At 38.3% G+C, this 115,343-nt stretch carries 110 protein-coding genes and 1 riboswitch (2 of these 111 cut by a window edge); of the genes, 48 read left to right on the top strand and 62 right to left on the bottom strand.

What is annotated here, in order from left to right:
* The 3 genes from BFL47_RS00240 to BFL47_RS00250 form a co-directional block, all read left to right on the top strand.
* Positions 1–621 carry the final stretch of an arginine deiminase family protein gene (locus BFL47_RS00240; RefSeq protein ID WP_069657784.1) on the top strand. The gene continues 819 nt to the left of window position 1, outside the view, so 621 of the gene's 1,440 nt are visible here — the last part of the coding sequence; the start codon falls outside the window, past its left edge; it ends in the stop codon at positions 619–621.
* Positions 622–624: 3 nt separating this feature from the next.
* Positions 625–1,548 carry a citrulline utilization hydrolase CtlX gene (gene ctlX, locus BFL47_RS00245; protein ID WP_069657785.1) on the top strand — a complete coding sequence of 308 codons (924 nt, stop codon included), beginning with the start codon at positions 625–627 and terminating at the stop codon, positions 1,546–1,548.
* A 73-nt stretch (positions 1,549–1,621) separates the two neighbouring features.
* Positions 1,622–3,004: a type III PLP-dependent enzyme domain-containing protein gene (locus BFL47_RS00250; RefSeq protein WP_069657786.1), complete on the top strand. Its 1,383-nt coding sequence runs from the start codon at positions 1,622–1,624 to the stop codon at positions 3,002–3,004.
* 53 nt (positions 3,005–3,057) lie between these two features.
* Here BFL47_RS00250 and BFL47_RS00255 read toward each other — a convergent pair whose 3' ends face one another.
* Positions 3,058–3,777, bottom strand: coding sequence for an RluA family pseudouridine synthase (locus tag BFL47_RS00255; protein WP_069657787.1), 720 nt, complete (start codon positions 3,775–3,777; stop codon positions 3,058–3,060).
* A 322-nt stretch (positions 3,778–4,099) separates the two neighbouring features.
* Between BFL47_RS00255 and BFL47_RS00260 the strand changes: the two genes are divergently transcribed.
* From BFL47_RS00260 to BFL47_RS00275, 5 genes are all read left to right on the top strand, one after another.
* Positions 4,100–4,810 (top strand): hypothetical protein, encoded by a 711-nt coding sequence (locus tag BFL47_RS00260; protein ID WP_139125710.1) that lies wholly within the window; start codon positions 4,100–4,102, stop codon positions 4,808–4,810.
* Positions 4,811–4,985: 175 nt separating this feature from the next.
* Entirely contained in the window at positions 4,986–6,200 is a 1,215-nt protein-coding gene (locus tag BFL47_RS00265) for an MFS transporter (protein ID WP_069657789.1), read from the top strand.
* Positions 6,201–6,356: 156 nt separating this feature from the next.
* The gene (locus tag BFL47_RS00270; RefSeq protein ID WP_069658025.1) at positions 6,357–8,459 is read left to right on the top strand and encodes a ribonucleoside triphosphate reductase; all 2,103 of its coding nucleotides are present in this window, start codon (positions 6,357–6,359) and stop codon (positions 8,457–8,459) included.
* Positions 8,456–8,626: an anaerobic ribonucleoside-triphosphate reductase gene (gene nrdD, locus BFL47_RS20315; RefSeq protein ID WP_131676999.1), complete on the top strand. Its 171-nt coding sequence runs from the start codon at positions 8,456–8,458 to the stop codon at positions 8,624–8,626. The genes BFL47_RS00270 and nrdD overlap by 4 nt, the downstream gene beginning before the upstream one ends.
* Positions 8,619–9,293, top strand: coding sequence for an anaerobic ribonucleoside-triphosphate reductase activating protein (locus tag BFL47_RS00275; RefSeq protein ID WP_069657790.1), 675 nt, complete (start codon positions 8,619–8,621; stop codon positions 9,291–9,293). The genes nrdD and BFL47_RS00275 overlap by 8 nt, the downstream gene beginning before the upstream one ends.
* Before the next feature lie 111 nt (positions 9,294–9,404).
* Here the strand turns inward: BFL47_RS00275 and metE are convergent, their stop codons facing one another.
* From metE to recQ, 7 genes are all read right to left on the bottom strand, one after another.
* The gene (gene metE, locus BFL47_RS00280) at positions 9,405–11,735 is read right to left on the bottom strand and encodes a 5-methyltetrahydropteroyltriglutamate--homocysteine S-methyltransferase (RefSeq protein WP_069657791.1); all 2,331 of its coding nucleotides are present in this window, start codon (positions 11,733–11,735) and stop codon (positions 9,405–9,407) included.
* A 132-nt stretch (positions 11,736–11,867) separates the two neighbouring features.
* Positions 11,868–12,019, bottom strand: a riboswitch (cobalamin riboswitch).
* Between the two features lie 48 nt (positions 12,020–12,067).
* Positions 12,068–12,274, bottom strand: coding sequence for a cysteine-rich CWC family protein (locus BFL47_RS19105; RefSeq protein ID WP_083256913.1), 207 nt, complete (start codon positions 12,272–12,274; stop codon positions 12,068–12,070).
* A 472-nt stretch (positions 12,275–12,746) separates the two neighbouring features.
* Positions 12,747–13,433, bottom strand: coding sequence for a response regulator transcription factor (locus tag BFL47_RS00285; RefSeq protein ID WP_016193989.1), 687 nt, complete (start codon positions 13,431–13,433; stop codon positions 12,747–12,749).
* 103 nt (positions 13,434–13,536) lie between these two features.
* On the bottom strand, positions 13,537–14,634 hold the full coding sequence (locus BFL47_RS00290) for a TlpA disulfide reductase family protein (RefSeq protein ID WP_069657792.1): 1,098 nt from the start codon (positions 14,632–14,634) through the stop codon (positions 13,537–13,539).
* Positions 14,631–16,094: an Asp-tRNA(Asn)/Glu-tRNA(Gln) amidotransferase subunit GatB gene (gene gatB / locus BFL47_RS00295; RefSeq protein WP_069657793.1), complete on the bottom strand. Its 1,464-nt coding sequence runs from the start codon at positions 16,092–16,094 to the stop codon at positions 14,631–14,633. Before gatB ends, BFL47_RS00290 begins: the two co-directional genes overlap by 4 nt.
* Before the next feature lie 63 nt (positions 16,095–16,157).
* The gene (kdsA, locus tag BFL47_RS00300) at positions 16,158–16,970 is read right to left on the bottom strand and encodes a 3-deoxy-8-phosphooctulonate synthase (RefSeq protein ID WP_069657794.1); all 813 of its coding nucleotides are present in this window, start codon (positions 16,968–16,970) and stop codon (positions 16,158–16,160) included.
* Entirely contained in the window at positions 16,970–19,159 is a 2,190-nt protein-coding gene (gene recQ / locus BFL47_RS00305) for a DNA helicase RecQ (RefSeq protein WP_069657795.1), read from the bottom strand. Before recQ ends, kdsA begins: the two co-directional genes overlap by 1 nt.
* Before the next feature lie 94 nt (positions 19,160–19,253).
* Between recQ and BFL47_RS00310 the strand changes: the two genes are divergently transcribed.
* Both BFL47_RS00310 and BFL47_RS00315 read left to right on the top strand, forming a co-directional pair.
* The gene (locus BFL47_RS00310) at positions 19,254–20,219 is read left to right on the top strand and encodes a KpsF/GutQ family sugar-phosphate isomerase (protein WP_069657796.1); all 966 of its coding nucleotides are present in this window, start codon (positions 19,254–19,256) and stop codon (positions 20,217–20,219) included.
* A gap of 14 nt (positions 20,220–20,233) precedes the next feature.
* Positions 20,234–21,316: a mannose-1-phosphate guanylyltransferase gene (locus BFL47_RS00315; protein ID WP_069657797.1), complete on the top strand. Its 1,083-nt coding sequence runs from the start codon at positions 20,234–20,236 to the stop codon at positions 21,314–21,316.
* Between the two features lie 42 nt (positions 21,317–21,358).
* Here BFL47_RS00315 and BFL47_RS00320 read toward each other — a convergent pair whose 3' ends face one another.
* The 4 genes from BFL47_RS00320 to BFL47_RS00335 form a co-directional block, all read right to left on the bottom strand.
* Entirely contained in the window at positions 21,359–21,958 is a 600-nt protein-coding gene (locus tag BFL47_RS00320) for a hypothetical protein (RefSeq protein ID WP_139125711.1), read from the bottom strand.
* A gap of 62 nt (positions 21,959–22,020) precedes the next feature.
* Positions 22,021–23,358, bottom strand: coding sequence for a dihydrolipoamide acetyltransferase family protein (locus BFL47_RS00325; RefSeq protein ID WP_069657799.1), 1,338 nt, complete (start codon positions 23,356–23,358; stop codon positions 22,021–22,023).
* Positions 23,359–23,404: 46 nt separating this feature from the next.
* Positions 23,405–24,652, bottom strand: coding sequence for a competence/damage-inducible protein A (locus tag BFL47_RS00330; RefSeq protein ID WP_069657800.1), 1,248 nt, complete (start codon positions 24,650–24,652; stop codon positions 23,405–23,407).
* Between the two features lies 1 nt (position 24,653).
* Entirely contained in the window at positions 24,654–27,278 is a 2,625-nt protein-coding gene (locus BFL47_RS00335) for a putative LPS assembly protein LptD (protein WP_245681258.1), read from the bottom strand.
* Positions 27,279–27,362: 84 nt separating this feature from the next.
* Here BFL47_RS00335 and BFL47_RS00340 point away from each other — a divergent pair, with 84 nt between their 5' ends.
* A complete protein-coding gene (locus BFL47_RS00340) occupies positions 27,363–28,160 on the top strand; it encodes an N-acetylmuramoyl-L-alanine amidase family protein (RefSeq protein ID WP_245681259.1) in 798 nt (265 codons plus the stop codon).
* A gap of 33 nt (positions 28,161–28,193) precedes the next feature.
* A complete protein-coding gene (locus tag BFL47_RS00345; protein WP_069657803.1) occupies positions 28,194–29,138 on the top strand; it encodes an MlaD family protein in 945 nt (314 codons plus the stop codon).
* A 5-nt stretch (positions 29,139–29,143) separates the two neighbouring features.
* On the opposite strand, the gene BFL47_RS00350 is transcribed toward BFL47_RS00345, so the two are convergent.
* The 4 genes from BFL47_RS00350 to BFL47_RS00365 form a co-directional block, all read right to left on the bottom strand.
* The gene (locus BFL47_RS00350) at positions 29,144–30,055 is read right to left on the bottom strand and encodes a ribonuclease Z (protein ID WP_069657804.1); all 912 of its coding nucleotides are present in this window, start codon (positions 30,053–30,055) and stop codon (positions 29,144–29,146) included.
* A gap of 15 nt (positions 30,056–30,070) precedes the next feature.
* Positions 30,071–30,448 (bottom strand): STAS domain-containing protein, encoded by a 378-nt coding sequence (locus BFL47_RS00355; protein WP_069657805.1) that lies wholly within the window; start codon positions 30,446–30,448, stop codon positions 30,071–30,073.
* A gap of 43 nt (positions 30,449–30,491) precedes the next feature.
* Entirely contained in the window at positions 30,492–31,442 is a 951-nt protein-coding gene (locus BFL47_RS00360) for a phosphoribosylaminoimidazolesuccinocarboxamide synthase (RefSeq protein ID WP_069657806.1), read from the bottom strand.
* Between the two features lie 110 nt (positions 31,443–31,552).
* The gene (locus BFL47_RS00365; RefSeq protein ID WP_069657807.1) at positions 31,553–32,521 is read right to left on the bottom strand and encodes a PhoH family protein; all 969 of its coding nucleotides are present in this window, start codon (positions 32,519–32,521) and stop codon (positions 31,553–31,555) included.
* Between the two features lie 102 nt (positions 32,522–32,623).
* On the opposite strand from BFL47_RS00365, the gene BFL47_RS00370 reads away from it, so the two are divergent.
* The 5 genes from BFL47_RS00370 to BFL47_RS19665 all read left to right on the top strand — a co-directional run bounded on the left by BFL47_RS00370 (position 32,624) and on the right by BFL47_RS19665 (position 37,881).
* The gene (locus BFL47_RS00370) at positions 32,624–33,403 is read left to right on the top strand and encodes an SAM hydrolase/SAM-dependent halogenase family protein (protein WP_069657808.1); all 780 of its coding nucleotides are present in this window, start codon (positions 32,624–32,626) and stop codon (positions 33,401–33,403) included.
* A 115-nt stretch (positions 33,404–33,518) separates the two neighbouring features.
* Positions 33,519–35,342, top strand: coding sequence for an ABC transporter ATP-binding protein (locus BFL47_RS00375; protein ID WP_069657809.1), 1,824 nt, complete (start codon positions 33,519–33,521; stop codon positions 35,340–35,342).
* Positions 35,343–35,478: 136 nt separating this feature from the next.
* Positions 35,479–36,870, top strand: coding sequence for an MBL fold metallo-hydrolase (locus BFL47_RS00380; protein WP_069657810.1), 1,392 nt, complete (start codon positions 35,479–35,481; stop codon positions 36,868–36,870).
* 22 nt (positions 36,871–36,892) lie between these two features.
* Positions 36,893–37,525: an HAD family hydrolase gene (locus BFL47_RS00385; RefSeq protein ID WP_069658026.1), complete on the top strand. Its 633-nt coding sequence runs from the start codon at positions 36,893–36,895 to the stop codon at positions 37,523–37,525.
* 182 nt (positions 37,526–37,707) lie between these two features.
* Positions 37,708–37,881: a hypothetical protein gene (locus BFL47_RS19665; RefSeq protein ID WP_170827236.1), complete on the top strand. Its 174-nt coding sequence runs from the start codon at positions 37,708–37,710 to the stop codon at positions 37,879–37,881.
* Between the two features lie 512 nt (positions 37,882–38,393).
* Here BFL47_RS19665 and BFL47_RS00390 read toward each other — a convergent pair.
* Positions 38,394–38,873: a Dps family protein gene (locus BFL47_RS00390; protein WP_069657811.1), complete on the bottom strand. Its 480-nt coding sequence runs from the start codon at positions 38,871–38,873 to the stop codon at positions 38,394–38,396.
* Between the two features lie 51 nt (positions 38,874–38,924).
* The gene (locus BFL47_RS00395; RefSeq protein ID WP_069657812.1) at positions 38,925–40,268 is read right to left on the bottom strand and encodes an NfeD family protein; all 1,344 of its coding nucleotides are present in this window, start codon (positions 40,266–40,268) and stop codon (positions 38,925–38,927) included.
* A 17-nt stretch (positions 40,269–40,285) separates the two neighbouring features.
* On the opposite strand from BFL47_RS00395, the gene BFL47_RS00400 reads away from it, so the two are divergent.
* The 4 genes from BFL47_RS00400 to htpG all read left to right on the top strand — a co-directional run bounded on the left by BFL47_RS00400 (position 40,286) and on the right by htpG (position 44,829).
* The gene (locus tag BFL47_RS00400; RefSeq protein WP_069657813.1) at positions 40,286–41,056 is read left to right on the top strand and encodes a DUF4905 domain-containing protein; all 771 of its coding nucleotides are present in this window, start codon (positions 40,286–40,288) and stop codon (positions 41,054–41,056) included.
* 37 nt (positions 41,057–41,093) lie between these two features.
* Complete coding sequence (locus BFL47_RS00405) at positions 41,094–42,023, top strand: septal ring lytic transglycosylase RlpA family protein (protein ID WP_069657814.1); 930 nt, start codon at positions 41,094–41,096, stop codon at positions 42,021–42,023.
* On the top strand, positions 42,013–42,654 hold the full coding sequence (locus BFL47_RS00410) for a uridine kinase family protein (RefSeq protein ID WP_069657815.1): 642 nt from the start codon (positions 42,013–42,015) through the stop codon (positions 42,652–42,654). Before BFL47_RS00405 ends, BFL47_RS00410 begins: the two co-directional genes overlap by 11 nt.
* Before the next feature lie 291 nt (positions 42,655–42,945).
* A complete protein-coding gene (gene htpG, locus BFL47_RS00415; protein ID WP_069657816.1) occupies positions 42,946–44,829 on the top strand; it encodes a molecular chaperone HtpG in 1,884 nt (627 codons plus the stop codon).
* A 97-nt stretch (positions 44,830–44,926) separates the two neighbouring features.
* Here the strand turns inward: htpG and BFL47_RS00420 are convergent, their stop codons facing one another.
* From BFL47_RS00420 to BFL47_RS00455, 8 genes are all read right to left on the bottom strand, one after another.
* Entirely contained in the window at positions 44,927–46,066 is a 1,140-nt protein-coding gene (locus BFL47_RS00420; RefSeq protein WP_069657817.1) for a porin, read from the bottom strand.
* Positions 46,067–46,165: 99 nt separating this feature from the next.
* Complete coding sequence (queD, locus tag BFL47_RS00425; RefSeq protein WP_069657818.1) at positions 46,166–46,522, bottom strand: 6-carboxytetrahydropterin synthase QueD; 357 nt, start codon at positions 46,520–46,522, stop codon at positions 46,166–46,168.
* Between the two features lie 59 nt (positions 46,523–46,581).
* Entirely contained in the window at positions 46,582–47,697 is a 1,116-nt protein-coding gene (gene ald, locus BFL47_RS00430) for an alanine dehydrogenase (RefSeq protein ID WP_069658027.1), read from the bottom strand.
* A 236-nt stretch (positions 47,698–47,933) separates the two neighbouring features.
* Positions 47,934–48,467 carry an ATP-binding protein gene (locus BFL47_RS00435; RefSeq protein ID WP_069657819.1) on the bottom strand — a complete coding sequence of 178 codons (534 nt, stop codon included), beginning with the start codon at positions 48,465–48,467 and terminating at the stop codon, positions 47,934–47,936.
* Between the two features lie 15 nt (positions 48,468–48,482).
* On the bottom strand, positions 48,483–48,824 hold the full coding sequence (locus BFL47_RS00440; protein WP_069657820.1) for an STAS domain-containing protein: 342 nt from the start codon (positions 48,822–48,824) through the stop codon (positions 48,483–48,485).
* A 10-nt stretch (positions 48,825–48,834) separates the two neighbouring features.
* On the bottom strand, positions 48,835–49,101 hold the full coding sequence (locus BFL47_RS00445; RefSeq protein ID WP_069657821.1) for a hypothetical protein: 267 nt from the start codon (positions 49,099–49,101) through the stop codon (positions 48,835–48,837).
* The gene (locus BFL47_RS00450; RefSeq protein WP_245681261.1) at positions 49,068–50,102 is read right to left on the bottom strand and encodes a fused response regulator/phosphatase; all 1,035 of its coding nucleotides are present in this window, start codon (positions 50,100–50,102) and stop codon (positions 49,068–49,070) included. Before BFL47_RS00450 ends, BFL47_RS00445 begins: the two co-directional genes overlap by 34 nt.
* A complete protein-coding gene (locus tag BFL47_RS00455; protein ID WP_069657822.1) occupies positions 50,099–50,641 on the bottom strand; it encodes a hypothetical protein in 543 nt (180 codons plus the stop codon). Before BFL47_RS00455 ends, BFL47_RS00450 begins: the two co-directional genes overlap by 4 nt.
* A gap of 85 nt (positions 50,642–50,726) precedes the next feature.
* Here BFL47_RS00455 and BFL47_RS00460 point away from each other — a divergent pair, with 85 nt between their 5' ends.
* The 7 genes from BFL47_RS00460 to BFL47_RS00490 all read left to right on the top strand — a co-directional run bounded on the left by BFL47_RS00460 (position 50,727) and on the right by BFL47_RS00490 (position 59,958).
* Positions 50,727–51,653: a glycosyltransferase family 2 protein gene (locus BFL47_RS00460; RefSeq protein ID WP_069657823.1), complete on the top strand. Its 927-nt coding sequence runs from the start codon at positions 50,727–50,729 to the stop codon at positions 51,651–51,653.
* Positions 51,654–51,738: 85 nt separating this feature from the next.
* Positions 51,739–52,914, top strand: coding sequence for a glycosyltransferase family 2 protein (locus BFL47_RS00465; RefSeq protein WP_069657824.1), 1,176 nt, complete (start codon positions 51,739–51,741; stop codon positions 52,912–52,914).
* Positions 52,915–53,040: 126 nt separating this feature from the next.
* Positions 53,041–54,537, top strand: coding sequence for an ATP-binding response regulator (locus tag BFL47_RS00470; protein WP_069657825.1), 1,497 nt, complete (start codon positions 53,041–53,043; stop codon positions 54,535–54,537).
* A gap of 19 nt (positions 54,538–54,556) precedes the next feature.
* The gene (locus tag BFL47_RS00475) at positions 54,557–58,192 is read left to right on the top strand and encodes a response regulator (protein ID WP_069657826.1); all 3,636 of its coding nucleotides are present in this window, start codon (positions 54,557–54,559) and stop codon (positions 58,190–58,192) included.
* A 5-nt stretch (positions 58,193–58,197) separates the two neighbouring features.
* Positions 58,198–58,581: a response regulator gene (locus BFL47_RS00480; protein WP_069657827.1), complete on the top strand. Its 384-nt coding sequence runs from the start codon at positions 58,198–58,200 to the stop codon at positions 58,579–58,581.
* Positions 58,568–59,392 (top strand): CheR family methyltransferase, encoded by an 825-nt coding sequence (locus BFL47_RS00485; RefSeq protein WP_069657828.1) that lies wholly within the window; start codon positions 58,568–58,570, stop codon positions 59,390–59,392. The genes BFL47_RS00480 and BFL47_RS00485 overlap by 14 nt, the downstream gene beginning before the upstream one ends.
* Positions 59,374–59,958 (top strand): chemotaxis protein CheB, encoded by a 585-nt coding sequence (locus BFL47_RS00490; protein ID WP_069657829.1) that lies wholly within the window; start codon positions 59,374–59,376, stop codon positions 59,956–59,958. Before BFL47_RS00485 ends, BFL47_RS00490 begins: the two co-directional genes overlap by 19 nt.
* 4 nt (positions 59,959–59,962) lie before the next feature.
* Here the strand turns inward: BFL47_RS00490 and lysA are convergent, their stop codons facing one another.
* The gene (gene lysA, locus BFL47_RS00495; protein WP_069658028.1) at positions 59,963–61,123 is read right to left on the bottom strand and encodes a diaminopimelate decarboxylase; all 1,161 of its coding nucleotides are present in this window, start codon (positions 61,121–61,123) and stop codon (positions 59,963–59,965) included.
* A gap of 45 nt (positions 61,124–61,168) precedes the next feature.
* Positions 61,169–62,479: an aspartate kinase gene (locus tag BFL47_RS00500; RefSeq protein WP_069657830.1), complete on the bottom strand. Its 1,311-nt coding sequence runs from the start codon at positions 62,477–62,479 to the stop codon at positions 61,169–61,171.
* A 605-nt stretch (positions 62,480–63,084) separates the two neighbouring features.
* Here BFL47_RS00500 and BFL47_RS00505 point away from each other — a divergent pair.
* Positions 63,085–63,279 (top strand): DUF3606 domain-containing protein, encoded by a 195-nt coding sequence (locus tag BFL47_RS00505; protein ID WP_083256915.1) that lies wholly within the window; start codon positions 63,085–63,087, stop codon positions 63,277–63,279.
* A 230-nt stretch (positions 63,280–63,509) separates the two neighbouring features.
* Here the strand turns inward: BFL47_RS00505 and pncA are convergent, their stop codons facing one another.
* Genes pncA through BFL47_RS00520 form a run of 3 tightly spaced genes read right to left on the bottom strand, consistent with a single transcriptional unit; the run spans position 63,510 to position 66,043 of the window.
* Complete coding sequence (gene pncA, locus BFL47_RS00510; protein WP_069657832.1) at positions 63,510–64,127, bottom strand: bifunctional nicotinamidase/pyrazinamidase; 618 nt, start codon at positions 64,125–64,127, stop codon at positions 63,510–63,512.
* 33 nt (positions 64,128–64,160) lie between these two features.
* Positions 64,161–64,676: a hypothetical protein gene (locus BFL47_RS00515; RefSeq protein WP_083256916.1), complete on the bottom strand. Its 516-nt coding sequence runs from the start codon at positions 64,674–64,676 to the stop codon at positions 64,161–64,163.
* 8 nt (positions 64,677–64,684) lie between these two features.
* The gene (locus tag BFL47_RS00520; protein WP_069657833.1) at positions 64,685–66,043 is read right to left on the bottom strand and encodes a dicarboxylate/amino acid:cation symporter; all 1,359 of its coding nucleotides are present in this window, start codon (positions 66,041–66,043) and stop codon (positions 64,685–64,687) included.
* Positions 66,044–66,106: 63 nt separating this feature from the next.
* Here BFL47_RS00520 and BFL47_RS00525 point away from each other — a divergent pair, with 63 nt between their 5' ends.
* Genes BFL47_RS00525 through BFL47_RS00535 form a run of 3 tightly spaced genes read left to right on the top strand, consistent with a single transcriptional unit; the run spans position 66,107 to position 67,733 of the window.
* Positions 66,107–66,628 carry a hypothetical protein gene (locus BFL47_RS00525; RefSeq protein WP_069657834.1) on the top strand — a complete coding sequence of 174 codons (522 nt, stop codon included), beginning with the start codon at positions 66,107–66,109 and terminating at the stop codon, positions 66,626–66,628.
* A 30-nt stretch (positions 66,629–66,658) separates the two neighbouring features.
* Positions 66,659–67,156, top strand: a complete 498-nt coding sequence (locus BFL47_RS00530) for an RNA polymerase sigma factor (RefSeq protein ID WP_069657835.1) — start codon at positions 66,659–66,661, stop codon at positions 67,154–67,156.
* Positions 67,143–67,733, top strand: coding sequence for a hypothetical protein (locus BFL47_RS00535; RefSeq protein WP_069657836.1), 591 nt, complete (start codon positions 67,143–67,145; stop codon positions 67,731–67,733). Before BFL47_RS00530 ends, BFL47_RS00535 begins: the two co-directional genes overlap by 14 nt.
* Here the strand turns inward: BFL47_RS00535 and BFL47_RS00540 are convergent.
* The 7 genes from BFL47_RS00540 to BFL47_RS00570 form a co-directional block, all read right to left on the bottom strand.
* Positions 67,730–68,371, bottom strand: a complete 642-nt coding sequence (locus tag BFL47_RS00540; protein WP_069657837.1) for a hypothetical protein — start codon at positions 68,369–68,371, stop codon at positions 67,730–67,732. The genes BFL47_RS00535 and BFL47_RS00540 overlap by 4 nt on opposite strands.
* A 39-nt stretch (positions 68,372–68,410) precedes the next feature.
* On the bottom strand, positions 68,411–68,992 hold the full coding sequence (locus BFL47_RS00545) for a DUF4230 domain-containing protein (protein ID WP_069657838.1): 582 nt from the start codon (positions 68,990–68,992) through the stop codon (positions 68,411–68,413).
* Positions 68,993–69,064: 72 nt separating this feature from the next.
* Positions 69,065–70,021 (bottom strand): thioredoxin-disulfide reductase, encoded by a 957-nt coding sequence (gene trxB, locus BFL47_RS00550; protein WP_069657839.1) that lies wholly within the window; start codon positions 70,019–70,021, stop codon positions 69,065–69,067.
* Positions 70,022–70,074: 53 nt separating this feature from the next.
* Entirely contained in the window at positions 70,075–70,656 is a 582-nt protein-coding gene (locus tag BFL47_RS00555; protein WP_069657840.1) for an LOG family protein, read from the bottom strand.
* 341 nt (positions 70,657–70,997) lie between these two features.
* Positions 70,998–72,470, bottom strand: coding sequence for an IMP dehydrogenase (guaB, locus tag BFL47_RS00560; RefSeq protein WP_069657841.1), 1,473 nt, complete (start codon positions 72,468–72,470; stop codon positions 70,998–71,000).
* 516 nt (positions 72,471–72,986) lie between these two features.
* Positions 72,987–74,048 carry a DNA topoisomerase IB gene (locus tag BFL47_RS00565; RefSeq protein ID WP_069657842.1) on the bottom strand — a complete coding sequence of 354 codons (1,062 nt, stop codon included), beginning with the start codon at positions 74,046–74,048 and terminating at the stop codon, positions 72,987–72,989.
* Between the two features lie 2 nt (positions 74,049–74,050).
* Positions 74,051–74,869 carry an alpha/beta fold hydrolase gene (locus BFL47_RS00570; RefSeq protein ID WP_069657843.1) on the bottom strand — a complete coding sequence of 273 codons (819 nt, stop codon included), beginning with the start codon at positions 74,867–74,869 and terminating at the stop codon, positions 74,051–74,053.
* Between the two features lie 94 nt (positions 74,870–74,963).
* Here BFL47_RS00570 and BFL47_RS00575 point away from each other — a divergent pair, with 94 nt between their 5' ends.
* Together BFL47_RS00575 and BFL47_RS00580 are read left to right on the top strand one after the other, a co-directional pair.
* Positions 74,964–75,881, top strand: coding sequence for an alpha/beta hydrolase (locus tag BFL47_RS00575; RefSeq protein ID WP_069657844.1), 918 nt, complete (start codon positions 74,964–74,966; stop codon positions 75,879–75,881).
* 8 nt (positions 75,882–75,889) lie between these two features.
* Complete coding sequence (locus tag BFL47_RS00580; protein ID WP_069657845.1) at positions 75,890–76,864, top strand: Gfo/Idh/MocA family protein; 975 nt, start codon at positions 75,890–75,892, stop codon at positions 76,862–76,864.
* Here BFL47_RS00580 and BFL47_RS00585 read toward each other — a convergent pair.
* Complete coding sequence (locus BFL47_RS00585; RefSeq protein ID WP_069657846.1) at positions 76,841–77,806, bottom strand: 1-phosphofructokinase family hexose kinase; 966 nt, start codon at positions 77,804–77,806, stop codon at positions 76,841–76,843. The genes BFL47_RS00580 and BFL47_RS00585 overlap by 24 nt on opposite strands.
* Before the next feature lie 237 nt (positions 77,807–78,043).
* On the opposite strand from BFL47_RS00585, the gene BFL47_RS00590 reads away from it, so the two are divergent.
* A complete protein-coding gene (locus tag BFL47_RS00590; RefSeq protein WP_069657847.1) occupies positions 78,044–78,529 on the top strand; it encodes a CinA family protein in 486 nt (161 codons plus the stop codon).
* On the opposite strand, the gene BFL47_RS00595 is transcribed toward BFL47_RS00590, so the two are convergent.
* Entirely contained in the window at positions 78,521–78,946 is a 426-nt protein-coding gene (locus BFL47_RS00595) for a deoxycytidylate deaminase (protein ID WP_245681262.1), read from the bottom strand. The two genes, BFL47_RS00590 and BFL47_RS00595, sit on opposite strands and share 9 nt — an antisense overlap.
* A gap of 237 nt (positions 78,947–79,183) precedes the next feature.
* Here BFL47_RS00595 and BFL47_RS00600 point away from each other — a divergent pair, with 237 nt between their 5' ends.
* Entirely contained in the window at positions 79,184–79,813 is a 630-nt protein-coding gene (locus BFL47_RS00600; protein WP_069657849.1) for a LysE family translocator, read from the top strand.
* Here BFL47_RS00600 and BFL47_RS00605 read toward each other — a convergent pair.
* From BFL47_RS00605 to BFL47_RS00690, 18 genes are all read right to left on the bottom strand, one after another.
* The gene (locus tag BFL47_RS00605; protein WP_069657850.1) at positions 79,810–81,711 is read right to left on the bottom strand and encodes a class II glutamine amidotransferase; all 1,902 of its coding nucleotides are present in this window, start codon (positions 81,709–81,711) and stop codon (positions 79,810–79,812) included. The two genes, BFL47_RS00600 and BFL47_RS00605, sit on opposite strands and share 4 nt — an antisense overlap.
* Before the next feature lie 86 nt (positions 81,712–81,797).
* Positions 81,798–83,297 (bottom strand): NADH-quinone oxidoreductase subunit N, encoded by a 1,500-nt coding sequence (locus BFL47_RS00610; protein ID WP_069657851.1) that lies wholly within the window; start codon positions 83,295–83,297, stop codon positions 81,798–81,800.
* Positions 83,298–83,300: 3 nt separating this feature from the next.
* On the bottom strand, positions 83,301–84,902 hold the full coding sequence (locus tag BFL47_RS00615; protein ID WP_069657852.1) for a complex I subunit 4 family protein: 1,602 nt from the start codon (positions 84,900–84,902) through the stop codon (positions 83,301–83,303).
* The gene (nuoL, locus tag BFL47_RS00620; RefSeq protein ID WP_262482870.1) at positions 84,899–86,953 is read right to left on the bottom strand and encodes an NADH-quinone oxidoreductase subunit L; all 2,055 of its coding nucleotides are present in this window, start codon (positions 86,951–86,953) and stop codon (positions 84,899–84,901) included. The genes BFL47_RS00615 and nuoL overlap by 4 nt, the downstream gene beginning before the upstream one ends.
* A gap of 2 nt (positions 86,954–86,955) precedes the next feature.
* Complete coding sequence (gene nuoK, locus BFL47_RS00625; RefSeq protein WP_069657854.1) at positions 86,956–87,261, bottom strand: NADH-quinone oxidoreductase subunit NuoK; 306 nt, start codon at positions 87,259–87,261, stop codon at positions 86,956–86,958.
* Complete coding sequence (locus tag BFL47_RS00630) at positions 87,258–87,797, bottom strand: NADH-quinone oxidoreductase subunit J family protein (protein WP_069657855.1); 540 nt, start codon at positions 87,795–87,797, stop codon at positions 87,258–87,260. The genes nuoK and BFL47_RS00630 overlap by 4 nt, the downstream gene beginning before the upstream one ends.
* On the bottom strand, positions 87,794–88,393 hold the full coding sequence (locus BFL47_RS00635; RefSeq protein ID WP_170827237.1) for a 4Fe-4S dicluster domain-containing protein: 600 nt from the start codon (positions 88,391–88,393) through the stop codon (positions 87,794–87,796). Before BFL47_RS00635 ends, BFL47_RS00630 begins: the two co-directional genes overlap by 4 nt.
* Positions 88,394–88,410: 17 nt before the next feature.
* Positions 88,411–89,481, bottom strand: a complete 1,071-nt coding sequence (locus tag BFL47_RS00640; protein ID WP_170827238.1) for a complex I subunit 1/NuoH family protein — start codon at positions 89,479–89,481, stop codon at positions 88,411–88,413.
* 143 nt (positions 89,482–89,624) lie between these two features.
* Complete coding sequence (locus tag BFL47_RS00645; protein WP_069657857.1) at positions 89,625–90,185, bottom strand: OmpH family outer membrane protein; 561 nt, start codon at positions 90,183–90,185, stop codon at positions 89,625–89,627.
* 35 nt (positions 90,186–90,220) lie between these two features.
* On the bottom strand, positions 90,221–90,751 hold the full coding sequence (locus BFL47_RS00650; RefSeq protein ID WP_069657858.1) for an OmpH family outer membrane protein: 531 nt from the start codon (positions 90,749–90,751) through the stop codon (positions 90,221–90,223).
* A gap of 12 nt (positions 90,752–90,763) precedes the next feature.
* Positions 90,764–93,331 (bottom strand): outer membrane protein assembly factor BamA, encoded by a 2,568-nt coding sequence (bamA, locus tag BFL47_RS00655; protein ID WP_069657859.1) that lies wholly within the window; start codon positions 93,329–93,331, stop codon positions 90,764–90,766.
* Between the two features lie 61 nt (positions 93,332–93,392).
* A complete protein-coding gene (locus BFL47_RS00660; RefSeq protein ID WP_069657860.1) occupies positions 93,393–94,130 on the bottom strand; it encodes an isoprenyl transferase in 738 nt (245 codons plus the stop codon).
* 61 nt (positions 94,131–94,191) lie between these two features.
* Positions 94,192–94,971: a type IX secretion system protein PorG gene (gene porG, locus BFL47_RS00665; RefSeq protein ID WP_069657861.1), complete on the bottom strand. Its 780-nt coding sequence runs from the start codon at positions 94,969–94,971 to the stop codon at positions 94,192–94,194.
* On the bottom strand, positions 94,972–95,853 hold the full coding sequence (locus BFL47_RS00670; RefSeq protein ID WP_069657862.1) for an NAD kinase: 882 nt from the start codon (positions 95,851–95,853) through the stop codon (positions 94,972–94,974).
* Positions 95,853–96,515 (bottom strand): CBS domain-containing protein, encoded by a 663-nt coding sequence (locus tag BFL47_RS00675; RefSeq protein ID WP_069657863.1) that lies wholly within the window; start codon positions 96,513–96,515, stop codon positions 95,853–95,855. The genes BFL47_RS00670 and BFL47_RS00675 overlap by 1 nt, the downstream gene beginning before the upstream one ends.
* Before the next feature lie 2 nt (positions 96,516–96,517).
* On the bottom strand, positions 96,518–97,279 hold the full coding sequence (locus tag BFL47_RS00680; protein ID WP_069657864.1) for an alpha/beta fold hydrolase: 762 nt from the start codon (positions 97,277–97,279) through the stop codon (positions 96,518–96,520).
* 103 nt (positions 97,280–97,382) lie between these two features.
* Complete coding sequence (locus tag BFL47_RS00685) at positions 97,383–97,829, bottom strand: GatB/YqeY domain-containing protein (RefSeq protein WP_069657865.1); 447 nt, start codon at positions 97,827–97,829, stop codon at positions 97,383–97,385.
* A gap of 48 nt (positions 97,830–97,877) precedes the next feature.
* Positions 97,878–98,636 (bottom strand): SDR family NAD(P)-dependent oxidoreductase, encoded by a 759-nt coding sequence (locus BFL47_RS00690; protein ID WP_069657866.1) that lies wholly within the window; start codon positions 98,634–98,636, stop codon positions 97,878–97,880.
* A 159-nt stretch (positions 98,637–98,795) separates the two neighbouring features.
* Here BFL47_RS00690 and BFL47_RS00695 point away from each other — a divergent pair, with 159 nt between their 5' ends.
* Entirely contained in the window at positions 98,796–99,047 is a 252-nt protein-coding gene (locus tag BFL47_RS00695; RefSeq protein WP_069657867.1) for a hypothetical protein, read from the top strand.
* A 12-nt stretch (positions 99,048–99,059) separates the two neighbouring features.
* On the opposite strand, the gene porT is transcribed toward BFL47_RS00695, so the two are convergent.
* Positions 99,060–99,788: a type IX secretion/gliding motility protein PorT/SprT gene (gene porT, locus BFL47_RS00700; RefSeq protein ID WP_069657868.1), complete on the bottom strand. Its 729-nt coding sequence runs from the start codon at positions 99,786–99,788 to the stop codon at positions 99,060–99,062.
* Entirely contained in the window at positions 99,785–100,516 is a 732-nt protein-coding gene (gene ubiE / locus BFL47_RS00705; protein WP_069657869.1) for a bifunctional demethylmenaquinone methyltransferase/2-methoxy-6-polyprenyl-1,4-benzoquinol methylase UbiE, read from the bottom strand. Before ubiE ends, porT begins: the two co-directional genes overlap by 4 nt.
* A gap of 249 nt (positions 100,517–100,765) precedes the next feature.
* Between ubiE and yihA the strand changes: the two genes are divergently transcribed.
* The 3 genes from yihA (at position 100,766) to BFL47_RS00720 (ending at position 104,043) form a co-directional block, all read left to right on the top strand.
* Positions 100,766–101,389: a ribosome biogenesis GTP-binding protein YihA/YsxC gene (gene yihA, locus BFL47_RS00710; protein WP_069657870.1), complete on the top strand. Its 624-nt coding sequence runs from the start codon at positions 100,766–100,768 to the stop codon at positions 101,387–101,389.
* A gap of 20 nt (positions 101,390–101,409) precedes the next feature.
* Positions 101,410–102,267, top strand: a complete 858-nt coding sequence (locus BFL47_RS00715) for a UbiA-like polyprenyltransferase (protein WP_069657871.1) — start codon at positions 101,410–101,412, stop codon at positions 102,265–102,267.
* A gap of 63 nt (positions 102,268–102,330) precedes the next feature.
* Positions 102,331–104,043: a M3 family oligoendopeptidase gene (locus BFL47_RS00720; protein ID WP_069657872.1), complete on the top strand. Its 1,713-nt coding sequence runs from the start codon at positions 102,331–102,333 to the stop codon at positions 104,041–104,043.
* Between the two features lie 53 nt (positions 104,044–104,096).
* Here BFL47_RS00720 and BFL47_RS00725 read toward each other — a convergent pair whose 3' ends face one another.
* Positions 104,097–104,957: a universal stress protein gene (locus BFL47_RS00725; protein ID WP_069657873.1), complete on the bottom strand. Its 861-nt coding sequence runs from the start codon at positions 104,955–104,957 to the stop codon at positions 104,097–104,099.
* Between the two features lie 376 nt (positions 104,958–105,333).
* On the opposite strand from BFL47_RS00725, the gene BFL47_RS00730 reads away from it, so the two are divergent.
* Positions 105,334–105,996 carry an LPXTG cell wall anchor domain-containing protein gene (locus tag BFL47_RS00730; RefSeq protein WP_139125712.1) on the top strand — a complete coding sequence of 221 codons (663 nt, stop codon included), beginning with the start codon at positions 105,334–105,336 and terminating at the stop codon, positions 105,994–105,996.
* Positions 105,997–106,057: 61 nt separating this feature from the next.
* Entirely contained in the window at positions 106,058–107,815 is a 1,758-nt protein-coding gene (locus BFL47_RS00735) for an amino acid permease (protein WP_069657875.1), read from the top strand.
* A gap of 105 nt (positions 107,816–107,920) precedes the next feature.
* On the opposite strand, the gene BFL47_RS00740 is transcribed toward BFL47_RS00735, so the two are convergent.
* Positions 107,921–109,861 (bottom strand): KUP/HAK/KT family potassium transporter, encoded by a 1,941-nt coding sequence (locus BFL47_RS00740; protein WP_069657876.1) that lies wholly within the window; start codon positions 109,859–109,861, stop codon positions 107,921–107,923.
* 184 nt (positions 109,862–110,045) lie between these two features.
* On the opposite strand from BFL47_RS00740, the gene BFL47_RS00745 reads away from it, so the two are divergent.
* The 6 genes from BFL47_RS00745 to BFL47_RS00770 form a co-directional block, all read left to right on the top strand.
* A complete protein-coding gene (locus tag BFL47_RS00745) occupies positions 110,046–110,567 on the top strand; it encodes a T9SS type A sorting domain-containing protein (RefSeq protein WP_069657877.1) in 522 nt (173 codons plus the stop codon).
* 110 nt (positions 110,568–110,677) lie between these two features.
* Complete coding sequence (locus BFL47_RS00750; RefSeq protein ID WP_069657878.1) at positions 110,678–111,289, top strand: fumarylacetoacetate hydrolase family protein; 612 nt, start codon at positions 110,678–110,680, stop codon at positions 111,287–111,289.
* A gap of 97 nt (positions 111,290–111,386) precedes the next feature.
* Positions 111,387–112,991, top strand: coding sequence for a M23 family metallopeptidase (locus BFL47_RS00755; protein WP_083256935.1), 1,605 nt, complete (start codon positions 111,387–111,389; stop codon positions 112,989–112,991).
* Between the two features lie 4 nt (positions 112,992–112,995).
* Positions 112,996–113,463 (top strand): thioredoxin-dependent thiol peroxidase, encoded by a 468-nt coding sequence (gene bcp, locus BFL47_RS00760; RefSeq protein ID WP_069657879.1) that lies wholly within the window; start codon positions 112,996–112,998, stop codon positions 113,461–113,463.
* A 76-nt stretch (positions 113,464–113,539) separates the two neighbouring features.
* Complete coding sequence (locus BFL47_RS00765; RefSeq protein ID WP_069657880.1) at positions 113,540–114,385, top strand: transketolase; 846 nt, start codon at positions 113,540–113,542, stop codon at positions 114,383–114,385.
* A 22-nt stretch (positions 114,386–114,407) separates the two neighbouring features.
* On the top strand, positions 114,408–115,343 hold the 5' portion of the coding sequence (locus BFL47_RS00770; protein WP_069657881.1) for a transketolase family protein. Its footprint extends 24 nt past the window's final position; the window shows 936 of its 960 coding nt (coding positions 1–936); it begins with the start codon at positions 114,408–114,410; its stop codon lies off the right edge, out of view.

A 115,343-nucleotide genomic window follows, 5' to 3' on the forward strand; every position in this document is an offset into this window, starting at 1 on the left:
TTACTGTTTGAGCATGATGTGGTCAAAAAAATTACGGTGATCCGGATTCCGCACAAGCGCGATTATATGCATATCGATACACTCTTTACGCAGGTAAACAGGCATACCTGGGTGGTATTGGGTTCCGTATGTGCTACTCCTGATAAAATAAAGAGGCAGCCTCAGGATTACCTGTCCGAGAAAAAAGTAAAAGACCATGTACAAATTTTTCAATTCAGTAAGGGAAAAGACCGGCCGAAGAAGTTTAAAAGCATTGAAAATCTGCTTTCATCTATCAGTGAAAAAGATTTGGGGAGTACCCAGAATACGAACTTCATTTATTCAGGGAATAATGAGTTCCCTTACGATGAACGGGAACAATGGACGGATTCCTGTAATTTACTGGCTTTAAGAGAAGGGATTGTGCTAGGCTATGACCGGAACGACCGGACGATCCAGTCCTTTAAGACTAATGGATTTTCGGTTATTCATGTAAAAGACCTGATTACCCAGCTTGAAAATGAAGAGATCAAAGTAGAAGACTTAAGAGATACGTTAATCCTCATGCCTTCAGGCGAGCTTTCCCGGGCAAGGGGAGGTTTTCATTGCATGAGTTTACCTTTAATCCGCGATTCCATTTAGACGATGCAGACAACCCCACGCATATTGATGATCCGGCCGTCGATGTTTGGCTTTAATGACCAAACGGCGCTCAGTAATTTATTCCAGCATGTGGATCATGGTGGTGAAAATATACAGTCGCAAGCACTGGAGGAATTCAATCAGTTCGTAGCCCTGTTGCGTGTTCATGGAGTGCTGGTACTGGCTGTCGATGACGATCCTGAATTCCATACTCCTGATGCGATCTTTCCGAATAACTGGATCTCCACACATGAAGATGGAAGTTTGTTCATCTACCCCATGGAAGCAGAAAACCGGCGGCAGGAACGAAACATCAAGATTATTAAGGCGGTACAGAACGGGTATGGCTATAAACATTACGTAGACCTGAGCTTTTTTGAACAAACGGGTAAGTATCTGGAAGGGACTGGAAGCATGGTTCTGGATCGGGTCAATCATATCGCCTACGCTTGTTTATCGAGTCGCACTAATGAAGAAGTACTCGCTTATTTCGCAGCTTTATCCGGTTATCGTACAGCAACTTTTCAAGCTATAGATGCTTCAGGAAAAGCAATTTACCATACTAACGTGATGATGAGCATAGGAGATCGTTTTGCGGTGATCTGTCTGGAGGCCATTGCACATCCGGAAGATCGTGATGCTTTGATCCGTTCGATTACGGCGACTCAGAAAGAAATCATTCCGATCAGCTTGTCGCAGATGAATGCCTTTGCGGGAAATTTAATTCAGATCAGCAATAAACTGGGCGAAAGTTTAATTGTAATGTCCACACAAGCTTTTGAATCCCTGGATGAGAGACAAAAAAGCGCTCTAGGGCAGTACGGCAGCCTGATTCACTCACCATTGTGGACCATTGAACGCTTCGGCGGAGGGAGCGCCAGGTGTATGATTGCCGAAATTCACGTACCTTACAGCACTAATTTGTAAACAATTGCAATTATTCGTGCTGAATAGAAATATTATTCGTTAAAAAATTACATTTTTGCGTAAATTTTAATAAATGCAGAGTTACGAAGAGTTCCTTGACCTGAGTGTAGAATTTCCGCAGGAAGGTTTTGAGGTAATAGATGATGAACTATACTTTCATGACCTAAACCTGATGGAGATGATTGAAACGTATGGTACACCATTACGTTTTACGTATTTGCCTTTGATCACTAAAAAGATTCAAAAGGCGAAGCTCCTTTTTCAGCAGGCTATCAATAATAATAATTATCGCGGAAGCTATATGTACTGTTATTGTACAAAGAGCTCACACTTTAAACATATTGTCGAAGAAGCGCTTAAAAACGATATCCATTTGGAAACCTCTTCCGCATTTGATCTTCCTATGATCGATGCTTTGGAAAAAAAGGGTTCTGTGACTAAAGATATCACTGTGATCTGTAATGGGTTTAAGACCTATCAATATAAGCAGTATATCGTGGATATGTTCCACGATGGGTTTAAAAACATTATTCCGGTGCTGGATAATAAGGAAGAGTTCAACATGTATGATGATGAGCTTGACCTGCCGATTAATCTGGGTATTCGTATTGCGGCAGAAGAGCAACCGGATTCGCAGTTTTATACCTCACGCCTGGGGATTAGAATAGAGGACATCATTGACTTTTGGCATAGCAAAATTGAGGAGAACCCCAATTTTGAGGTGAAGTTGCTGCATTTCTTTATCAATTCGGGAATTTCGGATACCCCGTATTATTGGAATGAGCTGGAGAAATATGTGACTTTATATTGTAAGTTCAAAAAGATCAATCCTGCGCTGTCCATTCTTGACATAGGTGGAGGGATGCCTTTTAAAGATTCGCTGGTATTCGATTTCGATTATGAATATATGGTGAACGAGATTGTGAAGCGGATTAAAGAAATTTGTTCGGTTAATGATGTAGAAGAGCCGGATATCATTACTGAGTTTGGTAAATATACGGTTGCGGAAGCATCAGGGATCTTGTATAAGGTTCTGGGTCGTAAACAACAGAATGATCGTGAAAAATGGCTGATGCTGGATGGATCGTTCATCACAAACCTGCCTGATGTGTGGGCATTGAATCAAAAATATATCCTGGTACCGATCAATAATTGGGATTCGGAGTATGAGAGGGTCAACCTGGGCGGGATTACCTGCGACGGGCAGGACTACTATAATCAGGAAGCGCATATGAACAGTGTTTTTATGCCGAAAACCAGGAAGGTGCAATACCTGGGTTTCTTCCATACAGGAGCATACCAGGAGGTGTTAAGTGGCTATGGTGGGATTCATCATTGTTTGCTGCCATCGCCTAAGCATGTGCTGATCAGGAGAAATCGGGATGAGACGTTCAACTTTGAGGTGTTCGGGGAAGAGCAGAATAGTAAACAGGTATTGAAGATACTGGGTTACTAGGATTTGATAGCATTCTAAATTAATATAAAGAAAGAGGCTTAAAGCCTCTTTTTTTATACATCAAATTTGTCCAGTAACTTGATGAGTGTGGCGAAATCCTTCGGATAAGGAGCCTCCACTGTTACTTCATTTTCAGCATCAATTTTAAAGCTAACCTGTTTGGCATGTAAGGCAAACCGCTTCATGATCGGCAGTTCTTCTTCATCTTTGGCGATATGATATACGCGCTTGATTTGCGAAAGGAAAACAGATTGCCCCCCGTACATATCATCCCCGGCAATACAAGCGCGTTGCGTAGCTAAATGGATTCTAATCTGGTGCATCCGGCCAGTGATAGGCTGGCATTCGATCAGGGTATAGTGTTTATAGTATTTTAAGGAGTTAAAGATTGTTTCTGCTGCTTTACCATCCTGACGACTGATACTGACATTCTTGTTTCCAATGTTCAGGATCGGCAGGTTGACGTGCACATCCTCAAAGGTATGGGTGCCATTCACTACGGCATGGTATACTTTTTTTACTTTCCGACGCTCAAATTGCATGGCAACCAAACGGTAGGCAGCAGGATTTTTAGCAATAATTAAACAGCCTGAAGTTTCTTTATCGAGCCTGTGACAGATTTGCGCATCTCCGCAATACTGTCTGGCCAATCTGAGCATGCTCACCTCTCCCCCTTCGCGCTCATCCAGTGAACTAATAAAAGGAGGTTTGTTTACCACCAGCAGATCGTCATTTTCAAACAGGATTAAATCCTGCAACTTGGGAATTCTCACGGTGCAAAAATAGTGTTTTTTGGGGAAATGGGAATTGAAGGTGTAAGGGAGGTGGAATTCAGTATAAAAAGGGCTTATTAGAAACATGAAATCAAAATAATTAGCTTCTTCTCTGTCACAAATATAATAAGGAATTACGGGAGATCTTTCCTGAACGGGAGAAGAAAGGAGGAACACGTGCCGCCGACTTGCTGGTTAAAGTATGTCTTTTGAAAGGGGGATTTGAATACATACTGGTGCATGTAGAAATTGAAGGAGGGAACAAACCAGGCTTTGAGAAAAGGATGTTCCAATATCAATACAGGCTAACTGACCGCTTCTTTTGAAAGGGGGATTTGAATATATACTGGTACATGTAGAAATTGAAGGAGGGAACAAACCAGGCTTTGAGAAAAGGATGTTCCAATATCAATACAGGCTAACTGACCGCTTTGGAATTCCGGTGGAAGCATTAGCTGTATTTACTGGAGAAAGGAACCAACGGAGACCAGGCCAGTATCATGAAAAGCTAATTTTCACCGAGATCTTATTTAAGTATAAAGCCTATCAAATCTTTGATCATACTCATGAAGAACTACTGGGTATGGATAATCCGTTTTCACTAATTATTCTGGCAGCACAGAAGGCCCTGCTTGAAGGGAAAATACCGGAAGAAGAATTAGGTGAAGAGCGGCTTACCATTGCCCGGACTTTAATAGACAGTGGTAAATATAATCATGAAAAAATTGCACGTTTTATCATCTTTTTGAAAAATTTGGTCTATATAAAAGATCCGAAAATTAATCGTATTTTTGATATAGAAGTAGACACCTTAATGGGAAGGAGCAACGTTATGGGAATAATAGAAACAATAAACGAACTGAATAGGGAAGAAGGTTTTGAAATGGGCCTTGAAAAAGGCCGTGTGGAGGAAAAAGCTGAGTTTACTAAAAATCTACTATCTTCAACAGATTTAAGCGTCTCAAAAATTGCTGGTCTGGTTGGTGTTACAGAAGATTTTGTGAGAGAAATCAGTGCAAGCTTAAAAATATAAATAAATTCTTAGCTCCAACCTAACCGCTTTAGGGTCATAATCCGGTAAATAAAATTGTTTATCCGATTCGTTTTCTGTAGTTATAGTAGCTTTGCGGGTATACAAATACCTTATTCAGTCATCAGTTAATCTATTATGTAGTTAATTGTTCTGGTTATCCGCAACATTATCTTAAATGATCAAACAGAAAAATCAATCTATTTCTACACTTCTTGCGTTTTCATTAATACCGCTTTCGGGTTTTGCAACAGATGTTTATATTCCATCCCTGCCAAGTATGGGTGCTGACCTGCATGTAAGCAGTATCCAGGTGCAAATGACATTGACTGTCTTTTTGATCAGTTATGGTGTTTCACAACTCTTTATTGGGAGTATTCTGGATAGTTTCGGGCGTTTTCGAATTAGTCTTGGTGCCTTACTGGTATTTATTATAGCTAGTCTGGTTATTGCTTTAACAGATCACATCTATTTAATCTATGCGATGCGTATCGTTCACGGGATATCAGTAGCCATCATTGTGGTATCGAAAAGAGCTTATTTTGTTGATTTATACACAGGAGAAAAGCTCAAACACTACCTGAGCCTATTTACGATCATCTGGTCGGCCGGACCTATTATAGCCCCATTTTTAGGAGGTTATCTACAAACGATTTTTGGATGGCAGTCAAACTTTTACTTTTTAGCTGCATTCGCATCGGTAATAGCAGTCCTTGAAGTGATCTATAGTGGTGAAACGCTCAGTAATCCTGCTGAATTCCATTTAAAAAAGATTGTTGGGATCTACCTGAAAATGTTCAAAACAGTCAGTTTTAGCCTGGGGCTCTTTATGCTTTGTTTTGCCTATTCCATGGTTATGGTATATAACATGACAGGCCCTTATATCATTGAACACCAGCTTGGTTTAACACCAATTGTTGCAGGCACTTGTTCCTTAATTCTTGGATTAGCATGGATGTCAGGCGGATTCATCAGTAAAGCTTTGATCACACGACCGTTTTACAAAAAGTTAGCGATCAATACCGGCTTGCAAATTGTATTTGTGCTAATTATGATCTTTAGTTTAAACTATTTCACCAGCATATATGCGCTTGTATTCTTTGCATTCCTCATACATGCTGGTGCAGGGTTTACGTATAATATCTATTTTACCTATTGTCTCAGTAAGTTTCCTAATAATGCGGGAATCGCTGGCGGTCTTAGTGGAGGGTTCGTCTACATTGTGCTGTCGTTTTTGACGTATGCAATTTTGAACGTATTCCCTGCGAAGGATGAACGCAATCTAAGTTTCAGCTATCTTATTCTCATTATTTTATCCGCGATAGGAATGTATCTGGTTTATCTCATGAATAGAAAGCAAAAAAACAACAAACTGGAGATGAGTAAGATGTAATCTTTTAACATCTTGATTCATCTTTCACATTGTGCCCTACTCCTTTTAGGGGTCAAATGTTTACAATTTATGATATAAAGTTTCTCACCTCGTGTTGATAAGATGAGGATGTTTAAGCGGGCCATTTTCATTAGTCTTGCATCCGAACTCAAAAACATGATCAACTACGTTATAAAAAGAAATGGCGATTACGAGCCTTACAAAGGATACAAAATTGAAGACGCCATTGAAAAAGGATTTTTAAGCGTAGGTGTACTTTGCGATAAAGCGATCTATGCAAAAGTTTTAGCCGATCTGAAGACGAAAGAAGTGTGGACGGTAGAAGAGATTCAGGACATTATTGAAAAGGAGCTTTTCGACAAAGGCTACTTTGAAGTGATGCGTTCGTTTATGATCTACCGGCATACACGCAAAATGCAAAGAACGCATATTGGTGGGGTGGATGAGGATACGACGTTTATAAACAGCACGCAAACAATTGAAGAATACATCAGTCAGACAGATTGGCGGATCAATGCGAATGCGAATACCTCCTATTCCAATGCCGGTATGGTCAACAATGTAGCGGGAAAGGTAATCGCAAATTACTGGCTGGATAAGGTATATTCGAAAGAGGAAGGTTATGCACACCGGAATGGCGATCTGCACATTCATGACCTGGATTGTTTAACCGGATATTGTGCTGGATGGAGTTTAAGGGCCTTATTGAATGAAGGTTTTAATGGAGTCCGCAGCCGGGTGGGCAGTAAGGCTCCTTCGCATTTCAGGGAAGCTTTAGGACAGATGGCCAATTTCCTTGGCATTTTGCAAAGTGAATGGGCTGGAGCTCAGGCTTTCAGTTCATTTGACACTTACCTGGCTCCTTATGTTTTTAAAGATAAGTTGAATTTTGAGGATGTATTGAAGGCGATTCGAAGTTTTGTATATAATTTAAATGTACCGGCACGTTGGGGACAATCGCCGTTTACAAATATAACGATTGACTGGACGATTCCTGAAGATCTTAAAGGACAGATTCCAACACGAAATGACCGTCATCTATTTGAAGGCAGTACAGACGAAAAGTTGATCCTGTATGCGAAAGAGCGTGGGGTAACCAACTTGTTGGATTTATGTTACGGTCATTTTCAACCTGAGATGAACCTCATCAATAAAGCGTATTATACAGTGATGACGGAGGGTGATTCAAACGGACAACCTTTTACCTTCCCTATTCCTACGGTAAACATTACGGAGGATTTTGATTGGTACTCTGAAAATACGGATCTGTTGTTCGAGAACACGGCCAAAATTGGATCATCGTATTTCCAAAACTTCATTGGCAGTCAGTATATGCAGGATGAAGAAGGTAACCGGATAGAGAACCCTCAGGCTTATAAGCCAAATGCGGTGCGGAGTATGTGCTGCAGACTACAACTCGATTTACGCGAACTGTTAAAAAGAGGAAATGGTTTGTTTGGCAGTGCGGAGATGACAGGCAGTGTGGGTGTAGTCACTATTAATATGGCCAGATTGGGATTTCTATACAAGGGGAATGAAAAGGGTCTATATGGCCGTCTGGATTTATTGCTGACGATTGCAAAATCAACTTTAGAGAAGAAAAGAGTATTTATACAGGAAATGTATGACCGGGGATTATACCCTTACACGAAAAGATATCTGAGTCATTTCAGGAACCACTTCTCCACCATTGGGGTTAATGGGATGAATGAAATGATCAGGAACTTTAGCTCAGATGAATACAATATTGTATCGGAAAAAGGAAAAACCCTTGCTTTGGATATTCTGGAATTCATCCGTAAGCGGATGACGGTATTTCAGGAAGAAACGGGTAACCTGTACAATTTGGAAGCTACTCCTGCTGAAGGCACTACTTATCGCTTTGCCAAAGAAGATAAAAAACGATTTGAAGGAATTATTCAGGCTGGCGAAGACGAGAACATCTACTATACGAACAGTTCCCAAATTCCTGTAGATTACACGGACGATCCTTTTGAGGCGTTGCTGCTACAGGATGAACTGCAGTGTAAATATACGGGCGGAACGGTACAACATCTGTACATGAGAGAAAAATTAAGCTCTCCGGAAGCGTGCCGTAACCTGGTTAAAAAGGTAGTATCTAATTTTAGATTGCCCTATATTACGGTGACTCCGGTATTTAGCATTTGTCCGGTTCATGGGTACCTGAATGGAGAGCATGAGTACTGCCCTACCTGTGATGAAATTTTACTAAAAGAATTAAAAACAGCAAGCATATGAAAAACACTAAGATCCAGGAAGAATTGATTAAGAACGAGTCAAAAAGAAGTAAATGTTTGGTTTATACACGTGTGATGGGTTATCATCGCCCTGTGGAAAGTTTCAATATTGGTAAAAAAGCGGAGCATAAACAACGGATCCATTTTATTGAATCGAAGTGTGCCTAACCCGATTTACAATATAACTCCATTTACGTTACTTGATTACCCTGATAAAACAGCCTGTATCATTTGGTTCGCAGGTTGTAATATGAAGTGCCCTTATTGCTATAATCCGGAGATTGTTCTGGGAAAAGGGAAGATAAGTTTTAGTGATTCGCTTACTTTTATTGAGAAAAGAAGAAATCTGCTCGATGGAGTGGTTTTAAGTGGCGGGGAATGTACCATGCATCATGGTATAGAACAATATGCTGCTGAAATTAAAGGCATGCACATGCTCGTAAAGATCGATACGAATGGCGGTCACCCTGAAAAGCTAAGAGCACTGATTCAAAGGAATCTGGTTGACTATGTAGCGCTGGACTTCAAATCATTATCCTCCGGGTTTGACAAAGTAACTAAAAGCAATCTTTTTGCACAGTTTGAGGAAAGTCTGGAGTTATTAATTGTTTCAGGAATTCCTTTTGAGGTGAGAACTACGGTTCATTCTGATTTATTAAGTGCACATGACATTCAGGAAATGACGAGTTTTCTTAAGAAAAAAGGATACAAAGGAAATTATTATATCCAGAATTTTGTAGGGGATACTCCTACTTTAGGTGGTATGAACTATTCTGTTCCTCTACATTCTGAAGATTTTGCGGGAGGCGACATGGAAATCGTTATACGGAATTAATTAGATTTTTAAAAAAAAAGCGGGGATTATTTCTTATCCCCGCTTTTATAAAGAACGCTTTTTAAAGAGCACCTTTTTTTAAAAAAAAGCTTTCCTTCCCTGATTAACAGATCAAATTGATCTTTCCAGGGGTGTTAGAGCCTTCTCCCTCATTTGTTTAGCCGCCTGCACCATATTGAGCAGCGCTTGTTTGGTTTCCGGCCAATTACGGGTCTTTAAGCCACAATCGGGGTTCACCCATAAATTCCGGATCGGAATAGAAATTGCCGCTTTTTCTAATAACTGAACCATTTCCTGCACGGATGGAATACGTGGGGAATGGATGTCATATACACCTGGGCCAATTTCATTGGGGTAATTGAAATCGATAAAGGCATCCAACAATTCCATCTGCGAGCGTGATGTTTCAATTGTGATCACATCAGCATCCATTTCTGCTATATTTTTAATAATATCATTAAATTCGCTATAACACATATGGGTATGAATCTGGGTCTCATCTTTAACCCCTGAAGCACTGATGCGGAAGGCCTTAATTGCCCAATCGAGGTAAGTTGCCCATTGGTTTTTTCGCAAAGGTAAACCTTCCCGAATAGCAGGTTCATCGATTTGAATGATACCGATTCCTGCCTTTTCAAGGGCAAGGACCTCATCGCGAATGGCTAGTGCGAGCTGAAAGGCAGTCTCAGAACGAGGTTGATCATTCCGCACAAATGACCATTGAAGAATGGTAATCGGTCCGGTTAACATCCCTTTCATCGGTTTACTGGTATGTTCCTGTGCAAATTTGCTCCATCGCACAGTCAGATCCTTTTCGCGTTTAATATCGCCAAAAATGACCGGGGGTTTAACGCAACGACTACCGTAACTCTGTACCCAACCGTTACGTGTAAATACAAAACCTTGCAGCATTTCGCCGAAGTATTCTACCATGTCATTACGTTCAAACTCGCCATGCACCAGTACATCTATATCGATTTCCTCCTGCCAGCGGATGCTTTCTAATGTAGCGATTTCGATGGCAAGGTCATAATCGGCCAGACTGATATTTCCCTTTTTGAGTTTTGCGCGTAATTGCCTGATGTCGGCGGTCTGAGGGAATGATCCTATAGTGGTTGTTGGAAAAAGAGGAAGGTTGAAGCGCTTTTTTTGAATTTGCTGGCGTACGGAGAAAAGGCTTTTTCTTGTAGCGTCTTTTTCTGAAATAGCATCCAGTCTTTCCCTGACATCTTTACGATGGATCAGGCTGGAGGATTTCCGACTTTCCAAAGCCAGAATATTAGCAGATAAGAGTGCATTGTTTCCATTGGCAATTTCATAGAGATCACTAATTTCATCCAGCTTCTGCCGGGCAAACGCCATCCAGTTTTTAATGACTGGATTTAAAGTGGTCTCCAAATCAAGATCACAAGGGCTATGTAAAAGGGAACAAGAGGCAGCAACCATGATCCTTTCGGATCCAAGTACGGCAACGGCCTTTTGAATGTGATAAAGGGACTTCAAATAATCGTTTTTCCAGATATTCCTTCCATCTACTACACCTAGTGATAAATTCATAGTGGGAGGTGTATGTTTTAAAACTTCGTTCAGTTGTTCAGCACCACGTACCAAATCAATATGTACCGCTGCCACGGGCAAATGAAGCGCCAGAACAGTATTGTCGCCCAGTGATTCGAAATATGAAGTCAACAGGATTTTTATACCGTTGCATTTCTTACTAATTTCCCCGTAGGCATATTGGAATGCCTGTTTTTCAGGCTCGCTGAGGTCAAGTGATAGATAGGGTTCATCCAGCTGGATCCATTCGGCACCATAACTTTTAAAAGTGTTTATGATCTCGACATATACGGGAACTAACTTTTTGATGAGATCTATTCGATTGAAGGTGACCCGATTTCCTTCCTGATCCGATTTCTCTTTTCCCAATAATAAATAAGTAACCGGTCCAGTTAATACCGGTTTTGGACTACTACCCAGGATTTGTTTGGCACTGTTAAATTCAGCAAAAGCTTTTTCAGAAAAGAGCTTAAATTCCTGATCGACGGTAAACTCAGGAACAATGAAATGGTAATTGGTATCAAACCATTTGGTCATTTCCATTGCCGGAATATCCAGTCCATCCTTTTGATACCCTCTGGCCATAGCGAAATACAAATCAATTTCTGCATTTCCTTTTACTGCTGTCAGAATTGGGGAATAACGCTTAGGGATTACTCCAAGCATTAATGACATGTCGAGGATGTGATCATAAAAGCTGAAATCGTTACATGGGATGAGGTCAATACCTGCCTCTTGTTGTAATTTCAGACTAGTTTCCCGAAGTTTCCAAGCAGTTTGATGAAGCTCATCTGTAGAAATTGTGCCTGCCCAGTACCGTTCACAGGCTTTTTTAAGTTGTCGGTTATCGCCTACACGAGGGTAACCAAGATTGTTTTTGAGCATACGCATAAAACTTTATTAAACATTAATGTGAATTAATGTTCCTTACGTTTTTGGTATGCTTTCGAAAAGGGTGTAGATAGAGCGTAAGAATAGATACTTAAACTCCGGACTACTGCTTCAATCGCGAAAGCATTGGTCTCAAAACAGACGGCAAGTATCCTGGCTTGTAACCTGCTAGAGCAGATGTTACTTACAGTTGCGCGACAGCCCGTGAATTGCACACGGTTCCTTTTTAATTCCATCCATAAAATTGGACAAAATAACCTGACTGTTGGAAGAATGATGTAAAGAACTAGGACAAATATACATTCCAGTATTGACAAAAGCTACAATTAGTTGAGTTCAGCCAGGAGTTGGTGTTCTGATTTAAGCGCGTTCAAGCAGGAAGCACAAAGGCATCCCTCGTATTTTTCGGCAATATACTCTACTTCTTTGGCACTCAGCTGAACGGCATTACACTGACACCTGGAGTATGTATTTGCCCTGCATTCAATGCGGGCACCGCACCGTTCACAAGAAACCATCTCATGTTTTGTCATACTTTTTGGATAAAATCGAGATCAACTGATATCATTTGTAAATAAATTGATATTATCTAGCTCTTATTTGGCACTAAAATAAGTTAAAATATACGTGATGCAGAAGAGTTAGGAAGATTGGACATAACAATCGCCTTTTCTGCAGGTACATTTTACATTTGACCAACAGAAAGATTTAAAACCTTGTTTCTATTTAAGGTGAGGTATTAATCAGAAGCAGCTTAATTTGAGAGTTGGATGAGGAGCGGATAGAAACGTCTGTATCGCAGGTACCGAATTCAATAGGAATAAAAGAGTAACCCATTTTTGGTTTGGCACATAACGGGATTATTGTATCGGGATTGTAGAAATGGACAGGAATGTTCGGCTTGATACAAATTTAAACTAAAGCTCTGCATACCATTTACCTATTAGTTTTGCCCTATAGGAAGATGGAATGCAGAGTTTATATTATTGGTCGTTAAAGTTTAATTTAAGCGTCGAATTTATAGCCAACCCCTTTAACTGTTGCGACATAATCATCACCTAATTTCTCACGAACTTTGCGGATATGAACATCAATAGTACGATTAGTGACCACTACGGAGTCTTCCCAGATATTTTTTAAGATTACCTCCCTGGTGTATACTTTACCGGGTTTAGAAGCAAGCAAATAAAGCAATTCAAATTCTTTTTTAGCAAGAGTTACCTTTGCTCCGCGTTGGTATACCAGGTAAGTTTCCCTATCAATAACCAGATCGCCGATTTCAATTTTATTTTCAATAACGTCTTCGGACTGGGTATTACGTCTTAAGATCGCATTGATCCGACTTACCAAAGCTCTTGCTTTAATAGGTTTTGCGATATAATCATCGGCGCCGACATTAAATCCTGCGATTTCAGAATACTCTTCACTGCGGGCAGTAAGGAATACCATAAAAGTTGATTTAAAATCATTCATGGATCGCATAATGCGGCAGGCCTCAATACCATCCATCTTGGGCATCATAACATCAAGAATAATTAAATCAGGATGAACTTTCTTTGCCTCAGCTATTCCTTCCTGGCCATTACTGGCTGTATAGACCTGATAGCCTTCTTTTTTTAGATTATACTCAATCAGTTCCCTGATATCAGGTTCATCGTCAACGACTAAGATCTTTTGTTTATTTGAACTCATGATTTTGTATTACGTTGCTAAAATAAAAGCTTAAATGTACTTAATCATTAAGTTAATATTAAGTAATTGTTAATACTTACTTTATCTTAACAGTATAATCAGTTTATTTCAACGTTTTCTTTAAGAACTCTTCAAGAGCGGCACCCCTAAGGTTCTTAGCTACAATGATTCCAGAAGGATCAATTAGGAAAGAAGCAGGGATCCCTTCCACTTGATACTGTCTTGCAATTTCACTATTCCATTGTTTCAGATCAGATACATGGTTCCAATCTAATTGATCATCCTTGATTGCTTTTAGCCAGGCGGCTTTATCATTATCCAGAGAAACACCAAGAATGGTAAAGTTCTTATTCTTATACGCCTGATATTGCTTTACAATATTAGGGTTCTCCTGGCGACAGGGTCCACACCACGATGCCCAAAAGTCGAGTAACACATATTTACCCTTAAAATCTGATAATTTTACAAGATGTCCGTTAGGCGCCTGACTTTGGAAATCTATTGCGGGCTGACCTTTGGCAATAGGTTTTATCTTATTCATTTTAGCAATAAATTCCTGAACCGGTTTATTGGTAGAAAATTTGCCCTTTAAACTCTCTGCATATTTGAGTAATTGATCTTCATAATCGACAGGATCGAGCATGCTCATGGCATAAAAGCCAGCAAGATTATCACTATTCTTTGCGGCAAAAGAGAGAGACTCTTTTGCAAATGCCTTCATATTGGCATCAAACTGAGGGGTAAGTTTTTGCGAGATGGCATCTTTCTGTTCCGGATGAGCAGTTATCATTTGGTCATATTGCGTTTTCAAATCCACAAAAACCTTCCCATATTTATTATTAATTGCGTTGAACTCCTTTAGGTTTTCAGCGTCCTCAGAGCCTTCGATGGAGTATCCTCCAATAGTACTTGTATAATCAGCGTTGAATTTCAATTCATCCCCATCCTGGGCAAGTAAAAGGTAATTCTTTGCATCTGCTACCAGGTAAAAAAAGTCAGGATCAGGTGAGGGAATTTGGAAACGAAATTCACCTTTATCACTCAACACTGCAGAATCGACCAGCACATCGCCTTTATAGATCAACACTTTTTTAAGATTTTGAGCATTTTCGAGCTTGCCATCGATAGTAAATGCAGTTTTATTTTTACAAGCGGAAAAAAGAGCAATGATGCTCAGGAGGAGTAGCAGGATACGTTTCACTTTAATGATTTTAATTTTTCAAGAAGAAGTTTGTTTGCTGATTTGGGATCGATCTTTCCTTTAGAAATTTTCATAATGTCACCCATAAACAAGCCTAAAACGCCTTTTTTCCCTTTATGGTATTCCATTACTTTTTCGGGGTAGCGACTTACCACTTCATCAATAAAACCGGTAAGCTCGTCATCATCGGTATCGATAGAAAGATTTAAATCAAGAACGAGCTGCGGTACAGATTGATTTTCTTTAGCCATTAAGGCGGGAAAAAGTTGTTGAACAGCAGCTGTATAATTTATTTTAAGCTCTTCAACCAATTTTATTATTTCAGAAATGGGCTTTAAGCTGCTCCGCAAGATGGAAAGATCTTTCCCATTCTCATTCGCATAAGATTGAAGAGGACCAGTAACCCAGTTAGCTGCAGATTTGTAGTATGGGGTATGCTGGACCAGCTCTTCAAAAAAGTCAGCTACACTCCTATCTGCGGTTAACAAGGACGCATCGTATTGAGAGAGAGCAAAATCTTTCAAGTAATGTTTAATTCGTTGTTCGGGTAATTCTGGAAGTTCTGCTTTTAGCTTTTGAATCCACTCCTCTGCCAATTCCAAAGGAGGGAGATCGGGTTCGGGGAAATAGCGGTAATCATTAGCCATTTCTTTGGACCTTAAAACTGAGGTTACTCCCGTAGAGGCATTAAAATTGAGCGTATTTTGTTCTATACGTTCGCCCTTTTCAACCAACTTTACCTGACGTTTAAACTCATAGTTCACTGCTCTTTGTAAATTCCTGATCGAGTTTAAGTTCTTCACTTCACAACGGGCACCATATTCTTCAGTTCCTTTAAGTTTGACCGAGATATTGGCATCACAGCGCATACTTCCTTCTTCCATATTCCCATCGCAGATATCCAGATAACGAACCAACTTTCTTACTTCAGTAACATAGGCAGCGGCTTCTTCTGCAGAGCGGAGATCAGGTTCGGATACAATCTCAATAAGAGGAACACCTGCCCGGTTCAAATCGATCAGGGAATATTTATCATCCCGGTCGTGCATACTTTTGCCGGCATCCTCTTCCATGTGAATACGGTTGATCCGGATATTCTTTTCGGGATTATCTTTAACCTGAATGGTGATGTACCCCTTTTGACAAATCGGAAGTTCATCCTGTGTGATCTGATATCCTTTTGGCAAATCAGCATAGAAATAGTTCTTACGGTCAAAGCGATTATGTTTATTAATGGTGCAGTTGGTAGCCCAGCCCATTTTAACAGCATATGCTACTACTTTTTCATTGACTTTAGGTAATGTCCCTGGTAAGCCAACAGATATAATGCTGGTATGATCATTAGGATCGCCACCAAATGAAGCAGAATCAGATGAAAATATTTTAGTTTTTGTTAAGAGTTGGGCATGTATTTCAAGACCAATAACGAGATCATATTTCGCCAGAACCTTCTCTGTCATTATAGTATGTACTTATTTTTAAAATTAAAGCTAATCCAAATATACTGTTTAAAGGCAAAAAAGCTATATAATAGCTTGCCTGATTCGTATTAACTTCTCTAATAAATGTTCCAAAGAATCAAGATGAAGCATATTTGCACCATCAGATTTAGCATTTAAAGGGTCGGGATGGGTTTCAATAAACAAACCATCCGCACCTACAGCAATGGCTGCTTTAGCGATCGTAGCAATAAGGCCGGGTTTCCCTCCTGTAATTCCATTTGGCTGATTAGGCTGCTGCAATGAATGAGTACAATCCATCACTACAGGAACGCCAAAAGACCTCATTTCAGGAATCCCCCGAAAGTCTACGATAAGGTCCTGGTAACCAAATGTATTTCCCCTGTCCGTTAAAATAATATTGGAGTTTCCGGAGTCCCTGACTTTTTCTACTGCAAATTCCATTGCAGAGGCGGAAAGAAACTGTCCCTTTTTAATGTTGATCGTTTTACCAGTTTGGGCAGCAGCAATAAGCAGATCAGTTTGGCGGCATAAGAAGGCGGGGATCTGTAAAACATCTACATAACAAGCTGCCATGGCAGCTTCATGACTTTCATGAATATCGGTAACTGTGGGAATTCCAAATTCACTGCCTACCTTAGCCAGGATTTTGAGTGCTTTTTCATCACCGATACCTGTAAATGCATCGGATCTGGAGCGGTTTGCTTTTCGGTAGGACCCCTTGAATATAAAGGGTATTTTCAGCTTTTCGGTAATAATTACGATCCGTTCAGCTATTTTAAGAGCCATGTCCTCCCCTTCTATTGCACAGGGGCCAGCCATAAGAAAAAAATTATTGGTATCCGTGTTACGGATACGAGGAATTTGATTGATCATTAGTTTCCTAATTCAGATAAAAATTTAATTCGCATGAGCTGAAGTTCTTCACGTGTATAGTCATCGGTTCCCAGCTCTTTTAAGGCGTTGTCGATAGAATCTACTTCCGCAGTCTTAAAGTAATCATATACTTCATCCTGGCGATCCTCATCGATCATCTCGTCGATATAATAGTTCAGATTCAGCTTCGTACCTGAGTTCACGATAGATTCTACTTCACGAAGGATATCTTCATACGAGATTCCCTTGGAAGAGGCGATATCATCCAGAGCGATATGGCGGTCTATATTTTGTATGATAGAGACTTTAAGAGCAGATTTATTGGCAGCACTCTTAATGATAAGATCGATAGGCCGGTCTATTTCATTCTCTTCTACATACTTACTGATGAGGGCAACAAAAGGAGCACCGAACTTCATTGCTTTCCCTTGTCCAACACCTTGAATTTGTTTCAATTCTTCTAATGAGATTGGATAGTGCGTGCACATTTCATCAAGAGAAGGATCCTGAAAAATAACAAATGGCGGCAGAACCTTTTGCTTTGCCATCTTCTTACGAAGATCCTTCAGCATTTTTAAGAGTTCCACATCAATAGTTCCTCCTCCCTGTTGTGCGGCATCATCTGAATCATCTTCAGCTAATTCCATTTGTTTATTTAATACAAACTTAAGTGAATGCGGATTGTCGATAAAACCATTTCCTGATTTTGTTAAGCGCAGTAAACCATAGTTATCGATATCCTTAGACAGGTAATTATTTAACAATGCCTGACGCATCAAAGATTTCCAAACTTGAAGACCGTCATTCTTACCACTTCCAAAATAAGGAAGTTTATTATGATTATAAGCGGTGATCTGTGAAGTATCAACTCCCATCAATATATTGATAATATGCTGATCGTCAAATTTCTCACCCAACTCACGGATCATAATCAGGGTATTCCTTAATTTCTCACTGGCATCAAAGAAAGTACGTTGGGAACGGCAGTTGTCGCACATGCAATTACAACCTGCATCATCGAAGTTTTCACCGAAATAATGCAGGATCTGCTTGCGTCTGCATACTGCTGATTCGGCATAATCAATTACTTCTTTTAAAATCTGTGTACCAATTTCTCTTTCGGCAACAGGTTTGTCCTTCATGAACTTGGCCAGTTTATCGACATCTTTTTCAGAGTAAAATGCGACACAAACGCCTTCGCCACCATCCCTACCTGCGCGCCCTGTTTCCTGATAGTATCCTTCCATACTTTTGGGGATGTCATGATGAATAACAAACCGTACATCAGGTTTGTCTATTCCCATACCAAAAGCGATGGTTGCCACAATGACATCTACATCTTCCATAAGAAATTTATCCTGTGTATCGGCTCTTGTTTTAGGGTCAAGACCAGCATGATACGGAAGTGATTTTATACCATTCAGATTTAAAGCTTCTGAAATTTCCTCTACCTTCTTACGGCTTAAACAATATATAATTCCAGACTTACCGGCGTGGGTGTTGATAAACCGTACAATTTCCTTTACGACATTCCTTTTGATACGCACTTCGTAATAAAGGTTTGGTCTGTTGAAAGATGATTTGAATAAGGTTGAATCATTCATTTGAAGATTCTTAACAATATCCTGCTGTACTTTTGGAGTTGCGGTGGCTGTGAGTGCTATAATTGGTATATTGTCGCCAATATTACTAATTACCTGACGGATCCTTCTATATTCGGGACGAAAATCATGTCCCCATTCAGAAATACAATGCGCTTCATCTACGGCTACGAAAGAGATCGTAATCAAACGCAAGAAATCGATGTTCTCAGGTTTGGATAGTGATTCCGGAGCGACGTATAATAATTTAGTCTCTCCACTTAAAACGTCTTGCTTCACCTTTATGATCTCAGACTTATTAAGCGATGAGTTCAAAAAATGGGCGATACTTTCTGTGCCACCAAATGCTCTTAACTGATCTACCTGATTTTTCATCAGTGCTATTAGTGGTGAAATGACAATAGCAGTACCTTCACTCATTAATGCCGGTAACTGATAACATATTGATTTGCCGCCGCCCGTGGGCATAATTACGAAGGTGTCCCTTCTTTGTATGATATTAGTGATTATCGCTTCTTGCTCGCCTTTAAAATTATCAAAGCCGAAAAAATTCTGTAAATTATCAAATAATGATTTTTTAATCTCCATTGTCCTCTTAGGAAAAATTTAGAAAACCTAAACTTAACCCCAAAATAACATATTTTTGCCGTTAAATAGTATCTATTTCTAAAATAATTTCCAATTGAAAGCTACTGAGAACATATTACAGATTGCAAAAAGAACACTTCAGACTGAACTTGAGGGAGTTTCCGGACTTTTAGCCAAATTGAATAATGACTTTTGTGTTATTATCCAAACTATATTAATAAGCAAAGGGCGCGTAATAATTACAGGTGTAGGCAAAAGTGCATTAATTGCACAAAAGATTGTTGCTACACTTAATTCTACGGGGACACCAGCTATTTTTATGCATGCAGGAGATGCCATACATGGTGACCTTGGAATCATTCAGGATGATGACATTGTAATCTGTATTTCAAAAAGCGGCAATACGCCAGAGATTAAAGTTTTGATTCCGTTATTAAAACTAGCAGGTAACAAACTTATTGGCATGGTTGGTGACTTGGATTCCTTCCTGGCACACCAGGCTGATCTTGTACTAGACACTACGGTTGAAAAAGAAGCCTGTCCGCTTAACCTTACCCCTACCTCAAGCACTACTGCTCAAATTGTTATGGGTGACATTCTTGCCATTTGCCTACTGGAAACAAGAGGGTTCAGCCGGGCAGATTTTGCCCGTTATCATCCTGGAGGATCATTAGGAAAACGGTTATACTTAAAGGTATCTGACCTCTATATCCATAATGAAAAGCCATGTATAAGTCCGGAAGCTTCAGTGAAAGAAGTGATAATAGAAATTACTAAAAATCGTTTAGGAGCTGTCACTGTTATTGAGGATCAAATCATTAAGGGTATTATTACAGATGGTGATATCCGGAGAATGATGGAGAAATATGAATCAGTAAATGGAATAAAAGCAAAAGACATTATGTATGATTCGCCCAGGACAATAGAAAGTGATGAATTAGCTGTTAATGCCCTCGCGCTGATGCGCACAAATAATATCACACAGTTAATCGTTGTGGAGGCAAATATCTATAAAGGTATTATACATTTGCATGATTTATTAAGAGAAGGTATTATTTAACCTATATAGCGAAGATGAAGAACTATTATGCCATTATAATGGCAGGTGGAATCGGAAGCAGATTCTGGCCAATCAGTCAATCTGCACATCCAAAACAATTTCTGGATATTCTGGGAACAGGTAAAACGCTTATTCAACAAACTTATGAGCGCTTTTTAAAGATAATTCCAGCGGAAAATATTTACATAGCCACTAACGATATTTATATACCATTGGTTAGGCAGCAATTACCTGGCATATCTCCAGATCAAATTCTTGGAGAACCTATTATGAAGAGTACCGCTCCTTGCATTGCCTATGCGAGTCATAAGATCAGTTTATTAAATCCGGATGCAGCAATAGTAGTATCTCCATCAGATCACTTGATTCTGGACATTGAAGAGTTTACAAAAAACATTCTTCTTTCGTTGGAGGTTGCATCCAGAAATAACTGTTTAATCACATTGGGAATTAAGCCTTACCGTCCGGATATTCACTACGGTTATATTCAATATACATCGCAGACTATCGAGAGTGATTATCATAAGGTTAAAACGTTTACTGAAAAGCCTAATATGGAATTGGCAAAAACGTTTGTTCAGAGTGGCGATTTCCTATGGAATGCAGGTATTTTTGTATGGTCAGTGAATTCAATTCTGCTGGCATTTGATGAGTTCTTGCCTGAATTGAATGATATTTTCAAGGAGGGTGCCGATAAATTGAATACTCCAATGGAAAACGCATTCATCCATCATGCTTATTATCAATGTACCAATATTTCCATTGATTATGGAATTATGGAGAAGGCACCTAATATGTATGTGCTTCCTACTGACTTTGGCTGGTCAGATTTAGGTACCTGGTCTTCAGTTTATGAATTGGCAGAAAAAGATTATTTAGGAAACGCAGTAATTCCATCAGACAAGGTGATGATGTATGATTCATCCAATTGCATGGTTAAAGTACCTAAGAATAAACTGGTGATATTACAGGGACTGGATGATTACATTGTTGTGGAATCGAATAATACCTTATTAATTTGTCAAAAGACGCATGAAGAAAGTATCAAGCAGATCTTATCAGATGTGAGATCAAAATTTGGAACGGTATATAATTAAAACAAAAAACCATGTCTTACTTTTTAAGACATGGTTTTTTAATTATATATGTTTGTGACGGCGATGCCCGTCTATAAATTTACTAACACCAAATCCGAGGATCCAGGTGTCGTAAGATTTCCATTTTACATCATAAGAAAGCTCTGCTCCTACTTCCCATCCTCCTTTTAAGTGCCAGCCATAGTCTAATCCTGCAGTGGAAAGAAAAAGATTTTCCTCTTTAGCAAATTCCTCACCAGCGCCTAACATAAAACCAAGGTGCTTACCTGGTTTATAAGTGCCCACAACTTTTGTTGAAATTGGAGTAGATCGTTCCAGCACCATGTTATCTTCATTATTCAGGTGCTCTTCAACAGCAAAGTCTTCCAGAATAAGGTCATTATGTAACCCTACTGCCCAGTGCGAGTTGAGTACATAGTCCACATTCATTGCCCAAGAAGCCATTACTAACCACTTTTTATCACCCTCTGCAATCCCTTCATGAACATGGGCATGGCCCATTGCTACGGTAATCTTATATCCTTGCTCTTTTTCTGTTTCTTCTTTTTCGACAGTTTGGGCAAAAACTTGGCCAGTAATTCCAGGAAAAGCTAGAAGGATTAAAGCGAGCAATGTACATTTTAAATAAAAAATTCTCATCATTTCTTGTATTTGATGCAAAAGAACAGTTTTGCTCCTTGTATAAAATGATGAGGATCATTATTCTAGATCGTATAATTCATATCCCAGTTTTCGAGATACTCTGCTACCCTTTTAATAAACATTCCACCCAATGCACCGTCTACCACACGATGGTCATAGGACATGGATAAAAACATTTTATGACGGATTGCTATTACATCTCCAAATTCCGTTTCCATGACAGCTGGCTTCTTCTGAATAGCACCTACAGCCAATATAGCGACCTGTGGTTGATTAATAATAGGCACACCCATTACATTGCCAAATGAACCGATATTAGTCAAGGTAAACGTTCCATCCTGAACATCATCAGGTAATAGTTTATTTGCACGGGCCCTACTAGCAAGGTCATTCACCGCGCGTGTTAATCCAATCAGACTAAGTTGGTCTGCATTTTTAATCACCGGAACAATTAAGTTTCCTGATGGTAAGGCAGCCGCCATTCCAATATTAATATTTTTCTTTTTTATGATTTGAGTTCCTTTAACCGATACATTGATCATAGGCATTTCACTGATCGCCTTTGCAACAGCCTGGATGAAGATAGGTGTATAGGTCAATTTCTGTCCTTCGCGCTTTTCAAAAGAGGATTTAATCCTCTCTCTCCATTTGACTATGTTAGTTACATCTGCTTCTATGAAAGAGGTTACATGAGGTGCAGTTTGTTTACTCATGACCATATGCTCTGCAATCATTCGGCGCATACGATCCATTTCAATTATTTCATCGCCACCTGAAAATGAAGCAGTCTGAAATACCGGAGATGGGGCATCAGAGAGAGAATCTGGTTTAACTTCTGTTGTTGGTTGTGCCTCGACTTGCTGTTGATAGATTGCAGGCTTTTTATGCTCCTTGATATAATCTAAAATATCTTGCTTGGTTACCCGGTTCTCTAAACCAGTTCCTGTAATTTCATCAAGCTGTTCCAGAGATATTCCTTCTTCAGCAGCAATACTTTTGACTAGAGGAGAGTAGAATCGGGAGGCATTTTCAAAATTAATATGTACTGATTTTTCCGGAAATACCTGATCAATTCCAGGCGCTTTAATTTCTGCTTCATCCGGTACGGGAGCAGTATTTTGAAGAGGTTTCGCTATTTCTGATACAGGAGGGGTAATTTCTTCCGTTTCAATCAAAGCTAAAACAGCTCCAACATTAACAATATCATCTATTTTAAATGATTGAGATATTAACTTGCCTGAAATGGGAGAGGGAACTTCAGAATCGACCTTATCTGTAGCAATCTCTACCACAGGTTCATCTTCTTGGATCATATCACCAGGATTTTTAAGCCATTTTATGATAGTGGCTTCGGCAACACTTTCACCCATTTTCGGAAGAACTAATTCAAATTGAGCCATACGAGTTGTAATTGGGAATAGCTGCAAAATTACACCTTTTTAGCACTTAAGCGTATTCTTCCCGAACTAATTTAAGAAGTAAGATAATTGAATTTATAGCGGCACGCTCAATGTTTTGAATCCGCCTTCCTGGAAATTTATACTTTTGAGTGATTGTTTTTGATTTACCTGAAACTGCAACCCACACTGTACCAACCGGCTTGTCTTGCGTTCCACCGTCCGGACCTGCGATTCCGCTTATGGCAATAGCGTAATTTGAAGCATAATTACGGAGGGCACCCTGAGCCATTTCTATAACTGTTTCCTCACTTACAGCGCCATATTTAACCAGTGTTTCAGTCTTAACACCTAGCATTTTTTCTTTTAACTCATTCGAATAGGTTACTGCTCCGCCTAAAAACACGGCACTCGAGCCACTATGTTGAGTAAATAAATGAGACAAATAACCTCCGGTGCAGCTTTCAGCAATTGAAAGTTTCAGGTTCTTTTCTTTCAAAACATCCAATACAGCCTTCTCCAGAGGTTTATCTTCACTGATGACCACATATTCGGGAATAAGCGCGACGATTTCATCGACAAATTGCTGAACTTCTACCTTTAGTAGGTCTTTATTTTCCCCATAAGCACTTAAGCGTAATCTAACTTGTCCAAGTTTAGGAAGATAAGCCAGTTTGATATGAGCAGGAAGTTTATTTTCGATAGATGCAATGGTTTCTGCAAGGAAAGATTCCCCGAGCCCAGCAGTCAGAATAGTATGATGCACGATTGCAGAAAGCTGGAAGAAGGCTTTCACTCTAGGCAAGACCTCTTCTTCGATAAGATACATCATTTCAAATGGTACGCCGGGCAGGGAGACATAAATTTTAGATTGATCCTCAAACCACATCCCTGGTGCTGTACCATTTTTATTTCTTAAAACGGTACAGTTATCCGGAACATCAGCCTGTTGTTCGTTAATAGCAATCAGGGGGCGATTATGGGCTGCAAAGACCCTTTTAACATCTTCAAGTGCCCCTTCATCTCTTTTGAATCCTACATTAAAATACCCAGCTAATGTCTTCTTTGTAATGTCGTCATTTGTAGGCCCCAGTCCCCCTGTGATAATAATAAGATCTGCCCTTTTTGACGCCGCATGCAAGGCCTCTAATATGTGTTCTTTTTCATCCGAAACAGATGTAATTTGCTTAATGCGTACGCCATTCTCATTTAGCTTTGTAGCGATCCATGCGGAATTCGTATCCACAATCTGACCGATTAGTATTTCATCACCTATTGTAATAATCTCTGCAAGCATGTTAATAATTTAGTGGTAGTGCACTTCTTTTTTTCAATTTCAGATCCTGAAGAATGGAGGCTCTGACCCTTATATCAAAACTGTAACTCTTGTACATTCCAAAAGGAGTCCAGCCAAATGACATATCCCAGCAATGCAAGTCACGGTTTATTGTAAATCGTGTTAAACTTATTTCCTTTGCCCGAAAGTCATAACCTGAGTTGAACTGAACTTTCCACTTCGGGGTAACACTTAAATCACCGTTAAAATTTAAAGTATTGGTGATTACTGATCTCAACCCAGCATTAGAGTAATTGAAGCTATACGACGCGCTGAAGTTCCAAGGCACTGTAAAGTCAACATAATAATTAGGGTTATTTAAAATATTACGGATGTCCTGCTGCTGCGAAGGCGTTATATTGGGGTCATCCTCTTTCTGTCTAAGCTCGTCATTCCTTTTTTTCATTGCGGCGGAATTAAAACTAAAATCAGTAGACATAGTAAAGCTGGTCAACCTGGCTAACTTTCCATTTTCAAACATATATTTATTAATTCGAATTGGATTTCCTTCAATATTGACGACCTGGTAGGGATCAAATACACCCGAAAAGTTTAGACCTATTTTTTGTTTAAAAAATGCTGTTCGGCCACCAAAGCTGATGGTAGACAGATTCATCGAGTCGGCAACAAAATTATAATTCCCAGAAAAAGACAAACCTTGTATAATTGGAATCTTTTCATAAGCGGTACTTGTATCACTCTTGGATTTAACTTTAGCTTCAATGTTGTTATCAATTGAAAATCCGATTGATGCACTTCGGCCTATACCAGGGCCACCATAAACAGTACCTTCAAACCGGGAATATCTTAATGCTCTTCTTACTGAATCGGAAAGCGCTGCACCAGTAGATTTGGTGATGTCTTCATAGAAACCATATTTAGAATCGCTGAAATCAGGTGTATAGTTAAAATTAACAGAAGGCGTCATTACATGTCTCAATGCAACGAGATTGCCTTTTTTGAAAGTTTTCATTCCATAAACCTTTGTTGAAAACCCACCGTTAAAGCTATAATTATAGTTACGGGCAAAACCCTGTACCGTATCGGTGACAATTTTGTTGCTGACATCCAATGATTTGTGCACGGTTTGGAAAGACCACCTTTCTGCATAGGACACGCTAGTATTGAACTGCAGAACTTTTAGTGCATTTAATGATAAGCTAACAGGGATATTATGGCTGATACCATTTTGAAACTTTTTGAGATTTTCCTTTTTAAATAATCCGGTTTCCTGACCGTTGAAAGAATTTGATCCTTCAGAACTATAGCCTACAGCAATCTTCTGATACCATTTCTGCTCTCCAACCCGATCTTTTGAATCGAAGGGATTCAAAGTAGTCATACTTAAACTATACTGAGGTAAGGTAAGACTGACTGTTTTAGCGCTTATATCCTGATTACTTCTTAAGGCAGATGTAAAATTAAATAAACCATCAAAAAATGTTCTGCCATAAGCTACACTGGACGACATGCTATTCTTAATCAAAGAGTTATAGTCATACGTTCCGGCGGCACCTGTCTGCTGAAAGTAAGAACTAGTTCCAAAATTAACATTCGCGCTTAATGTTGTTCCAGGATTGGCAGATTGATCCTGTGAGTGCGTCCATTGAACATTAAATTGTTTTGAGGCACTGTTGCTAGGTGTTCCTTCCACCCCATTAGGATCTCTTATAGAAGAATAACTCAGGTTTACGCTTCCACTGTATTTATAATTTACCTTATACCTAGCAGCTGTAGTTAAGTCATAGGAACCTTTACTGTAAATTGTTCCCAAAATATCTGCATCCCAATAATCGTTCAGACCTAAATACCAGCCTATCCCCTGCATATAAAAGCCCCTGTTTGCATCTTCACCAAAACTGGGAAACCGGAAACCGGAAGCGCGTTTATTCATTTTTGGGAAAAACCCAAAAGGGAGGCCTATTGGTAGTGGAATATGCTCAATTTCTAAATATGCCGGACCACTGATTACTTGTTTATCAGTAATCAGCCCCTTTGTAATATGTATGCCAAAATGGGTATAAGGTTCAGGAAGACTACAAGTACTGTAAATTCCATTTTTTATAGATACTTCATTGTATTGATTCTTTTTTGATTGACGAGCCTGTATAAACCCACCATCCATAGAAGTTGCTGTCCCATACAGTTTCCCTTTTTTGGTTTCAAAATTAAAAAACAAAGAATCTGTTGTAACCGGTTCATCTGTGCCCTGTTTAAATATAGGACGCCCACGGTAAACACCATTCTTATCTTTTATACCACGCGCAAACAATAATTTATTTTTCTGATCAATTCTGATATAATCAGCGTCAAGTTCCAAATCCTCATATGAGACACGACCTTTACCGAATAAATAGATCGTATTTCCATCAATACTAAAACGAATTGAGTCTTCAGCTGAGTACTTGATTTCAGAATTTAAATCTGATTTAGAATTTTTTTCTAAACTGTCCGTTTTAGTGGTGTCAGTTATGCTGGAATCGATTTTTACCGTATCGGAACTAATAGTTCGGTTAGGTTTGATAGTAGGTTGAGCGATTAGTTTTACACTAACCAGCAATGAAAAGAGAATGAATATATATCTCACAAAATAGCTTCTGACGAATTTCAAATCTAACAATGAATTGTACTTTTACAATTGTATCTTACAGCTCCAAAAATAATGAAAATAATGCCATTGAAGAGATCGATTTACGCTTTACTATTATTGTTCCTGGTTTACCCACTTGTTTCATTTCAATATAACTCTGAACATCCCTCTTATCGTATAAAGACCATCGTAATTGATGCAGGTCATGGTGGAAAAGATGGAGCAACAAGAGGGTTAACTGCTAAAGAAAAAGACGTTGCACTGCAAGTTGCACTACGATTAGGCAAAGCTTTAACCGATAGCAACAGTGATATCAAGGTTGTTTACACGCGTCAAGACGACGTTTTTATACCTTTATATGAACGAATAGGGATGGCTAACCGCATAAAAGCAGATATATTTATCTCTATTCATTGCAATTCCATGCCCTATAATATGAGAAACAGAGCTGCCACAAAGGGTGTAGAAACTTTCGTATCCGGATTTAATAGATTAGGCGAACAAAATACAGCCGTACGAGAGAACGCCTCTATTTTACTTGAAAATAATTATCAGGAAAACTATGGAGGATATGATCCCAAGGATCCCGAAAGTTTCATTATTTTATCGTTGTTAAAAAACTCTTACCGCGATCAAAGCATTCGACTTGCGTCTTTAGTGCAGCAAGAGTATGCCGCAACAGGAAGAGTTGACCGTGGAGTTAAGGAACAAAGTCTGGCTGTTTTAGCTAAAGCAGGTATGCCAGCGATTCTGACAGAAATAGGATTTATAAGCAATCCGGAGGAAGAAGAATACATAACTTCCGAAAATGGTCAAAACGAAATTGTCTCTTCTTTGTTAAAAGCAATTCAGGCTTATAAAAAGCACGTCGAACTTTGATTAAATTAAATATATAAAAATACCTTATTACTTATGAAGATTACTAACGAGACCAAAGTTGGAATCCTTGCCACTGTTTCAATTGCTGTTTTAGTTATTGGATATAGCTTTCTAAAAGGAAATGATGTCTTTTCAAGTGAAAAGCTATTTTATACAAGTTATGATAATGTAGAGGGATTGGTAGTATCCAACCCTGTTTTAGTAAATGGTTTCGAAATTGGCCGTGTATCTAAACTTTCGCTGAATAAATCCGGAAAGATTGAGGCACAACTTAAAATCAATTCGGATTATGATATTCCGATCAACACAATTGCTCGACTTGAAAGCACAAGCCTTCTTGGAGGGAAAGCCATTGTATTTGCTATAGGAAATAGCAACACCTATGCAGAGACCGGTGACACTTTGAAAGGAAATATTGAACAGAATCTAATGCAACAGGTAAAACCTGTACAGGAGAAAGCCGAACAATTGGTAACAAAACTAGATTCAATTTTAACTTCTTTGAACAATACAATTAACCCAGAATTCCAAGGTAACTTCAATAAAAGCTTCGCTAGTATCGCAAATATTATGCACACATTGGAAACTACAACACAAAGAGTGGATGGTATTGTAGGAAGTCAAAACAATCGCCTTAACGCTATTTTCGCTAATGCAGAGTCCATTTCAGCAAACTTCAAAAGCAACAATCAAAGAGTAAGCAATATAATGACGAATCTGGAAAACATAACAGATCAGGTTGCACGATCAAATTTTGAGCAAACCGTACACAATGCGGATAAAGCTATATTGGATTTACAAACCGCAATCAATAAGGTTAACTCAGGAAAAGGCTCAATAGGAAAACTTGTCAATGATGATAGCTTGTATAACAATTTAAACAATGCGTCTAAAAATCTGGACAACCTTATGATTGACTTAAAAACACATCCTAAAAGATATGTAAGCTTCTCTGTTTTCGGAGGCAAAAAAGACTAGTTCGTTTAGATCACGAAAGTTTGGCCTTCCAAGGCTAATCTGGAATTAGCAAAAACTGTACGAGCCTCATCTTGTAAAGGCTCCAGCTCCCTGTAACGCGCAGAAAAATGCCCGAGAAGCAATTGTTTAACACCAGCGAACCTAGCCACTTCCGCAGCTTGTAAAGCTGTAGTATGGAACGTTTCGGCAGCCCGGTCTGCCATATCATTCATAAATGTAGCTTCATGATATAAAGTATCAACGCCCCTTATCTGATCGATATATTTCCAGTTACAAACTGTATCTGAACAATAGGCATATGATTTTGGTGCATCCGCTGCAAGAGTTAAATCACTTGCCTTATAAACTACACCAGTCTCATCTGTATAATCAGCACCCTTTTTAATTAGAGGAATAACATCGACAGGAATATTTAATTCTTCTACTTTCTCTCTTATAATTTTGGGTAGACGATTCTTTTCACTGAATCTAAAACCTGTACAGGGAATACGATGTTCTAATGGAAAACTCTCTACTCTGATGTCAGGATTTTCATAGATCAAAGCAGACCTTTCTGTTTGAGTAGCGTAAAATTCAATAGGATAACGCAAGTTAGTTTGCGAATATTTAAACTGGATATCCAAAATTTCTTTTAGTTCCGGAGGGCCAAAAATTTCCATTGCACGTATTCTTCCATATAAATGCAGCGAAGATAGCAATCCTACCAAACCAAGATAATGATCGCCATGAAGATGACTTATAAAAATATGATTTATTCTTTGTGCTTTGATACCATTTTTAAGAAGCTGCTGCTGAGTTCCTTCGCCACAGTCAATCAAAAAAAGACGCTCATTAATATTTAATACCTGCGCACTCGGATTTCTATTGAAAATGGGAGTCGCTGAACTACTTCCTAGGATCGTTACGTCAAACCTCATGCATGTATACAGTACTTATTCTGCCCCTCTGTTTAAATCTCTTTCCATTTCTTCCATATATAATAAATCTATTCCTTCTTCAACAGAAGGCGTTAAACTTAAAACAGTTTGAAGTTGCGAAATATTAATCAAGCGTTCCACATGCTCGCTTATGCCGGTTATAATAAAACTACCCTCAGAATTTTTACACAACCGGTTCCCCACTAACAAGCTGCTTAAACCGGAAGAATCCGAATATAAAACTACGGACAGATCCAATATAATATTTCGAATTCCCTGTTTATTGATGAGTATAAGTTCAGACTTTAGTTTTGGTGAAATAAGGCTATTTAGCCTCGGTTCATCCAATTTAAATAATATATACTTTTCTTGCTTGTCAATTGTAAATTTCATCACTATTATGGTTAGAGGTACTATTGCTCTATTGTTGATACGATTAACTTAAACGTTTTAAGCTTTCGATTACATTCGCTTCAATACGTTCATTGATTTGGTCTGTACTACCTTTCCTGAATTTATCCCCTGTAATCTGTTCATAAAGTTCCACATACCGATCAGAAATGGACTGGATTACTTCTGCTGACATAAAAGGCACCTTCTGCCCTTCCTTACCCTGAAAGCCATTTTCTATCAGCCATTGTCTTAAAAACTCTTTAGATAACTGACGTTGAGGTTTTGTTTCATCCTGAAGCTGCTGATAAGTATCTTTATAAAAATACCTGGATGAATCTGGAGTATGAATTTCATCGATCAGATAAATCTTACCATCAATGGCTTTCCCAAACTCATATTTAGTATCAACAAGAATTAAACCACGTTCTGCGGCAATATCTGTTCCCCTTTGAAACAGTCTACGCGTAAATTGTTCAATCTGCAAATAGTCATCTTCTGCTACAATTCCTCTGGTAATAATATCTTCTCTTGAGATATCTTCATCATGACCTATTGAAGCTTTTGTAGTAGGTGTAATAATTGGCGCTGCTAATCTGTCATTTTCTTTCAAGCCTTCAGGCAAAGATACACCGCAAACAAACCGCTTTCCGTCCTGGTATTCTCTTAATGCATGTCCGGCAAGGTATCCACGAATCACCATTTCTACTTTAAACGGGTCGCATATTTTTCCAATGGTAACATTGGGATCCGGAATATCAATCAACCAATTAGGTAAAATATCCTCTGTAGCTTTTAAAGATTTTGCAGCAATTTGATTTAACACCTGACCTTTATAAGGTATAGCATCTGGCAGAATTACATCGAATGCAGAAACACGATCACTAACGATCATGACTATATAATGGTCACCTATTGTATATACGTCACGAACTTTACCTTTGTAAAATTTCGTTTGTCCTGGAAAATTAAAGTGAGTTTCATTTATTACAGTCATCTGAATAGAAATCAAGTTTAAATAAAGTTCTGGAGTTTTGTAAACTCAAAATTATTAAATATTGTCAAATAATCTAACGGAAGAGCAATATAGTTTGCAATAAAAAGTCTTTATTGTTTCTGAATATCCCCGTATGCCTCAAGAATCCGCCTTACAAGCTTATGTCGAACCACATCATCCCCATTTAAATATATGATCTCAATCCCTTTGATATCAGTAAGAATCCGCAAAGCACTAGTTAATCCCGATTGCATTTTTTTAGGTAAATCCACTTGTGTGATATCTCCTGTCACTATAAATTTCGCAGTGGGACCCATTCGTGTTAAAAACATCTTAAGCTGCATATCCGTTGTATTCTGAGCTTCATCCAGAATAACAAAACAATTATCAAGCGTTCTGCCTCTCATAAATGCCAGCGGGGCAACTTCAATTGTACGATTTTCTATGTACAGCTTCAATTTATCCGCAGGAATCATATCATCCAGTGCGTCATATAAAGGACGCAGATAAGGATCAATTTTCTCCTTCATGTCCCCTGGAAGAAAACCAAGGTTTTCACCGGCTTCAACTGCGGGCCTTGTTAATATAATTCGCTTAATTTCCTTATTCTTCAAAGCTCTTACCGCCAGAGCTACTGCTGTATACGTTTTACCTGTTCCAGCAGGTCCAATAGCAAATAAGATATCATTCTTATTAATACTTTCCACCATACGTCTCTGATTAGCCGTACGCGCTTTAACCACTATTCCATTTGGCCCGAAAACGATGGGTTCAGATCCTGCTAAAGGTGTCTCCAGTATCGATGAAGCACTTGAATCAGCGAAAAGACTAGCACCCAATAACGTCTCCAAATCGTTAGCGCTAAGGGCATCGAACTTCTCTACATGATTATAGACCTTCTCAAAACGGTTTTTAAATAGCATCAGCTCCGTTTCATCACCTAACACTTTCAATTCCGATCCTCGTGCAACCATCTTGACTTTAGGAAATTGCCTTTTAATAAGCTCTAAATAGTCGTTATTAGGTCCCCAAAGCACTACGGGGTTTATGTTTTCAAGATCAATCCTTAATTCGTTCAAGTTCTCCTTTTTTTAAAGTTTCCTGGTTTGATTATGCAATTAAAATTCAATATTTGCAGATACTATCGTATCACAAGAATAATAATAAATATTCACATTTTAATGGCTGTAATTACTTTAACAACCGATCTCGGTGACAAAGATTTTTATCAGGCTGCTCTCAAAGGAAGCATCCTCTGTATACTGCCAAATGTAAACATTGTCGATATTACACATAATATTGCAGCCTTTAACATTCCGCAGGCCGCTTTCGTTTTAAAAAATGCATTTCATTATTTCCCAAAAGGAACCGTACATCTTATTGGTATAGATTGCGTGTATAATGAAAACATGCGTTATCTTGCCCTTCAGTATCATGGACATTACTTTGTGGGCTCTGACAATGGTATATTTTCCCTTATGTTTGAAGAAGCACCTACTGAGATTGTGGAAATAAATATTATTCAGGACTTAAAACATCTGCACTTCCCGCTAACAGATATTTTCACTAAAGCATGCTGCAGCGTTGCAGCCGGATATCCACTAAAAAGTATCGGAATTCCGGTGGAACATCTTCAGGAGAAGGTTAATTTACATCCGGTTATTGAAAAGAACATCATCCGGGCCAGCGTCATCTATATTGACTCCTTCCAAAACGTGATCACCAACATCTCAAAAGATCTTTTCTCTAAAGTTCAGGGAAACAGGAAGTTTAAATTAAATTTCAAAAGAAGTGAATCCATAACGCAATTAAGCTGGCATTATAATGAAGTTCCTGAAGGCGAAAAACTTTGCCTATTTGGTATCAGCAACAATCTTGAAATCGCTATAAATAAAGGAAATGCAAGTCGTTTGCTTGGATTGTACCTCAATGACATCGTTACTGTAGAGTTTTACCCATAGCGAGAAGAAGAAGTTTGAAGTTTAAATATGACGTGCAGGTGATTCTTTACTGATTTCATCTTTTTGATAATTTGTATTTTTGCACACCTATTTTAGGTTATCATATACAAATTCAATGGCTCGAAATAGATTTAACAGTGGTACTACTCCTGAACAGGAACTTAACAAAGCCAAAATAAATAAACAATCCATCCAAACAGCTTCCGGTCTCCTGTCTTATATCAGGCCATATCGTTTGAAGTTCATTTTCGGATTGGTCTTTCTCCTACTTTCCAGCTTAACAGGATTAGCTTTTCCTGCTTTGTTGGGAGCAATGATCGATGCAGCGAAAGGGGAGCCGACAAAGTGGTTCATGCCAAAAAGTATCAACGCAATAGGACAGATCTCTTTTGTCATTCTTTTCTTTCAGTCTATAGTATCTTTTTTTCGTATCCGCTTTTTTGTTGAGGTAGCAGAAAAGACCATTGCAGATATCAGGAGAAATACTTTTTTTAAATTGATTACCTTACCCATGGATTTTTTCGCAAGTCGAAGAGTAGGCGAATTAAACAGCCGCTTGTCGGCAGATTTATCACAAATTCAAGATACGATAACTACAACACTTGCAGAAATGATTCGACAGATCATCCTGCTTGTAGGTGGCATTACACTTCTTATCCTGGTTTCACCAAAACTTACCCTATTTAACCTTGCCATTTTACCTCTGCTGGTTATATCTGCAGTATTGTTTGGAAAACAAATACGCAAGATATCCAGACAAGCTCAGGACAAATTGGCCGATTCAAATACCATAGTAGAAGAAACACTGCAGGGAATAGGTTCCGTAAAAGCATTTGCAAATGAAGCTTATGAGGCTGACCGATACGATAAAAGTCTAAGAGAAGTAGTAAAAATTGCACTTAGAGGTGCTACACTACGAGGTGGATTTGCATCCTTTATCATATTTTGCTTATTTGGAGCTATTGTAGCTGTAATCTGGTATGGATCGCTGTTGGTTTCAGGAGGGAGCATGACTCCAGGAGGTCTCACTACTTACATTTTATATTCGATATTTGTAGGTGCAGCCATGGGAACATTCCCGGAGTTGTATGCAAATGTTCAAAAAGCACTTGGTGCTACTGAAAGAGTAATTGAGATTTTACAGGAAAAAAATGAACCGGTGTCTATCATCGCATCCGAAAATGCAACTAAAACAAAACTCAAGGGTAACCTGACGTTTAAAAATATTCGCTTCTCTTACACTACCCGTAAAGAAATCACCGTTCTTGAAGATGTTTCCTTTCAAGCCAGAGCGGGAGAGCGTGTCGCTATTGTAGGTCCAAGCGGTGCAGGTAAATCAACTATCGCTTCTTTAATCTTACGATTTTATGAACCTCAGGGTGGAGAAATCTTATTTGACGAAAAACCATCCCAACTTTACCCACTTACCGACATCCGGAATCAAGTGGCTATTGTACCACAGGATGTCATTTTGTTTGGTGGATCTATCCGCGAAAATATCGCTTATGGCAAATTAACCGCTTCGGATGCTGAAATCATTGAATCAGCCAAACAGGCAAATGCACATAACTTTATTTCTGGTTTACCCGAGGGATACAACACATTGGTAGGGGAACGAGGCATTAAATTATCGGGCGGACAGCGTCAACGTATCGCTATTGCCCGGGCATTACTGAAGGATCCCGCTATATTAATTCTGGATGAAGCGACTTCTTCCCTTGATTCCGAATCCGAACGTTTAGTACAGGAAGCGTTGGAAGTACTGATGAAAAACCGCACCTCGATTATCATTGCACATCGGTTGTCTACCATCCGTGAAGCTGACACTATTCTGGTACTTGAAAAAGGAAAAGTTGTAGAAAGTGGCTCCCATGTAGAGTTGATGACTAAGGAAAATGGCCTATATAAGTATCTTAGCAATCTTCAATACGAAGCCTAATCTGTTTTTCATCAGCAGTATTATCGGCTTAATAACGCATTTTTTACAAAATAACGGCCATCCAAGCCTTTATGAATAAAAATGCTTTAATATATTTACCTGAATTGACTCTACAATATTATTTATAATTCTGGACATGAAATTAACAATATGGGGTGCGGCAAAACAGGTTACCGGAAGCATGCATTTATTAGAAGTTGATAAATATAAAATCCTAATTGACTGCGGTTTAGATTACGAGCGCAGTACACGAGTGGAAGATAATGAAGCATTTCCTTTCAACCCTGCACAAATTGATGTCGTCATCTTAACTCATGCCCACATCGACCATTCAGGCAATCTTCCTACTCTAATACGTATGGGTTTTGAAGGACAAATTCTATGTACTGCTCCTACTGCAGACCTGGCAGAGCTCCTATTACTTGATTCAGTAAATATCTTCCTTGGAAAGCAGCGTAAAAGATCACACCGTCATTCCCGTGGAGGTTCAAGTGGTCCCCGCCCCCTGTATCTACAGAAACATGTTATGGAGACAGCCGAACAATTTGTCACCATTGCTTTCAATAAACCATTTCGATTAAACGGAGATGTGGAGGTTGAGCTCATCCCTTCAGGACATTTACTTGGAGCAGCCTCCGTTATCTTTACCGTATCAGAGTTTGGACAAAAGCGGAAAATAGCATTCTCTGGAGATCTCGGCCGTAAAAACTACCCGGTCATTATTGATCCGCAACAACTTCCAGCAGTAGATTTCCTTGTTTGCGAATCGACCTACGGCGGTCGTTATCATTCCAGGGATGAAACAATTGAAGAAGTTCTTATCAGGACGATTGAAGAAACCTGTATTAAAAATCCGGGAAGACTAATTATTCCAGCATTTAGTATTGGCCGTACTCAAGCGCTGGTTTACACCCTGAACAAGATTTTTTCCATTGGCAAACTTCCACCTGTAAAGATTTTCGTAGACAGTCCCATGGCCAATTATGCCACTGAAATCTTTCGCAAGCACCATGACATGCTCAATGAAGAGGCTACATCATTTTATAAGCGCAATGGAGATGAGTTTGAATTCGATAATCTCTATTATGTGCAAAGCATGAAAGAAAGTAAGACCATATCGAATTACCTTGAGCCCTGTATCATCGTCTCTTCAGCAGGAATGCTTGAAGGAGGCCGAATTCAGGATCATCTGTATCACAATATTCAAAATTACTATTGCACCATTTTATTTGTCGGTTATAGCGCAAAAGGAACGCTAGGGCATCGTTTATTGCGGGGCGATCCATTTGTACACCTGCGGGATAAGGAGTTAGCGGTTTATGCAACTATAAAACGAACCGATAATTTAAGCGGACATGCAGACCATACTGATTTAATCAATATCATAGAAGCCCAGGATAAAAAACAATTAAAAAATATTTTCCTTGTCCATGGAGAGCCTGAGAGTATGGAGGTTATGAAAGATCAATTGGAACAGGATGGCTATTCAGTTACTATTCCTGAAAAAGGACAAACCTTTATCATTTAAAAAAACCGGAACTTTACACCTGATGAAAAAGCCTGATAGTATCATTTTTGATATGGATGGAACCCTTTGGGATCCAACAGATTTATATTTGCAAGCCTGGAACAGTGGTCTTAAAAAATTGGACATAGACCGGACATTAACTGCCGAAGAGTTAAAACCCCTTATGGGTGTAAACGGGAAAAGTGCTATGGAGCTGTTATTCCCTAGCTATAGTGATGAAGTACGTCAGCAGATTTCAGATACGGTAAATCAACAGCGATGGGAACTGATTAAACAAGGTGGTGGAACCCTATATCCAGGAGCACAGGAAGGATTAAAGGAGCTTTCGAAAAATCATAAATTATTTATAGTGAGTAATTGTTCCAAGGGAACGATCGCCTTGTTCATGGAAAGAGCCGGAATAAAGTCTTATATAACAGACGAGATGGCTTATGGAGTCAATTTAATGCCTAAACACCATAACATGCATCTGCTCATTGACAAGTATCAGCTACAAAATCCTATATATGTTGGAGATACAGACATCGACCGGGTTGAAAGCGAAAAAGCTGGGATTCCTTTCGTGTATGTAAGTTATGGATTTGCCATCGCAAAACGATTTGATCTGAGCTTTTCTAATTTCCATAGTCTTACTCAACATTTCACGAATCTATAATAAAGTTTTTTCTTCACAGATTGCTAACAAAATAGACTCTATTTATTAAGCCATTCATCACCACAACTTAAAACAAGTTACATATCTTTCCCTTATCCTGGTTCTTTCTATCAGATTTCCTGAAGGTTAGCGGTAATGAATGGCCTTATGCAACAAAAACGTTATTATATTGTTGAAGTAGTATGATTAATGATAATATTTATAAAACTTATGTATTTACAGATCGGAATACCAACCATTGGATCCATCAATTAACAGTAAAAAAAACACCAGGAATACATGAACTGGTTAAATTAACAATTCAAGAGCTAACAGAAAAGCATTCCTTGCCCGAACAAGATATCATCGTTGAATAACGTGATCAGTTTTACGATCGGCTCTAACTCTATTTTTAAAATTTCGAAATAAGAGTTCAATCCCGGCGAATAGGTTCTCTATTCCCTTTTACAAATCCCGATTTATTTTTAAAATACAACCAATTCCTCTTTGAAATGAAACACCTTCTTTTCTTAGGGGATGATTTGCCCCTTTCATCGCGAAAGTTCGAACCGGTATAAGCCTTAGCCTTTCATTCCATTATAAATATTTCCCTCCGATTTTAGTACATTATCCCAACGATACAGCAGTGGTAATTAAGCAGCCAATTACTTAATTACCACTTATCTGCATTCAATTTATGCCGAATATATACTAATAAGAATCTAGCATAAGTCCGACTTAAACCAGCTAAAGTGGGACTTATATGGGAATCTTACCGGAATCTTATTGGAATTACTATATATCATAGACATAAAAAAAGCCATCCTCATGAGGATAGCTTCTTTAGATTAGAGATGTAGGGCCAAGAAGGTCCTGAGTAAATACTTAATTAACTTTTACCACAAAATGCTCTTAACATCCAGGTATTTTTTTCTTTAAACTGCATAAAGCGATTGATCATATCATTTGTGCCATCATCCCCATGTGTTGCAGTAGATTCCATCAGTTTTCGTTCCATTTCAATTAGCGCAGTGAAATCTTCCAGAATGGCTTCAACTAATTGAACATCTTCCACTCCTATTGTGTTAATCTCTTTAATTGTAGCGGTATTAATATAATCCTTATAAGTACTTAAAGGAGCCTTACCCAACGTTAGAATGCGTTCTGCTAATTCATCAATAGTAGCGACGGCATTGGTATATAATTCTTCAAACTTTACATGAAGAGTGAAAAAGCTTTTACCTTTAACATTCCAATGTGCACCGCGCAATTTTTGATAATGAATGTGATAGTTTGCTAAAAAATCGTTAAGCTCGTCAACGATTGGCCTTACTTCTGTATCAACCAATCCAATTTGTTCTGCTTCCATAATATTGTTACTGTTTTATAATGTAACCAAAGTTATTGTGTTAGGTTTGCCTTAAAGAATCTTTTTTCTCACGAAAAGGTTATAGTTTTCCTCTTTCTCTACATATATCTGGGTTCCTTTATCCAGGTATCCATCCATTGCAATAGCATCGTACCACTTCCCTTCTATTTCAACTTTGCCGGAGGGACGCATGTACGTAGTTGTAATGCCGATTTTGTCTACCAGGCTTTCTACCTTTCGGCCTGCTACATAACCTAAATCAGAACGCTGTTCGTCCTCTAACACCAACCGCTTAAAAACAGGAGTGTTCATAATGGATTTTCCGAGGACAACAGAGAGTACAATAGAGCCTATCATAGAACCAATCACTATAATCAGGGCGGTGGTGAGTTGTTCTGATCCGGTAACGGTAAAGTCAAAAAAGTCATTTAGTACCATACTCAATGCCAGACCTAGTATGATAAATACAATTCCAAGTATTCCTGCAACACCAAAACCAGGAATAACAAACACCTCCAGCATGAGTAGAATAATTCCTAGAATGAACAATCCGATTTCCCAATGTGCCGCTAATCCTTCTAAATACAAAGGAGCAAAAAACAGGGCGGCAGCAACAATGGAAACCAGTAAGGCAAAACCTATTCCGGGAGCCTGCATTTCGAAATAGATCCCTCCAATAATGAGCAGAATTAAGATTCCGCTTACAAAGGGAGATATTAAAAAGGCGATAAGCCGATCGGTTAAAGTGACGACATGATCAACACGATTATTCATATCCAGTCCTTCAGCTTTAAAGATTTGATCGATGCTGGTTACTTCCGCTTTACAGTAGCCTACCTTTAAGGCCTCTTTGCTGGTTAAAGTAAGCACCTTTCCTTTAGCATTTAAATTAGGAATTTCAACATCCGGATCTACAAATGCTTCAGCTATCTTCGGATTTCGACCCTTTGCCTCTGCAGTAGAGCGCATGAGTCCGCGCATATAAGACTGGTATTTTTCGGGCATTATAGCACCTTTGGTATCTACTACACTAGCCGCTCCGATACTTGCCCCTTTTTGCATATATATTACGTCACATGCAATAGAAATCAAGGCGCCTGCAGAAGCTGCGTTATTATCTATAAAAACAATTGTTTTCATAGGTGAATTCAGAATTTTTGAGCGGATAGAATCAGCATACTCCACCATGCCGCCAAATGTGTTCATCCTGATGATAATGGTAGATGCTTTTATCTCGGTAGCCTTTTCAAAGGCTTTTCTGGTTTGTCGCCAGGTTGCAGGCCCTATTTCATCATTCAAGTTAAAGACATAGACCTTAGAACTTTGGCAATATGAAAACGTGGGAAATAATAATAGGACGGCCAATAATGTTAAAAAAACAGGAGAACGGTACATAATTACTAATTTTGGAAATGTCTTCAACCACTAAATATACATTAAAACCTTCCCTTCAGGAAAAATTTAAGGGAATAATTTGGAAAATAGAGACGAATAATACAAACGGAGTGATCGCTATTGAAACCCGGAGTTCGGATAATAAGGAAGCTTTTTATTCGGCCTTTAATTTTATAACAGGCGAAAAGCTGTTTAAAGAGATCACTGTAGAGGATAGTTGGCACTGGGGTCTGGATAAGGCCTTCAATGATTTCGTGTATTTGAATGGGTATGTAAGCGAAAAGAGTCCCGAACATAAAGGTGTCATCGCCCTTAATCATCAAGGTACTATTGCTTGGGCCGCTTATAATAAGACCCTGGAAACGGTTGCAGAAGAAGGACTGATTTTATACAACCCTACCTTTCAACAGAAAGAACTGGAGTTGGCAGATGCGGCTACCGGAAAAATCATGCAAAACAAAGTATCCCACTACACTCAACTGAACAGGAAAATATATTTTCCGGAGGCATTGGAAGATATATTGCTTTTTCCTGATGAGATTGGGAGTACTTTGGTTGGTCCGGTTTCTTATTTATCCTATAAAGAGAAGGATTGTTATTCGTACCATAGTCAAAACGACTTGATTATATCGCAGTATCTGCTTATTAAACAGGATAACAAGACGCTTCACAAAGAAATTTTAGAGGATAATATATCTAAATTGAATCCTGAACCGTTCTTCATTGAGGAAAATCATTTATTCTGCATACGTAATAACAAACGTGAAATTGTTGCGTATTTTGTATAATTGCAACCTTAAATAATTTAACATATAGAAAAAACAGATGCGTTTTATACTAGCAATTAGTTGCAGCCTCTTTTCCACAGGGCTTTTCGCCAATAACCGCTTAGATTCTGTTGGAAGTGAGAATAACAATGGAAAATTGGTCATCATTCATTCCGTAAGTTCAAAAGAATCATATTATTCCATCGGCAGATTATATCATGTTTCAGCAAAAGACATATCTGCATTAAATAAGGTCAAAATTCTTCAGCCGGGAGCTTTAATAAAAGTTCCGACAGACAGGCCTTTTATGAATAGCATACCTGTTGTTCCAAAGAAAGAAGCGAGCAGTAGGGTGATAAGCAAAAAGGGTAAAAAGAACGTTGAAGCTTCTAAAAATGAAGATAACTCACCCGTTATATTCAGAAAAGATGCGCTTGACGCTGTTCAGGAAGGATTGGTTAACTATAAGGTTGGCCCCAAAGAGACGCTCTTTGCAATTGCTAAGCGCTTCAACACCCATGTGGAATCAATCATCGAAATTAACAACCTGAAAGGGAATAATTTAAAAGTGGGGCAGATTATTAAGGTTAAACCCGGTGCTGGAGCACCTTTGCCACCAGCATCACCTATAATTTTAGCACCTGCACCAGATACAGATACTAATGCCGTCAAATATAATATGCCGGCAAACAGGTATGGGCTGAAGGAAAAGACAGAGAAAGGAATTGCGGTATGGATATCGGATGAGAATCTGGATGGTACAAAGATGCTGGCATTGCATAAAACAGCACCGATCGGTACCGTGGTTAGAATAACAAATCCAATGACGGGCAAGACCACCTTTGCTAAGGTGGTAGGTAAATATACGGAGAATGAATCGACAAAGGATGTGATCATTGTGATCTCTCAGGCGACTGCAAACATGCTGGGCATGCTTGATAAAAGATCATTATTAACTATTGATTACGGCGTTCCCTATGAACAATAAGCCGTTTGTGATTGGCATTGCCGGTGGCAGTGGCTCTGGTAAAACTTTTTTTCTCAACTGTTTCCTGCACCATTTTACATCTGGACAAATCAGCTTGGTGTCGCAGGATGATTATTACAAGCCTATGGCAATTCAGCCTAAAGATGCAAATGGATGGATTAATTTTGACCTTCCTGAATGTATTGATGATGAAAAGCTGTACAATGACCTATCTGTTCTTTTAACAGGGGAAACTGTATTTAAGAAAGAATACACGTTCAATACAGCAGAAGAGAGTGCTAAACTGCTGACGATTAACTCTGCTCCGATTATAATTGTAGAAGGCTTGTTTATATTTCATTTCCAAGAGATTGCTTCGCTTTTTGATATGAAGATTTTTATGGATGCGAACGAGGAGATTACTTTAAACCGAAGGTTAAAGCGTGATATTGCTGAACGCGGGTATGATCATAGCATGATTATGTACCAATGGGTAAATCACGTTCTTCCAGCTTACAATGCTTATTTATTGCCCTATAAAAATAGCGCGGACAAGATAATCATGAACAACACACATGTTGCGGATGATATAATTGAAGTCACAAAATGCCTGGCTGAAGAATTAAAAGCGAACGTTCTGCTTGATTACTAGTACCTTTGCATCATAAAAAACAGGATTTGTGATGGAGAATATATTTGGCGAAGAAAAAACAATACCTACAGACCCTGCCCTATTTAAGGGAATTGGAGCATGTTTATTGTGTTGCATTCATAAGAAATGTTGCAAGAAATATAAGAAGGGAAAACGCTGCAGCGATTGTCCGGGTAAAAAGAAATAAGGTTTCTTATTCTAATTTGACTGTCAAATTGTCAATAAATGAATTTTGGAACACACCTTGATCTGTACTATTGAAAAATACTAAACATAAAGTTTCAATATATTATGCAAGAAAAAGGAAACATTTCGATTCATACCGAAAACATCTTCCCCATTATTAAGAAGTTCTTATATTCTGATAATGAAATATTTTTAAGAGAGCTGGTTTCTAATGCCGTTGATGCCACTCAAAAAATCAAACGTTTATCATCATTAGGCCAGTTTAATGGTGAACTGGGTGATCTTCAAGTTGAAATCTCTTTTGATGAGGAGAAAAAGACTTTAACGATTTCTGATCCCGGTTTAGGGATGACTGCCGAAGAGATCAAGAAGTACATCAATCAGATTGCTTTCTCGGGTGCTACTGAATTTGTAGAAAAGTTTAAAGATGCTAAAGATGCAAATGAACTGATCGGTAAATTTGGTATGGGATTCTATTCCGCCTTTATGGTTGCTGATCAGGTTGAAATTCACACCCTTTCTTATCAGGATGGTGCGGAGTCTGCCAGATGGATCTGCGATGGCAGCACGGAGTTTGAAATCACTGATGGAACTCGTACTGAAAGAGGTACTGATGTTATTTTACACATCAACCCGGATGCTGAAGAATTTTTGAATAAGGGTAAATTACAGGAAATACTAGACAAATATTGCCGCTTCCTGCCTGTACCAATTAAGTTCGGAACGAATACAGAGTCTGAACCAGATGGCGAAGATGAAGAAGGAAAGCCTAAATACACTTCAGTTGAAGTAGATAACATTATCAACAACACTTCTCCGATCTGGACTAAAGCACCTGCTGATTTAACAGACGCAGATTATCTTGCCTTCTATAAAGAATTATACCCTTACACTGAAGATCCTTTATTCTGGATTCACCTGAATGTGGATTATCCTTTTAACCTGACTGGTGTTTTATATTTCCCTAAGGTGAAGAATGATTTTGAGATTCAACGCAACAAGATCAAGTTGTTCTCCCGTCAGGTATTCATAACAGATGAGGTTAAAGATATCGTTCCTGAATTTTTGATGCTATTGCATGGAGTGATTGATTCACCTGATATTCCATTGAATGTTTCCCGTAGTTTCCTACAGGCAGATAGCAATGTGAAAAAAATCAACAGTTATATCACACGTAAGGTTGCTGATAAACTAGGCGAATTGTACAAGAAAGACCGTACAGGTTACGAACAAAAATGGCAGGACATAGGTCTTTTCATCAAGTACGGTATGGTGAGCGAAGAAAAGTTTTACGATAAAGCTAAAGACTTTGCACTGTTGGTGAATACTAAGAATGAGTATTTTACTTTCGACGAATACAAAGAAAAAGTAAAGGACTTACAGACTGATAAAGAAGGAAACCTGGTTTATATCTATACCAATGATGCATCTAAACAAGATGCATACATCCAATCTGCCAACAGAAAGGGTTACGATGTGTTGGTTATGAACTCTCCTATTGACAACCATTTTATTAATCAGTTAGAGCAGAAGCTAGAGAAGACCTCTTTAAAACGTGTAGATGCTGATGTAGCAGACAAGCTGATCACTAAGGATGAAAATCCTGCATCAGTTCTTACAGAAGATCAAATCACGAAAGTGAAAGCTGTTTTCGAAAAGGCTATACAAAAACCAAATATGAAGGTTGAGGTGGAGAGCATTAATCCGGAAGAACTTCCTGTTCATGTTTCTATGGACGAGTTTATGCGGAGAATGAAGGATATGGCACAAATGGGAGGTGGAATGAATTTCTACGGATCATTACCTGAAAGCTATAAGGTTGCCATTAATGGAAATCACCCTTTAATTAGTCGTATTGCTGGAATAGAAAATGAAGAAGAACAGTTAAATCTGGCTAAACAGGCTGTAGATTTAGCCATGTTGTCTCAGGGTTTATTGGCAGGAGCTGATTTAACGGAATTCGTTAGAAGAAGCGTTCAATTAATATAACCACAATAGGTAAAGCTTAAAACAAAGAAAGGCTGAATCTTTTACGATTCAGCCTTTCTTTGTTTTAAGCTTTGTTTTTAAGAGCTAGGGTGCAAGATTAAAAGCGTACTTGTAGTTGTGCAACTGCCATGGTATGCGAGTACTGTGCTGTAAGGGGTACATCATGATCATAAATATCGACGGTACAACCTAATTGAAGGCGGGCGAAATAGTCATCGGTAAATTCCAGACTTACCATAGGGGTTAAGGTTTGTCTTAAGTTCTTTTCCAACTTGTAATTTTCGTCCAGATATTCATAGCGGCAAGAAAACTCGATAGATCTTAAGCGGGGGTGTTTATAGTCATAACGAATATTTGGAAAGACATAAAACCCACGATTTTGATATTTGCTTATATTGGTGCCAGTACTAAGTCCATTAAGTTCATATTCGGCAAAGTTAGTGCCTTGTTTATACTCTGTTAACAGCTCCAGCTGAAGCTTACTATTCAGAGGCACAACCATACTAAAATCGGCACCTAAAGCAGATCCTTCTGCTTTAGCAGAGGTACCATAAGCTGCATTTAGACCTAGACGAATCTTTTTTGACATATCAGTTTCTAATCTGGCATACATATCCTTTCCGTTATCGTTATCGACAGCTTTATTCCTTCCATTCCCATTATAAATACCGGCATAATACCTTAAAGGCAAAGTTCCTTTAGAAACAATATCACCATAAGCAGCTAAGCCCATCTGAAAACTTTGCCATCCGCTATTTCCGAATAAATAATACTGATTGGAGTAATCTAGAGATTTGATAATATCAACGGGCAAAAGATCTTCGGGACCAAAGAAAGGTCTAAACTGTCCCATTTGAAGGTTTAAATGTTTATTATAATGATAGCGGATAAAGGCATTTTCAAGGACCTTATTTTGAGGATTCCCAGAGAAGTCAGCTAAATTAAGCAGGATACTAGCGTCAAAGTGATCATTAATGTTGGCTCTGGCCATAAGACGAACCCTTTTAAGAGCAAAACTATTGTTTACTCCATCTCCAGTATAATTTGATCCGTTTACGTTGACGCTATCCGTGAGTGAGTAGGTATATCTTAATTGGAGGAGGCCACTAAGCTGAAAGCTACGTTTAAAGTTAGAATAATTTTGAACAGTTGTGTCGCCGGGTTCCATTGAGGAATCAGCTTTAGAAGCCTTAATTAATGCAAATGATAGGATTAAAACAAGCAGGGAGTAACGCATAAAAACAAAATTTAATTTTATATGCAAGTATAAATCCTACTGTTATTAATAAAAATGTTCAGGATCACCGCAATAAGTAATCAAGCTGCAGAACGTAATTTACTTTCCTGTATAAATAACTCCTGAGGAAGAAGTTTCGTTGATTTCAATTTTTGAGAGCAAAGGCATCACAGGCTTTATCTTGTCCCAAAACCATTCAGCCAAACGTTCACTGGTAGGGTTTTCCAATCCGGGAATTTCATTGAGCAGCCGATGGTCAAGTCCTTTAACTAAAGGATCTACAGCTTCTTTAAGATCTGTGAAATCGACAAGCCAACCGCTATAGGGATCCACTTCTCCTTCTAAAAAGACGGTTAGTGTGTACGTATGACCATGCATTCTTCCACATTTATGATTTTCGCTTACATGAGGAAGAAAATGAGCGGAATCGAAAGAAAACTGTTTGTAAATGATCATAGTTGAATAGAAATAGGGTCAAAGATAAGACAAAAGCTTCCGATGACCCTATAAAATGTTTATTGTAAAAGTCTGATTGCATCTTCAAACGCCAATGCATGAGAGTCTGCAACAGCCTTATAGGTTACAAAACCGTCTAATGTATTGATGCCTTTTAGTAAAGCTTCATTTTCCAAACAGGCTCTTTTATATCCTTTATTAGCAATTTGAATAGCATAAGGCACAGTAACATTTGTTAAGGCCAGTGTAGAGGTATGAGGAACTGCACCTGGCATGTTTGCAACAGAATAATGAACAATACCATGCTTGATAAAAACAGGCTTGTCGTGGGTAGTGCTATGATCAGATGTTTCAAATATGCCACCTTGATCAATTGCAATATCTACGAGTACAGATCCGGCTTCCATAGATTTGACCATTTCTTCAGTGACTAAAACAGGTGCTTTAGCACCAGGAATAAGCACTGCACCAATGACAAGGTCTGATTCTCTAACAGCTTCAGCAATGTTATGAGGACTCGACATCAATGTATTAATCTGATTTCCAAAAATATCATCAAGCTGACGCAGACGGTCGGGATTTAAATCAATAATTGTTACGTCGGCACCTAAACCAATAGCTATTTTAGCTGCATTAGTTCCAGCTACACCACCACCAATGATAGTTACTTTACCACGTTTAACTCCTGGAACGCCAGCAAGAAGAACGCCTTTACCACCTTCTATTTTTTCTAGAAAACGGGCACCAATCTGAGCAGCCATTCTACCGGCAACTTCACTCATGGGTACTAATAAAGGCAATGATCCATTTTCTAATTGTACGGTTTCATATGCAATGCCAATAACCTTATGGTCAGTTAAAGCCTTTGTCAGATGAGGCTCTGCTGCAAGGTGGAGATAAGTAAACAAGATTAGGCCCTCTCTGAAGTAGTGATACTCGGAAGCAACAGGTTCTTTAACCTTCATCACCATATCCATTGACCAGATTTCGCGAGTCGATTCCAAGATAACAGCCCCCGCATCCTGGTACTGTTTATCGGAAAAACCGGAACCCAGACCAGCACCTTTTTCTATAAAAACCTCATGGCCAAAACCAACTAGATAAATAACTCCAGCCGGGGTCATAGCAACCCTGTTCTCGTTATTCTTTATTTCTGCAGGAACTGCAATACGCATAATTAAAGTTTTACAATTTAAATAATAGACCATTTCTTTTGCTAAAAGCATTAGAAAGACGATGTAAAGATAAGGATATCATAATTTAGTATACTAGAAATACATTTTTATTTATCAAAACACGATAAAGAAATGAGATATAGCTAAAACATTCGTTTTCATATGGTTTTGATCTATATTTTCAGAAGAATATTTGTTTATAGACCATAGATTCATTAATCAAGAGTAGAGTATTTTCAAATAATCATAGTAACTATAAAATGATTCAATCCGGTTATCGGATCTATCCGATAAGAGACATGGTTAGAAGATTTAATTAGAATAAGCAAACCGTAATGTTCATATAAACTTGCCACTTCCTCTTTAAAATATAAGGGGTATTCCACTACTTTAAAAACAAGGGAATGAGCTGAATCAATTATACCGTATAAGCAATAGAGTGCATCTTTACGTATTTCTACTTGCTGCCCTTCGAAAGAGACATGTAATGGAAAACTTCCACATTTATTCAAGTAGAAAGAATTTCCGTTATCTGTTTTCACGATAGTTACTTCCTTTTCGGTAATTTCGATCGAAAACAGACTACTATCAGCACCAGCATGTTTAACCGCATTTGTTAATAGTTCGACTAAAACATGCTGATAAGGAATTAATCTATCTTTGGTGGATAAAGCAGGGATATTATCTTTAATGTATGAAATAATTTCATTCATTAAAGAAAATATCTCCGCTGTCTTATTATTAAAATTAAAAGTTTTTTTTATTGACATCACGACATATAAACTTTAGGCAATCCAGCCAGCTTGATAAGAGCCAGGTAAATCTTTAAAAACTTTAAAGACCTTATTCATTCTTATTAATTCAAAAAGTTGGGAAATATTTTCATTCAAACCGTATACGGCAATATCCCCACCTATAGCCATGGCATGTTTTAAAGAAGTTACCAATGCACCTAAAAAAGAACTGTCTATATAATTTACCTCTTCAAATGAAATAAGAATATGAGTATGACCAGCATCGAGCTCGTTGATTAATTCTTGTTTAAAAAGATCAGACTGTTCCATATTAGCTTCTGCAAACTTAATTTTAGCAATATAGTAATTTTGATATGTTGTAATTTCAATCATAATATTTAAGTTAATATTGTTCTTCTACTTTCTGGATAAAAATAAGGCTTCGATCATCCACAACAGCCCTTTTGGGGCTATCCGAAAACATTTTCTTTTTTATTTGCATATATGTATCTTCTTTGCCAAGAACAGGTTTCAGTTTATTCAGAAATAGGTTATAATCAGTCTTCTTTCCATCCGATTCTTCAAAATCAATCATTCCATCTGAAACAATAATCAATTGATCTCCTGTAGCTAATTTTAAAACGTCTTCTTCATATAATCCATCTTCCATAGGTTATAATCAGTCTTCTTTCCATCCGATTCTTCAAAATCAATCATTCCATCTGAAACAATAATCAATTGATCTCCTGTAGCTAATTTTAAAACGTCTTCTTCATATAATCCATCTTCCATAATTCCAAGAAGCAATCCATTTGACTGTATTGTACTCGTTATCCGTTCTGATTTTTGATAAAATATAATGGGTAAGTCGCCAGCACCAGCATAATAAACGCTGGAAGTAGTTTTATCTATGCGGAGGAGTGATAAAGTAGATAACACATCGCCCAAAACAGGATCCAAACAAACAATACGGTTTATTTTATTCAATATACTGGCTGGTGACAGGTTACCATCAAAAACGCAAAGGCGGATTGCTGAACGTATATAACTTAAAAAGTTAAATGAGAAGAACCATGCACCCCATTTTTTTCCCATTACATCGCCAAGAATAACAAATGTATCATTTTCATCTATGGCGATAAAGTCAATAAAGTCGCCACCCGGATAATGCTCATAAGTTTGATAAAGGAAATTTAATTTAAAGCCATTTATTGCAGGGCTTTCCAAGGGAACAGATCTCAAGTTTAAGGCCTCTGCAGCAGCTCCGATTTCAAATAGAGATTTTTCATGTTGTTTACGAATCGTATCCAATATGTTATTCAGCTTCGAAACAACAAGAGCAATAGGTGTATTTTTATCAATATAATCAATGGCCTGCATGTCCAACCCTTTTTGCATTAAATCTTCATCAGCAAATGAGGTAAAAAACACAAAGGGAATATTTTTAAATTTATTATCCGTTAAGATCACTTTTCTAAATTCGAAACCATTCATTTCTGGCATGGAGTAATCAGATAGAATGATATCAGGAACATGATCAACAAGTATTTCCAAAGCCTCTTTTACAGAGTTGGCCGTGAAACATATAAAACCTTTAAGTACTAATGCCCTGCATATTAACTGAAGTATAAACCGATCATCGTCAACCAATAATATCTTCTTTACTATCATTTCGATCTTTTTAAGCTTACCATGGAGTGAATGAATAAATATACTCCTGTAAACACGATTAATAAGGCTATTAAATCCATAAGGGTGACTCCATCATTTTGGCTAAAATAGAATACTGTAAACATTTCAAAATAGGGTGGAGCAGGCATAATTATCATAGCAAAACCGAGAACAATTAAAACCAAAGCTATAGCAATCAAGCTGATATTAGCCCCTCTATCCTTTATTATAATTTTTTTTGAGTCATTACTGTCCAATTTATACTTAGATAAAAGCTTTTCCAGATCGTCTGCTATTTCAAACCTAGACATGGAAGAATCATCAAATTTTTTAAATTCTTCAATCTCCTGAATAAAATTAGATTTTCGTTCAACAGCTTCATTGAACTTATTATGTATGTTTTTAATACTATCACTATCCAGTTCACTATTTTCAAGCAAATTGATCAATTCTTCAAGTTTCTGATCTACAGAGACTTGAACATCATCAAGTTCCTGAAATTTCTTAATCTGATCATTTATACGCTTTGATTTTCCCAATGTTCAAATATTAGTATAATTTTAACCATGCTGATTATATGATCAGGAATAAAAATCTTCACAATAGCATTAAATAAATGGTCCAATGAAAAAAGTTTCTGTCATAACCGTAAATTATAATCAGCCTGAAGTTACGGAAACTATGTTAAAGTCCATTTTCAGATTGAATAAATATGCTAATCTGGAGATTATAGTGGTTGATAATGGCAGTCGTGACGATCCAACTCCTAAATGGAGGCAAAATCATCCCTCTTCCATAACCTTTATAAGGTCGCAAATTAATTTAGGCTTTGCAGGCGGAAATAACTTAGCTGCGGCTGTAGCTACAGGAGATTATTTATTCTTTGTTAATAATGATACCGAATTTACGGAGGGACTTATTGAATCATTAGTATATATATTGGACAGAAATCCGAAGGTTGGAATAATATCGCCAAAAATTAAGTACTTTGATGACCCAAGCACCATCCAGTATGCGGGATTTAGTGAAATGAATTATTTTACAGCAAGAAACAAATGCATTGGTGCGTTCGAAAAAGATGCTGGTCAATATGACCACTTAACCGGAAAAACAGGTTTTATTCATGGAGCTGCCATGATGATTACACGATCTGCTATTGATGCGGCAGGTCTGATGTCTGAAATTTTCTTTTTATATTATGAAGAAATGGACTGGTGCGAGCGGATAAAAGCAGCTCAGTATGAAGTATGGATAGAACCAAAGGCCGTAATCTATCATAAGGAGTCTATGTCAGTAGGGAAGAAAAGTGCATTAAAAGAATACTTTATGAATCGGAACCGGATACTTTTTATTCGCAGAAATACTACGAATTTTACTAAATGGATCTTTTATGTCTATTTTTCTTTATTAGTTTTCCCTAGGAATATGTTGAAATACTATAAGGAGAAACGTCCCGATCTGGCTTCTCAATTTATGGAAGCCATCAAATGGAACATCAGAAATAATAAGAACAGTACCGTATTGGGATACCCTATTAACGATATTAAATAATTGAATTCTTTTTATGTGGATAAATGAAACCAATCTGCAATTTATAAAGTAAAAATACATTGTCATTGATCAAATTATACACCCCATGAAAGTTACCTTTTGGCTATCCATATTCATCGTTTTTTATACTTTCTTAGGGTATGGAATACTATTATTCCTGATGGTGAGGATTAAAAGATTGTTTAGTAAAAAAATCACTGAATCGATTATTGATATCGACAAATTACCCACCTGCACATTAATTGTTGCCGCCTTTAACGAGCAGGATTACATGCGCGATAAAATAAAAAACACGCTTCAGCTCAACTACCCGGCAAAAAAGCTCCAAATACTATTTGTAACAGATGGATCAACTGACCAAACTCCTGAAATAGTTTCTGAATATAAAGAGATCAAGCTTTTGCACTCACCATTACGAAAAGGGAAAATTAACGCAGTACACCGTGCGGTAAAGGAAGTAGATACGGAAGTGATTGTCTTTACAGACGCCAATACCTTTTTAAATACAGATGCACTGCAAATTATATGCAGCCACTATAAGGATAAAAATGTAGGAGCTGTTGCGGGAGAGAAACGTGTATTTTCAGATACGCTTGCCGATGCAAGTGCTGCAGGTGAAGGATTTTACTGGAAATATGAATCTGTTTTAAAGAAGTGGGATTCTGAAATATATTCAGTAGTTGGAGCTGCGGGTGAATTGTTCAGCATTAGGACGTCATTATATGAACCAGTAGGACCTGACATCATTCTGGATGATTTTATGATTTCCATGCTTATTGCCATGAAGAATTATCGGATTGTTTATGAACCTAATGCATATGCAACTGAAAATGCTTCAGCTAATGTAAAAGAAGAGCTTAAACGAAAAGTAAGGATTGCAGCAGGAGGCATTCAATCCATTATTAAGCTATTACCGTTATTTAACGTATTTAAATATGGTATGCTCAGTTTCCAATATATCAGTCACAGGGTTTTACGTTGGACCATTTCCCCATTCCTGCTGATACTGATATTTTTCATAAATGCGTCCTTAGTATTCTCTGGATCCGGATGGCTATACTCCTTAGTCCTGTTTATGCAAATACTATTTTACTGTGCTGCTTGCCTGGGATACCTGCTTGAAAAAAAACAGTTAAGGATTAAGGCTCTTTTTATCCCTTACTATTTTTGTGTCATGAACTATGCCGTATTTGCTGGTATTTACCGTTATTATATGAAACAGCAAAGTGCAACCTGGGAAAAGTCTTTAAGAAAGCAATAATTTTGAAACACATTTCCTGTGTACTACGTTATATATAGTTGTATTTATTAAATTAATCCTACGAGATTATAATTATATAACAGTTCGAAAACATATATTTGACATCAAACGGAACTTATACTCATAATGATTTTAATAGTTGATGATAAACCAGAAAATATATTTTCATTAAAAAGGATTTTAGAGATTAATAGCTTTGAAGTTGATACAGCCCTTTCTGGTGAAGAAGCACTGAAAAAAATTCTCAAACGTTCCTATTCATTAATCATTCTTGACGTACAGATGCCGGGAATGGATGGCTTCGAAGTTGCTGAGAATATATCAGGCTACAGTAAATCTAAAGATATTCCTATTATATTTCTTTCTGCTGTTAACACTGATAAGCGTTTTATAACCAAGGGTTATGCTTCCGGAGGTGTAGATTACATTACAAAACCGGTAGAACCTGAAATTCTTATCCTCAAGGTAAAAACCCTTCATCGAATATATGAGCAGACCAGAGATCTTAATGATGCACAACTTGCATTGCGTGCTGAGATTGAATTCAGAAAAGAAGCACAAACCGAATTAAAGGAACGCGTTCAGGAATTAAGGTCCATTTTAGAAAGCATACCACAAATCGCTTTCACAGCAAAAAGCAATGGTGTTATTGAATTTGTTAATCAACATTGGTTAAATTACAGTCCCGCCCAGGAAAAATTCCCTGTTGCTCATCCTGATGATCCAAATATTGAAGAAAGATGGAAGGATGCTATTTCAAGGAATGTCCCACTAGAAATGGAAGTTCGGATCAAAAAATTACATGAAGACGAATACCACTGTCATTTATTGAGAACTACCCCAATAAAAGAAGCTGAGGTTATTGTGAAATGGGTTGGGACGTTTACTGATATTGAAGATCAGAAAAAAGCTGAAATGCGCAAGGATGAGTTCTTAAGCATCGCAAGTCACGAATTAAAAACTCCTCTAACTAGTATTAAAGCTTATATGCAGTTATTAGAGCGGGCATTTTCATCCGAACTTAAAACTTCTAAAGTAAGTGCAAACTACCTCCAAAGAGCACAATTTCAAGTTGATAAATTACACAGCTTGATTGCAGATTTGCTGGATATATCAAAAATTGAAAGCGGCAAATTAAAGTTCAATGAAAAGGTATTTAACTTTGAGAACTTGCTTGCTAATTCGATTGACATCATCAGGCAAACAAATCATGAAGTGACCATTATCAGAAAAGGGACCGTGGATAAATTTGTTTACGGTGATGAAATAAGAATAGAGCAGGTAATTTTAAATTATTTGACCAATGCTATAAAGTATTCGCCGGATAACAAAGAAGTAATTGTTGAAAACAGTCTTACACCTGAAGGAGACATTATAGTAAGGGTGATCGATTCAGGTATTGGAATCTCAGCCGATAAACACGCAGAGATATTTAATAAATATTACAGGGTTGATGAAACCTCTAATCGCTTTCAAGGGCTAGGGATAGGTTTATATATTTGCTCAGAAATAATTAAAAGACACCATGGAAGCTTCGGCGTTGAAAGCTCTCCGGGTAAAGGGTCTTCATTTTATTTCTGTATCCCTGTACATACCCCTGAAACCACACTCATAAAACCCTAAGTTAAACAAGAATTTACTCATGTATAATAAGGTTAATAATAACTTAAGGATCGGTTACGGTCTATCCATTTTACTACTACTAATAAGCTCCTTAGCCTCCTATTTAAGTATAAATAGCTTAGTTAAAAGCACCGATATGGTTAACCATACGAATACGGTTATATTGGAACTAGAAAATACGCTTTCTCTCTTAAAAGATGCGGAAACGGGACAAAGAGGCTATTTAATAACAGGAATGAATCAATTTCTGGATCCTTATAAATATGCCAATATTAAAATATCGGGTCATATGCAACGGGTCAAACAATTGGTAAACGACAATCCGGCGCAGATTATAAAGTTTGACCATCTTAAGGAAGCAATAAGCAAAAGGTTGAATCACTTAGCACTGGTTATTGAATCAAAGGATCGAAAAGGACTTGTTGATCCCAAAGAAATGGTGCTAGGAAGATCATATATGAGCGAAGTTCGGGCCGTTGTTTCGTCCATGGAAAACACCGAAAGAATTCTTTTAGCACAGCGTACTAAAAGAATGGATATCTTTTCAGTGTATACTCCAGTTCTTATCATTATTGCTGCTTTATTATCCCTAATAATTACGATCATTTCTTATATGAGGGCGCAAAAGGACCTTGTTCAAAGATCTAAACTTTATGATGAGCTGAAAGAAATCGATGATCATACAGCAAGAAGGCTTACTATAATTGAAGATATTGCCAAAAAAATAGCACTTGGCGACTTTTCAACACGAGTGGAGGATGAAAATGATGCCGATAGCCTGGGCAGCTTAAGTCTATCTCTTAATAAAATGGCGGAGTCTTTAGATGCCTCATTTAAGCTATTATCAAATAAAGAATGGTTACAAGCTGGCATTGCCTCTTTAAATGATAGAATAATAGGCGAAACAGATACCAAACCTTTAACACAAGCAATTCTTGAGCATATTATTAAATATACCAACAGTTCTGTTGGTGCACTTTACATCTTACAGGATGAAGAAAACCTGGAATTAACGGCTAGTTATGCTCTTTCTTCTGATTATAAAAAACAGGTTGTCAAGATTGGCGATGGAATAGTAGGTCAATGTGCAACTAATAAAGAAAAAATATTTCTTTCTGATATTCAGGAAACAGACATGATCATTAGTTTTGCGAGCAGCACGATCAGGCCTAACAACATTGTCGCATTTCCGGTTCTTTTTGAAAACCATATTAAAGGGGTAATTGAACTGGGTTCAGTTAATACTTTCTCCGATTTAGATTTTGAGTACTTCAACTCAGTTTCTCATAGTTCAGGAATAGTTATAAATACGACTCAAAACAGGTCAAAGCTGCAGGAACTACTCGAAGAAACACAGGCACAGACAGAGGAATTACAAGCACAGCATAGTGAGCTTGAAAATCTAAACACTGAACTGGAAGCTCAGGCACAAAAACTTCAAGCCTCAGAAGAAGAACTTAAAGTTCAGCAAGAAGAACTATTACAAGCCAATCAGGAGCTGGAAGAGCGCAGCAAGGTCCTTGAAGAAAAGAACCAGCTCATTGTGGAACGGAATCTTGATATCCAAAAGAAATCGGAAGAGCTTGAACAAAGCACTAAGTATAAATCTGAGTTTTTAGCTAACATGTCTCATGAACTAAGAACTCCCCTAAACTCAATTTTACTGTTATCCAGACTATTATCAGAAAACACAGAGCAAAATTTAAATGAAGACCAAATAGAATACGGGCGCGTAATTCATAGTTCAGGCAACGGACTCTTAAGCCTTATTGATGAAATACTGGATCTTTCAAAAATAGAGGCAGGAAAAATGGAGCTCGAATATCAAGATACAGCTGTAAAAGATATCATGCTCGATTTAAAATCTCTTTTTGGCCCAATAGCAAAAGAGAAATCTCTGGAACTAAACATGCACGTCGATTCTGAGATTCCAGAAATTATCCGAATTGATAAGATGAGATTTGAACAGGTGATTAAAAATCTGCTTTCTAATGCTTTGAAATTTACTGCTAGAGGTTCAGTTTTAATAAATGTAGTTTCCGCGAATAAAAAAGGATTTATAAACTTTTCTGTTAAAGATACTGGTATCGGCATTGCTAAGGATAAGCAGAGTCATGTATTTGAAGCATTTCAGCAAGCTGATGGTTCAACAAGACGTAAATATGGAGGTACAGGATTAGGTCTGTCTATTAGCCGTGAACTTGTAAAGTTACAAGGAGGCGAGTTACTCATAACAAGCGAACCAGGTAAAGGAAGTGAATTTACTGTAGTTATCCCTATCCATCCTGAGCATATTATTAATGAAGACAATGATACCGTTGAGACCTATGAGGAAAAAATTTCCGCTAATATTCCTGAGAAAATAGCTCAACAAAAATCTGAAATAAATGACAATGAACGTAAAAAATACCTATCTGCGGTTATTCCCCATGACTTAGAGGATGACCGAAATGCCATAACAAATCAAGACAAGGTCATTTTGATTGTGGAGGATGATACAAACTTCGCAAAAGCACTCCTGGAATATACCCGTAAAAATAAATACAAAGGTATAGTTGCAGTTCGGGGAGATCAGGGAATAACATTAGCCCAACAATACAAGCCTTTAGCCATTCTGTTAGACATTCAACTTCCAATAAAAGATGGATGGGAAGTTATGGAAGAGCTTAAAGCTAATCCGCAGACCAAGCATATTCCGGTGCATATCATGTCATCCATGCAGGTAAAAAAAGAAAGTTTACTTAAAGGAGCTATCGACTTTATCAACAAACCTGTTGCATTAGAACAAATGCAGCAAATGTTTGCAAGCATAGAACATGCTTTGACCAAACCTTTAAAAAAGGTACTCATCATTGAAGAAAACTCCCAACATGCACGTGCATTAGCTTATTACCTTGATACATATCAAATAAACTCCGAAATCAAAGAGTCAATAGCAGAAGGCGTCAATGCACTACAGAAAAAAGAAATAGATTGTGTAATTTTAGACATGGGCATTCCCGATATGAATGCATATGTAACATTGGAAACAGTAAAAAAGACTCCTGGTCTCGAAAACCTTCCTATCATTATTTTTACAGGGAAAAATCTTTCGAAAGCAGAAGAGAGTAAAATAAAGCTATATGCGGACAGTATAGTAATAAAAACTGCCCATTCTTATCAAAGAATATTAGATGAGGTCGCCCTATTCTTACATCTTGTTGAAAATAAACATCCTTTAACAAATGCGAGTGCATCAGGTATAAAAAATGCTGTTGCTTTAAATGAAATATTAAAAGATAAGACCGTTCTTATTGCAGATGATGATGTTCGAAATATCTTCTCTTTAACTAAGGCTTTAGAAAAACTTAAGATGAAAGTAGTATCTGCAACAGATGGTAAAGAAGCCTTAATCGTACTAAAGGAAAACCCTCAGACTGACGTTGTGCTCATGGACATGATGATGCCGGAAATGGATGGTTATGAATCTATAATACAGATCCGTAGGGATCAAAAATTTAAAAGTCTGCCTATTTTGGCAGTAACTGCTAAAGCCATGGTTGGCGATAGAGAAAAATGTATCAACGCTGGGGCTTCCGATTATATATCCAAACCAGTAGATATTGATCAGCTCATATCGCTGTTGAGAGTATGGCTTTATGATAAATACTTATAGAAGTAATGAGAGACAAGATATTGATCATCGATGATGACCCACGAAATATATTTGCCCTTGTGGCTGTTTTAAAAGCCAATAAGTACCATTGTGTAACTTCCGTATCTGCTATCGCAGGTATCAGTCTTCTTCTGAACCAGGATGATATTGGAATAGTTCTTTTGGATATGATGATGCCAGAAATGGATGGTTATCAAGCTATAGCAGAAATTAAAAACAACAAACAAATTTCTGAAGTTCCTGTAATAGCTGTTACTGCACAGGCTATGATGGGCGATCGAGAAAAATGTTTGGAAGCTGGGGCTGATGCCTACCTGTCCAAACCCATAGATATCGATGCTCTTTTAAAGGTATTGGAGCATTATATGAAACGTGATGTTAGAGTATAACTTTGTTCAGGATGAAGATGTAGATATTATTTTAAATGATATACTCGAAAGTTATGGTTATGACTTTACGGAATACTCCAAAGCTTCTATAAAAAGACGAATAAACCGCTTGTTTACCCTTGACCGGTTTATGAGCTTTGCAGAATTCAGATATCGTTTAAGAAGTGACCCTGATTATATGCATCGCTTTATAGAACAAGTTACAGTAACTGTTACTGAAATGTTCAGGGATCCTCAATTCTACAAAGTATTACGCGAACAAGTTTTACCTACACTAGGCACATATCCTTTTATTCGAATATGGCATGCCGGGTGCTCTACAGGTGAAGAAGTTTATTCGATGGCTATCTTACTCAAAGAAGCGAATTTGTATCATAAAGCACTGTTGTATGCTACTGATCTAAATCATGACGTACTTGAAAAAGCAAGAATGGGAATCTTCCCCCTAAGCCAAATGAAACAGTACTCCGAGAATTATATCCAATCAGGCGGTACGAAAGACTTTTCAGAATACTACACCGCAAATTATGATAAAGCTAAATTTGATGAAGAGTTAAGCAGAAAAATGATTTTTTCTACCCATAACCTAGTGTCAGACCGCTCATTCAACGAATTCCAATTAATTTTATGCCGCAACGTACTCATTTACTTTGACAAAGATCTACAAGTAAAAGTTTTCAATTTATTTGAGCAAAGTCTGGATAACCTGGGATACCTGGCCCTGGGATCAAAAGAAACAATACGATTTTCATCACTAACCTCCAGATTTAAAAAACTGGACAATGAAAAGATATGGAAAAAGATAGCCTGAAAGGGGCGATAGACCTTCTTCTTATTGCCGGTTCAGCAGGAAGTCTTGATGTATTACTCAAGGTTCTTCCTGCTATCAAGTCCAATTTAAGTTTTCCTATAATTATAGTGCTTCATAGAAAAGCTTCTTATGATTCTTCTCTCATTAATTTGTTCAACACTAAAGCAACACTCCCTGTTGTGGAAGCAGAAGAAAAAGACAGCTTGCAAAATGGGAAAATTTATGTGGCACCCTCTGATTATCATCTATTGGTAGAAACAAATCGCTCCTTATCTCTTGATTACTCCGAGAAAATTCAATATTCCAGGCCTTGTATAGATGTTACTTTTGAAACCGCAGCTGAAGTATATAAGACCCGAATCGCTGCTATCTTATTATCGGGTGCTAATTCAGATGGCTCGGCAGGATTAAAATCAATTAAAAGTTATGGAGGCATTACAGCAGTACAAAACCCGCAGTATGCTGAAGTTTCCTATATGCCTCAAAAGGCCATTCAAACCGCTCCCATTGATTATATATTAAACATTGAAGAGATAGCAAATTTTATCAATAAGCTATCTCTCTAAGCTCTTATTCTCCGTAATAAGGATCAAGCTGTTCTCTCAGATTATATTTGGAAGACATAACATCTCCGTAAGCCCCTGCCGTTCTAATCCCGATGAGATCTCCTCGAAATGAGGTACCAATCTCTACCTCTTTACCAAAGCAATCCGTTGATTCACAAATAGGACCCACAATATCATATTTCATGATCGGTTGCTCTAAATCCCCGTTCCTGGAAAGATTTTCCATTTTATGATAAGCCTGATACAGGGCCGGACGCATTAGTTCAGTCATTCCTGCATCCAGAACCAAAAAATGTTTTTTTATACCATTTTTAACATAGAGAACCCGGCTGATGAGCGTTCCGCAATGTGCAACCAATGCTCTGCCCAGTTCAAAATGAACTTCCTGTCCGGGTTTACGATCCAGAAACTGACTAAATATTTCAAAATAAGCTTTAAAGTCCGCTATCTTGTTTTCATCAGGATGATAGTAATCAACACCTAACCCTCCCCCAACATTCAAAATTTTCAAATTAAAGCCCCGCTCTTCAAACCACAACTTGATTTCGTTTACCCGTATACACAAACTCTTGAATACAGTTAAATTGGTAATCTGAGAGCCTATATGAAAATGAATACCTTCCAACCAAATGTTCTGCGCACGATTCAAATATTCGGCACAAGCAGGTAATTCCCATTGATTGATACCAAACTTATTTTCCTCTAGTCCGGTAGTAATATTATGATGCGTGTAAGCATCCACATTAGGGTTAATGCGTAGCGCCACACGAGCTCTTTTCCCAACCTTTGCCGCTAAATCATTAATAATTTCAAGTTCCTGAACCGACTCCACATTGAAACAATAAATATTGAGTTCAAGAGCCGTTATAATCTCATCATCAGATTTGCCAACTCCGGCAAATACCACCTGATCCGATGGAAACCCTACCTCTACAGCCTTTTTAACTTCATTCCCACTCACACAGTCGGCGCCAAAGCCATACCCCTGAATGCATTTCAAAACCCTTTCGTTAAAATTAGCCTTCATTGCATAATGTACGTGAAAGCCATATTGATTGGCAGCATCTTTACAGGCTGACAATGTTTCTTTCAACAAGTTCAAGTCATAATAATAAAAAGGTGTATTGCGTGCGTTAAACCCCGCCAAAGTTTCTTTAGAAAACATGCTTATTAATATAAAGGCCATTTCAATAGAAAAGGCGAATAGAATTTAAAATAATCTACTATGAAGACTTCTTAAAGCTTCAATTTTATCAGTCGTGTCTACCACTAAGGAAATATTGCAATCACTGGCTCCATAGGATATCATTCCGATAGATAAATGCTTTAATGACTCGAAAACACGTGAGGCGAATCCATGAGAGTGATAGGAAAAATCGCCCACCACACATATGATAGATTGATCAGAAACAGATTTAACCGTACCAAATACTTTCAGCTCCTGCAATATTTCAGCTAAGTACCGCGTATCATCAATGGTTACTGAAACAGCCACTTCAGAAGTTGTAATCATGTCAATTGGCGTCTTGTAACGCTCGAAAACTTCAAATACCTTTCTTAAAAAGCCGTATGCAAGTAACATTCTGCTTGATTGTATCCTGATTGAGGTAATATTATCCTTTGCAGCAATTGATTTAATTTTACCTCTTTCACTATCATCTGTAATCAATGTACCGGGAGCAGATGGTTCCATTGTGTTCAATAACCTGACCGGTATTTTGTACTTCTGTGCAGGAAAAACACTCTGAGGATGTAATATTTTCGCACCAAAATAAGCAAGCTCGGCAGCCTCATCAAAAGATAATTGCGCAATAGGTTTAGTCCCTTGAACAATCCGTGGATCATTATTATGCATGCCATCTATATCGGTCCATATCTGAACCTCTTCTGCCATGATAGCTGCACCTATAAGTGAGGCCGTATAGTCACTTCCCCCTCTTCGCAGGTTGTCTGTTTCGCCAAATGAATTGCGGCAAATATATCCCTGTGTAATAAACAAATGATGATCTGGCCTGCTATCAATTAAAGGATGGATATGCGATCTCAAATAATCAACCATAGGCTCATTGTCCTCATCAATCCGCATAAAATCAAGAGCTGGCAGCAATATGGATTTAATCCCTAACTCTGTTAAATAAAAATGGTAAAGTGTAGTCGATAGTAATTCCCCTTGAGCAAGGATAACTTTTTCTTCTACTGGTGTAAACAGATCGGTTGAAAATGAACCTATAATAGAGAAATGATAATTAATTAATTCTGTACCATTTTTTTTACCTTCTTCAGTAGAGTACAGTGTTGATACAAATAGCTTGTATTTCTCGTATAATGAATCCAACAGCTGCTTTGCCTTTCGCTTATCTCCGCTCAGGTATGATTGGGAGATTTCAACTAAACTGTTTGTCGTACCGGCTACTGCAGATAATACTACAATTTGCCTTTCTTCGGGTTGAATTATGGAGAGAAGGTTTTTCATCCGTTCGGGACTTCCTACAGATGTACCTCCAAATTTTTTAATTTTCATTATGTACTAAAATTCTATTATGAGTTTGCTTTTATCAGTTGCTAAAAATAATTAAAACGAAGCTATAATCTACGGTTATTTATTGTTTTATAGCATTTGACTTCGGTTTTAATGAATTAGACCTGTTTTTGCGATTAAATATCATGGTACGGCAAGAATTAGGTTCTGCTGAAGTACAGAAGCATCCTTTACTGACAACTCCCTGCTTAACCCGAATAAACTAAAAACTCCCCGCCCATCTTAACGATTTGGGTGTAATCATCCAGTTATATCAAACACAAGCTACTCCCTTGGTATGCTACGATTTAACCGAACTGTTTACGAAAAAAAAACACAATAAATATTGAATTTTTCTGCTCAGAAATTCAAATAGGGCCTAATAGCAAAAGATTTCAGATACAAATCTTCCTAATTATTCTCAAATACAGTGAATATTTATTTCATACGCTACAATTAATTAATCGCAATCGTATATATGAGTTCATACATCTATTTTCTATTATTTCAAGCTTAATTACACCAATGTTAATTTTATACAAACATTCAGTTAAATCAAACATTTACTAAAACAATATCGAAATTATCACATTTTATTATACAAACTAATGATCATGAAAACTGCCAATAAATCTTATAAAGAAAAAACTCTCATCAGTATGTATATTGATGAAGAAGTTGACTATTGGGCCAACAAATGGGGTGTATCTAAAGAGAGTATAAAGTCTGCTGTTAAGGCATTAAGATCCAACTCCATAACTGAAGTACACGATTACCTTTTCGGTAAAGAGTTCTCAAAATAAAATAGAAAGCAATTTGGTTGTGTATAAAGTTTTCTATTAGCAGGAACAGCTTAATCCTGCTAATAGAAAACTTTATACAGAAAGCATAATCTAGAATACACCTATTTTTAAATTACTATGAATATCGACTGAACCGGTTGCCTAAATCACCAGGAACAAGCTTGATCAAACAACCTATTAAATATTAATCTTTGAATTAAATAACTCAATGATCCCATTCTTCAAATAGATCAGGCAACAATAAGCAATTCATTACTCTGAATCACATACCCGCCCTCTTTTATAATCTCTGCCGCCACTGCTGCAAATTTATCTGGAAACACTGATCGTACCGCATCATCAATAATAAAAGTCTCAAAACCTTCTTTTATCGCATCCTTGGCAGAGTAATAAACACAAAAATCACCTGCTAAGCCAACAATATAAACACAGGTAACTCCCCTACCTCTTAAATAATCCGCCAATCCGGTCGACTTCAAATGGCCATTATCAAAGAATGCACTGTAACTGTCTATATCTGGATTTGTCCCTTTTCTAAATATTGCTTCAATTCGATGCTGACTAAGTTTTTCAGACAGAGTGGCACCTGGAGAAGCCTGAACACAATGATCCGGCCATAAAACCTGGGGTAAACCCTTAATGTCTATGGTGTCGTAAATCTCCTTGCCAGGATGATTAGAGGCAAAACTCTTATGAGAAATAGGGTGCCAATCCTGCGTAGCTACAACCAGTTTAAAGTGCTCTTGCAATTTATTAATTACAGGAATAACTTCATCACCATGTTTAATTTCAAGACTTCCACCTGAAAGAAAGTCATTTTGAACATCAATAATTAATAATGCCTCCATAAAAACTATAATTAAAAGCTAAATAATTAACGTTTAAGCCGGTTTATTTGTTTCTGTACGCGCTTGGGCCTCATCTAAACTTTTATTGATCGTTTCAATCAAAACCCGCACAGCATCTTTCAACTTCGGATTACCATCGTAATTCAAATCAAAATACACTTCTTTAGATTTACGTTTATATTTGAATTTAATATAATAATGCGGCGAATTAACGCCAGCCTGATCTTTGCGGCCTCTTATCTGTGTTGGAAAATCCCAAAAGCCATAATCAGTCGCTTTTCTATGTAAGTAAAGAAGGTCATCTTTAGTTAATTTCAATTTTGTTTTAACCAAGGAATCATCACTATCGATATATTGATAGTTCTGGGTTTTCGAATCATATTGATTCAACAGCGAATCACCCGTACCATACCTGTAGGTAAATGACTCAAACTCAGAAAACTTATACGGTGCATTCTTAACCATCATACCATAATAATACCCACAGTAGAGCATAAAAGGCACAATAACACTTGCTGCAAGAAATATCTTTTTCCCTCTATCTTTCATATTTATAATTAGTCCTTTACCGGATGGAACTCATTCTCCCACTTCGCCACTACGATTGTTGCCAAACAATTTCCAATCACATTTACCGACGTCCTGGCCATATCCATTAGTTCGTCAATACCCAAGATTATAAATATGGGCCAGGTTGGCATCCCAAAGGAAGCCGCAGTACCCAATAATATAACCAAGGAGGCTCTTGGCACTCCGGCAACACCCTTACTGGTCAGCATCAATGTAAAACCTATAATTACCTGATGTCCAAAGGTTAAATTCATTCCAGCGGCCTGTCCTACAAAGACAGTTGCTAAGGCCAAATATAACGTTGTTCCATCTAAATTAAAACTATATCCTGTAGGCATTACGAATGCGACAATTTTCCGGGGAACACCCATCTTTTCCAGGTTCTCCATTGCACGCGGGAGTGCTGCTTCAGAACTAGTTGTAGCAAATGCAATGGACACAGGTCCTGCTATTGCCGCTAAAAACTGTTTAATCGGAACACCTACAATCAGTGCTATTGGCAACAAAACACCCAACAGAAAGACCAGTAATGCTACATAAAGCGTGGCTAAAAGCTGTATCAAGTTGACCAAAATGCCCAATCCCATATGCCCAACGGTATAAGCAATGGCTGCACCAACACCAATTGGCGCAAAATACATCACGATATTCGTAAATTTGAACATCACCTCAGAAAGACTTTCTACGAAGTTCAACATCGGCAACCGTTTATCTTCCCTAACCATGGCTAACCCAATGCCAAATAAAATACTAAAAATAACGACTTGCAGAATCTGCCCTTCCGCGATAGATTTAGCAATGTTCTCCGGAAATATATGTAGGATAATATCTGTAGTGGTTTGTGCAGTAACAGCGGGTAACTCTTCATGAATTCCTGCAGGAATCTTAATACCTACGCCAGCCTGTGAAATATTAATAGCTGCTAATCCAATAAACAAAGCAATCGTTGTAACTACTTCGAAATATAAAATCGACTTCCAGCCCATTCTGCCCACTTGCTTTAAGTCAGCATGCCCTGCAATACCATATACCAGCGTCGCAAATAGTAAAGGGGCCACAATGGTCTTGATCATTTTAAGAAAAATCTTACTTAGTACCTGTAGATCCATTCCGATCTGCGGATAATCATGCCCTATTTCAGCACCAATAACCATAGATACTAAAATCCAGGAGGTTAATGATTTCTTCATTATAGCATAAAAAACTAAGCCTGCAATAGCAAGCCATCTCGAGAAAATTAAGGCAACATCAGGTATAGTAAAAATGTTATACTGATTTAAAAACAATAGAATAGCGGCTATGGAAACCGTGATGAGAGCAGTATAACCCGAATTATTTAACTTCATGAAGACATTTTAATCTTAACAAATGTAATTTTTTTAGCTTTACCACACAAATAATGATTTCTGATGAAACCCGAAAGTCTAACTGAAATAAAAAAAGAGTTAAAAAGCATCAATCCCACCGAATTGGTTGAAATCTGTTTTAAACTGGCTAAATTTAAAAAAGAAAACAAAGAATTCCTTCATTATTTGCTTTATGAGTCTGAATTTCCACTCGATTATGCCGAAAAAGTTAAATCATCCCTTCAACCCAGCCTGGAATCTTTGAATAAAAGCAATTATTTAAAGATGAAAGAGCTTCGGAAACAGCTTCGTATTGTTACGAAACATATTCGTTATACGTCGTCAATTGAAGTTGAAATCACACTTCTTACCTGGTTTGCCACGATGATGGTCAACTATGCAGACGTCAGATTGTCTAATAAAGCCCTATTTGCTTTATTTACCCGACAACTGGAGAAGATTCATAAATCATTCGCAAGGCTTCACGATGACCTTCAATTGGATTATAGCGGGTCTTACATCGCCTTATTGGATCAAGCCGAAAAGTTCATTAGTGGCTTTCATAAAGAAAAGTATACTTTGTAACAAAAAACCACTCCTACTATCTAAATTTTAATGACACATAAGGAAACTCTTTTTGGCGATATTTTCAAGGCGAATTCCAAAAAGATTTATCACCTATGTTACGGTTATACCGGTGATGACGATGCTGCAAATGATCTGATGCAGGAAACCTTTATGAAGGTATGGCAAAACCTGGATAAATTCAGAAATCAAGCCATGATATCCACCTGGATTTATAGAATAGCGGTAAATACATGCCTGTCCTGGCTCCGGGTAGAGAAACGCCAGGCTAAAGAACCATTAACAAACGATATCATTGAAAACAGTACGGAAGAAGTTTCCGATAAAAATGAGCAGGTCGATAAATTATACAAATGTATTGCTCAACTCGAGGAACATGAACGCCTCATTATAACCATGGTTCTGGATGAACTGCCTTACGCTGAAATTGCCGATATCTCAGGAGTATCTGAAGGTAATTTACGTGTTAAAATACATCGCATTAAAAATAAGCTGACTGAAATATATAATCGTTATGAAAGATTTTAACGCTTTGAAGGATTTGTGGAAGGGTCAGACAGATGAACCTAAGATGAACTATGAGGACATCCTAAAAGATGTCAGGAAATCGAATCGTAGTTTATCGAACAAAATACGCTTAGAAACGCTTGTCATGCTGGCAGGTATAATTCTATTTATCTGGATTTGGCTCAACTTTTCGTTCCTCATGTGGACGACTCACGTTTCCCTCGCCATCCTCATTAGTTGTTGCTTATATTATGTGATGGTTGAGTTTCTGGATTATAAAAGCCTGTCGCACTCTGATCAGGTATTACAAAAACCAGACGAGTATATCCATTATTTAAAAGAATACAGTAGTAGCCGACACCGGTTTAACACACGGAATTACTTAATATACAGCTTGTTTATTGGCTTGGCCATCTGCCTGTATTCCATCGAAGTATATTATGTATCGCCGCTGTGGCAGACTATTCTAGCTGCCGTATTCACCATAGGCTGGTTTCTCGTATGCTGGAAACTCATGATTGGTTACAGGAAACGCGAGCAGGAGCGGCTTGATGATATGATCAACAACCTGGAAAAATTAAAGAACCAGTTCCATTAATCAGCTTTTTTATCTGCTTTAATCTCATTTACAGCAAAACTATTCCCCCGGATACTATACCCCAATAACTTTTTACCAGTTGGTTTTGTGCCGGCAGTATCACTTTCATCAAATAGAGAAAACTCTCTGAATAATGCACCATCCTTGATATAAAGCAAATCTTTCCCGCGGTATAATTTCTTTGTTGAATTCGTTAAATCCGGGAATTTAAGCTCTTTATAAGATCCGCTTTCAGAAAATTCATACACGTAAAGAGATAAGTAATGATCCTTTTCTGTACCTACTGCCTGTATGAACAACTCCGGATTCCCATCCGAATCCATATCCATATTCCAGGCATCCGTGATCTTTCCATCCAGTTCACCAGTGATAGACTTATACTCATTATTCAACGAGTCGGAACGCAGAATAAGATATGCAGCCGACAATTTGGCTCCCCTACCCCAACTCAATATATCCAACGTTAAACCTGGTTTTATTTCGACGACCTTATGTACATGGAAAGGTTGCGGAAGAACGACCTTTGCAACCGAGTCTTTCACCTGCTTCTGATCTTTAGTAGTTGAAGTACAGGACACCATGGAAGTAGTAGCCACCAAAAATAAGGAAGAAATGATAATCTGATAAGAAATTTTCATGTTCGATACTTGAATTAAACAATTGACGCTAAAAATAAATTATTTAAACTTGATACCAACACGTTTACCGGAAATATTCTCTAGAATAGGCTTAAAAATAACAAATGCATTCTCTCTGGTCTTGCCCAATATATCCATGTCTTTTGCATTTTGCAAAATCCGCTGCTCCGCAAGTTTATAAATCTCCTCTACCATCGTCTTCGTATCATCAGCAAACCAAGATCCCGTTACATCGTAAACGCGTGACCTTTTATGATCCAATTTAAAATAACAGATCTCAGGTTGAGGTAAATAAACAGTGATTGAGTCGGGTGTTGACTTCTCAATATCTTCCTGTTTCATTTTGGTTAGATCGATACAACCCGCCACTTCTCCTGCAGCAACGAGTAAAATCCTTTTATCAGGCAATAAAGTCCTCAACTCTTTCTTCTCTATCACATCTTTCATATTGTATTTCACCAGTTCCAGCTTGCCGATATTGGTGATCTTTTCAATCATTACATCCGCCGTAATTTCAGTACGTGTTTCTACGAATTGCTTCTTCATGTAAAAGAAAAGGCCTACCAGTAAAACAATAGTAATAATCGAAAATAAAAGTGTAAAAAAAATTCTTTTCTGCATATAAGAGTTTCAGAATTTGAAGGATATAAATTGCTTCAGAAGGCAATTTATATTTTAATGGAAATATAAAGCTTAAACGGTTTGTTCAAATTCCTTCGCAGCCAGGTAGCGTTCTGCTTCCAGAGCAGCCATACAACCTGTTCCAGCAGCCGTTACAGCTTGACGGAATAGATGGTCCTGCGCATCGCCACAGGCAAATACACCTTCTATATTGGTTTGTGTCGAATCACTTTTTGTAATCAGATAACCGGTTTCATCCATATCTAACCAGCCTTTAAAGATATCCGTATTCGGCTTATGTCCTATAGCCACGAAAAATCCAGCTACCGGAATAATCTTTTCTTCTTCTGTTTGGTTATTTCGAACCCTGATTCCAGTTACATTCAGCCCATCACCCACTATTTCTTCAGTCACTGTGTTGTAGTGGATCTCAATATTAGGGGTATTCAATACGCGGAATTTCATAGTCTTGGAAGCTCTGAATTCATCTCTCCTCACCAACATATGCACCTTACTGCACAGTTTAGCCAGGTAAGTCGCCTCTTCTGCTGCAGTATCACCTGCACCTACAATAGCTACTTCCAGGCCTTTAAAAAAGAACCCATCACATACAGCACAGGCGGAAACGCCAAAACCGTTATATTTTTGTTCACTGGGAAGACCTAGCCATTTTGCTGTCGCACCGGTAGCAATGATTACCGTATCAGCTGTGATCGTTCTAACTTCATCAATAACCACTTTATGAGGCGTGCTGGAAAAATCTACTGAAGTAGCATAGCCAAACCTGATTTGGGTACCAAAACGCTCTGCCTGCTTGCGAAAATCTTCCATCATAACCGGCCCCATGATCCCATCAGGGTATCCTGGGAAGTTTTCTACATCAGTAGTTTGGGTAAGCTGTCCACCTGGAACAATCCCTGTATATAATACTGGCTTAAGATCAGCGCGGGCTGCATAAATTGCTGCAGTATATCCTGCTGGTCCTGAACCTATAATTAGGCATTGAACATGTTCTGTTTCCTGATACATAAAAATTAATTATTTTACAAAAATACGAGATTTATAAGGGATACCAATCAGCTTTATGTAAGATTACGCTCCTTAAACCAAAGCTCATCTGTTATGCCATTAAACTGACTCATTTTTGCTAGCAACACCTCCGGATCCGACTCATTAAATACCATTTCGCGGTTCTCTTGCTTTAAAAATTTCTGTTCTACCATAACATTCATTTGCGCAAAAAGATGATCGTAATATCCTCCAATATTTAGAACCCCAATTGGTTTATTATGCAAGCCTAGCTGAAGCCAGGTTAGCACTTCAAAAAACTCCTCCATCGTACCTAATCCACCGGGGAGGATGATGAAACCATCCGAGATATCAGCCATATTTTTCTTCCGCTGATGCATATTCTCCGTAATGATGAGTTGTGTCAATTCGATATGAGGCACCTGATCGAACAAAAACTGAGGAATTACCCCTGTTACTGTCCCGCCGTTTTCCATAATCGCAGTAGAAATCAATCCCATTAACCCAACATTTCCTCCACCGTAAACCAGGTTGATCTTTTTACTTATAAATATAGAGGCTAATTTTTCAATTGATTCCTTTAACGCTGGATTTCCGTTGAAACCAGACCCGCAATAGACGCATATACTTTTCATAGAAAACTAAAATACAAAATGAAAATTAATGTTTTGATTAAGATAAACAAGAAAGGACTAGAATATAAATGATTCGGGTCAGCCAGGCAACATCTGTTCTGGTGCTGGCTTATATCCGGCTCCGTTGACGCTTCATGGTTCGACTCGAGTCGAAGCTGCAAGCCAGCACCAAGGGTGATAGGGCGAACAAGCAAGCAAGGAGTAAGCTTCAATTTGCCTTTCTGACCTTATCTTGTCTCCTTTACAGTGGCAAGCCGTTTATAAGTTTAGCATCTGCACGTTGAAATTTGATAATAAACAGATCAGGAAGTAAATTTCCTGATCTGTTTATTTAACCTCAGCTATCTGCTGGTATAATTTGGTGCTTCTTTAGTAATAGTGATATCGTGTGGGTGGCTTTCTCTCATTCCAGCAGCGGTGATGCGTACAAAACGGGCATTCTGCAGTTGTTCTATAGTAGCAGCACCACAGTAATGCATTCCTGCTCTTAAACCGCCTATGTATTGGTAAATTACCTCGCTCAATGTGCCTTTGTAAGGAACACGACCTACAATTCCTTCTGGAACCAGTTTAGTAACCACATCGGTATCGTCTTGAAAATAGCGATCCTTAGATCCTTTTTCCATCGCATCCACAGATCCCATACCACGGTAAGATTTAAACTTTCTACCCTCATACAGAATAGTTTCACCCGGAGATTCTTCCACACCCGCAAATAAGGAACCTGCCATGATGGTGCTTGCTCCGGCCGCTAAGGCTTTTACAATATCGCCGGTTTGCTTAATACCGCCATCGGCTATTACCGGAACATTTCGTCCCCGGAGTGCCTTAGCGCATTCGTAAACGGCATAGAGTTGAGGAACACCTACACCAGCCACAATACGGGTGGTGCAAATTGAACCGGGACCAATACCTACTTTTACAGCATCTGCGCCAGCATCTGCCAGCGCAATAGCCGCTTCAGCAGTACCTATATTTCCTGCTATAACCTGCAGCTCGGGATATAATTTTTTAATAGCTTTAACCATGTTGATCACTCCGGCAGAATGACCGTGAGCGGTATCGACAACTACTACATCCACACCGGCCTGAACCAATGCAGTGACTCGTTCAATGTTATCAGCGGCAACGCCAACACCTGCTCCAACACGTAAACGACCTAAATCATCTTTACAAGCCAAAGGGTAGTTTTTATATTTTTGGATGTCTTTGAATGTAATCAGACCAACAAGCTTTCCATCACTGTTTACTACCGGAAGCTTCTCTATTTTATATTCCTGTAAGATCACCTCTGCCTCCACCAATGTAGTTCCCTGTACAGCAGTGATCAGGTTTTCCTTAGTCATGACCTTACTCAAAGGCAAACTCATATCTTTTTGGAAACGAAGGTCACGATTTGTGATAATGCCCACTAAGATACCATCCGGATTAATCACCGGAATCCCTCCGATGCCATTATCCTTCATGATTTTGCTGGCCTCTCCTACTAAGGCGTTTTCAGGAAGAGTTACCGGATCCTGAATGATCCCACTTTCAGATCGCTTTACTTTCCTTACTTGTTCAGCCTGACGTTCAATCGTCATATTCTTATGCAGAATGCCGATACCACCAGCCTGTGCAATTGCGATTGCCAGTTCTGACTCAGTAACAGTATCCATAGCTGCTGAAACAATAGGAATATTTAAGCGAATTTTCTTTGTAAGAAAGGAGCTGGTATTCACATCCCTTGGGAGGACTTCAGAATAAGCTGGTATGAGTAAAACGTCATCGTATGTAAGACCATCGGAAACGAATTTTTCAGGATCAAGCTGCATAGCAAATAGGTGTTTATTTGCAGGGCAAAGCTACAGAAAATTGCGTAATGATACAACACTTTGTATCATCTAAGTGCTAAATTCTGCAATTTGAGTGTAGTTTATTTGGTACAACCCATTAAGATCCAAGTATTAACCAAGGTTAAAACACCCTCTTTTAACGTGATAATGTCACAACACTTGAGTTAATAGATAAAACTTTGCTAATTACCTTCAAATGCAGGTATTTGGCAAGCTATTTTCTATGTATAAAGTACAATTAAATAGTATGAAAATTTATACGAAGCTCAGACTGAAGATGTGGAATCTTGTAGGCGGAGTTCAACAACTTATTTTTGTTTACTTCAGGATCTAATTTCAGTTACCCGTTCTCTTACAAACTTTTAGATAGTGTATATTAAGCAATGATGTTAGCTTTGCAAGCTTTTCACAGATATGATCTAACACTAATTACCTTTCAGTGATTTACTTTCAAGGGTCTTACTTTAATTCTTAATTATATTAGCCTACTTTTCGTTATTTCAGAGAATTTCTCTTTTTCCTTTCCGAACGCAGAAAACTTAACAGCACCTTTTCATCTGAATTTAAGGAAGTATCGGCACTTTGATTTTGACTTTTACTTACCTTTTTTAGATAAGAAAATAGTGAACCGGCTTCGTATGCTTCTATAAGTGGAGGAAAAATGTAATATTTTTTACAAACAGTACGCGTATTTCCTAATTTATGACATACATGATCCAGAACGGCTAGAGTGGTTTTCTTTCGTATGGTAATTTGCCCGGAATATTCCATCTCGGAATAGGCTCTTAGAGCTTCCAAAGAACCGGACCAGGTTCTGAAATCTTTTGCGGTGAAGTCGCAACGAGTTACTTCCTTCAGATATCGGTTAACCATACCGGAATCTATAGAACAATGTTTCCCCGCAGCATTGTAGTACTGAAAAAGCTCTTGTCCGGGAATATCCTTACATTTCTTAACCAATCGGGCTAGGTTCCTATCGGTAAGATTAATATCATGCATCACTCCTTTTTTGCCTTTGAAGGTCAGCTTCATGTTGCTTCCTTCAATTTTGATATGTTTATCACGCAGGGTACTTAAACCATATGAACCGTACAACTCCTTATATGATTCATTACCGATCCGAATATTAGTTTTTTGCATAAAGTTGACGGATATAGCCAGTACTTTACGCTCATCAAAGTTCTTGCGTTTTAAATCCTTTTGCAGTTTTCTACGAAACTCAGGCAGCCTTTTCCCAAATTCAAGGAGTCTGTAAAACTTACTTTCGTTTCGAAATGACGACCAGGTAGAATGATAACGGTACTGTTTTCTACCGGCCTGATCAATGCCGGTAGCCTGCAAATGAGCATTGTGATGGTAAGCGATCCAAACATTTACCCATGCTGGAGGTAAAACCAGACTTTTAATTCTTTTCAGGATTATTTCGTCTGCTATCTCTGCTCCCTTTTCATCAACATAAACATAACCTTTCCCGTTCTTTTTCCGGATAATGCCTGGTGTAGTCTCATTTACATAAAAAAGGTCATTCTCCTCCAACAATTGTTCGGTTTCGGTCATAATCAATCTTTTAAAAATTGAGATAAAAAATCCATCATTTCCACGTTAAACGCGGTTGGATTCTCTACGTTTGGCAGATGTCCGGCATTAGCAATATTCACTATTCGGGAATTATTCAATTGATGATGCAACATTTCAGCTTGTTCCCGAGGCATCAACACATCTTCTGCTCCCCTCATAACGAGTACCGGAATCTCAACCTGGCACAGGAAGGAAGTGGAATCTGTACGAGATGCCAATGCAAGTTGAGCGGAACAGATGGTAAAATCTTTGGTATTGTACACCAAATTGGTAATATGGTCCACCGTGTCCTGATTGGTTTGGGCTGTTTTGTCACTAAATATATTTTTCAAAAACCCTTCTGCGAACTCCTTCTTTGCTCCATGAGTGATTTGTTCTATGGAGGCAAACCGTTTTAATTTAGCTTCATTCGTGTCAGCTAAGGCATTCGTATCACAAAGGATCAATCCCACTATGTTCTCTGATGAGCGCTGAAGTGTCCGGAGAGCAATATAGCCTCCCATAGATACGCCGCAAAGCACTACATTTTTTAGCGATAAGGTCTTGATGAGATTGTTCAAATCAGCGGCAAACAGATCAATACTAAAGAAACAATGTCCGCTTTCACTTCCACCAAATCCCCTGATATCATAGGCAATCCCCTGAACATTTTCGGGCAAAATTTCCAGTTGATTACCCCATATAGTCAGATCGAACGGAAATCCATGGATAAAAATCAGGGTAACATCCTTCCGAGAAGACTCTTTAATTCTATATTGTACTTGGAGACCGTTTATCTCCATTTGTTTATTTATAATCATGAAAGCAAATTTATACCATTAACAAAAAATTTTCTACATAGTTCTAATAGGTGTTTTTAGATACTATTGCTATATTGCGCTTAAAATAAAACCAATGTATAAAATATTAATTCTTTTGTCAGGACTACTCATTTCAATGGAGCTCAGCGCACAAAGCATCATTCCACTATATACAGGAAAAGTTCCTAATTCCGTTACTGCTCCCGATTATAAGGAAGAAAAAGTGGTCAATGCAGAAGGGCAGATCAGATATGGTAAGGTATCTCAACCAACCCTTGAAATCTATTTACCGGAAGCAAGTGCCGCTACAGGTGCTGCAGTATTAATTATTCCGGGAGGCGGTTATAGTATTGTAGCCTATACTCACGAAGGGATGGATATTGCCAAAGAATTTAACAAAATGGGCATTGCCGCATTTGTACTAAAATACCGATTACCATCTGATAAAATTATGGTGGATAAAACGATCGGACCTCTGCAGGATGCACAGCAAGGCATAAAAACCATCCGTATGCGGGCGACTGAGTGGAAAATTAACCCTGCCAAGGTAGGAATCCTTGGCTTTTCTGCAGGTGGACACCTTGCTTCTACTGCTGGAACTCATTTTGCTAAGGCGGTTATCCCTAATAAAGAAGGTACCAATCTTCGTCCGGATTTTATGGTACTAGTTTATCCGGTGATCAGCTTAAGCGATAGTTTAATGCACAAAGGCTCAAGGGATAAATTGTTAGGTAATACGGCTTCATCTGAACAAATAAAACTGTATTCCAATGAGTTGCAGGTTACATCAGACACTCCTCCAACTATTTTGATCCAAGCAGGAGACGACAAAACGGTTCCGGTTGGAAATAGTATCGTGTTTTACCAAAGCCTGATAGCTCATGGTGTTCTTGCGGAAATGCATTTGTATCCTAAAGGAGGACATGGATTTGGTCAGGTTCCAGGCAGAACTCCCGATCAATGGACAGAGCGGGTACAGCATTGGTTAAAGTCATTAGATATCATTAAATAAAGAAAAGCATGAATACGATTAACTGGGGAATAATTGGTTGTGGAGATGTTACGGAAAGGAAAAGTGGACCTGCATTTAATAAGGTGCCGAATTCTAAATTAGTAGCAGTAATGAGACGCGATGCTGCTAAAGCGGAAGATTATGCCAGGCGGCATGGTGTACCGAAATGGTATACTGACGCATCAGAACTGATCAATGACCCTGAGGTAAATGCTATTTATATTGCTACGCCCCCGGATTCGCATGAGAAGTATTCACTGGAAGCCATGAAAGCGGGTAAACCGGTGTATGTAGAAAAACCGATGACACTTTCCAGGGACTCAGCGGAACGGATGTTTAAAGCATCGGAAGAGCAACAAGTTAAATTAACTGTGGCGCATTACCGCAGAGGACTTCCAATATTTAATAAAATTAAGGAATTAATTGACAGTAAGGCTATTGGCGACATTAGGTATGCTAATCTTCACATGTTGCAACAATATGAGTCGCCCTTAATAACCCAAACTGACGATAACTGGAGAGTGAACCCAGAGATTTCTGGAGGGGGGCTGTTTCATGACCTTGCTCCTCATCAGCTTGATTTGATGCTTTTCTTTTTTGGCCCAATTAAATTCGCTCGTGGCATTTCAGCTAACCAGGCAGGATATTATAAAGCAGACGATATCGTTGCAGGAGAACTTCTTTTTGAAAACGGGATATTCTTCTCCGGATTGTGGTGTTTCAGTGTGCCTCCGGAAGAACAACTTGACCGCTGTGTGATTATGGGCTCAGAGGGCAAAATCACCTTTTCGGTATTTGGCAACTACTATATTCTGAGCAAGAACGGAAAAGATGAGCGTATAGAATTCAACCTGCCAGAAAATATTCAACATCCTATGATACAATTAGTCGTTGATTATTTCCTGGACAAAGGGCCAAATCCATGTGATGGAAGTATTGGTATTGATGTGATGAATATGTTAGATCAGTTTACTCTCCGATAAATTCATAAAGAAGGGTTTGCTTAACCAGTTGAATAAACGTTCGGCATCCTCTCTTTTAAATAAGCCTGTTCCGGGGTTCATGGTCGCCGCTGTACCACATGCAACACCCATTTTGGCCATATCTGAGTAAGAACCATCCCTTGCTAACACCGAAACCATGCCGGCAACCATACTATCTCCGGCTCCTACTGTACTTAGTTTCTTTACAGCTGGTGCCGGAATATACTCCGCCACATCTTTAGTAACCAGGTAAGCTCCCTGGGGGCCCATAGAGACTACTACGATCTCTGCTTTCCCTTGATCAATTAATTGTCTTGCAGCTTCGTTTGCTGAATCATTATCCAATGACTCTATCCCCGTAAGGGTACCTAGCTCACCTAAATTGGGCTTAAGCAGGAACACTCCTTCTTCTAAAACCTCTCTCAAAGCGTCTCCTGAAGTATCGACAATAACTTTAGCTGATTTTTCTTTGACTAGCTTAACCAGCTTTCTCAAATACAAAGCGGATACCCCCGGAGGCATACTGCCGCTTATAACTACAATATCGGGGAATGGGCTAAGTTTGCTTATTTTATCCAGGATTTTTTGCTGCTCGTCCTCAGAAATGGCATAACCAGGCATTCCGAAGCGATATTGTTGATTGGTTGATTTTTCTACTACAATGAAGTTTTCTCTGGTTTCTGCTGATACTTCAAAAGGATCAACCTCAACCCGCTCTGCAGCGATTAATTCTTTGAGCAAATCACCGGTACGACCGCCTGAAAGGAAAAAAGCAGTTGAAATAATATCCAGCCTCACAAGTCCGCGCGACACATTAATACCTCCCCCACCCGGGTGGTAAAGAGGTGTATTACATCTTAATTTTTTTTCAGGAGCAATAAGGTCTACCGCGCAGCTTTTGTCTACAGCGGGGTTTAAGGTAATTGTTAAAATATTTTTCATTAAATCTATATTTAGGTAAGGTCTACTTCAGGAAACAAATCAAATCTCCTGTTAAATTACAGCACAATAGGTTTTTATTGTGACATACTACATATGTTGTAAAATTTGACAGCAAACACAGAATTAGAGTTCCACGTCTGCTCCAACAACATTCAAAAATAGATATTGTTAGTTAAATATGCACTGTAACAGGATATATGTATTTGCTTTCATTAAATTATTTTTATATTTATTTCCATGATACCAAAAACCGTCATTGCCTGCTGTCATACTCTTTTGGAAAAAGGGATGACGATATCATTTGCTGAAAGTGTAACGGCTGGAAAGCTTATACATGACTTCAGCTCTGTGCCCAACTGTGGATCTATTACATTAGGTTCTGTTGTTTGTTACGACCGGTCGGTGAAAGAAAATCTGCTGGGCATCAGTCCGGATATTATTGATAAATATACGGCAGAATCTCCTGAAGTCACTCAGCTACTGGTAAAGGGATTAAAAAGTTTAATTCCTGCAGATGTGATGATCGCGGTTACCGGACTTGCACACCCTGTAGAGGATGAATCTCCGGATAAACCAGTAGGGACTATTTTTGTAAGCGGCTGTATCAAAGGAAAAACGTGGGAAACTAAATTTTTATTTGAAGGAAGCCCCGAAGACATCATCACCCAAACGATTGATGCCATAGCAGTGATCCTGCTAGACGAACTTACAAAATCACATTAATACCTGCTGGGTTTCAACACCAAAGCGATTAAGAAATTCTACGCCTTCATCCTTTGCTAAACCTTTATACTGCGCATAGGAGTTTTTATACAACACCTTTTTGATACCAGTTGAAAAGATGATTCGTGCACAAGAAAGACAGGGTGACAAGGTAACATATAAGGTAGCCCCTTCAAGGTCTGTTCCATTTTTTGAAGCATATAGAATTGCATTTTCCTCTGCATGCAAGGCCAAAGAGCAACTTCCTTTGGCATCGCGGGCGCAACCGGTTTCAGGAAACTCTTCATCACAGTTATGAGTGCCTGCGGGAGGACCATTATATCCGATGGATATAATACGCGTATCTTTTGTTAAAACGGCCCCAACCTGAGCCTTAACACAGTGCGAACGTTTAGCAAGATCGCTTGCTAAGTTCATGAATATATTTCCGAAGCTTGGTTTTTCTACTAACATAAAAAGCAATAAATAGTTGTTTACGGCGTATAGGATTAGGATTAACCTAATACAACCTTTCAAAATTAATTTAATTTACAACTACTAAGAGAATATTAACATCATTATGAGGGTTTTAAAAAGTCATTTTTTATATAATACACGAATAAGTCACTTTTTTGATCATAATTTTAGATATTCGCAGACTTCCAACCAAACTAGATGCTCGAAACAATAATTTCTGGTATAGGACTTGGCATAGTTCTTTCGTTCGCAACCGGCCCTGTTTTCTTCGCTTTGTTGAAAACCAGTATTGAAAGAGGTTTTCATGCTGGCATTTTTCTTGCGGGGGGGGTTTTACTGAGTGATGTAATATATGTGGCCTTGGCGCTTTATGGATCGTCCTATATACAGTTTGAAAATCAGTACCGCGTCCCTATTGGGATGGCAGGTGCAGCAGTAATGATGGGAATAGGTTTTTATTACCTGCTTAAAAAAGTTCAGATTAATTATGATAACGTAACTTCTACAAAAAGGAACACCGGTTATTTTATAAAAGGTTTTCTGATGTGCATATTCAACCCTTCCCTTTTATTGTATTGGGTAAGTGTTACCAGTGGAATTATTTCCATAACAGGAGAAATTAAAGCGGAAATGGTGATACCTTTCTTTGGATCAATTCTGATCACTCAGTTCAGCATGGATTCTCTAAAGGCTTATTATGCCAATAAATTACGCTACAAAATAAAAGAGAGAAACATCTTACTCTTAAATAGAGTAGCTGGTTCTCTCATAATGATTTTTGCACTTAAATTAATTTATAATCTGGTATTCAATATACCGCTGATCTAAACGTAAGCTCTTTGATTTTTACCTTCAACCCAATTCATAAAGGCTTTGTTCACCACTTTGTTTCCTCCTGGGGTAGGGTAATTACCGGAGAAATACCAGTCACCCAGATGATCAGGAATAGCCTTGTGCAGGTTATCCAGGGTTTGATAAATCACCTTAACACTGGATTGAATACCTTTAGGTGAAATGATCTGTGCAATCTTTTCTGAGATCTGATCGTCAGTAAATGGGGCATAAATCGCTTTGATGAAATTCTCCTTTTTCTCCTTGCCATCCAGTATCGCCTGTTGACACTTTGCATAGGTCTCATCAATGATATGTTCAAGTCCTGCATCCTTCAATAAGGCAATAGCAGCTTCAAATGCAACAAACTCACCCATTCGGGACATGTCAATACCATAACAGTCCGGATAACGAATTTGAGGGGCCGATGAAACCACGATGATCCGTTTAGGACCTAACCGATCCAGGATCCTTAGAATACTTTGTCTCAGCGTGGTTCCTCTAACAATTGAATCATCGATAACAACTAAATTATCTTCTCCGCTCTTCACAACTCCGTAAGTGGTATCATAGACATGAGAAACCATGTCCTGCCTGTCGGCATCCTGCGTAATAAAAGTACGAAGCTTTACATCCTTAATCGCAATCTTTTCTACCCGGGGTGCCATACTTAGCACTTCATCGAGTTCTTCATCAGAGATCTTATCAGAGCGCTTCAGGAGCGTTTCCTTTTGGTATTTCTTAATATACTTATGAAGTCCCTCAACCATGCCATAAAACGCAACCTCTGCGGTATTCGGAATGAAAGAGAATACGGTATTTTTTAAATCACAGTTTACAGCTTCAAGGATCTGCGGACAAAGCAATCTTCCCAATTGCTTTCTCTCCCGATAAATGGAAGCATCGCTTCCGCGGGAGAAATAGATCCGTTCAAATGAACATGATTTTTGAACCTGAGGCTCACGAAACATTTCCTCCGAAATCTGACCATTCTTTTTAATGATCAGCGCATGTCCGGGTTTAATTTCCTTAACCGCTTCAATAGGGATATTAAAGGCAGTTTGAATGGCAGGGCGTTCTGAAGTGACCACAACAACCTCGTCGTCCTGATAATAATAGGCGGGACGTATTCCAGCAGGATCACGCATCACAAACGCGTCACCATGACCGAATATACCTTCAATCGTATAGCCGCCATCCCAGGTCTTAGCTGAGCGTTTTAATATCTTGGCTACATCAATATTATCAGCAATTAATCTACTTATTTCAGCGTTACTATGACCTTCGGATTTAAAATGGTCAAATAGCACCTGATTTTCATCATCAAGAAAGTGCCCTATCTTTTCTAAAACAGTCACCGTATCTGCCCGCTCCTTTGGATGCTGCCCCAGTTCAAACAATTGCTCGAGGAGTTCGTCCACATTGGTCATATTAAAATTACCGGCAATGACCAGGTTCCTGCTCATCCAGTTATTCTGACGAAGGAAAGGGTGGCAATTTTCCACACTATTCTTACCATGCGTACCATAACGCAGATGACCCATAAGAACCTCACCAGTGAAACTGATGTTCTCCTTTAGCCATTCGGCATTCTGAAATAACTCGGGTATGTTCTGAATATCAGCAAATTTCTTTTGAACATGTTCAAAAACTTCGGATACCGCAGTAGAACCCATTGCACGGTAGCGACTGATATAGCGATTTCCTGGGGTTACATCCAATTTGATCGTTGCTATACCTGCACCATCCTGGCCACGATTATGCTGTTTCTCCATTAATAAATACAGTTTATTTAAGCCGTATAAGGCCGTACCGTATTTTTCCTGATAAAAAGAAAGGGGTTTTAATAGACGGATGAGTGCGATGCCGCACTCATGTTTTATTGCTTCACTCATGGAATATCAATGAGCCCGCAAAATTAGTATTTTTAAAGTTAAAAAGAACTATATCTGAAAAGATGACATAAGTTTAGACTAGCCTTTTAAATTAAAAGGCCGGGCATAATACCCCAGAGAATCAGTAATAAGGTTAGGATCAAACTGATATAACTCAGTGTATCACGCTTCACTTTAACAATAAAAATTTCATCAGATTGTCTTAAAAAAGCGTTCAAAGGTATTTTAAAATAGTAAAATAAGGAAACAACAGTAGTTAATGCGGCTACAATAAGTAAGGAAAGCATCCATATGGAATTCGTTGCACTGTAACTTTCAATCGCAGCAGAAAAAATCAAGACCTTCCCCATAAAACCGGCTAAAGGAGGCAAACCGGTTAAAGACATCAGAATAATGACAAAACAGACCATCTCCAGGGGAAATACTTTTCCTAATCCTTTATAAGAAGATATGTTTATAATTCCTGTCTGCTCCTCAATTTTTCCAGCAATCATGAATGCCGCCATGTTGGCTATAGAATACATCATCAAATAGAACAGCATAGCTTTGATTCCATCGTTTGAATTCACTATGATAGCCATCAAGATCAATCCGGTATGTCCAATTGACGAATAGGCCAGCATACGCTTCATGTTATTTTGCCAAATAGCTGCAAAGTTGCCTACAATCATAGAGCCTATAGCTATTACTGAAAGAATAGCGACAAAATCAAAAACCGGTGTTCCCTGAGAAGTATTGCTTGCAATATGGAAAGGTTCCATAAATCGGATTAAAACAGCAAACCCTGCCATTTTTGGTCCGGTTGATAAGAATGCAGTGACAGGAATCGGTGCACCCTCATATACATCAGGACTCCAGAAGTGAAGCGGCACAAAAGCCAGCTTAAATCCGATACCCACTAATACCAATATAATGGCGATAGCGGCTACAGATTGAGGCATTTCAGCCAGCCGGATCATAAACTGAGGATCAGATAAGGAGAGTGTACCAGTAAAGGCATATAATAAAGACATGCCATATAACATAATGGCGGAACAAACTCCTCCGAAAAGGGCATATTTCATTGCTGCTTCCGATTGCTTTTCGCCATCAGACACATAGCCTACCATGAGATAAGACGCTAGAGAGACCATTTCAATGGAAATATATACCATGAGTAAGCTTGATGCCATAGCCATCAGGTTTAGGCCAAGCAAAGCTGCAGGAAGGAGCATATACAGATCACCAATACCTTTGTTATGATTCTGCATCCGGATATTACCCTTTATAAAAATCGCGTAAAGAATGACAACCGCGGAAAAAAGCAGTTTAAATATAATGCCTATCCGGTCTATTTTTAGCGAATCATTAAAGACGCTGATCCCATTTATGGACGATTGATATTGAATAATCGTAAAAAAGGCTGATACAACAATACCGGTTAAAACTAGAACATAGGTATGTACAGACTTCTTTCCCGGGTAAAAAAGATCCACGAGAATAACCACAATAAAGGTAATGATCAGCACAATTTCCGGAAGGAAATGAGGCATTCCTGTTATTATATTCTTAATTAATTCGGGCAGAATAGAGGTAAATTCGTTCATATTCTATTTCAGGTTAACTAAACGAATTAATTCAAGAACAGAGGCATTCATTTTATCAAAAGCCAGTGAAGGCATGATACCAAGTACTAAAGCAAATGCAGTGAGAATACATAAAGCCGTGACTTCTCTTGCGTTTACATCCGTCAGTTGGATCTTCCATTTTTCTCCACCAAAGAGTCTTGTTTCACCGAAGAACATGCGTTGTAGGGTCCATAAAAAGTAGCAGGCACTTAGCAAGATCCCTAAAGTACCACATACAGCCATCCACCGGGGTAATAATCCATTTATGCTTTCTGAATTAAAAGCACCAATCAGACTGAAAGCTTCTGCTATGAAGGCCGAAAAACCAGGCAGACCCAATGAAGCAAAGAAAGCGATCATGATAAAAGCACTAAACTTTGGCATAATCAATGCCAATCCTCTAAAGTGAGGAATCTCCCTGTCATGTACCCTGGTATATATTATGCCTACCAGGAAAAACAACATGGAGGAGAGGAAACCGTGACTAATCATCTGCATCATTGCTCCGCTAATCCCCTCTGGAGTGATGGAGGCAATTCCTAGTAAAACAAATCCCATATGTGATATGGAAGAATAAGCAACAAGACGTTTTAAATCTGTTTGTGCCAATGCATTTAGTGCTCCATAAATAATAGACACTATCCCAATTAAACCAAGCCACCAGGCAGACTGAATTGCAGCCTCAGGGAAAATACTGACACACACCCTTAAGATTCCATATCCGCCTACTTTCAGCAATATACCTGCTAGTATAATAGAAACTGGTGTAGGGGCCTCAACGTGGGCATCAGGAAGCCAGGTGTGTAAGGGAACAATGGGCACTTTTATGGCAAAAGCAATAAAAAGAACGATGAAGCCTAATAATCGGGCGGAGACACCAAACAGTTCGTTATGGGCAAGTGCCGAGAATATAGATCCTTCCACATAATTTTTTGCATCCATCATACTCAGCATATTAAAAGTATGATATCCTGTTGCAGGATCCGTTACGGAGAAATATAGACCTATGATTACCAGCAACATGAAAACTGATCCAAATAGGGTATAGAGGAAGAACTTGATGGCAGCATATTCTCTTCGGACACCTCCCCAAATACCAATCAGGAAATACAGAGGCATCAACATCAGTTCGTAAAAGATATAAAAGAGGAAAAAGTCAAGGGCCGAAAACACGCCTAATATAGCGGTGTCCAATAGTAAAAACAAGGCAAAATAGCCCTTTAGATTAATCTTGATTTCCCATGATGCTAGTAAAGCAACCAGCATCACCACGGATGTTAATAACATAAAGGGCATAGAAAGCCCATCCAGACCCAGAAAATAATCTATCTGCAACTTGCCCATAGCACCCAGATTCAAACTAATCCAGGGAAGCCGTTCTACCAGCTGGTATTTATTCTGATCAGCAATACCTGTAAACACTTCTCCATTGAAATGCAAATAGATGTAAGCACTGATGAGCACCTGAACAATTACTGCAGCCAAAGCAATATATTTGTACCCCTCCCTTACAGATGATGGAAGTACAACAATGATCAGTCCGGCAAACAGTGGTAAAAATATTAATATCGATAGCAAACTCATATAGCTGCAGTGTAGTATTTATAAATGAAAAGTGTCAAAATAATCAGCAACATCGTAACCAGATATTGCTGCAAGCGCCCTGTCTGAAAATTCCGGATCAGTTTTCCTAATTTACCAGCCAAATAACCGATAAGATTAACCAAACCATCAATTATATTCCGGTCAAACCAATCCGATATACGTGCAAATCCCCGTCCAATAGCCCCAAACAAGTTGACGATACCATCCACTATGACCAGATCGAACCAATAAAGAAACCTGGAAAAGCCCAGCACACCAGCAACAAATACGGTATTATATGCTTTATCAAAGAACCATTGATGCTGTGAGAATTTGAACAGTCCAGTTTTGCTAAAATCAGGAGCAGGTTTATTACTCCCATACCATGAAAAGCAGAGGTAGATTAAAAAGACAGAGATTAGATTAACGGCAGCTGGAACAACGGTATGAAAAGCATTAATGCGGGTCATACTATCCGCTTGAGGAAAACCCTGAATGACCCAGGCATCCTCAAACAAAAGCGGGTTCAGGGAAAACACAGGGAATAAACAAAACAGACTTAATACCACCAATACATATTTCATGGCTGGTGCTGCTTCATGTACATGATGTAAACCTACTGTATCCTTTAGACGAAATTCACCAAAAAATACTTTGAAGATTAAACGGGAGATATAAAAAGCCGTCAGCCAGGAGGTAATCATTGCCGAGTAAGGTACCAGACGATACCAGCCACCTTTACCTTCTGCCCATTCGAAGGATTCAATTAATATAGCATCCTTGGAAAGATAACCAGATGTGAGCGGAATAGCAATCAGGGCTAATGAACCAATAGCCATCGTAATGAAGGTAACCGGCATATATTTTCTCAATCCACCCATATTGCGAATATCCTGAGGGTCGTATTCGAGACCTGTCTTTTCTTTTAAATGAACCATTTCGTGAATAATGGCACCTGCTCCTAGAAACAGCAGACACTTAAAGAAGGCGTGTGTACCCAGATGGAAGAGCGATGAAGCTGATGCCCCCACTCCCATAGCCAAGATCATAAAGCCCAATTGAGAGATGGTGGAGAAGGCTAAGATTCGTTTAATATCATTCTGTGTCAAGGCAATCGTTCCAGCCATAAAGGCGGTAAAGGCTCCAGTGGCAGCAATTAAAACTAACACGGTATCATTGAACAACGGATATATACGGGCAAGCAGGAAGACTCCCGCGGCAACCATTGTAGCAGCATGGATTAGTGAGGATACCGATGTTGGTCCTTCCATAGCATCCGGCAGCCAGGTATGAAGTGGAAATTGTGCCGACTTAGCAACAGCTCCCAGAAAAAAGGCAAGACCTGCAAATGTTAACCATCCGGCAGGCATGTGGTGCATTCCACTAATCCATATTCCCTCAGATACTATAGCATGGCTCACTAATCCCTTTTCACCAAACAGAGATATAATATCCAGTGTTTGAAACTGAGAAAACATGATCATGATACCGGTTAAAAAACCAATATCACCCAACCTGTTCATGATAAAGGCCTTTTTATTTGCCTGAACAGCAACATTACGGGTAAACCAAAAACCAATTAAGAGGTAGGATGAGAACCCGACCAACTCCCAGCACATATAAATCAGCAGGAGGTTATCAGCAATAACCAGCCCCAGCATAGAGAAACAAAACAATCCAAGATAGGCCCAATACCTATGCAGATAGGGATCGCCCTGCATATATTTAGTAGAGTAGATATGTACAAGGAGGGCTATCCCCGAAACCAGAGGGAGCATGAGAACAGACAAATTATTTAACAGGATGCCTACATCGAGACTCCAGCTGCCAATAGTGAACCAATTCGTTTGCACATGAATAAATGGCTCATTCCACATAGCAATAAAAACCAACAGGGAACAAAGCAGACTAATTGCAATGCTGGCAATAGCAAAGAAGCCACTTCTGGTAAATCTACCCGGAATAAAAACGTTTATAAAGAAAGTTAATAACGGCATGATAACCGCTAAAAGGGATAGAAAAACGATATGTTGCGTTATAAGTATACTCAAAATTAATCTCTCAGCTGGTCAATGACGGTTGGGTCAATATTTTTATAAAAGGTATATACATTCAGTATAATAGCAAGTGAAACGGCAACTGCCGCTGCTGCCAGAACTATTGCAAACAAGGCAAACAACTGTCCGCCCATATGTAATTTATCATATTTACCGAAGGCCACAAAGTTTAAAATAGCAGCATTCAGCATAAACTCGATGCCAATTAGCATCATGATGGCATTGCGTTTTGAAAGAACAGCATAAAGCCCGATACAAAAAAGAGCGGCACTGATCAACATGAAATGTGCTAATGGTATCATATTTTCTTCTCCCTCCTGGCTAAATGAGATGCCCCAATTAAAGCCATCATCAACAATACTGAAATAATTTCAAATGGAATGAGGTACCTGGTCATCAGGTTAACCCCTATATAATGAATCGTATTGTCGTTAACCTGTATTATATTTTCTGAATTTTTCACCCATGACAACTGATCTGGATTGGCTTGATAGACTGTAATGAATAAAATTAAGAAGAAAAGTAAGGAAATAAAGAGCCCTGGGATATAATGCAGTCCAAGCAAACTACTCTTTTTTTCTTCTGATTTGTTTAAAATAGTTTTGCTGGAAAGTAAAAATGCGAAGATCATCAAAACAAGCATCCCTCCTACATATACAATAAGTTGTGTTACCGCAATAAAGTCTGCAAGTGCAAATACAAAAAGTCCTGCCATTGAAAATAAGGTAACAAAGAAAAGAAAGATGGAACGAACCATATTCTTCATAAACACGACAAAAAAAGCAGAAATCAGTACTGAAGCTGCAAAGAAGTAAAATACAATTTGTTCTATGTTCATATTTTTCCCTTTTCTTGCGCGGCCTTTAATAATGCAGCATCCTTGATAGCTTGTTTTTCTGCCTGCTGCACAGCCAACTCCTCTCTTCTTAGTTTCGCTTCTTCCGGCGACATGTCCGAAAATTTATAGGTTAGCTCTGCCACATTCGTAACGCTTCTATCATACGTATCTGTCATCGTGATACATTCCGTTGGACAAACAGCTGTACAAAGTCCACAATAAAGACATTTAGCCATATCAATATCAAACTTAGGCGCATACAGTCTTTTCGTTGTTCCATCAGAAGTCACGCCAATAGGTCCAGTACCCTTAATACTTTCAATTTCTATACAGTCAACCGGACAAATCTTAGCACATAAATCACATACAATACAATCATCAATAACCACATCCAACTGATACCTCCCTAATTCAGGAACAGGCATTTTTTCATGTGGATACTGAACCGTAACAATACCTTCTTTTTGATCAAAATAGTTATCCGATTGAATGTTGATACTTTTCCTCCGCTTATTTACAGACAAAAAATGCTTCAAGGTAAGAGCCAGACCCTTCCATGAAGTTACAAAAGCATTTATCGTTTTTTTTATAATCACTATTATTAAATCTTAATTTACATGATGAGCAAACGCCAAACTCCAGAGCACAACATACATATAAAAGCCAGAGGCGTTAAAATCTTCCAGCATAAATCCATGAGATGATCAATCCTGACACGAGGCAATGTCCATCTGATCCACATCTGAACCCCTACAACAAGTAAAACCTTACTGAGCGTCCAGAAGATTCCCCATGCAATACCAGAAGTCCAGTCAGCCAACTTCAAAGCTCCTACGTTGGGTAGCGGAGTGTTCCATCCACCTAAAAACAAAATAACACCCACCATGCCCACAAGGAACATCATCGAATATTCACCCAAAAAAATAAAGCCAAACCGAAGTCCGGTGTATTCGGTATGAAAACCAGCAACAAGTTCTGATTCTGCCTCTGGAATATCAAAAGGAGCACGGTTACATTCCGCTAAAGAAGCTATAAAATAAATCACGTAGGCGATAATCAAATGAGGCGCCTGAAAGATATGCCATGAAAATATCCCGCCAACATGACTGACATCCCAAAACCCAAAGAACCAAATTGTTTCAGGTGTACCTATACCCTGTCGTAGTGCAATGGCATTCAAATCCAAAGTTTGAGCGATCATAACAGCCGAAACAATAGCAATCCCCGAAGGAATCTCATAAGAAATCACTTGCGCCACTGATCTTAAGGCACCCAATAATGAATATTTATTATTAGAACCCCATCCCGCCATTAAAATACCAATGGATTCAATAGAAATGATTGCAAAAATGTAGACCACTCCTATGTTCAAAGAAATAGGAATGACACCTGCAGCCCAAGGGAGCCCTGCAAACCCCATATACACCGATATAAAGATGATAATGGGAGCCATTGAAAAGAGAATTCTATCTGCTGCTGATGGAATAATAAACTCCTTTTGGAGCAACTTCAGAATGTCTGCAAAAGTCTGAAGACTTCCATATTTACCATTTTCTGTAGGGCCTAATCTATCCTGTATGAAACCTGCTAACTTACGTTCTGCATAAACAGCGAACAACGCAAATAAAGCGACGAAAGAAAATAGCAGTATAGCTAATAGAATAGATATTATATAGAAATTCAATTTTTTATATGACTAGATGCAAACTTAAAAAATACAACGGACAATCTGCCTATTTTCTAACAGGAATAACCATGTTGAAAGTCATAAAAACAAAAAGGGTGAAGTTCGACGAACTTCACCCTTAAAATAAGTTTAAAAATTAATTACTTTTTAGGAGTCGCTGCTGTTGTTGCAGTAATGCCTAATTTAGTCTTCACTAAAGCAATGATATCATCACCACCATCAAAATAAACAACGCCTGGTTGAGATACATCAAATACATAAGCATATCCTTTTTCTTTAGATACTGCCTTTACAGCTGTTTCTGCTTTAAGATAAATAGGCTGATATAACTCAGCTTGTTTAGCACTTAATTCTTGCTGTGCCTTTTGTTGAGTTTCTTCCATGCGTTTTGTGAAATCCTGAATTTCAGCACCCATAGTTTCTAACTCTTTTCCTACTGTCAGCTTATTTGCTTCACTAATAGTTTTGTTCTTTTCCTGATAAGTGGCAATCTTCTTTTCGCGCTCAGTATTCATCAATTCAAGAGCTGTTTGCTTTTGTTTCTGAAAAGTCTGAAAGGTAGCATCTGCTACTTTAACTTCCGGCATTAATTGTAAAAGTTCTGCTGAGTTGATATGTGCGAACTTCTGTTGTGCATTAACTGTACTTCCCGCTAAGAATAAACCTACCGCTACTACTGCTACTTTAACTACTTTTTTCATTCTGCTATTATAAAATTTACTTGGTTATTATTAAATTATTGTTCTAATGTTCCAGGTTTGTAACCAAGACGCGTAATGACCTCATTACTTTTATCTAAACGTGAACTTGTGTATAAGAGTATAACATCACTGTTTTTATCTAAAATCAAATCAAGCTGATTACTCTCTGCTACGGCTTGAATAGCCTTTGCAACCCTTTCCTGGATAGGTTTAATTAACTTAATTCTTTGTTGATAAAGTTCACCTTCGAAACCAAACTTCAAGCGCTGAAACTCTTTGGCGGCCTTTTCTTTCTCTACAATCTCATTCTCGCGACTTCTGCGTAACTCCGGAGTTAGTAATACCATATCTTTCTGGTATGCCTTGTATAATTGCTCCACCTCAACTAAACGGACATCAACCTGTTTCTGCCATTGTTGAGATAGCGCATCAAGTTGTTTCTGTGATGATAAATATTCTGGAATATTACTTAAGATATATTCACTATCTACATAAGCAAATCGCTGTGCAAATGCTGACATTCCTGAAACACATACAAATACAAAAATAAACAACAATCGTTTCATATACAAAGATAATTAAAATCCACCACTAAGTTGTTGAGCTATACTGAAGTGAAACTGACCACCAGATTTCTTCAACCTGTTTGTTGAGGTATCATATACGTTATCAAATCCATATCCCCAGTCAATACCAAGCAACCCGAATATAGGAAGGAAGATTCTTGCACCTACACCAGCAGAGCGACGTACGTTAAACGGATTGAAATCAGCAAACTTATTCCAGGAGTTACCACCTTCGGCAAATGCAAGGACGAATACAGTTGCTTGTTGTCCGGTCATCAAAGGATACCTGGTTTCAACAATATATTTAGAGAATATCGGGCTACCTGAATTACGTGCTATATTCGGATCATAACCAATAGGCGTTACATTATTATTTTCATAACCACGCATTGCTATCACTTCCGAACCCTGTAAGTAATCAAATCCCTGCATTCCGTCACCTCCTAATTTAAATCGCTCGAAAGCAGATTGCCCTGTGGCTGAATTATACTGACCCAAAAATCCAAACTGACCTTGAGTTTTAACAACCAGTTTACCCACTATACGCTGATACCACTGTGCTTCAAACTTCCATTTATGATACTCTGTAAATCTATATTTATCCCTATCAGTAGCAGTTGAATAATTAATATTATTGAATAAAGAGTATGGAGGGGTTAACTGTACAGTCAAACGAATGTGCGATCCTGATGTAGGATAGATTGGCGCATCAACCGAGTTCCTGCTTAATTCTTCGGTTAAATTAAAGTTATAAGCTGTACCCGAAGAGAATAAAAATCCAGGGTAATTTGTCAACTTATACTGTTGTAAATTGATGGAGTGATTCAAGTTGAAATAATCATCAGGCCATTTCAACCGTTTACCTAAACTAAAAGTAACACCATTTAACCGGATCCTATATTTTTGATCAGCGGTGTAATTGTAATACTTCGCTACGTCATCATTTGAACTCAATGATGTAAAAGCACTGATTCCAAAATAAACAGGTTTTTTACCACCTAACCAAGGCTCAGAGAAAGAGAAACTATAGGACTGGTACGATTTACCATTCGTTTGTCCCCTCACACTTAGTTTCTGGCCATCTCCCTTAGGAAGCGGTTTCCATTCTTTTAGGTTGAACAGGTTACGTGCTGAGAAGTTATTAAAGGTCAGTCCTAACGTTCCAATGATACGTCCGCCACCAAAACCACCTGATAATTCAATCTGGTCAGAAGGTTTTTCAGCTACTGTATATTCAATATCAACTGTTCCGTCCGCAGGATTTGGTATAGGCCTTACATCCGTCTTAGCTTCATCAAAGTTACCCAGCTGTGCAATTTCCCTTGTTGTACGAACCACCGCTTCTTTAGAAAACTTTTGTCCCGGTTTAGTACGAATTTCCCGCATCACTACTTTGTCATTCGTAATATCATTCCCTTTCAGCGAAATCTTGTTCACCGTATACTGAGGACCTTCATAAATGCGCAATTCCAAGTCAATCGTATCACCGTAGACACGAGTCTGAACAGGATCAACATTGAAAGTCAAATATCCATTATTCAAGTATAAGGTTGAAATGTCCTCCCCATTCGGGTTCCCATTTAATCTCTTCTGCAATTTCTCTTCCGAAAACTCATCACCCTTCTTTATAGCAAGCAGCTCATTTAAAGCCTGTGTTGTATATATTGCATTTCCTGCCCAGGTAACCTGTCCAAAATAGTATTTAGGCCCTTCATGCAGATTTATATTAATATCTACCCGCTGATTCGCCTTCTTTATAACCGAGTCACTTATAATTTCTGCATCACGGTACCCCTTTTCCTGCATCTTGGCAATCATTGTGCGCTTGTCTTCTTCATATTTATCCTGCAGGAACTTACCTGACCTGAATACATTAATAGATGACCGCTCTTTAGTCTTTTTAAGGAATTTCTTTAATTGTTTATCCTTAAAGTCTTTGTTTCCCTCGAAAGCAATATGCTCAATCTTAGTTTTAACTTTCTTATCTACATTAACAATCAGGACTACGTTATTCGTTTCTGAGGTATCTTTTTTCTGATTATAGGTTACTTCAGTAAACAAATAGCCTTTTTCATTGAAATACTTCTTAATGACCGCACTGGTCATACTCATCAGACTCTCGTTGACAATCTTCCCTGTTTTATCGGCAAGCTTTTCTTTAATATCAGTGATCTGTCCCTTTTTTAAACCTGTAAACTCCATCCGGGTTAACCGTGGACGCTCTACAACCGTTATGAGGAAGAAAATTGAATCACCCTTTACATTACCTGAAAGCTGTACATCATCAAACAAGCCCTGAGTCCACAAGAACTTCAGTGCATTAGACGTTGCGTCACCAGGTACGGTAATCCGGTCGCCAGTAGTCAGTTTAGATATCTGAACAATAATGTCCTTATCCAGAAACTTTATTCCGGATACAGTTGTTCCACCTATAACATATTCCTTAGGACTAAGATAACTAAGTTCATCACCCGTTTGGGAACGGAGTTGCATACCACCACCCTGCTGAGGGCGTCCTATTTGCGCATTTGCAACACTTGCTGCAAAAGTAAAAAGTAATATTATGAGAAATCTGTTCATTGAATTTTATGACGTCGCTAAAATAAAGCTAATGGTTGTTAAATTTTGTTAAAAGGAAATTTTATACCTGATCACTGGTCATTCCAAACCGACGTTCCCGCTTTTGATAATCAATAATGGCCTCAAAGAGGTCATCCCGCCTAAAATCAGGCCAAAGTTTGTCTGTAAAATAAAATTCGGCATAAGCCAATTGCCATAATAAATAATTACTAATCCTATATTCACCACTAGTCCTGATCATTAATTCAGGATCAGGCATCCCGGCTGTAGTCAATTTTGAAGCAAATAGGTCTTCTGTAATATCTTCAGGTTTTAAAATACCTTGTTGAACCTGGGTGGCCAGTTGCTTAGCGGCTTCAGTGATTTCCCAGCGTGAACTGTAACTTAATGCAAGCGTCAGCGTACTTTTTGTATTTCCCGATGTCTTCTTAATAGACTCATTCAAATGTTTTAAACATTTATCAGGAAGCTGCTTCAAGTCTCCTATCGCATTCAGTCTGACATTGTTTTTCATCAATGTTTTAGTTTCTTTACTGATCGTAGATACCAGAAGCTCCATTAGGGCCGTTATTTCCAGCCAAGGTCTGTTCCAGTTTTCTGTAGAAAAAGTATACAAAGTGATATAGGGGATCCCCACTTCCACTGCAGCTTCTACAATATCTTTAACAGAAACCACTCCAGTATGATGACCAAAAACACGAAGCTTGCCCTTTTCTTTAGCCCAACGCCCATTACCATCCATAATGATCGCTATATGTTGGGGCAACTTGTCTTTGTCTATCTGATCCAGTAAATCCATCTTATAATTAAAAGCCTAACATAGGCATTTGAATTCGCAAAGGTAAAAAAAAATAGCAGCACTAAAATACCGGAGGACATTTACCAGTAATAAAGGTATAAGTAAGCGTAAATCCAAGAAAAGAATAAGTATCGCGCTTCTTTGAATCGCCTCGCTGATACCCCTGCCTATATGGTGAAACCACCCCAAATCGCTCTTCTGAACGATCAGAGAGCCCATTTACATTCTCATCCGGATAATTTCCACTCACATCATCCAGATGATCCGTAAAGGTAGTACGGTAGCCTAACTCTGCACCAAGAGTCCAATTTCCGACTATATTGTATTTTATTCCTGTTCCATAAGGTACTGCAATCGTATATTTTCTGTAAAAAGTACCTTCTGTTTTTAATCCATTAAGCGTTACAATCTCCCCCTGATAGCGTGTTTTAGGATTAAACAGCGCTAAACTACCTCCAGCAAAAATATAAGGGCTGTATTTTTTCCTACTCATACCGGGGATATAGTTAAAAAAGTTAAACTCCCCCTGCATACTTATTTCCGTTAAAGGACTAAAAAAACTTAAATTTCGAAGTATTTGTGCTGAGTTATTTGAATTGCTATCTGCGGCAGCTATTTTACCATGCAAGATGCTCAGCTTGATGGACCAATAAGGATCTAAATTCCTTTTTACCAGGATTCCATATGCGGGATTGCTCAATTGAAATAGATTCTTTGGGTTTAAATCGCCTATATAGCCAATTCCCCCACCAAAAACACCAAGCTCCCAGCTTTGTGCCTTGATTTCTTGCTGAGCAAGGAAAATGAATCCTACAATCAAAGTGACAATTGCCCTGTTCATCTAGTAATTTCTACGGTCAATGCCCCAGAGCATTTTATTCCTCAATGTAGATAGATAACTTTCATTTTTAAGCCGGATTAGGTTAATTTGGAAATCAGCTTTCGACACGCTAAACTTTAAATGATTATCAATTACCTCGGTCCGCGAATCGCAGGAAAGAAGGAACTTAGAACTCCTGCCTTCCAGTTCAAAAGTTAGTTTATAAGTGTCTGAAATCACCACAGGCCGTACATTCAGGTTATGCGGGGAAATCGGAGTGATTACAAAATTTTCAGATAGAGGAAAAACAATCGGTCCACCGCAACTTAACGAATAAGCAGTGGATCCTGTTGGAGTAGCTACAATTAAACCATCTGCCCAGTACGAATTTAAAAATTCCCCGTTCAGATAAGCATGTATAATCATCATAGCCGAATTATCCCTCCGGTGTATGGTAATATCATTAAGAGCAAAATTTTCATCCCCAAAAAGAGGAGTATCAGATTCTACTTTTAATAAATGGCGACTATCAATCGTATATTCCTTATGAACCAAACTTTCAATAGCAGCTGGAATATCATCCTTGTTAATACTGGCAAGGAAGCCTAAGCGACCCAGGTTAATGCCAATTATAGGAATATTAGAATCGCGGATCAGCGACACCGTGTCCAGTAGCGTACCATCGCCGCCCAAACTAAGCATCACATCTACAACCCCTTTTAACTCCTTATAATGATTAAAAGTACTTTCCTTTTTTCGATGTTTTACTTTCCCCTTTATAAAAGTTGCAAACTTTTCATAAATGAACAAGTCTGCATCATGTTTATCCAGGTTATCAAAAACCTGTTGGACATAAGGTAAAGTGGCATCACTAAACTCTCTACCGTAAATTGCTATCTTCATTAAATACTTAAATAGTTCATCAACTGATCATACCGGTCGGTAGCACCTGAATCTTCTTTAATATTATTATACGTGGCTAATATATTGTAATCATATCTGCTCAAAGCAGCCAGGATACCAGATATTTCCGTACGATTTACCTTAATCGTTATTTCTGTACGTGTAGAATCCATATATGAAGTAATATAGGAACTTAGAATTTGTGTATTTTCAGATTCGATTATTTGAGCGATATGTCCCAAAGAGCTGTTTTTACTATCCATTTCCAACACAATAATCCCTCCAGGCTCTTTAATTGCTGCTATCTTACCGAGGTGTTCAATAATAGTATTAATAGATATAACCCCAAGGTAAGTCCTGTTTTCGTCCAGCACAGCCAGAACACTCAAATGGCTTTCACTTAAAACCTGGATCACGTCGTAGATATGCTGATACTGATCAATAAAAACACGGTTAAACCTTAAATCTGCATCTTTAATGCTGATCGAATAGTCTGCTATTTCTATCAGATCATCATCCGATAGCACGCCAAGATATACACCGTCATCCAACACGGGCAGATGACTTACACGAAACTCATCCATTCTATCCAATACTCTTTGAATAGTGTCAAAATAGTTTAAAGGAGGAATTGCCTCAGAAATAAGTCCATTTGCCAACATAATTATTTCAATAAAACACGTTCAAGAAATCGATTCAAGTACAATATAAACTCATTGGGCACTTCCATCATTGGAGCATGACCACAGTTATCGATCCAGTTCAGTTCCGAATTTGGCAGCAGATTATGAAACTCTGTAGCTACTTCAGGAGGAGTTACATGGTCATTTTTCCCCCAGATCAAACAAACCGGTATAGTAATCTTATACAAATCTTTAGACAAATTGTGTCGTATCGCCGATTTTGCCATCGAAAGGATCCGTAAAACCTTGAAACGATCATTCACCGTCTGATATACATCATCAACCAGTTCCTTTGTTGCCATCTTAGGATCAAAGAAAGTATAAGCTACCTTTTCCTTTATAAATTCATAATTTTCTCTTTTCGGAAAAGAGCCCCCAAAAGCATTTTCATATAAACCTGAACTACCTGTGAGCACCAAAGTTTTCACATATTGAGGGTGACTCAATGTAAAGATCAATGCAACATGACCGCCTAATGAGTTACCTAATAAGTTAATATTCTTCAGTTTTTTATACATCACGAATTTAACCAGATACTTGGCAAGCGTAGTCACTCCTGTTGTCAATAACGGTAATTCATAAATAGGCAGCAAGGGAATGACCACCTTGTACTGCGATTTAAAAGCATTTGTAACTTCTTCAAAATTACTTAAAGCCCCAAAAAGACCATGAAGAAGCAATAAAACATCACCTTCTCCTTCTTCAATATATTTAAATCCGTTTTCTTCTTTTATAATACTCATAAATTCTAAACAAACTGTTTAGTGGGGGTCTTTGATGAAATTTATATTTAATATACAATTATTTAAATAAATGTACACTTTATCCAGCTACCTGCAAATCCATTTAGGACAATAATTCTTTTACAATCTCCGAAATAGTTTTGCCATCTGTTTTACCGGCAAGCTCTTTATTGGCAATACCCATTACTTTTCCCATGTCTTTAACACTGGTTGCTCCGGTACTGGCAATCGCTTGTTTAATAATAGCAGCCACTTCTTCTCTAGCCATTTGTTTTGGAAGAAATTCTTCAATTACTTCTAATTCTTCTATTTCAATGGCGAAAAGATCTTCCCGGTTTTGAGTCTTGAAAATCTCAGCAGATTCTTTTCTTTGTTTGGCAAGTCGCTGCAATACCTTTACCTCTACTTCTTCCGTTAGATCTTCAGAAACACCTTTTTCTGTTCTGGCTAATAATATAGCAGCCTTAATGGCACGCAATCCTCTCAAACGGACGTTATTCCGTGCTAGCATTGCTGTCTTTATTTCCTTATCAATAATTTCCTGTAACATCGTATTTATATTTAAAACCTGCTCTACCTGAGAGAAGATCAGATTAATTTATCCTTTATTCCAATATAAAGCACTGGCCTGTGCCAGCGGCGTAATAACCAGATCACTAATATTGACATGTTTGGGTCTGGATACCATAAACCATATCGTTTCAGCAATATCCTGTGCCACTAATGGTGCATAACCGGCATACACTTGTTTCGCCCTTTCAGTATCTCCTTTAAACCGTACTTCCGAAAACTCAGTTTCCACTGCACCAGGATGAATAGCCGAAACCTTAATTCCATAAGGCAAAAGGTCTATGCGCATCGCTTTATTTAAGGCATCAACGGCAAATTTAGTAGCACAATATACATTTCCATTCTGGTAAACTTCTTTGCCTGCAATAGAACCCAAATTAACAATATGCCCTTCCTTACGCAAGATCATCCAGTTAGATACTATCTTCGTCACATATAAAAGGCCCTTTACATTGGTATCGATCATGGTATCCCAATCGTCAGTATTTCCGTCTTGAATAGGATCAAGACCCTGACTTAAGCCTGCATTATTAATTAATACATCCACAGCTTTCCAATCATCTCCCAAGGTTTTGAGTGCAGCTTCCACTTCCGATTTATTCCGAACATCCAGCGTAAGAGTTATTATTTCTACACCAAACTGTAACTTTAAATCCTGAGCCAATTGGTTAAGCCGCTCGGTTCTTCTCCCTGTTAATATTAAATTGTATCGATATGATGCAAATAGAGAGGCACAAGCCTCACCTATTCCTGAGGTTGCGCCTGTAATGAGAGCAATTTTGGACATGAATGCATGAGTTTAAGAGCCAAAATTATAAATAAAAAGCATTACGGCGGCGGTATTGTTTATAAAACTGAATTATGTTTACATAATTGAACCTGTTAGCACATTTTTGTTAAGGTGACCATTAATCCACACATTTATATTTCTAAATAGAGCCTTAGTATGGATATCCAAATATCAACAATTAAGCTTTATCAGATCATCGCTAGTAAAACTGATAAAAAAACACCTGAAGATGTTGTTTATGCTTTGCAAAGCACAATTAAGGAAGAAGTAAAAATTAAAGCCGCAAATCAGATTAAAGATCTAAAAATTGATATTATTGATCGGATAGGAAGTGCAAAGAGGCAAACTATCATTTGGGTTGTCGGTGTTGGTGTGATGCAATTAGTAGTACATTATCTATTTATATAAATCCCCTTCAACTTATTCAAAAAACAGACTGATCTGAATTCCTTTATGATATAACCTGTCAACCGGCCGATCGAAATCATTCCCCCTCCGCTCTAACACGCTCGTAAACGATTGAGTAAACTTAATCTCAGGCGACATCTTGAAATACTCAAAATAAAAATCCAATCCCAATCCCGCTTCATAAGAAAAGTACCCACTCCTCATCCAAACCAGCTTTTCCTGATCAATCATATCCGTATCATCCAACTTTTTCTTCGACACAATATTCCTTGAATACTTCCCTCCCGCAATCATGTAAGCCCTAAAATTCTTTCTTCGCTCCGACTTTACCTTGATTCCAAGAGGAAGCTCTACTGTAGTAGACTGCACTTTTTTAACCAGTACCACGGAATGATATCCATATTGAAGTTCCTTATCAGCAAACACCAGAGCTGGTGTAAACCTTAAATTGCTAAAATCAGTTAACCGCAGGTCTGTAACCAAACCCAGACCAAACCCAGTCTTAGCAGGAGAACTGATTGAAGTCAGACTCCCTCCCGAGGGATTACCCGGACCAGTACCTGGATCTTCTGCATATTGCCATTCATCCGATTTCAACACTTTAAATTCAGTTGTTACATACTGAAAAGCAAAACCAAAATGCAATACTTCGTCATCAACCCCTCCCCCCCAATTATCTTGGGCGAGTGCTTTTATGCTGATTATTAAACCGATAACAATTGCAAGCAGGCTTTTCTTCATTTAACCCCCGTATATATCGAACTGATGCCGAAAGTTAAAGGCTGGTATTTCGTTTCCTTAAAACCTACCTTATGCAGAAGCTGCAAAAAGTTTTTCCCATCTGGGAAAGCAGCAACCGATTCGGGAAGATATTTATAAGCACTATTATCCTTCGAAAATATTTTACCAATAGCTGGAGTAACCGAATTAAAATAGAAATGATACAACTGTTTGATCGGGAAAGTCTGAGGTTTCGAAAACTCAAGGATCACAATCTTTCCTCCCGGTTTGAGCACACGGAGCATATCGCTCAAACCCTTTTCCAGGTTTTCATAGTTACGCACCCCAAAAGCTACGGTAACTGCATCAAACGTATTATCTTCAAAAAGCAATTTTTCCGAATCACCAAGTCGCACTTCAAATTTAGAAGAAAGTCCCCTTTTTTGAATCTTCTTTTCAGCAACTTCCAGCATCCCTGCTGATATATCGACCCCAATAATCTTTTCTGGCTTAAGCATCCCAAGAGCCTCAAATGCAAAGTCGCCTGTACCGGTAGCCACATCCAGAATCAATTGAGGTTTGCTCTTTTCCAATTCTTTTATTGCTTTTTTACGCCATAATATATCGATACCTAAAGACATAAAATGATTTAAGAAATCGTATGTTTGGGATATGTTGTTGAACATGTCCGCTACCTGTTCTTTCTTGGTAGCATTTTTATCTTTATAGGGAGTCACTTGTTCGGGCATGCAACAAAGATAAAGGAGTTACCTCGTAATTCTATAATTAACAATAAATTCTCTTTTAGTAATCTTACTCTTAATTATTGCGCAAATTATACCCACCTGACTCGCACCTTCTCCGCACCTTCTCCGCTCGGAACAAACTAATTTCCGTAACAGTTCGGTAAAAGTTGAACAAAAGAAGAAATCATTGTATATAGTAAAGGTAAAGCAGTACTATCCTTATATTAATTTTCTTTCCTTACATTTGCCAGAATGCAAATCCGCTCAGCCGAATTCAAGTGCAGCAATACCCGGACGGAAAAATTACCTCCTCCTGTGCTTCCCGAATATGCTTTCATTGGTCGTTCCAATGTAGGCAAGTCATCCCTTATAAATATGCTGACCAGTAAAAAGGGATTGGCAAAAACATCTCAAACTCCTGGAAAAACACAGTTGATCAATCATTTTCTGATTAATGAGGATTGGTATATTGTCGATCTTCCCGGATATGGATATGCTAAAGTTTCCAGAAGCAGCAGGGAAGAATGGGAACGATTTATTCGGTATTATTTAAAAAATCGTGAGAGTCTCCAATGCGTTTTCGTATTAATAGACAGTCGTTTGGAACCACAAATGGCCGATCTTAAGTTTTGTTCATGGCTTGGAGAGCAGGGAATCCCTTTTCTTTTGGCTTTTACCAAGGCTGATAAACAATCCAACTTCAAGACCCTGCAAAATGTAGAAAAGTTTAAAGTTGCTCTACTGGATTACTTTGAAGAGCTCCCTCAAATCTTTATTACTTCTGCTGAAAAAAGAGATGGAAGAGAAGAAGTTTTGGCTGCTATTGACGATATAAATAAGAATTTCAAGAGCGATTTTAAAAAGAAAAACGTTTAATTTATTCTATTACCGGTCGAATGAAGAAGTATTTATCCTTAGTATTATTCGCACATACTATTTTTGCCATGCCTTTTGCCTTCATCGGCTTCTTTCTGGCAATTTCTACTACCGAACATGTATTCAGTCCCCTGAAGTTAGTCTTCATGATCCTTTGCATGATCTTTGCCCGGAATGCGGCAATGGCCTTCAACCGATATCTGGATCGGGAATACGATCTCAAAAACCCACGTACTGCAATACGGGATATTCCGGCGGGAAGAATTCATGCCCAGAGCGCCTTTTGGTTTACCTTAACCAACTGTGTGTTGTTCATTTTTACCACCTGGTTTATTAATTCATTGTGTTTTTACCTTTCACCTATTGCTTTAGCAGTTGTAATGGGTTATAGTTACACCAAGCGATTTACTCCATTGTGCCATTTAATCCTGGGTATTGGCTTAGGACTTGCTCCTATCGGTGCTTACCTGATTGTGGCTGGAGAGTTTGCCTTGCTGCCGATCTTCTTTTCATTGGCAGTGGTTTGTTGGGTAAGTGGTTTTGATATCATTTATTCCCTTCAGGATGAGGAGTTCGATAAAAACGAAAAGCTCTATTCCATACCAGCATGGCTAGGAAGAAAACAAGCCTTACGCGTATCTTCGGTCCTGCATGTTTTTAGTGCCCTATTTGTTGTGTTACCCTTGTTTTTTACCCCATTAAGCTGGTTCTACATGGCCGGGGTTTTGTTTTTTATCACGATGCTGATTTACCAGCACCGCCTGGTTAAACCGGATGACCTGAGTAAGGTCAATCGGGCATTCTTTACCACAAATGGCATTGCTTCTGTCGCTTTTGCGCTATTCTTTTTACTGGACGTTTATTTACGGAATTCGTAATTCTGCGTTTGATTCCGCCTTATTTCAATTAACTTCGTGTCTTAATAAATCTAAACATACGACATGATAATCGAGAAAAAAGCGAGAACATACGTTCCTGAAAATCTGGATATAAAGTGGGAGAAACTGGAACCTCTGTTCAACGAACTACTTACACGACCGATAAATTCTGTACAAGAACTGGAAACATGGCTCAAGGACAAAAGTGAGCTTGAAGCCGTTGTAGAAGAGGACTTTGCATGGAAATATATCCGTATGACCTGCGATACCCTTAACGAACAGTTATTGCAGGATTTTCAATATTTTGCAACAGAAATTGAACCTAAAATTGCCCCTATATCCAACGAGCTGAACAAAAGGTTAGTTGAAAGTGCCTATATGGTAGAACTGGATGAAGAAAAATACCGGATTTTTTTACGTGGAGTAAAAAATGCACTGGAAATTTTTAGAGAAGAAAACATTCATTTGTTTACGGAAATTCAGATTAAACAGCAAACCTATCAGTCTATTACCGGTGCCATGACCGTTACCCTGGACGGTAAAGAGTATACGCTCGAACAAGCTTCTGTATTTTTGAAGGATCCCAACAGGGAAACCCGACAGAAAGCCTGGGAAGCCATTACCACAAGACGATTGCAGGACAAAGTACAATTGGATACACTCTTTAATGAGCTGCTGAAATTGCGTCATCAGGTGGCGGTCAATGCAGGATTTGAAAACTTCAGGGATTATATGTTCCGTGCTTTAGGGCGCTTTGACTACACTCCCCATGAATGTTACAAATTTCATGAGGCCATTGAACGGGAAATCGTGCCTATCTTGCGGGAACAGTCCCTCAAACGTCATGAAGCTTTAGCTGTTGATATCCTGAAACCTTGGGATATGGATGTTGATATATCCGGTAAACCTGCATTAAAACCATTTGAAACCGGTGCTGAGCTAATAGAAAAGGCGATAACCTGTTTCAATGGACTTGACTCCTATATTGGGGAACGTTTGAGTATCATGCAGGAGAACCATCTCTTTGACGTGGAAAGTCGCAAAGGCAAAGCTCCCGGAGGTTATAATTACCCTTTAGCGGAGACTGGCGCACCTTTCATATTCATGAATTCGGCTAATACCTTCCGTGATCTGACTACGATGATCCATGAAGGCGGACATGCGGTTCATACTTTTATATCTGCAGATCTGGAACTGAATGATTTCAAACATGTTCCTTCGGAAGTGGCAGAACTGGCTTCTATGAGTATGGAGCTTATTTCCATGGATAAATGGGATGTATTTTTCGATAATGCAGAAGATCTGAAGAGAGCAAAAAAAGATCAGCTGCGGGATGTGCTTAAAACATTACCATGGGTAGCAGTAGTGGATCAATTTCAACATTGGATCTATACCAATCCCGATCATACCACCAAACAAAGGGAAGATGCCTGGAAACAGATCTTTACTCCTTTTGGACTAAACTTCGCTGATTGGAGCGATCATGAAGAGGCTTTAGAAAACCTATGGCAAAAACAGCTGCATATTTTTGAAGTACCCTTTTATTATATCGAATATGGGATGGCACAATTAGGTGCTATTGCCGTATGGAAAAATTTCAAAATGAATCCTGAAGAAGGTTTGCGCTTATATAAAGAGGCCTTGAAGCTGGGTTATACCAAAACGATAAAGGAGATCTATCAGACAGCCGGAATAGAGTTTAATTTTAGTGCAGAGTATGTGCATGAACTTGCGACCTTTATAAAGGCAGAGCTCGACATCCTGGAAGAAGAATAAAAACCCAAAAAAAGGAGCTGTTTCCTCCTGAGGAAACAGCTCCTTTTTTTGGGTTACATCAGAGATTCGTGTTTTGAAGGAATCACAAGCAAAGGAATTTTGGTATGATTGGCCATCCTTTTACTCATGCTAGGTTGAAAAACCCGATCAAGAAAACTTCGTTGGTAGGTAACCATAGATAACATATCTATTGACTGTTCCTGAATGTAGTCTTCCAGGGTTTCTTCAAATTCTGTCCCATAGAGATGTTTGACAGCAAGGACCTGCTCTTTATATTTTTCTTTTAATAAAGTTTCATAAGTCGGTATGGCATAAGTACGTTCTAAGATTGTAGATGCTTCATCTTCCTCTTCATCAGAAACAACAGCAACCTGTACTTTGGCTTCATACAGATCAGCGACTTTAAATATAAAATTAAGAAGAAGAGGATCTTTTTCAAAATGATTGGTAGCCAGTAAAATTTTTGATGGTTTTTTCCACTGATAATCAAAAGGTATAGCTAAAACCGGAACTTTGCTTTTACCGATGATAGAAGCTGTTTTACTCCCGAATAACTTATTATTCATATCACTGGATCCGAATGTACCCATGATGATCATATCGACTTCTTTTTCTTTGGAAGTCAACAGGATACATTCATTTGCATTGCCGCTCTTTACACAGGTGCTCACAATTACACCATCAATATCTTCAATGCTGCTTTTAAGCTGATTTAGTTTTTTCCTTGCATCAACCAAAAGGCTGAGATTATATTCTTTGTTTACACCAACATAATCGGTATATACGCTAGTAGCCTCTTCAAATACGTGAAGCAATATAATTTCTATGGGATGATTTCTGACAGATCTTACTGCAAAATCCAATGCTTTATCGGCACATTTGGAAAAGTCTGTGGGTACTAATATCTTTTTCATAATAGTAGGAGTTTATGTGGTTAATTCATTACACTATTTATAATTCTGACCTTGAGAATGGAGGAGATCAATTCAATCTAAGCAAGTAAAATAGCAAATATCCTTACTTTCAATACTTTAGCATTAATCAAAATTACTAAGGATTTTTAAGAATTGGTTGATCGTCGTTAAAAAGTTACGTGATCTTAATCACAAAAACAGTTAAAACAATAAATCCTTAATTTGTGTTTGCGAGTATTCAAAAAGGGGCTTCGGGTAATTATCATAGACGATAAATCCTTAAATGAAACTTTTTTGAAGACAATTTGGTTAAAGGAACGAGATGTATGCTAATGGAACAAAAAAACGTAGTACCCATCTTGTAAAACACGACGGTATGAAAAAATTACTCGTATTTCCTATATTTATATTGTTTGTAACATCAGGTTTCGCGCAAAAATGGAAGTCTGTACATATTGATGATTCGGTTCAGGTATCACTTCCTGGCGAATTTACTAAAAAAGACACTCTTGGTCAGATCTTGTTCAATTCTGAATCTTCTTTTGGGGAGATCATCATCACCAAACAACCGGATAATTCATTAAGCACTCCGGATATAGAAAAGGTGAAACATTTAAAAATTTACTATGATGACTTCATAAAGCGGATAAAGACCAGTTCAAACGGAATTGTGTCTGACGAACGGGACACTGTAATAGGCAAGTTGCAAGTCAAGGATTTTAAACTTGAAATTGATAGTGGAAGTGGTAAACAATACCGGCTTATCCGGATCTTGCATGAAAACTCTTCCACCTACACCTTCCAGTTTTTATATAAAGATATACATAAAGACTATGCTAAGAACGAAAGTGACACTTTTTTCAATTCTATAAAAATACCCCCATCTGCTGCTGTAAGCACTCAATTTACTGAACCCGAAAACACGACAGGTAAAGCTCCGGTAACAAACAGCACAATTTACCTCATGATTGGAGCGGTGGTCTTAATTGTGTTAATTATCGGAATTATTCTGATAAGAAAACGAAGGAAAAGGGATTAGCAAGTAATAAGCGGCAAATATTTTTATATTTTTGCCGCTTATAGTAAACAAGTTCTTCTTCATGGCTAAAAACTACTTCAGAAAAAAAACCATTGCACATATTTTATCGGATATTGATAGTGGAAACGGAGATGAAGAGCATCCTGGTGGTTCAAATTCCAGCTTAAACAAGATATTAGGTGTAAAAGACCTGACCTTTATGGGTATAGCAGCTGTTATAGGAGCCGGAATATTTTCCACTATAGGAGAAGCTGCTTTTAATGGTGGACCCGGCGTTTCCATTCTATTTGTAATCACTGCTATCACCTGTGGATTTTCTGCCTTATGTTATGCAGAATTTGCTTCGCGCATACCCGTATCAGGGAGTGCATATACCTATGCCTATGCTTCATTTGGCGAGTTAGTGGCCTGGATCATAGGATGGGACCTTTTAATGGAGTATGCTATTGGAAATATTGCCGTAGCGATATCCTGGAGTGAATATTTTACTAATCTGCTGGAAGGATTCCATATTCATATCCCCGCTTATCTGACCATGGATTATCTGTCTGCTTCCAGAGCCCATGAGGAGGTTTTGAAATTTCAGGCATCGGGAAATATTTCCGCTATTACCGAAACACTTCAAACTCAAGCGTCGGCATGGAATACAGCTCCCTTACTGGCTGGCTTTCATTTAATAGCTGACCTTCCGGCATTATTCATCGTGGTCATCATTACCTGGCTGGTTTATATAGGCATCAAGGAAACAAAAAGAGCTACCAATGCAATGGTCATTCTTAAAATTTGTATCGTCATTGCCGTAATTATATTGGGTGCATTTTATATTACTCCTTCCAATTGGAGCCCTTTTCTTCCAAACGGATTTTCAGGTGTGATGAAAGGTGTTTCGGGCGTATTTTTTGCCTATATAGGTTTTGATGCCATATCCACAACAGCGGAAGAGTGTAAAAATCCACAAAGGGATTTGCCAAGGGGCATGTTCTATTCGCTTATTATCTGTACCGTGTTGTATATTCTGATCGCTTTAGTACTCACCGGAATGGTCTCTTATAAAGATCTGCGGGTAGGTGATCCGCTTGCTTTTGTATTTACAAAAATTGGCCTTACCCAAATCAGTTATATCATTTCAGTAAGTGCTGTGATCGCTACAGCGAGTGTATTGTTGATTTTCCAAATGGGACAACCACGAATCTGGATGAGCATGAGCAGGGATGGTCTTCTTCCTAAGCGCTTTTCCAATATCCACCCTAAATATAAAACACCTGGATTTTCGACCATTGTTACTGGTTTTGTTGTAGCAATACCAGCTTTGTTTATGAACCTGACGGAGGTAACTGATTTAACCAGCATTGGTACCCTCTTTGCGTTTGTACTCGTATGTGGCGGAGTATTGATCATGGAAAAAGATATGGAGCAGAAACCAGGCAGATTTAAGATCCCTTATATCAGCTCCCGATACATTGTTCCAGGATTATTTATTGCTGTTATTGCGGTGTTTCATAAGCCCATTTTTGGACTGCTGAGTTACACCGGCGACTGGCACACCTATAAAGATAACATCCCCTACTTCCTATTTTTTATACTGGCCACCATTATTGCTGTGTTTTCCTTTTTGAAAAGGCTTTCGTTAATTCCTGTATTGGGACTTTTGAGTTGCTTTTACCTGATGACTGAATTAGGTTATACGAACTGGTTGAGGTTCCTAATCTGGTTGGGAATTGGGCTGGTGATCTATTTTTCTTACAGCTATAAAAATAGCAAGTTGGGAATAAAGGAAAACTTGCTTAAACAGCAAGGGGCAAATGATGAGATGAATTAATTATCATTCATAAAAAAAAAGGCAGTACCCGATCGCATACTGTCTTTTTTTATGAATGATTTTATGCTTGATAAAACTTTTTTATTGAAGCGTGATATTATTATCTTACTTTATTCTGGTAAGGTCAACCGTATCTGTAGTGGTTACAATTAAAGGAACCTGCTCTACGGTAACGAAACTTAGATCTAAGCCGAAACCTTTTTCTTCAGAAAGACCAAGACGTTTGAGTACGAAATAATAAGCCATGGTGAGTCTTTCAACCAAACTTAGTTTATTAGAACGGGAAAGGACTTTTTCCAGAACCACAAATCTAAAGTCACCTACAATATGATGTTTATTAAGTGATGGGTATTTACTGGTAATATCAATTTCTCCATTTTTAACCAGCTCTTCTACTACTAACCTAAAGAGTACATTGATACGTTGCTCAATGCGGAAACCAAGTTTAAAATCTATCCTGATTAGTTTTTGAGGAATTAGGAAATCAACTTTATACTCTAGTGTATAAGGCTCGTCCGTAACATCCACATGCACTAACCAGTATACATCGGCACGCTTAGGCTGTTTCTGAAGTATCGAGTACATGATCTTCGCTTCAATCTCTGATTTAAAGTTGGCACTTGTGAGGTAAATTAACTGCGATGCATATTTAGGAATACTGGTATCTTCACTTAAATCATTGATGATGGTATAATAATCTTCCACCTCTACAAATTTCACATACCGGTTCTTAATCCTCCTTGCGGCAGCCCATGACCACATGACAGAGAAAATAATAATAGAAAGCATGACTGTAAACCAACCACCATGAAAGAACTTGGCCATATTACCAACCAGGAATACCAGTTCAAGTACCCCATACACGACTACAAACAATAAGATCGCATAAAAAGGAAATCTTTTTCGTTGCAAGTAGACAGTAATTAAGATGGAGGTCATAATAAAGGTTACCGTTATGGCAAGCCCATAAGCACCTTCCATCGCTTCCGATCTTTTAAACAAAAGGATTACTACGATACAGCCTGCCCATAAAATCCAGTTCATAGAAGGAACATATAATTGTCCTTTTTGATCAGAAGGGTAATTAATTTTAACCTTCGGCCAAAGATTAAGCCTTACTGCTTCAGAAATCAATGTATAAGATCCGGTAATCATGGCCTGACTGGCAATAACTGCTGCAAGAGTTGCAATGGCTATGCCATATGGGAGAAACCATTCTGGCATAATCAGAAAAAAAGGATTGTTCCCCATACCCAGTGTTGCACCCTGATGTTGCCATAACCAAGCACCCTGACCAAAGTAATTGAGCAGTAAACAAGTCTTTACAAACATCCAGCTGATGCGGATGTTATCACGACCACAATGGCCCAAGTCTGAGTATAAAGCTTCAGCACCTGTAGTACACAAGAAAACAGCACCTATAATAAGTAAGGCACTAGGGTTACCGTATAAAATATGCCAGGCATAATAGGGATTAACTGCCTTTAAAATAAAAGGATTGTCAAATACATAAACAGCTCCAACAACAGCCATTGTTGCAAACCATATGGACATCATGGGTCCGAATGCTTTCCCTAAATGAGAAGTACCAAATTGCTGGATCACAAACAGCAGTGAAATGATGATAATGACAATGGGAACTGTAGGAAGGTCCTTAGAGAATATTTGAAGTCCTTCGATAGCAGATGATATAGTGATTGGTGGAGTAATCATCCCATCGGCTAAAAGAGAGGCGCCACCGATCATAGCGGGGAAAACCAGCCACTTAGCCCTTCTTTTTACGAGGGAGTATAAAGCAAAAATACCTCCTTCACCTCGGTTATCTGCCCGAAGGGTGATAATCACGTACTTAATGGTAGTTTGTAGGGTTAGCGTCCAGAAAATACAGGAAAGTCCCCCCAGAATAAGGTCTGTTGTAATAATACGATCGCCAATAATTGCTTTGAAAACGTATAAAGGAGAGGTTCCGATATCGCCATATATAATACCTAAGCTGATTAATAAACCTGCAGCTGTGAGTTTGTTTAAATCTTTGTGATTTGCCACTTTACTTGTTTAAAAGATGGATGCAAAAGTAAGTTATGAAATCCATTTAAACAATGACCATTTTTAATAGTTTATTTCGTAAATTACAAACTGACTATCAGAAGGTTTGTTAAATTTTGTTAAATAAGATTTCGTTCTAGTTTAATGTCTATTAAATCACTAGTTTTGTTAAAGCATTTAGGATATGAAAAAAATCTACCAAATCTCTATACTATTTTATTTTACTTTACTGGGCATCAACGCTTTCGGTACTAGTAAATTCCTTTTAAGTAAAGCGGATGTTTCCGATTCAACCAAGAGAACACAGCAAAAAGGTGCCTCTCATATAACAGATACGCGCCCGAACAGACCTTCAAAGGCTGATGTAAGATTAAATATCACTCCATTTAAGCCTTTGGCATCCCGTCCTGTTGGTTCTTCATCTAAGGCTGCTGCAGATTTTAAAGTCTTAAATAATGTGAAAGTATATCCTAATCCTGCGGAAGATCAGATCACCATTTCTTACACATTAACAAAGGAATCGACTGTTACGATCAAGATTATGGATGTTTTAGGGAATGAAATTGCAACTCTTTTATCCCAGCGTCTCCCATCAGGTGAACAGAATAACAGCTTTAACATCGCATCACGTTTAAACAGCGGATATTATTTCATCCGTTTATTAGCGGGTAATGAAACGGTTATCAAGCGAATCTCTATTTTGTAAATAACCCTTTATAGAGGGCTTGTCCCCATTTATTTAAATTCGATGATCGACTCATTCCATGTAATGAGCGAAATTTTCTTGTTTAAAGTTTTTAAAAACAAATCACACACATGAAGATCATTGCCATAGGTAGGAATTATGCTGAACATGCTAAAGAGTTAAATAATCCGGTACCTGGAGTTCCTGTTATCTTCATGAAGCCGGAGACGGCTGTTCTAAAAGATAATCTACCTTTTTACCATCCTGAGTTTTCAACAGATATCCATCATGAGATTGAGATTGTTTTAAAGATCTGCAAAGAAGGAAAGTATATTTCCGAGAAATTTGCAGGGAATTATTATGATGAAATAGGTCTTGGAGTTGATTTTACAGCCAGGGATATTCAAACTATACATAAGGAAAAAGGGTTGCCATGGGAATTAGCCAAGGCGTTTGATAACTCTGCTCCAATCAGTGTTTTTAAGTCCAAGGAATCCTTTCAGGATATTTACAATCTGGGGTTCAGCTTAAATATAAATGAAAAAACGGTGCAGTTGGGCAACACAAAAGACCTATTGTTTTCGTTTGAAAATATTATTGCATTTGTTTCACAGTACATCACCCTAAAAAAAGGGGATCTTATTTTTACCGGAACACCAAAGGGTGTCGGTAAAATAAATGTAGGAGATCGTCTTCAGGGATACATAGAAAAAGAAAAGCTTCTTGATTTTGAGATTAAATAATTTTCGCACAGTAATTTTAGGTACCCTTTTACACATTTTCAGTAACTCTCTTTTAGCACAGGTCTCCCCAGAGTTATTTCCTGTTACAGATTTCAGAATGCCTCTCGATATTAAACCATCTCTATCTGGTTCATTCGGGGAAATCAGAAGCACTCATTTTCATTCCGGTACTGATTTCAGAACCAATCAACGTGAGGGATACCCTGTTTATGCTGTTTCTGACGGTTTTGTATCTCGTTTAAAGGTGCAGATCGGAGGGTTTGGAAACGCCGTTTATCTGACGCACCCTAATGGTTACACGACGGTATATGCGCATTTACAGCGATTTAATTCGACGATTAGCCGGGTAATTACAGCACGTCAATATAGAACGCATTCTTTCGCAGTGGATATCCCGTTGCTCGCTATTGAAATTCCGGTTAAAAAAGGTGATATCATCGCCTGGTCGGGAAATAGTGGTGGATCTGCAGGACCTCATCTTCATTTTGAAGTACGGGATAGTAGAACGGAGGATATTGTTAATCCTGTCTTGTTGGGAATCGATATTCCGGATAATATAAAGCCAACAATCAGTGGCTTATACATGTACCGCTTAAATGGTTTGCCATTCAATGAAAGTACGGTAAGACAGTCTTTTGAGCTGATTGGTAATAATGGAAACTACAAGCTGAATAAGGCACCAATAATCAATTTCAGTGGTGATATTGGATTTGGAATCAGCGCATATGATCTTCAGCCAGCTGGTAATAGAAATGGCATTTATTCCATTGAACTTCAATTGGATAAGGCTACGATATACGAGTCGGAATTAAATCAGTTTTCGTTTTATACCAGCGGTGCGGTATCCTCCCACATGGATTACCCTTATAACAAACGGTCAGGTAGAACGGTAATCAAGAGTTTTGTAGAGCCTGGTAATCCTTTAAAGATTTACAAAAGCTTGGTAAACAGAGGGGTAATCAATATTTCTGATGATCAGATCCATGAGTTGAGGTATATTGTAAAAGATGTTAAGGGAAATACCAGTACGGTGAACTTCCGTATCCGTTATAACGCAAAATCAGTGATCACTCCTTCTTATCCTGAGGGGCTGAAAAAGTTTAGTTATAACCAGGCAAATGAATACGCCACCAGTGATTTTATTATTAAAGTGCCTGCGGGAGTTTTATACAGTGATCTTAATTTCAGATATAGTAAAGGACCCCCAAAAGGTTACTCGGCAGTTCACCGTGTTCATACCCCATTGATTCCTATCGAAGGCAGTTATGATCTTTGGATCAAGGTGGATCCTTCTCTCCCGGTTGAGCTGCAAAGCAAAGCTTTGATTGTAAATGAGAGAGGCAGATCTTTGGGTGGTAATTATGCGAATGGCTATATAAAGACCAGTTCAGGATCGTTTGGGGAGTTTAATGTGAGCGTGGACAACACAGCACCGGTCATTAGGCCAATAAATATAAAAGACGGAATGTCTGTTTCTGGTATTCCTGTTCTGAGGTTTAGAATTTCTGATAATCTATCTGGGATCAGTAATTTTAGTGCTACTATTGATGGGCAATGGGTTTTAACAGAATATGACCCGAGGAATGGCTCTGCATGGCATACTTTGGATAAATCAATGGCATCAGGAAAACATCATCTCCAATTTTCAGTTACTGATGTAAAAGGAAATTCAAAAACCTATAACGCAATATTTTATAAATAACAAAATGGCAGAGTTAAAAGAAGGAGATTCAGCTCCACAATTCACAGCAAAGGATCAACATGGCAAGACGATATCACTAAATGACTATGTTGGTAAAAATGTAGTACTTTACTTTTATCCGAAGGATGACACCCCTGGTTGTACTGCTGAGGCATGTAATTTCAGGGATAATTATCACCGTCTACAACAGGAAGGTTATGTTGTGTTAGGCGTGAGTACAGATGATGAGACTTCACATCAGAAATTTATAACCAAATATGAGTTGCCCTTTACGCTAATCGCTGATGATAAAAAAGAAATCGTGGAAGCTTACGGGGTATGGGTGGAGAAAAATATGTATGGCAAAAAATATATGGGCACTGCAAGAAAGACCTTTGTTATTGATGCTGATCAAAAGATTAATAAAATTATTACGAAGGTAGACACCGCCAATTCGTCTCAGCAGGTTCTTGATTTATTAGCTAAAGATTAATAAATTGTCCTCATTTTGTAAAAACTTTAGTTGATATCTGAGTGCTATTTCATAATTTAGGCGCTTTGAAACAAATATGAAACCAGATATTGAAAAATTAACTAACATTGCGACTCAGGTTCGTCGGGATATTGTAAGAATGGTACATCAGTGCCAGTCAGGTCACCCCGGTGGTTCTCTAGGTTGCGCAGATTATTTTACAGCCCTTTATTTTCACGTATTAAAGCATGATTCAAACTTTAATATGGATGGAACGGGCGAGGATCTTTTCTTTCTATCCAACGGACACATTTCGGCAGCATGGTATAGTGTGCTTGCCCGTTCAGGTTACTTTGATATTAAAGAACTTTCTACATTCCGCAAAATAAATTCACGTGTTCAGGGTCATCCTGCTACACATGATCATCTTCCGGGAATTCGTGTTGCTTCGGGTTCTTTAGGACAGGGTTTATCTGTTGCAATTGGTGCAGCGCTGGCTAAAAAGCTAAACAATGACGATCGGTTAGTTTATACACTTCACGGTGATGGTGAGCTTCAGGAAGGTCAGATTTGGGAAGCTGCATTATTTGCTCCTCATAATAAGGTTGACAATCTGATCTCGGCTATTGACGTAAATGGTCAGCAAATAGATGGTCCTACTGACAAGGTACTTTCATTAGGAAATTTACGTGCTAAATGGGAAGCTTTCGGTTGGGATGTTCTTGAAACAAATGGAAATGACATGGTAGAGCTAGTGGCTACCTTTGATTTGGCTAAAAGCAGAGCATTTAAAGGTAAACCAATTATGATTCTGATGCATACCAATATGGGTCACGGTGTGGACTTCATGATGGGTTCTCATAAATGGCACGGTGTTGCGCCTAATGACGAACAGTTAGCCGAGGCGCTTGCTCAACTTACATGTTCTACCCAAGACTATTAGTCGTTAATAAAGAGATACTTTAATGAAGAAATATACTTTTACAGAAAAAAAAGACACACGTTCTGGTTTTGGTGCCGGACTTTTAGCAGCGGGTAAAAAGAACAAAAATGTGGTAGCCTTATGTGCTGACCTTGTTGGATCGCTTAAAATGGAAGCTTTTATTAAAGAGTTTCCGGAAAGATTTATCCAGGTTGGCATTTCAGAAGCCAACATGATGGGTATGGCAGCAGGTTTAACTATTGGCGGTAAGATCCCTTTTACAGGAACTTTTGCTAATTTTTCTACCGGTAGGGTTTATGATCAAATTCGTCAGTCTATTGCCTATTCAGAGAAAAACGTAAAGATTTGTGCTTCACATGCTGGATTAACTTTAGGGGAAGATGGGGCAACGCATCAGATTCTTGAGGATATAGGTATGATGAAAATGCTTCCGGGAATGACGGTTATTAATCCATGTGATTATAACCAAACAAAAGCGGCTACTGAAGCTATAGCTGAATTTGAAGGTCCTGTTTACCTTCGTTTTGGTCGTCCGGTTATTCCTATATTCACTGATCCTGATCAGGAATTCATTATAGGAAAAGCATGGATGGTTAATGAAGGTAAGGATGTTAGTATTTTTGCAACCGGTCACCTGGTTTGGGAAGCTATATTAGCTGGAGAAAAACTGGCTGAGCTAGGTATTGATGCTGAGATTATTAATATTCATACCATTAAACCTCTTGACGAAGAAGCGGTGTTAAAGTCAGTAGCCAAAACAGGTTGTGTGGTTTCAGCAGAAGAGCATAACCGTATTGGTGGTCTTGGCGATAGTATTGCACAACTGCTTGTCCGTAACAACCCTACTCCACAAGAGTATGTGGCTGTTGATGATTCATTTGGAGAAAGTGGTAAACCTGCTGAACTAATGGCTAAATATCATTTGGATTGCGATGCTATTGTTGCTGCAGTACAAAAA

It is taken from the genome of Arcticibacter eurypsychrophilus (genome assembly GCF_001730525.1).
Classification (GTDB): domain Bacteria; phylum Bacteroidota; class Bacteroidia; order Sphingobacteriales; family Sphingobacteriaceae; genus Arcticibacter; species Arcticibacter eurypsychrophilus.

Excerpts from the sequence above, each read along its gene's own strand:
- ctlX (WP_069657785.1), top strand. The coding sequence starts at position 625 with ATGCAGACAACCCCACGCATATTGATGATCCGGCCGTCGATGTTTGGC.
- BFL47_RS00250 (WP_069657786.1), top strand. The coding sequence starts at position 1,622 with ATGCAGAGTTACGAAGAGTTCCTTGACCTGAGTGTAGAATTTCCGCAG.
- BFL47_RS00265 (WP_069657789.1), top strand. The coding sequence starts at position 4,986 with ATGATCAAACAGAAAAATCAATCTATTTCTACACTTCTTGCGTTTTCA.
- BFL47_RS00270 (WP_069658025.1), top strand. The coding sequence starts at position 6,357 with ATGATCAACTACGTTATAAAAAGAAATGGCGATTACGAGCCTTACAAA.
- nrdD (WP_131676999.1), top strand. The coding sequence starts at position 8,456 with ATGAAAAACACTAAGATCCAGGAAGAATTGATTAAGAACGAGTCAAAA.
- metE (WP_069657791.1), bottom strand. The coding sequence starts at position 11,735 with ATGCTCAAAAACAATCTTGGTTACCCTCGTGTAGGCGATAACCGACAA.
- BFL47_RS19105 (WP_083256913.1), bottom strand. The coding sequence starts at position 12,274 with ATGACAAAACATGAGATGGTTTCTTGTGAACGGTGCGGTGCCCGCATT.
- BFL47_RS00285 (WP_016193989.1), bottom strand. The coding sequence starts at position 13,433 with ATGAGTTCAAATAAACAAAAGATCTTAGTCGTTGACGATGAACCTGAT.
- gatB (WP_069657793.1), bottom strand. The coding sequence starts at position 16,094 with ATGACAGAGAAGGTTCTGGCGAAATATGATCTCGTTATTGGTCTTGAA.
- kdsA (WP_069657794.1), bottom strand. The coding sequence starts at position 16,970 with ATGATCAATCAAATTCCTCGTATCCGTAACACGGATACCAATAATTTT.
- recQ (WP_069657795.1), bottom strand. The coding sequence starts at position 19,159 with ATGGAGATTAAAAAATCATTATTTGATAATTTACAGAATTTTTTCGGC.
- BFL47_RS00315 (WP_069657797.1), top strand. The coding sequence starts at position 20,234 with ATGAAGAACTATTATGCCATTATAATGGCAGGTGGAATCGGAAGCAGA.
- BFL47_RS00320 (WP_139125711.1), bottom strand. The coding sequence starts at position 21,958 with ATGATGAGAATTTTTTATTTAAAATGTACATTGCTCGCTTTAATCCTT.
- BFL47_RS00325 (WP_069657799.1), bottom strand. The coding sequence starts at position 23,358 with ATGGCTCAATTTGAATTAGTTCTTCCGAAAATGGGTGAAAGTGTTGCC.
- BFL47_RS00330 (WP_069657800.1), bottom strand. The coding sequence starts at position 24,652 with ATGCTTGCAGAGATTATTACAATAGGTGATGAAATACTAATCGGTCAG.
- BFL47_RS00340 (WP_245681259.1), top strand. The coding sequence starts at position 27,363 with ATGCCATTGAAGAGATCGATTTACGCTTTACTATTATTGTTCCTGGTT.
- BFL47_RS00345 (WP_069657803.1), top strand. The coding sequence starts at position 28,194 with ATGAAGATTACTAACGAGACCAAAGTTGGAATCCTTGCCACTGTTTCA.
- BFL47_RS00350 (WP_069657804.1), bottom strand. The coding sequence starts at position 30,055 with ATGAGGTTTGACGTAACGATCCTAGGAAGTAGTTCAGCGACTCCCATT.
- BFL47_RS00355 (WP_069657805.1), bottom strand. The coding sequence starts at position 30,448 with ATGAAATTTACAATTGACAAGCAAGAAAAGTATATATTATTTAAATTG.
- BFL47_RS00360 (WP_069657806.1), bottom strand. The coding sequence starts at position 31,442 with ATGACTGTAATAAATGAAACTCACTTTAATTTTCCAGGACAAACGAAA.
- BFL47_RS00370 (WP_069657808.1), top strand. The coding sequence starts at position 32,624 with ATGGCTGTAATTACTTTAACAACCGATCTCGGTGACAAAGATTTTTAT.
- BFL47_RS00375 (WP_069657809.1), top strand. The coding sequence starts at position 33,519 with ATGGCTCGAAATAGATTTAACAGTGGTACTACTCCTGAACAGGAACTT.
- BFL47_RS00380 (WP_069657810.1), top strand. The coding sequence starts at position 35,479 with ATGAAATTAACAATATGGGGTGCGGCAAAACAGGTTACCGGAAGCATG.
- BFL47_RS00385 (WP_069658026.1), top strand. The coding sequence starts at position 36,893 with ATGAAAAAGCCTGATAGTATCATTTTTGATATGGATGGAACCCTTTGG.
- BFL47_RS19665 (WP_170827236.1), top strand. The coding sequence starts at position 37,708 with ATGATTAATGATAATATTTATAAAACTTATGTATTTACAGATCGGAAT.
- BFL47_RS00390 (WP_069657811.1), bottom strand. The coding sequence starts at position 38,873 with ATGGAAGCAGAACAAATTGGATTGGTTGATACAGAAGTAAGGCCAATC.
- BFL47_RS00395 (WP_069657812.1), bottom strand. The coding sequence starts at position 40,268 with ATGTACCGTTCTCCTGTTTTTTTAACATTATTGGCCGTCCTATTATTA.
- BFL47_RS00400 (WP_069657813.1), top strand. The coding sequence starts at position 40,286 with ATGTCTTCAACCACTAAATATACATTAAAACCTTCCCTTCAGGAAAAA.
- BFL47_RS00405 (WP_069657814.1), top strand. The coding sequence starts at position 41,094 with ATGCGTTTTATACTAGCAATTAGTTGCAGCCTCTTTTCCACAGGGCTT.
- BFL47_RS00410 (WP_069657815.1), top strand. The coding sequence starts at position 42,013 with ATGAACAATAAGCCGTTTGTGATTGGCATTGCCGGTGGCAGTGGCTCT.
- htpG (WP_069657816.1), top strand. The coding sequence starts at position 42,946 with ATGCAAGAAAAAGGAAACATTTCGATTCATACCGAAAACATCTTCCCC.
- BFL47_RS00420 (WP_069657817.1), bottom strand. The coding sequence starts at position 46,066 with ATGCGTTACTCCCTGCTTGTTTTAATCCTATCATTTGCATTAATTAAG.
- queD (WP_069657818.1), bottom strand. The coding sequence starts at position 46,522 with ATGATCATTTACAAACAGTTTTCTTTCGATTCCGCTCATTTTCTTCCT.
- ald (WP_069658027.1), bottom strand. The coding sequence starts at position 47,697 with ATGCGTATTGCAGTTCCTGCAGAAATAAAGAATAACGAGAACAGGGTT.
- BFL47_RS00435 (WP_069657819.1), bottom strand. The coding sequence starts at position 48,467 with ATGTCAATAAAAAAAACTTTTAATTTTAATAATAAGACAGCGGAGATA.
- BFL47_RS00440 (WP_069657820.1), bottom strand. The coding sequence starts at position 48,824 with ATGATTGAAATTACAACATATCAAAATTACTATATTGCTAAAATTAAG.
- BFL47_RS00445 (WP_069657821.1), bottom strand. The coding sequence starts at position 49,101 with ATGGAAGATGGATTATATGAAGAAGACGTTTTAAAATTAGCTACAGGA.
- BFL47_RS00450 (WP_245681261.1), bottom strand. The coding sequence starts at position 50,102 with ATGATAGTAAAGAAGATATTATTGGTTGACGATGATCGGTTTATACTT.
- BFL47_RS00460 (WP_069657823.1), top strand. The coding sequence starts at position 50,727 with ATGAAAAAAGTTTCTGTCATAACCGTAAATTATAATCAGCCTGAAGTT.
- BFL47_RS00465 (WP_069657824.1), top strand. The coding sequence starts at position 51,739 with ATGAAAGTTACCTTTTGGCTATCCATATTCATCGTTTTTTATACTTTC.
- BFL47_RS00470 (WP_069657825.1), top strand. The coding sequence starts at position 53,041 with ATGATTTTAATAGTTGATGATAAACCAGAAAATATATTTTCATTAAAA.
- BFL47_RS00475 (WP_069657826.1), top strand. The coding sequence starts at position 54,557 with ATGTATAATAAGGTTAATAATAACTTAAGGATCGGTTACGGTCTATCC.
- BFL47_RS00480 (WP_069657827.1), top strand. The coding sequence starts at position 58,198 with ATGAGAGACAAGATATTGATCATCGATGATGACCCACGAAATATATTT.
- BFL47_RS00485 (WP_069657828.1), top strand. The coding sequence starts at position 58,568 with ATGTTAGAGTATAACTTTGTTCAGGATGAAGATGTAGATATTATTTTA.
- BFL47_RS00490 (WP_069657829.1), top strand. The coding sequence starts at position 59,374 with ATGGAAAAAGATAGCCTGAAAGGGGCGATAGACCTTCTTCTTATTGCC.
- lysA (WP_069658028.1), bottom strand. The coding sequence starts at position 61,123 with ATGTTTTCTAAAGAAACTTTGGCGGGGTTTAACGCACGCAATACACCT.
- BFL47_RS00500 (WP_069657830.1), bottom strand. The coding sequence starts at position 62,479 with ATGAAAATTAAAAAATTTGGAGGTACATCTGTAGGAAGTCCCGAACGG.
- BFL47_RS00505 (WP_083256915.1), top strand. The coding sequence starts at position 63,085 with ATGATCATGAAAACTGCCAATAAATCTTATAAAGAAAAAACTCTCATC.
- pncA (WP_069657832.1), bottom strand. The coding sequence starts at position 64,127 with ATGGAGGCATTATTAATTATTGATGTTCAAAATGACTTTCTTTCAGGT.
- BFL47_RS00515 (WP_083256916.1), bottom strand. The coding sequence starts at position 64,676 with ATGAAAGATAGAGGGAAAAAGATATTTCTTGCAGCAAGTGTTATTGTG.
- BFL47_RS00520 (WP_069657833.1), bottom strand. The coding sequence starts at position 66,043 with ATGAAGTTAAATAATTCGGGTTATACTGCTCTCATCACGGTTTCCATA.
- BFL47_RS00525 (WP_069657834.1), top strand. The coding sequence starts at position 66,107 with ATGAAACCCGAAAGTCTAACTGAAATAAAAAAAGAGTTAAAAAGCATC.
- BFL47_RS00530 (WP_069657835.1), top strand. The coding sequence starts at position 66,659 with ATGACACATAAGGAAACTCTTTTTGGCGATATTTTCAAGGCGAATTCC.
- BFL47_RS00535 (WP_069657836.1), top strand. The coding sequence starts at position 67,143 with ATGAAAGATTTTAACGCTTTGAAGGATTTGTGGAAGGGTCAGACAGAT.
- BFL47_RS00540 (WP_069657837.1), bottom strand. The coding sequence starts at position 68,371 with ATGAAAATTTCTTATCAGATTATCATTTCTTCCTTATTTTTGGTGGCT.
- BFL47_RS00545 (WP_069657838.1), bottom strand. The coding sequence starts at position 68,992 with ATGCAGAAAAGAATTTTTTTTACACTTTTATTTTCGATTATTACTATT.
- trxB (WP_069657839.1), bottom strand. The coding sequence starts at position 70,021 with ATGTATCAGGAAACAGAACATGTTCAATGCCTAATTATAGGTTCAGGA.
- BFL47_RS00555 (WP_069657840.1), bottom strand. The coding sequence starts at position 70,656 with ATGAAAAGTATATGCGTCTATTGCGGGTCTGGTTTCAACGGAAATCCA.
- guaB (WP_069657841.1), bottom strand. The coding sequence starts at position 72,470 with ATGCAGCTTGATCCTGAAAAATTCGTTTCCGATGGTCTTACATACGAT.
- BFL47_RS00565 (WP_069657842.1), bottom strand. The coding sequence starts at position 74,048 with ATGACCGAAACCGAACAATTGTTGGAGGAGAATGACCTTTTTTATGTA.
- BFL47_RS00570 (WP_069657843.1), bottom strand. The coding sequence starts at position 74,869 with ATGATTATAAATAAACAAATGGAGATAAACGGTCTCCAAGTACAATAT.
- BFL47_RS00575 (WP_069657844.1), top strand. The coding sequence starts at position 74,964 with ATGTATAAAATATTAATTCTTTTGTCAGGACTACTCATTTCAATGGAG.
- BFL47_RS00580 (WP_069657845.1), top strand. The coding sequence starts at position 75,890 with ATGAATACGATTAACTGGGGAATAATTGGTTGTGGAGATGTTACGGAA.
- BFL47_RS00585 (WP_069657846.1), bottom strand. The coding sequence starts at position 77,806 with ATGAAAAATATTTTAACAATTACCTTAAACCCCGCTGTAGACAAAAGC.
- BFL47_RS00590 (WP_069657847.1), top strand. The coding sequence starts at position 78,044 with ATGATACCAAAAACCGTCATTGCCTGCTGTCATACTCTTTTGGAAAAA.
- BFL47_RS00595 (WP_245681262.1), bottom strand. The coding sequence starts at position 78,946 with ATGAACTTAGCAAGCGATCTTGCTAAACGTTCGCACTGTGTTAAGGCT.
- BFL47_RS00600 (WP_069657849.1), top strand. The coding sequence starts at position 79,184 with ATGCTCGAAACAATAATTTCTGGTATAGGACTTGGCATAGTTCTTTCG.
- BFL47_RS00605 (WP_069657850.1), bottom strand. The coding sequence starts at position 81,711 with ATGAGTGAAGCAATAAAACATGAGTGCGGCATCGCACTCATCCGTCTA.
- BFL47_RS00610 (WP_069657851.1), bottom strand. The coding sequence starts at position 83,297 with ATGAACGAATTTACCTCTATTCTGCCCGAATTAATTAAGAATATAATA.
- BFL47_RS00615 (WP_069657852.1), bottom strand. The coding sequence starts at position 84,902 with ATGAGTTTGCTATCGATATTAATATTTTTACCACTGTTTGCCGGACTG.
- nuoK (WP_069657854.1), bottom strand. The coding sequence starts at position 87,261 with ATGATACCATTAGCACATTTCATGTTGATCAGTGCCGCTCTTTTTTGT.
- BFL47_RS00630 (WP_069657855.1), bottom strand. The coding sequence starts at position 87,797 with ATGAACATAGAACAAATTGTATTTTACTTCTTTGCAGCTTCAGTACTG.
- BFL47_RS00645 (WP_069657857.1), bottom strand. The coding sequence starts at position 90,185 with ATGAAAAAAGTAGTTAAAGTAGCAGTAGTAGCGGTAGGTTTATTCTTA.
- BFL47_RS00650 (WP_069657858.1), bottom strand. The coding sequence starts at position 90,751 with ATGAAACGATTGTTGTTTATTTTTGTATTTGTATGTGTTTCAGGAATG.
- bamA (WP_069657859.1), bottom strand. The coding sequence starts at position 93,331 with ATGAACAGATTTCTCATAATATTACTTTTTACTTTTGCAGCAAGTGTT.
- BFL47_RS00660 (WP_069657860.1), bottom strand. The coding sequence starts at position 94,130 with ATGGATTTACTGGATCAGATAGACAAAGACAAGTTGCCCCAACATATA.
- porG (WP_069657861.1), bottom strand. The coding sequence starts at position 94,971 with ATGAACAGGGCAATTGTCACTTTGATTGTAGGATTCATTTTCCTTGCT.
- BFL47_RS00670 (WP_069657862.1), bottom strand. The coding sequence starts at position 95,853 with ATGAAGATAGCAATTTACGGTAGAGAGTTTAGTGATGCCACTTTACCT.
- BFL47_RS00675 (WP_069657863.1), bottom strand. The coding sequence starts at position 96,515 with ATGTTGGCAAATGGACTTATTTCTGAGGCAATTCCTCCTTTAAACTAT.
- BFL47_RS00680 (WP_069657864.1), bottom strand. The coding sequence starts at position 97,279 with ATGAGTATTATAAAAGAAGAAAACGGATTTAAATATATTGAAGAAGGA.
- BFL47_RS00685 (WP_069657865.1), bottom strand. The coding sequence starts at position 97,829 with ATGTTACAGGAAATTATTGATAAGGAAATAAAGACAGCAATGCTAGCA.
- BFL47_RS00690 (WP_069657866.1), bottom strand. The coding sequence starts at position 98,636 with ATGTCCAAAATTGCTCTCATTACAGGCGCAACCTCAGGAATAGGTGAG.
- BFL47_RS00695 (WP_069657867.1), top strand. The coding sequence starts at position 98,796 with ATGGATATCCAAATATCAACAATTAAGCTTTATCAGATCATCGCTAGT.
- porT (WP_069657868.1), bottom strand. The coding sequence starts at position 99,788 with ATGAAGAAAAGCCTGCTTGCAATTGTTATCGGTTTAATAATCAGCATA.
- ubiE (WP_069657869.1), bottom strand. The coding sequence starts at position 100,516 with ATGCCCGAACAAGTGACTCCCTATAAAGATAAAAATGCTACCAAGAAA.
- yihA (WP_069657870.1), top strand. The coding sequence starts at position 100,766 with ATGCAAATCCGCTCAGCCGAATTCAAGTGCAGCAATACCCGGACGGAA.
- BFL47_RS00715 (WP_069657871.1), top strand. The coding sequence starts at position 101,410 with ATGAAGAAGTATTTATCCTTAGTATTATTCGCACATACTATTTTTGCC.
- BFL47_RS00720 (WP_069657872.1), top strand. The coding sequence starts at position 102,331 with ATGATAATCGAGAAAAAAGCGAGAACATACGTTCCTGAAAATCTGGAT.
- BFL47_RS00725 (WP_069657873.1), bottom strand. The coding sequence starts at position 104,957 with ATGAAAAAGATATTAGTACCCACAGACTTTTCCAAATGTGCCGATAAA.
- BFL47_RS00730 (WP_139125712.1), top strand. The coding sequence starts at position 105,334 with ATGAAAAAATTACTCGTATTTCCTATATTTATATTGTTTGTAACATCA.
- BFL47_RS00735 (WP_069657875.1), top strand. The coding sequence starts at position 106,058 with ATGGCTAAAAACTACTTCAGAAAAAAAACCATTGCACATATTTTATCG.
- BFL47_RS00745 (WP_069657877.1), top strand. The coding sequence starts at position 110,046 with ATGAAAAAAATCTACCAAATCTCTATACTATTTTATTTTACTTTACTG.
- BFL47_RS00750 (WP_069657878.1), top strand. The coding sequence starts at position 110,678 with ATGAAGATCATTGCCATAGGTAGGAATTATGCTGAACATGCTAAAGAG.
- BFL47_RS00755 (WP_083256935.1), top strand. The coding sequence starts at position 111,387 with ATGCCTCTCGATATTAAACCATCTCTATCTGGTTCATTCGGGGAAATC.
- bcp (WP_069657879.1), top strand. The coding sequence starts at position 112,996 with ATGGCAGAGTTAAAAGAAGGAGATTCAGCTCCACAATTCACAGCAAAG.
- BFL47_RS00765 (WP_069657880.1), top strand. The coding sequence starts at position 113,540 with ATGAAACCAGATATTGAAAAATTAACTAACATTGCGACTCAGGTTCGT.